Here is a 115,343-nt window from a genome sequence, read left to right on the forward strand (position 1 = left end):
GCCATCTTCAGATGGCCGGCGCTCGTTCGCGCGCGGGTCGATGCTCCGCGGCGTATGCTCTTGTTCATGGCCGGTGCGCTTGCCCAGCACAGAATAGAGCCGCAGGCCAAGAAAAGCCGCCACAACTGCCAAAAGTACAATTTCGAAGGTCACTGCAATATCCAATCTTTCCAATTGCCCTATATATAGGCAGAAAAAGGGCCGGTTTCAAATGCATTAGTAGAAAAGCCACCTTGCTGCAATCGGCCAACCTCTTCTAACAAGCAAATTGTGAACCCGCGCTTACAAATATTGTAAAATGCGGTCCTCAATAAGCCCCGTTTACTCTTTCATTGCCCTCGGTTCCGTCCCCTGCTAGGCGCGCTGCGACCGGCGCTGCAATATGCGCATAAGGACATGTTTGACTGATTTTCCAAAAGGACGCGCCCGATGGCTGATGAGAATGAAAAAGACGAAACCGGTAATGTGACCACTCCGGATCCGCTAGCAAATGGCGCAGACACCGCGCCCCAAATTGGCGTGATTTCACAATATGTGAAGGATCTGTCGGTCGAAAATCCAAATGCACCCGATGTGTATCAATGGAATGCACAGCCGCAGATTGACGTGCAGTTCAACATCGGATCGTCCAATGTCTCGGATGAAGTTCATGAAGTTGAACTGAAGATTGATGTCACCGCCAAGGCGGATGAAGGCGTCGCCTTTGCTATTGAACTTCTCTATTGCGGTCTCTTCGGACTGCGCAACGTTACCGACGAGCAAGCCCATCCGTTCCTGTTCGCTGAAGCGCCGCGGCTCCTCTTCCCCTTTGCCCGTGCCATTATCTCCGACGCTGTGCGCGATGCGGGATTCCAGGCCTTGCTGCTTGAACCCATTGATTTCACAACGCTCTACATGCAGCAGCGCGAACAGATGGCGGCAGAGCAGACAGGCGAGCAGCCGGTTGGCAACGCTTAACCGACACTGCTAGGACAGCAGGCATGAACCTGCTGAAATCCACCGGTACGATTGCCGGGTTGACTTTGGTCAGCCGCGTTTTCGGATTCATGCGTGACATCATGCTGGCGCGGATACTCGGTGCCGGGGCAGCCGCTGATGCATGGCAGCTGGCGTTTCAACTGCCCAATATCTTCCGCCGACTATTTGCCGAAGGCGCATTTTCGGCCGCCTTCGTGCCTTTGTTCAACCGCAAGATGGAGGTTGATCAAGATCGCACGGCGGCACAGAAATTTGTCGTCGATGTCTTGTCTGTTTTCGTGCCTTTGCTGCTGGCCTTTTCCGCAGTCATGATGCTGGCGATGCCTGGCCTGCTCTGGCTGATCGACGATTTCGGGCAAGGCGGGCGATCGGATAGCTTCTCTCTTACACTGGCCCGCATAACCTTTCCCTATCTCGGCCTGATCAGCGTCACGACATTATTCGCAGCGATATTGAATTCGCTCAGCCGCTTCGCGGCAGCCGCTGCCGCGCCGATCATGCTCAATATCTGCATGATTACCGCCTTGCTGGCCTCCTACCTATTGAACGACGGCAGCGATCCGCGCCAGACCGCCTATTTTCTGGCGATTGCCGTCGCATCTGCTGGACTGATCCAGATGCTGTGGCTCTATTACTGGGCGCGCAAAACCGGATTTCGTTTCCCCCTTAAAATGCCACGCCTGACTGCCGACGTGAAGGAATTGGGCATCCTCATCCTGCCAGCGGTATTCGGAGCGGGGATCTATCAGATCAGTCGCTTCATTGACCTGTTCTTTCTCGGACGTTTGCCGGAAGGCTCTTTCGTCTATCTGGCCATGGCTGATCGCCTGAACCAACTTCCGCTGGGCATTATCGGTATTGCTCTCGGGACCGCCATTCTGCCTGCCCTTTCTCGATTCATAGCCAAGGATGATCAAGGCGGAGCCCAGCGATTGCAAAGCAATGCAGTCGAACTGGCTATGTTGCTCACCATACCTGCGGCCATCGCCTTGTTCTTTGCGGCTGGCCCTTTGGTTACATCCTTCTACGTCGGCGGCAATTTTACCGCCAGCGACGGCGAGACCACCTCCGCTGTCGTTGCCGCGCTGGTCGTCGGCTTGCCTGCCTATGTTCTGGTAAAAGTCCTGATCCCAGGATTTTTTGCACGGAAAGATACCAAGACGCCGGTCTACACAGCAGGCCTATCTTTGCTCATCAACATTGCGCTCAACCTTCTTTTGATCCCACTATACGGCATCAAAGGCCTCGCCTTTGCCGGTGCGGTCGCGGCCTGGTGCAATTGCGCTATGCTTTACACCATGCTTCACCGGCGCGGACATTATCATCTGGAATGGTCATTGTTGCTGCGGATTGGCCGGATCACGCTCTCTGCGCTAGGCATGGCCGCTGTCCTCATTTACGCTGCTCCGATCGGAGAAGGCATGTATGACGGCACCATCTGGCAGAGAGTGGGTTCGATCACGGCTCTGGTCAGCGTCGGCGGACTGGTTTATGCGGCGCTCGCATGGCTGACCGGCGCGATCGATCGCGACAAGATCAGCATGCTGACCAAGAAGAAAGCGGCGGAAGAGGCCGCAAACGAAGGAAGTTAAAGCAATGCGTACGGTATCGGGCATCCAGCCTACGGGCAATCTCCATCTCGGCAACTATCTGGGCGCGATCAAAAATTGGGTGAAGATGCAGGACGAAGGAGAATGTCTATTCTTTCTAGCCGATCTGCATGCCATCACGGTTCACAACGACCCCGAAGAGCTTTCCAATAATTGCCGTGAAATGGTTGCCGCGCTGGTCGCGGCGGGCGTTGATCCGGACAAATCGATCCTGTTCAACCAGGCCCGCGTGCCGGCCCATGCTGAGCTGGCCTGGATGCTGATCTGCAATACGCCGATGGGCTGGTTGGACCGGATGACCCAGTTCAAGGAAAAGTCAGGCAAGCACAAACAAAGGTCTTCGCTTGGTCTTTATGGCTATCCGGTTCTGCAGGCAGCTGACGTTCTGGCCTATCAAGCCACCCATGTTCCCGTCGGCGAAGACCAGAAGCAACATCTTGAATTGGCTCGCGACATTGCCTCAAAGTTCAATAACGACACCGGCACCGAGACCTTTGTCCTGCCAGAACCATTTATCGGAAAAACAGCGGCCCGGATCATGAGCCTCCGCGATGGCAATGCAAAAATGAGCAAATCCGATCCGTCTGATCTGAGCCGCATCAACATGAGTGATGATGACGACACAATCGCGCGGAAATTGAAAAAAGCCAAGACCGACCCCGAAGCTTTGCCGGACAATATGGCCGGTCTAGAGGGGCGCCCGGAAGCAAAAAATCTGATCGGCATATATGCTGCGCTCGCCGATCAATCGCCAGAAGACGTGCTCACCCAATTTGCAGGCAAAGGTTTTGGTGACTTTAAACCCGCGCTTGTTGATCTGGCGGTTAGCAGATTGTCGCCGATCCGCGACCGGTTTGAAGAGCTGCGCAAAGACACGACTGCGATTGACGCGATTTTACGCAGCGGTTCGGAGAAAGCTTCGGCCATGGCGCGCCCGACGGTAGAAGCCACCTACGCGGCGCTAGGACTCTTGCGGAACTGATCCCCAGACCAGAGTCGCGTTGGCATCTGCGCAATAGACTTGCCTGCATCACCATTTTCGGTAAATGCTAGACCATGGATATTATCTCGATACGTGGCGGCAATCGGCTGTCTGGCACCATCCCGATTTCGGGCGCTAAAAATAGCGCCCTGACCTTGCTACCGTGCGCGCTTTTGACCGAAGAACCGGTCACTCTGCGCAACTTGCCCCGGTTGGCCGATGTCGACAGTTTTGGGCATCTGCTCAACCAACTGGGTGTCTCTACAACCATTGAAGGGGCGAGGCCGGAAGACTTCGGTCGGGTCATGACGCTCAAAGCGGGCAAGATCACTTCGACCGAAGCGCCTTATGACATCGTCCGGAAAATGCGGGCATCGATTTTGGTGTTGGGCCCCTTATTGGCCCGCGCCGGCGAATGCCGGGTATCCCTGCCCGGCGGTTGCGCAATCGGCAACCGGCCGATTGATTTGCATCTCAAGGCTATCGAAGCGCTTGGGGCGACCATAGAAACCACCAGCGGCTATGTCATTGCCCGACAACCCGATGGCGGATTGCCAGGCGGAGAATTCTCCTTTCCCGTCGTATCCGTCGGAGCAACAGAAAATGCCTTGATGGCAGCGGTTTTGGCGAACGGAACAAGCATTCTCAAAAACGCCGCACGGGAGCCGGAGATAGTCGACTTGTGCAATATGCTGGTCGCCATGGGTTCCGAAATTGAAGGCATTGGCTCTTCCACATTGACCATCCATGGCGTCGATCGACTGCACGGCTGCACCTATCGCGTGATGTCAGACCGGATCGAAGCCGGCAGCTATGCTTGTGCCGTCGGTATTGCGGGGGGTGAAGTCGATCTGTTGGCTGCCAAAGCAGATGAAATGGAAGCAACGCTAGACGCACTGCGGCTTGCTGGCCTCGACATCGAAATCCATGCCAAAGGAATCAAGGTTGCTTCCGATGGCAAGCTCAAGCCTCTCACGCTCTCAACGGCTCCTTATCCCGGCCTGGCCACCGATATGCAGGCACAATTGATGGCAATGCTGTGCATGGCGGATGGCGCGAGCGTGCTCACCGAAACTATTTTTGAAAATCGCTATATGCATGTGCCCGAACTCAACCGCATGGGCGCAGATATCGAGACCAAGGGTCGCACGGCGGTGGTGCGGGGCGTCACGAAACTGACCGGCGCGCCAGTCATGGCAACCGATTTGCGCGCTTCGATGAGTCTGGCCATTGCCGGACTGGCCGCCGAAGGCGAAACCAAGCTGCAGCGCATCTACCATCTGGATCGCGGCTATGAACGGCTGGAAGAGAAACTGGCTGCTGTGGGCGCTGATATCGAACGGATCAGCGGCGATTGATCAACCCTCGCTAGCACTTATGGCAGCTTGTCATGGCAGCGGTTTTGCCGTGTAGTCTCTCCCAAAATTAGGAGAGGATGAGTCCATGTTTTCAGGACCAATAGAAGACCGGTTAGCGATCCGGGAATTACACGATTCTTATTGCGATGCGGTGCTACGGACCGACCCCGATGATTGGGGTGCGCTATGGACTGAAGATGCTGTCTGGTCGCTCATGGGCACCGAAGTGGTTGGCCGCGAAAACATCGTCAACCTCTGGAATGGCGCAATGAGTCAGTTTGACGCTGTCAGCTTTCTTGGCATTCCCGGCAGCCTGCAAGTGACAGGCGATACAGCCTCCGGACGCTATCAAACCCACGAAGTTTTGGTCGAGAATGGCGAGCCCCGCATTGCTGGCGGCCGCTATGATGACGAATTTGTCAAAATTGATGGTCAGTGGTTTTATAGCAAGCGTATATTCAACGTCGTGGCACAGCTCGGCGGAAACAAGCTCTAGGAGATTATGAAAAATGGCTAAAATTTTGATCGCCGCCCATATCGACGTGGATCCGGCAACACGCGAAGAATGCTTGAAGAAAGCGCAGCCCTTTATTGACGGCGCTCTTAGTCAGGCCGGATGCTTATGCTATAGTTGGGCCGCGGACATGCATAATCCGGAGCGTATCGAAGTCTTTGAAGAATGGACCGATGAAGCAGCCCTTGCCCAGCATTTTGACGATGTCCACTATGCCAACATGCTCGCCCATATTGGCAGCTTCGGTCTAATCAATGCCGTCAGCGCCAAATACCGGGTCGATGCCGAGGGGCCCGTTTACAATGCAGAAGGCAAACCCACACCTTCTTTTGACTAATTTGAACAGGAACTTGCCATGAACGAAGCAGTATCCAAATCCCTTTTCCAGCCCGACATTCTGGTCGATCCGTTTGAATTCTATGAAGAGAAACGCGCCAAAAGTCCGGTCTTTTTCGATGAAGCCAGCGGCACCTATGTGGTTTTGGACTATGACCTGATCTCGGAAGCTGTCGGTCGACTGGATGATTTCTCAAACAATTTCAATGCTCTGCTTTCCGGCGGAAAAACCGATGAAGAGCTGAACAGCGATGAAGAATTGCAAGCCATTCAAGCGAAGGGCTGGCCGCAGGTAAACACTTTGCTGACCGCAGACCAACCGGTGCACACACGGTTCCGCAAACTGGTCAATCTCGCTTTCTCCATGCCCAAGGTGAACAAGCTGGAAGACAGTATGCGGGAAATGTCGAACGAACTGATCGACAATTTTATCGACAAGGGTGAATGCGACTTTGTCGATGAATATGCGATTCCAATGCCGGTTAGAACCATTGCCGTGCAACTGGGCCTCGACGTAGCCGATGCCAGCACCATCAAGCGTTGGACCAATGCTTTTGTCGATCGCCTCTCGGGTATGATGACGCGCGAGCGCCAGTTGGAAACCGAGCGCGAAGTGGTGGAATATCAGCACGCGCTAAAAGCCAATATGGACGAGCGCCGCAAGGAAGCGAAAGACGATATCCTCTCCGACCTGGTCAATGCGCAGGTCGACGGTGAACGCCCGCTGGATGATGCAGAATCTCTGTCCATCGTGCAGCAGCTGATGGTTGCCGGCAATGAAACGACAACCGCAGCGCTCGCTGAAGGCATGCGGCTGTTCGCAACCAATCCAGAGCAATATAAGAAGATCCAGGACGATCCTTCCTTGATCCCTAACGCGGTTGAAGAAGTTTTGCGGATGTCCAGTGGTTCGTCAGGCATCTGGCGGGTGATGCATCGCGATGCCGAATTGGGCGGTGTGATGCTGCCCAAAGGCGCGATGGTGATGATGCGCTATCATGCTGCCAATCGCGATCCCAAGCAGTTCGAAAATCCGAATGAATTTCAGGTCGACCGCAAAAATGCGCGTACCCACCTGGCTTTCGGTAAAGGCATCCATATGTGCGTCGGAAATATGCTGTCGCGCAAAGAGATGACTGTCTCGTTCCAGCAATTCGCCAAGCGGATCGACAATCTCCGGATTCCCGAAGGCGCAGAACTGAACTATCCACCCAACATGATGCTGCGCGGGCTTAGCAACCTGCCGATCTTGTTTGACAAGAAATAGACCAATAGACGGGAAAATATCATGGGTTTGATGGACGGAAAAGTCGCGCTAATCTCGGGCGGCGCAGAAGGTATTGGCGGCACAGCAGCACAGCGCGTGATCGAGGAAGGCGGCTCGATCATGCTGGGTGATGTCCAATATGACAAGGCCAAGGCACATGCTGCCTCGCTTGGCGAACGTGCGGATGCCGTTGAACTGGATGTCCGCGATCTCGACCAGTGGCAGGAAGCCGTCAACGCGACGAAGAAGCGTTTTGGCAAAATGACGACCTTGTTCAACGTCGCGGGCATCTCGGAACCGGGATCCGTGGATGAGGTAGAATTGGAGAGTTGGAACCGGACGATTGATATCAATCTGCAAGGCACTTTTTACGGCTGCCGTGTTGGCCTTCCCGCGATCATCGAAAGCGGCGAGGACGGAGCGATCGTCAATATCGGTTCTATGCTGGCGATGCGTCCCGGCGCCCAATTTGCTGCCTATTGCGCCAGCAAAGCCGCGGTCACGTCGATGAGCAAATCCCTTGCGCTGCACTGTGCAGCCGAGAAATATCCCGTCCGGGTCAACACTGTGCACCCCGGCGCGATCGACACGCCGATGTACCAGCGTTATCTTGCCGCCTATCCGGGACCACATGACGAAGCGGTGGAAGTCTTCAATCGCAACCATCCGATTAACCGGGTCGGTTTGGCCGTCGAAGTCGCCAATGCCATGCTATGGCTGGCCAGCGACATGAGCAGCTTCACCACAGCCAATGACATCACTGTGGATGGCGGCGGCAGTTACCGCGAATGATGAAACAAAAAAGGTGGCCACAAAGGGCCACCTTTAAAATACCGAAACAATCTCAAATGCGATGCCCGGCGGTGTCTGTTTGAATCAGCGACCGTTGCTGGCGACAATATCAACCGCCGTGCCGCCGCCCGAACGCTTGTTCAGCGTGATTACATAGGCACCGTCATCGCTGCCTCTGGTTCCGCCCAGAACATGTTCGCTGCCACGCAGCAGATATTCCGCATCATAGCCGCCGCGTTTGGCTTGCGTGTAATAATAATCCACAACATTCTTCATAGGAGAAGATGTCGTAAAGCTGACGACGCGTATGTCGCACAGGCCGCCTTCAACGCCGGCAGCTTCTTGCACATTGGCTTTCGGATATACCGGAAATTCCGGCGGCATCCGGTTGGCCCAACCCATGTCATAGCTTAGCTTCTGGTCGCAGGTGCCCTTGCCCCGCCGTGCCGATTGCTGTTCCGCCTTCGCACCCAAAGTCATCCCTTCGCTTCCAGCACAGCTGGTGCATTCATCATCGGAATTCATCTGGCGTGGCTTCGGCGCGCTCATCATCTTGCCACTCGATGCACCATCGGCAGCGGCGTTGCCGCCTGCAGTCGATCCGGCATAGGTCGCTCCTGGCGGTACGGAACCGTCGGCAGCGCCATTGGCACCCCGGATGGCATTCCCGTTCGCCTGATCGGTGAGATTAGGGTCGACCAAGATCGCATCTTCCAGCGCATCATTCATAGCTGGGTCAGAGGTTAGATTGTCATCCAATTGCGCCAACGCTTCATCGCTGGCTTCATTGCTGCCGCAAGCTGCAAGCGTGAGAGGCAGCGCAAAGGCTGCGGCGGATAACCAAAGAGAACGGGATAGATGGGACATGCGATTTGCTCCTGAATTTAGGGAAGCTCATGCATCAAAAAGCGTTAACATTCCGTTAGGGAAACTGGTTAATCGGGTGACTATTCGTTAACCTATTGTCCCATTCCGGGATTCATCCGAACGTGTCCGGGCCTTCCATTTCGCCAAACCGTATGAGGCGCGAAGTGAGCACAGCTGCCTGCCGATTCACCACCGCTTTCTTATATTCGGGATCCGTGATCATCTCCAAGAATGCGCCGCTATTCGGATAGCGGGCGATGAAGGATGAATCCCACTGCTTGTCATCAGGTCCAATCACCATGCACTCCATCTGTCCGCGCCAAAGAATGGTGCCGCCTACGCGCGCAAATATCGGCCCACTTGTCTTGCCATATTCGGCATAGGCGCGCTCGCCGGTCCAGCCTTTGGCAGCGTTGGGGTGATCGGCCGGATATTGGGCGTCACCATGAAATTGCAGCAGATTGAGCATATTGATCGGCACATCGCGTGGGAGCGCCTTGAATGCGTCAAAATGCTCGCGCGTGGGATCAAGATAGCGATCTTCGGCCATGTTATACTCTCCTATTGGAACTGTTTTCTATTCTCTTGCCATTGTTCGCGCGATTGCCCCCAGTCGTCAACCCGCACAACCTGATAGGGCTCGGAGAGCTTTGTCAGCTCCCCGTTGGCTGCACCCTTGCAAGTAGATTCGGGTGCAACGGCCCAACCCTTCCCACAATTTCGCAATTTCGGCACCAGTAGCACAATCCCTTGAAACTCAAGTGATCTATGCCTATAATACAGCTATGGCTAATATTATCTCCATCATCATCGGCACAATTGCCCTGCTCCTTTCCTTCATCGGCTTGGTCCCCCTGCTTGGCTGGACCAACTGGTTGATCCTGCCGATCGCCGGTATCGGCGCCCTTTTCGGCCTGATCTCTTCGCGTACGAGCGGCATGTATTTCTGCTTGATTGTGATGTGCATCTGCGGCTTCCGGCTCTGGATCGGCGGCGGCATCATCTAACCCTGCACTCCGGTTTCCGGAGCAATAGGATTTCTTGATTGCCCAGCGTCAGCGGGCAGCTTAAGCGCTGCACAATGTCCTTCGCGCAATCCACCAGCAGAATCGGCTTCATGCAAGCGCTTTTGGCGTGCCTGTTCTGGGGTCTGATGCCGGTCTATTTCAAACAACTGCAAAGCGTGGATGCACTAGAAGTTGTCGCACATCGCATCGTCTGGTCTGTACCGGTGTTGCTGCTGATCCTCTATTTTCGGAAAAATCTCGCTAGCCTGGGGACGGCTCTGGCAGACCGCAAGCTAAGATGGTCGATGTTGGCCAGCGCCTGCCTCATTGCCGGCAACTGGCTGATCTATGTCTGGGCCATCCATGAAAGCCATATTCTCGCTGCCAGTCTGGGCTACTATATAAGCCCGCTGCTCAGCGTCTTCATGGGAAAAATCTTTCTCGGCGAAAAACTGTCCCGCAACAAGTGGATTGCTATAGCGATAGCCGCGGCAGGCGTATCGGTGCTGGCGGTGCAAGCGCTGGATACACTTTGGATCAGTCTCGCTCTCGCGGCATCCTGGAGCAGCTATGGGCTGGTTCGCAAGATCGCCGACATCGGACCAATCACCGGACTGACCGCAGAAACCGGCATCTTGTTCCTTCCCTTCATCCTGTTCCTGGTCTGGCTGTCGTTCGGCGGAACACCGAATCCGGATAACCAGCGTCTGGGCGATGACTGGATGATTGACCTGTTGCTAATCTGCGGCGCACTCGTGACTGCAATACCGCTTTTGCTGTTCGCTTCAGCAGTCAAGAAAATGGCCTTCAGCACGATAGGCCTGCTGAACTATCTGGCGCCAACGATCCAGTTTCTGGTGGGTGTGTTTCTCTACAAGGAACCACTAAGCCCCTCGCATATCATCTGCTTCCTGCTCATCTGGACCAGCCTTGCGATCTATTCGACCGATTCCTTTTTGACGGGTAAGGCAACACGGAAAGCCCCCTCCGCTTAAAGATTCAAGACTTGAACACTGGCCAGTCTTCGGCTTGCTCTTCATTCTCCTTTCTCTTGATTTTCAACGCCGTCGCCAACGGTTTAAAACGCCGCACTTCATCAATCATCTGTTCGGCCAGGAAAAAGCCGAGGATTCGATAGGCTTCAAATTGTTGCTCGCTAAAAAATTGATCGCTGGTGGGTTCATCCGGGAATTGTTCGTTTTCCGACTTGTAGGAATATAGACGCGCCGGAAGCCCTTTGATCATCGATGTTTTTATATAGAATAGGAAACAGCGATCATCGCCCTTCTTGCGAACCCGTCGGCCCTGTGCATTCGGATAGAAAATTTCTCCAACGGCAAAACCAAATTTGCTGAAGTTCAATATTCCGGACACGGGATCATCCTTATCTTTGCCTGATCCCTGCACCATATTCTGGAAACTGAAGCTGTTCGTCTGATCATGCTCATCTTTGTCAAAAAATTCTACCGTAACCCCGAAGTCGATAAAGGCTTTTTCCAGTGCGTTGGAAAAACTGGAAAAGCGCGATTGGGGATCAGCCGATCCGTCCAGAAAAACGATGGTTTTCTGGCGTCGACGAAACAATTCGTAGAGGCCAGTATTGTCGAAATGACCGCCGTCGCTCAATTCTATCCAGCCGGATTCGGACTCGCTGCGCAAACCGATGAGCGATTGCAGAAAGCCCGGATATAGGAAATTGGGCGGAAAAATGCGGCTGCGAAAAAGCTTCACTCTGGGCCGGCCATCTTTCCGTTTCCAGGGTGGAATGGGTAGCCGCCGTTGCTGGCCTTTCGGATTGGGGTTGGGGATCCAGTAACCAAGCCGCAGGTTCAGCAGGTTCAGCATCAACGACAAAGAAAATTTCTTGGTTGGGCCGCGTCCGTCAGCGCCAGTCCGGGGGTTCAGCGCGGCACCGGAAATCGCGATAGCTGTCGGCAGCGTGACCGGCCAGACCGGCTTCAAAACGCTGCGGTTCAGAAATCCAAACTCCGGGCTCTTGTCATGGACAAGCCACTGATCCGTTCGAATCCACCCGGTGGCTTCCGAACCACTGAACAGCGGACTCAAGATGAAAGAGTCCCCGCGCCGACTGCGAAAGCGCGCATTCTCCCCTTTGGTCAAGACAACATTGGTATTGATGATATGATAGGGACCATCGGTTCGTGGCCCACACATCTCGTGGACTTTCGCAAGATCAGCGGGCGTTTGTCCGGCTACATCATCATCCCGAACAGCCTGCCGGCTGGGCATGAAGCTCGTCATCAATCGGTCACGATACATCCGGTGCAGACCAGAGAAATTGATATTGGCGTAAGACCAGAAGAGGAAAAACCCCGCCAAAAGACTGAAGAATGTCAGAAAGTCGTCATCCAAGAGAAGGCAATAGAGCTTATTCCCCAGAATGACCGAAATCATCGCAAAGCCCAGCATCAGCAAACTGATCGAACCATTGGTGACAATCCCGAAGGTGATCGGGCTTTTGAGCCCCCGATTGGCGCTAAGCAAATGCCGGCTGGCCAACCCGCCCACGGCACCGAGGCCCGTGATGACCGGCGCGACCATTTCACTCCAATCTGTCAGATTATATCCGAAAAGCTCCTTCTGCGAATATCCCTGATCCAACAGGCCCAAGATAAAGAATCCAACCGTGAATTTGGTCAAGACCCCGCCATATCGTTCGATAATGCTCCGGAAGAACACCGCTCGTCTCTTGCTCCACGGGAAAGCAGTGAACAGCGAATAAGAGACCCAGACCAGAACCAGCACCGCAGAAAGACACAAAGGTATCTTCAGAAATACAGATATCTTTCCATCGTTTATCCAAGCCCCCAGACGCGCATCAATCAGATTAGACACGCTGGCAACATTATTGGAAACCTGGGGTAGCAGACCATCAAGAAAGCCAAGGCTCCACAGGATACCGGCAAATAGAAAAGACAAGATTGATAGATAGGCCGTCAGCGAGGTCAGCATGGAACGGACAACCACGATGGTTGCCGAAAAAGCGTCCAGACCGGCACCCGGCTGCATATAGGCGCTGCGCTGACGGATATAATCGATAATATCCCGCTTGAAGGGCAGGCCCGTTGGCTCGGGATCATGTTTCGATTTCGAGCCCTCTTTTTCGCGAAACGGGAAGTTTGTGCCGATCATGTTGAAACGGCGGCCACCAAAGCCATCTCCGGGGAAATATTGCTCCTGTGATTCCGAGTTGGACAGAAACCAGGTCAGGGCGCCGCCTGCATAGCCGCCACCCGACACCGTGCTCATATAGTCAAACTGGGGCAAGATTTCGTCCCGATGCAGCTTTTGCATGGCACCTATCGCAAAGGCGGCAGATCTGATGCCGCCGCCGGATATCGCCAGGCCCAAATAGCGCGGCTCTTGCTCGTCCACTTCTGGACTCTCGTCAGTCTCCGCCTTGTCGCGATTATAAAATCGATGCCAAGGCTGCGATTTTCGGCGCTCTTCTATATATTCGCGTTCGGCTTTGATGACGCGGCGGATATCACGCGAATAGCCCTCCGGATAAGTTCCAGAAAGTGCATCTTCTTCATTCGGTTCGTTCGGATCGGATTCGGGCATTCAGGCTTCTCCTGAAGTGGCTTTCCAGAACCTTCCCCATTGGCTGCGCCCGATTTTTCTAGTCCAATGGGTTGGAAAATCCTGACAAGCCAGGAGTTGAAGAACGGGGTCTATCATCATCACCCATTACACGTCAATTTTCAATGATTTACGCTTGCTCGCGGACGACAGCGCCTAGCATCGGATCAAGATCCGACGATTTGCCAATTCAATGTCGCGCCCCCATGAAAAGGCACCAACGGGGATCCCGCAGCATCGATATTTTCGGGAATAATGGCAGGCCGTCGCTCCAAACTGACCCGGCCTTCATTGCAGGGCAAGCCATAGAATTTAGGGCCATGCTCAGAGGCAAATCCTTCCAGCCGGTCGAGCGCGCCTTCTTCGTCAAACACCGCAGCATAGCTTTCCAATGCATAAGGCGCATTGAAAATTCCGGCACAGCCGCAAGCCGATTCTTTGGCGTGAACTTCATGCGGCGCGCTGTCGGTGCCGAGGAAATATTTCGATGACCCAGATGTCGCCGCTTTGCGCAACGCCAACCGATGCAGCTCGCGTTTCGCCACGGGCAGGCAATAAGCATGCGGGCGGATGCCACCTGCGAACATGGCATTGCGGTTGATATGCAGATGATGCGGCGTGATCGTGGCCGCAATATTGGGCCCGGTGCTATCCACAAACTGCACGGCTTGCGCGGTCGTAATATGCTCGAAAACAACTTTCAGCTCTGGCAGGGACCGGATCAGCTTCGTCATCACCCGATCAATAAACACCGCTTCGCGATCAAAAATGTCAATGTCGCCGTCGGTCACTTCCCCATGTACCAGAAGCGGCATGCCGATTTCCTGCATCCGCTCCAGCACCGGCATGATGTGCGCCACATCCGTCACACCGTGAGCGCTATTGGTCGTGGCATTGGCGGGGTAGAGTTTCGCGGCGGTAAAAATGCCCTCCGCGTGGCCGCGGGCCATATCATCAGCGTCTGCATCATCGGTAAGATAGCAGGTCATCAAGGGGGTAAAACCTGAACCGGCTGGCAATGCTGCCATGATTCGGTCGCGATAGGCTGCGGCGCTGGCAGCGCTGGTCACCGGTGGTGAAAGATTGGGCATCACAATGGCGCGGGCAAATTGCCGCGCGGTAAATAGTGCAACGGCTTCCAACATCGCGCCATCGCGAAGATGTACATGCCAGTCATCCGGGCGGCGAATAGTGATAGTGTCGGTCATATAGCTCCGCGTAAGGCTTGGTTTTTCCCTCCGCACCCCCTACCTAAATGCCATGACCGAAACCAGACTTAATGACCGCGCAATCCTTCGTCTGTCCAAAACGGAAGATTCCGAAGACATCAGGGAGTTTCTGCAAGGACTGGTGACCCAGAATATGGCGACTGTCGTAAAGGATGCGCCGCAATGGTCCGCGCTACTTACCGCCCAGGGCAAAGTGCTTTTCGATTTCTTTTTGTGGGCCGATGGCGACGATATCCTGATCGACTGCGAGACAGAGCAGGCCGATGGACTCGTCCGGCGTCTAAAGCTTTATCGCTTGCGCCGTAAGATCGAGATCGCCCGGGATGATTCGATTGGCGTGCACTGGGCCTTGGCTGCAGATGACCAGCCGGTTGATCCGCGGTTGGCATCATTGGGCCACCGCTGGCTGGCAGATGCTGGCGAAGGCGAAGGCGTGCAGGAAGATTATCGGAAGCATCGCCTGTCGCTCAGCGTCACCGAGGGCGCTGCCGAACTGGGCAGCGACAAGACTTTGTGGCTCGAATGCAATGCAACCGAACTCAATGGCGTCAGCTTTACCAAGGGCTGCTATGTCGGGCAGGAAAATACGGCACGCATGAATTACCGACAGAAAGTAAACAGGCGGATGGTCGTGGCGCCTATCGGGCAAGCCGATGAAAAGCGGCAGCGGATCGCTTATCCGGAATATGGACTGTCGGTTGAGCATCGACGGGTCGACGATCTGAAGACGCTCGACCTTCCCGACTGGCTAGCCAAAGCAATCTAAGCGAGAAACGGCCCAGCCTTTTCTGCCAAGCCCTGTAAATCCGCAACTACGCTCGGCTCAGTCTAAACAGCATCACTTTCTTCGGTCGCGCGCGGTTTGACCACCCGCTTTTTGCGAGCCGGTTTTTTTTCAACCTCGACCTCCGAGGATTTTGAAATCGCTGGCGGTAGCGCGCTGGCGTCCAGACCGTTCGTCTCGCCACTTTTCTCCGGAGCTTGGTCGCGGGCTGAGTCACTTACGACTTTGCGCGGCCGACGGCTGCGAACCGGTTTTTTCTCTTCAGGCGCATCATTCGATTCCGCCTGTTCGTGATCGTTTCCGTCGTTACGGTCATCGCGCTGCTGGCGATTTTGCTGAGGACGGCCACGATTGTTGTCGCCATCATTATCACTGGAATCATTCTGGCTGGGAGCGTTTTTTCGATTGTCACGATTGTCGCCGCGCGCTTCCCCACGCGTCTCTTCCCGGGCAATCCGCTGTTCTTCCCGACGCGCGATCGTATCGGCGTTGACTCGGAAATAATGATCAGCAAACTGATGATAATATTCGGCTTGGACGCGATCACCATTGACCTGCGCATCCTGCGCCATTTTCTTAAACTTATCGAGCATTTGCGCAGCATTGCCGCGCGCGCGGTTGTCAATCCGGTTGTCCCGGTCTGCTCCGCCACCGCGATTGCCTTGAGGACGATTATTTGTGTTCCGGCCACGCCCGCGGCGGCCAGGTTGACGATTGTTCATCAAATTTCAGGTATCCTTATACCGTTTATAAACTTGGTCTTTCTCAAGTCTTAGCCACCAATCAGGCAGCGATTGCGCTACAGACAACCTGTCCACAACGGCCCATACAAGACAAATAAACGCCGAAAATCAGCTTCTTTATCAAGTTGGGGGCAGGCCAGCGATTTAGGGAAAAAGCCAGAAATCATCTGGGCCTAGGCAAGTCTTAGCGACTCGCTTGATCAAAACCAAGCCCTTTTTACCGCCGCAAGATTAACAAACGGTCATTACCACCTAAATCTTGTTTTAATTCAACACGATAACCGTATTTCGTGACCATTTTTGAAACCGGATCTGCTTGATCAAAGCCGATTTCCAGCAAAGCAATGCCGCTTACCGATAGCAGTGAATCCAGCGCCGGAATGATGATCCGATAATCATCTAGCCCAGCCTCTCCGGCGAACAGGGCGGCATGGGGTTCAAAGCCTGCCACATCCCTAGACAATTGGACCTTGGTAGAAACATAGGGCGGGTTCGCCAGAATCAGGTCGAAACCGGAACCGAGAGACGTCATCCAATCGGCGAGGGTCCAATCCTGGAGCAAGAAACGGACCCGGTCGACCAATCCCAGCGCGTCGGCATTGTTATGGGCAATCTGCAAAGCAGCGGCGCTGGCATCAATCCCCAGACCCTTTGCTTGCGGAAATTCATGCAAAGCCGCCAGCACGAGCGCGCCACTGCCGGTGCCAAGATCCAAGATACTGCCGGGATGCTCAGATGCAAAAGCTCCAACCGCCGCTTCGATCAACAATTCGCTATCGGGGCGGGGGATCAGCACATCGGAGGTTACCTGAAAATCGAGACCCCAAAATTCCTTCTTGCCTATGATATGGGCAATGGGTTCGGACTGCCGTCGCCGTTCGATCAAAGCCGAAAATTCTTTTGGAACAGCCAGTTCCGGCAGCTTCAACAACAGCTCGGGCCGCTCGATCTGCAATGCATGGGCCATCAGCAATTCCGCATCGAGACGGGGACTATCGGATATTTCACTCAGGCTCTGCGCTGCATCGCGCAGGGCACCGGCGGCATCATCCATCTAAATTGGCGAGCCGGCTGGCTTCATCCTCTGCGATCAGCGCATCGATCATTTCACCCAGCGCGCCGCCTTCGATAATTTCCGGAAGCTTGTGCAGCGTCACATTGATCCGGTGATCGGTGACCCGGCCTTGCGGATAATTATAGGTGCGGATGCGCTCGGACCGGTCGCCCGAACCAACCATCGATTTACGCGCTTCGGCTTCCTCGCTTTGCACCGCATCCCGTTCTTGCTCATACATGCGCGCCGCCAGCACCTTCATCGCCTGAGCCTTGTTCTTGTGCTGCGACTTGCCGTCCTGACATTGCACCACAATACCCGTGGGCAGGTGGGTGATCCGGATCGCGCTGTCGGTCTTGTTGACATGCTGGCCGCCAGCACCGCTAGCCCGATAGGTATCAATGCGCAGGTCTTCAGTGCGGATCTTGATATCGACTTCTTCGGGTTCCGGCAAAATAGCTACGGTTGCAGCAGAGGTATGGATACGACCACCGCTTTCCGTTTCCGGCACACGCTGGACCCGGTGCACACCCGATTCGAACTTCAGCTTGGCAAACACGCCCTTTCCCTGAATATTGGCGACGACTTCCTTGAACCCACCGACTTCCGAAGCATTGGCGGAAATCATCTCCACCTTCCAGCCCTGATCCTCGGCATAGCGGCTATACATGCGGTACAGATCACCAGCGAACAGCGCAGCTTCGTCGCCGCCGGTGCCGGCGCGAATTTCGATCATCGCCGGGCGGTCATCGGCGCTGTCTTTCGGTAGCAGTTGCAAGGCAAGAGCAAGTTCGGCTTTTTCCAATGCCTTCTTCACGCCATCCACTTCATCAGCGGCCATCGCCTTCATCTCGGCATCGTCACCGGCCAGCATTTCGGCCAGGCCTTCTTGCTCATCGCGCAGATTTTTGACCAGAGCGGCAGCCTCGGCAACCGGTTCAATTTCGGCATATTCTTTGGAGACTTCGACAAATTTGTCGCCGTCGAGATTCCCGGAGGCCATCATCGCCTGCAACTCGGCAAAACGCGCCTCGATTTGCGCAATCCGTTGGGGAGTGATGGTGGTCATTTTATTTCAACCACCTCATTCCCTTCAAATCCTCCTGCAGAAGAAATGCTTATAGCAAGCTCATGATCTTCTTCCATCTGTGACATCAGGATCACATCAGGTATCAACGTATCAAAGGAAATGGTTTTTTGATCTCCAGACCGCAATATTTTTACGCTGGCTTCTCGTTTATCAAGCTCTTCTTCACCAAGGATGAGTGCCAATCTTGCACCGGAAGCATTCGCTTTCTGCATCCTTTTTTTCATATTGCCTTTATAGGCCATTTCACATTTGCCACCGGCTCGCCGAAGCAAAGCTACAATTTCAGTTGCTTTCGCTTGAGCGCGATCACCGATCGGTATTATTGCAATATCAGGACCAACGGCGCTCGGCTCTCCCAACAACATCCCCAACCGCTCAATCCCGGCAGCCCAGCCAACGGCAGGCGTATGCGGTCCGCCAAGCGCTTCCATCAGGCCGTCAAACCGGCCGCCTCCAAGTATGGTGCTTTGACTGCCCATTTTCTCTGCCGCCGCACTGCCGACCTCAGGAATGAATTCAAACGCGGTATGCCGATAATAGTCAAAGCCACGCACCAGATTGGCGTCGCGCTTCCACACCACATTGCAACTGTCCAATCCTTCCGTAACCTGCGCGAAAAACTCAGATGCCTCGGCGGTCAGATAGGGGTCAATCGGCGGGGCCGTGGCCACAATCGCGCGGTCATTCGGCGCCTTGCTATCCAATATCCGCAGCGGATTTTTTTCCAGCCGCGTTTTGCTGTCGTCGGACAGGTCGGCTTGATGATCGGAGAAATGCTCGACCAGCGCCGCACGCCACGCATCCCGGCTTTCCGCATCACCCAATGTGTTAAGCTGCAAAGTCACGCCCTCATCAATGCCCAGCTCCTTCAAAAGCTGATCAGCAAAGCATAGCAATTCGACATCCGCCGCCGGTTCGCTTGCGCCGATAATTTCGGCATCCAGCTGGTGGAACTGCCGGTAGCGCCCCTTCTGCGGACGCTCATAGCGGAACAATGGTCCATGCGCAGACAGTTTGAGTGGCATATGTTGCTGCCAGCCATTGGTCAGAAAGGCCCGACAAATCCCGGCGGTAAATTCAGGACGCAGGGTCAGGCTGTCGCCGCCACGATCCTCGAAACTATACATTTCCTTCGATACAACATCGGTGGTCTCACCCAGCGAGCGGGCAAAGACCGCGGTCGGTTCAAAGACTGGCATTTGGACACCTTTGAAACCATAGAGCCGCCGCACGCGTTCGAAGGTCTCCACGACATGCTGGAACCGCTCTTGATCTTCGCCAAATATATCCTGTGTGCCGCGCACCGGCTTGGGTGTTTCTATCTTTGCCATAGGGAGGGCTTTAGCCAGAGAAAAGGCAAAGCGGAAGTGGCTTATTTCCAGCAAGCCTCTGGACGAATGTTAGAAAAACCTTCATTCAGAGGCGCTGTTCACTAAAGGGGTTTTCTGCGCATGCGTCTGGTTGGCTTTCTGGGTCTGGTCTTGGCCCTCACCACATCCGCGGTTGCTATGCCGAACAACCTGAGCAAGCCCACTTATACGGCACCTGAGGACACGATTCCGGCCCCAAGAGACAAGCCCTATCCCGGCACAATGCGATTGCTTGTCGATGCGCGGGACAATCGACAGGGCGTGTTCCAAGTCACCCAGACCATTCCGGTAGATCCTGCCATATATCCTGTCGTCCCAGCTAATCCGGCAAAGCCCGCCAAATTCACATTGCTCTATCCCGAGTGGTTACCCGGCAATCACGCCCCGCGCGGAGAGATTGAGAAGCTGGCAGATCTTGAATTTTATGCCGGCGACCAGAAACTCGATTGGGTTCGCGACAATGTTGACGTCTATGCCCTGCACATTGCCGTTCCCGAAGGCACCAGCCAGATAACCGCGCAATTCCAGTTTGTATCAGCCACCACCAGCAGCCAGGGCCGTATTGTCATGGCCCCCTCGATGCTCAACTTACGTTGGCATCAGGTTTCTCTCTACCCGGCGGGCTATTACGTCCGCCAGATTCCGGTCGAGGCAACGGCCATTTATCCCGAGGACTGGCAAGCAGCGACTTCTCTCCGGCCGAAATCAAAGGAAGGCAATACAACGGTCTATAAGACAACCGATTATGACACATTGGTCGATAGTCCGGTTTTCGCCGGTCAGCATTTTCAAACCCACAAGCTGACCAGCCGCGCTCACCTCAATATTGTCGCCGATGATGCGAAATTTTTAAAACCCAAAAAAGCGCATCTCGCGGCGCACAGAAAATTGGTCAAAGAGGCAGAGGCGCTGTTCGGCAGTCATCCCTACGACCGCTATGATTTCCTACTCGCGCTGACCGAAGAAATGGGCGGCATCGGTCTGGAGCATCATCGGTCCTCCGAAAACGGTGTGAACCGGGAATATTTCACCGATTGGAAGGCTGGGCCAGGGCGCCGCAACCTGCTTCCTCATGAAATCACCCACGCCTGGAATGGCAAATATCGCCGCCCGAAAGGCATGTGGACGCCCGATTTCCGGCAACCGATGCGCGACAATCTGCTCTGGGTCTACGAAGGGCAAACCCAATTCTGGGGCTATGTGCTGGGGGCCAGGTCCGGGCTCTATTCGAAACAGGACACGCTCGACGCCATCGCCGCTATTGCTGCGGGCATGGATCAGCGGGTTGGCAGAACCTGGCGCCCGTTGGTCGACACGACTCATGATCCAATCCTCTCGGCGCGGCGACCCAAGCCCTGGTCCAGTTGGCAAAGATCCGAGGATTATTACAATGAAGGCCTGCTGATCTGGCTGGAAGCGGACCAGATCATTCGCCGCGAATCAAACGGCAAGAATTCCCTCGAAGATTTCGCGCAGAGCTTCTTTGGCGGCAAAAATGGTGATTGGGGCGTGGCCACTTATGAACGCAAAGATGTTATCGAGGCGCTCAACAATATCCAGCCTTATGATTGGGACAGGTTCATCGAAGAGCGGGTCTATCGCACAAGCGCGGAAGCCCCGAAAAATGGCCTCACATTTGGTGGCTATAAGCTGGTCTATGTCGATAAGCCCAGCGCCTATATTCTAGCCAATGACAAGCGCCGCAAGCAGTTGAACCTCAGTTATAGCATAGGCGTTGTGATGGGCGGAAAGGGCCGAATCAAATCGGTTGTCTGGGACAGTCCGGCATTTAAAGCCGGACTGAAATCCGGCCTCACAATCTCGGCGGTGAATGGCAAGGCCTATAGCGATGAAGCGTTAAAGCTGGCGATCGAAGAAAATCGGAGCGGAGAAGGCAAGATCGAGATTTTTGCGAAAAACGGAGAGGCCTATCATAATTTTATGGTCGACCATTCCGGCGGCCTGCGCTATCCGGCGCTGGAGAAAATCACCGGAGAGGGTGTTGATCAAGAAGGCGGCATAGATCGCCTATTGCGACCAAAAACCAAATAAGGACCACCTTTCCATGGATATTACGAAAATTGCAATCGGCGATAACCCGCCGGAAAGCTTAAACGTCATCATCGAAGTCCCGGTCGGTGGCGAGCCGGTGAAATATGAATTTGATAAAGAATCCGGGGCATTATTTGTCGACCGGATCCTGCATACACCGATGCGCTATCCGGCCAATTATGGCTTCATCCCGCATACATTGTCACCCGATGGCGATCCGCTGGATGCTCTGGTCGTCGCTCGCTCACCGTTCATGCCGGGTTGCGTCGTCCGTTGCCGTCCGATTGCGGTTCTCAACCTCGAAGACGAACATGGCGGAGACGAGAAGTTGCTCTGCGTGCCGATTGACGCAACCTTTCCCTATTATCGCAAGATTGGCGAAGGCAATGACTTGCCGGAAATCGTCATGCAGCAGATCGAGCATTTCTTCACCCATTACAAAGATCTGGAGCCTGAGAAATGGGTCCGGGTCGGCAAATGGGGCGACGCCGAAGACGCTAAACGCGTTGTGCTGGAAGCCATTGAACTGGCCAAACAACAATGATCCGGGGGACGGCGGTTTTGGGCCTAGCTCTGACGGTCGTCCTTACCGCTTGCGCAACTCCGGAAAGCAAAGTCCGGAACGGACTGATGAGCATCGGCCTGTCCAAGCCTATATCACAGTGCATGGCGGGGCGGATGGTCGATCGCTTGTCACTGATCCAGCTCGACAAGCTCAACGGTCTCGGAAAGCTGCGCAAACGCGATCCCGGCGACATCAGCTTCAACGAATTTGTGAAACGTACCAAATCCCTGCGGGATCCGGAAATCGTCGGCGTTGTCACGTCGTCCGGATTGATCTGCGCCGTTAACTAGATACGTGACTGATATGCCCGACATCTCCATAAGATTGGCGACGTCCCAGGATGCTGCATTACTGCCGGATATCGAACGGTCGGCTGGCAAAGCCTTTTTATCTGTGCCTGGCCTGGAATGGATAGCCAGCGACGCCGTGATGTCCGCCAGAGCGCATCAGATTTTCATTGATGAAGACACGGTCTGGGTCGCGACTTTGGATGGGGGCTGCATCGGCTTTGTCACGACAGCCATATATGATGATGCTCTCCACATTCTTGAATTGGCGGTGGCCGATGGATATCAGGGCCAGGGTATCGGGCGTCGGTTGATGGATCGCGCGCATCAACATGCCGCAGAATTTGGCTTTCAGGCGGTGACCTTGACCACGTTCCGCGACCTGGCCTTCAATGAAGGCTTTTATCTCAAGCTGGGCTATCAAACGCTGGAGGAGACCGAGATACCCGAACGACTCGCGATGATCCTCCAATCAGAAATCGAAAAAGGCCTGCCCGGAGACCGGCGCTGCGCCATGCTATTGACGGTTTGAAATCACAACCCCGAACGCCTGATCGGGGGCCTGGCTAAGACAAGTAATAATTATCACGAAACAGGGTGGAAATAGGGGCCTGACTGTGCTTTAGCCGTGTCAATTGGTCGCTTAACTTCAGATTCCAGACCTCCATTTTGAAAGGTGTTCACCCTTCCTATGAATATCCACGAATATCAGGGCAAGGAACTGCTTGCCAAACACGGCATCGCCGTTCCCGCCGGCCACGCCGCGCTCACCGTTGAAGAAGCGGTCGCCGCAGCCGAAAAGCTCCCCGGACCACTTTATGTGGTCAAAGCGCAGATCCACGCAGGTGGACGCGGCAAGGGCAAATATAAAGAACTCGGCCCGGATGCCAAAGGCGGCGTACGGCTGGCCAAATCGATCGACGAAGTCCGTGCCAATGCAGAAGAAATGCTGGGCAATACTTTGGTCACGATCCAGACCGGTGATGCTGGCAAACAGGTCAACCGGCTCTATGTCACCGACGGCGTTGATATCGAGAAAGAATTCTACCTCTCTATGCTGGTCGACCGGGCCAGTGGCCGTGTCGCGATGGTCGTGTCCACCGAAGGCGGCATGGACATCGAGGAAGTCGCGCACAGCACACCGGAAAAAATCCAGACGATCACCATTGATCCGGCCCAAGGCTTCATGCCCCACCACGGCCGGACCATTGCTTTCGCATTGGGCCTTTCGGGCGACCTCAACAAGCAGGCGCAGAAACTCGGCAAACAGCTCTATAACGCGTTCATGGCGATGGATTGCGAGATGGTTGAAATCAACCCGCTCGTCGTCACCGAAGACCAGCAACTGATCGTTCTCGACACCAAGATGAGCTTTGACGGCAATGCCTTGATGCGTCACCCGGATCTCGCTGCGCTGCGCGACGAAACCGAGGAAGACCCTGCTGAAGTCGAAGCCAGCAAATCCGATCTCGCCTATATCAAGCTCGACGGCAATATCGGCTGCATGGTCAATGGCGCCGGTCTGGCGATGGCGACGATGGATATCATCAAGCTCAACGGCGCCTTCCCGGCCAACTTCCTCGATGTAGGCGGCGGTGCGACCACGGAAAAAGTGACCGCAGCGTTCAAGATCATCCTCGCCGATCCGGCGGTGGAAGGCATTCTCGTCAACATCTTCGGCGGCATCATGAAATGCGACATCATTGCCGAAGGCATTGTCGTGGCGGCCAAGGAAGTCGAACTGGACGTGCCATTGGTAGTCCGTCTCGAAGGCACGAACGTCGCCAAGGGCAAGGACATTCTAGCGGGTAGCGGCTTGCCGATCGTATCGGCCGATGATCTTGGTGACGCGGCTCGGAAGATTGTTGCCCAGGTTAAAGAGGCGGCATGAACGGACGGGACTAGCCCTCCTGACAAAATCGATAATGCTGCACCGCAGCACGAAAGCTTGACGTTTACGTGAACGTAAGCTATAGAGTTTGAGACTTTAGAAGAAGGAAACAGCAATGAAAATCCTGGTGCCCGTCAAACGGGTCATAGATTATAACGTAAAACCGCGGGTCAAATCCGACGGCAGCGGCGTCGATCTCGCCAATGTCAAAATGTCGATGAATCCGTTCGATGAAATCTCCGTTGAAGAAGCCATCCGCCTGAAAGAGGCTGGCAAAGCTGAAGAAATCATCGCCGTTTCGGTTGGCCCGCAAAAAGCACAGGAAACATTGCGTACCGCCCTCGCCATGGGTGCAGACCGCGCGATCCTGGTCATGACCGACGACGAAGTCGAGCCATTGGGCGTCGCCAAAATCCTCGCGAAAATCGTTGAAGAAGAGGCACCGCAGCTGGTCATCACCGGCAAGCAGGCGATTGACGACGATTCGAACCAGACCGGCCAGATGCTCGCTGCACTGCTCGGCTGGGGCCAAGGCACATTCGCCAATGAAGTCGATCTGGATGGCGACAGCATCACCGTCAAACGCGAAATCGACGGCGGCCTGCAGACCGTGAAGCTTGCGCTTCCTGCTGTGGTCACCACCGACCTGCGCCTCAACGAACCGCGCTATGCATCGCTGCCGAACATCATGAAGGCGAAGAAAAAGCCGATGGATGAGAAAACGCCAGCCGATTATGGCGTCGACATCAGCCCCCGTCTCACCACCATCACCGTCGCTGAGCCTCCGGTTCGCCAGGCTGGTGAAAAGGTTGAAGATGTGGATGCGCTGGTCGCGAAACTTAAAGCTGTGGGAGCGATCTGATGAAAACTCTTGTACTCGTAGAACATGACAACAGTAACATGAAAGACGCGACGCTGGCCGTTGTCACCGCCGCGTCGCAATTGGGCGAAGTCCACGCTCTGGTCATCGGCTCCGGCTGTGCCAGTGTCGGTGAACAAGCGGCCAAGGTCGCTGGTGTCGCCACCGTTCATGTCGCCGATGATGCAACGCTGGCCAACCAGTTGGCGGAAAATGCAGCGCCATTGATCGCTGGCCTGATGGACACGCATGACGCGTTCCTCGCGCCCGCCACCACCACCGGCAAGAATATCGCCCCGCGCGTCGCAGCCCTGCTCGACGTCATGCAGATCAGCGACATTCTCTCGGTCGAAAGCGAAGACACGTTCACCCGGCCCATCTACGCCGGCAACGCGATTGCCACGGTCAAATCTTCGGATGCCAAGAAGGTCATCACCGTGCGCGGTACGGCCTTTGACAAAGCGGCAAACGAAGGCGGCTCCGGCTCCATCGAAGCCGTTGGCGGCGCCAGCGACGCTGGCCTGTCGAGCTTCGTCAGCGAAGAAATCGCCAAGTCCGAACGGCCCGAACTTACATCTGCAAAAATCATCGTCTCCGGTGGTCGCGCTCTGGGCTCGTCCGAGAAGTTCGAAGAAGTCATCACCCCGCTCGCCGACAAGCTCGGCGCGGGCATCGGTGCTTCACGCGCAGCGGTCGACGCAGGCTATGTCCCGAACGACTATCAGGTCGGCCAGACCGGCAAGATCGTCGCTCCGGAAGTCTATATCGCCATCGGCATCTCCGGCGCGATCCAGCATCTCGCGGGCATGAAAGATTCAAAAACGATCGTCGCGATCAACAAGGACGAAGACGCCCCGATTTTCCAGGTTGCGGATATCGGACTGGTCGCGGATCTGTTTGATGCGGTTCCGGAGTTGACCGGGAAAGTATAAGCATTTCGATCAAAGTGTTACTTTGATCGCGTTTGACAATTTAGAACCCCGGCGGGAAACCGCTGGGGTTTTTTGTTAATCTAAGTCCGGCATTAAGTCTCGGATACGCTTTGCGGCTTTTGGACTAGTTTTGATGTGAGTCATATCTTGAGCTTCAACAACCCGGCTTTTATGCAACCCCATCACAATTTTTTTCAAATACGTTCTATTTGAGGTTTCTGTCCATTCTACTAGGTCTTCGAAAGACACTTTGGCGGACGAAGATGCCAGAAGCAAAAGCACCTGATCTTCCACTTTCAAATCGGTATTAAGTACTCGTCGAATTTCACCGTTAATCCAAACAATCGGTGTTCTTATTTCTGTCAATTTCTGAACCATTCTTGAGGCTTCTTCCGCCGAGATATTATGAAAGATTCGAACTAATTCGGCCAATATCCATCCCGATGCGCTGACCGCAAAACTTGCATCCATTGAGTTAGAGTTCACTTCCCCACCGACATGTCCAACATCTCGATTGTTTCGGACTTCATAAAGAGCGGGAAGTATTTTGAGTGCCAACATTCTCAGTCCCCTCTCAAGCTGTGTTTGATTCTCAAGTGCTCTACACGCACTATCAAATTGATTGGGTTTCGCTGCCTTGTCAGGATATGATCCTTTTGCGCGGCCATGAATAATTGAATAGGCGATCTCACAGAAACGACCAGCACTGAGCTCTGATGGCTTCCATCGTCCTTCATAGAAGTTTGAAACAATCTCCAAATATTCGGAGATCAATTCATTGCGAAGCCCCACCGGAATACCATGGAGAAGTCTGGAGAAGTCCAACGTTAACCGTCCTTTTGAAGGTCAGATGCTAGTTGCTCCGCAGCTTTTTTGCCCGGCACCGTCAATTTCATATTAAAATTCGGGCTTCCTTTCGAACCCAAAACTGTGACTAATTTCTTTTGCCCCTTCATGTGCGCAGCATAGTTTGTACTGTCGTATATTGCATGAGCCTTGCATTGTTCACGAATATCATCATTCGCCACTATCTCCTGCCCCAACTTCAACTTTGCAAACAAATAAAGCAACGCCATATTCTTGGCTTGTGCAGATTGGGTCTTCCCAGGGATAGTTGCCAAAATTGAAATTGTGTCATCAGCGATGTCAAATACGTTCGAGAAATCATCCAATCCTCCACCGCCAGATGGACCTTCTTTCGCCGGTGTGAGTGGATCCGGCAGAGGCGTACTAACGCCTCCTTCACTTATATTCACGCCCTCTTCTACTATTTTCCGATATTTATCAATGGCTTCCAAGACAAACTCTCTGTCCCCTATAGCCTTTATGTATCCTTTTGAAGCATCTAGAGTGATTTCGAATTGCATATTATCTATCCTTTTCAATGCTTTAATGGTCTTATTAGTCTATTCAATATTTAGACGTCTACTAGAAAGTCACGCCTACTAGCGTGATTCGCCCTACATTGCAAGAACAAAACAAGACCAGGTGCGTAGCGAGATATCGACAATAGCTTTCGAATATGCTGCTAAGAGAAGCTTGAGTTCCGAAATAATCTCAACCCCAATCAACCAAAATAGTATCATCCGTAACCACTCACCTCTCCCACACCTCGACTCACCGCTAAAACCACCCTCTCCCCTTGCGCACTCCAAAACCGCCCCCTAACGGCCCGCCTCCCGATCGATGGATGGGGCGGACGTCAACGGTTGGGTTTCATATGGCCCGCCCGCATGCAGTATCTCTGATACGCCGCATGTACGGATGCTGCTTTGTCTTGGTTGGTTGCATGAGTAGCTCATTGGGAGAGCTCTGACGTTACAAGTCAGGTGAGCGAGTTCGATTCTCGTCTCAACGCACCACGGATAGCTCAGTTGGATAGAGCACATAGATGATAACTATGATGTCGCAGGTTCGATTCCTGCTCCAAACTTGGTCTTTGTAAAAGACTCCAGCACTTCGAATGCTGTCTAAAAATACCGGGTTCGGGGACCGGCATGTGAACGGCGCGGCGTCTGCGGCGGGCGGATATCTTCGGATGTCCAACCGCCAAGGGCAATGCACCTGCCACCATGGCAATCGGTTCGGTCTGTCAAAATGGCTGCGCTGGCCCAACGTCGAGCGGTCTGGTTTTCGAACCGGTCCGATCCGCGCTGATGCCCGCAACGCCCGCTCTGGCTGACCCTCTGTGCGCCATGCCACCGGTCCCTGAATCTTTTTGATCGGGAGAACAAGTCCTGCACCAATTCCGGTGCTGGCAATAAGAAGGAGATTGGCGTGAGCTGATATTTGAGTGAGTTTTATGTTGTATTTGATTGATAGCCTGATGGGGCGGACACGCGTCACCATCAACGAAAACGAACGGGCGGTCTGGCTCTACAAGGGCGAGCTACGCGGTATATTGGGTGCGGGCGAGCATGTCCTGCCAAACTGGCGCAAGCAATTGCGGGTCGAGCGCATGGCGCTGACCAATGGCGCATTTGTTTCGGCCTATGAGAAGGTGCTTTTCGACAAGCTGCCGGATCAAGCGAGCGCTCATCTGACCCAGTACCGGACCGGAACCAACGAGATTGCTGTCATTGAATGCGACGGACAGATTCATTCTGTCCTCTCTCCGGATAGCAAGCTCACCGTATGGACCGATGCCGGTCCTTGGAAGGCAGAAGTCGTGCAGCTGGATACGAACCCAGTGATCGCGCCAGCCTTGCTGCAGCGGCTGATGAAAGCCGGAGTAGCAAGCTTGCTTTCCAATGTCCGGATTGTCGAGGTGGACAAGGGCCAAGTTGGCCTGCTCACCGTTGATGGTCAGATGGCCGGCGAATTGACGCCGGGTGTCACCGGCTACTGGATGGTTGGTCAGAAAGTTGTCGTGAAGATCGTTGATCTGACGCGGCAGCCTCTGGACGTTACCGGTCAGGAGCTTTTGACCAAAGACCGCGTGACTTTGCGGATCAACGTCTCTGCCGAATATCGGGTCATTGATCCGGTCAAGGCGGTGACCGAGGTCAAGGACTTTGCCGATGCGCTGTACCGGGCGCTGCAATATGCGTTCCGGAAAACATTGGGCGCGATGACGCTCGACCAGATCCTCGAAAAGCAGGTGATGGTTGATGCCGACGCGGCGACCAAAGTGCGGTCCGACATGGCGGCCATTGGTCTGGAGGTCACCGATATCACCCTCAAGGACGTGATCCTGCCGGGTGATATGCGGGAGCTTCTGAACCAGGTGGTTTCTGCGCAAAAAGCGGCAGAGGCCAACGTCATCAAGCGGCGGGAAGAAACGAACGCTACGCGGTCGCTTCTGAACACCGCAAAGGTGATGGCCGACAACCCGGTCATGCTGCGGCTGAAAGAGCTCGAGGCGCTGGAAAGCATCGCGACCAAGGTCGATAAGCTGACCGTGACCAACGGCACCACAGGCTTGCTAAACGATCTCGTCAGCCTGTCTGGCGATTAGCAGCCGGTCTGGATGGTCGCTTAAAAAAGGAGGGCGCGGGGAGAAATTCTCGCGCCCTTTCTTTTTGCCCTATTCCATCCGCACCAGAACCAGTTCGGATGGCTCTTCGCCTGCGCTGCTTAGATAGATCTCTGCTCGTTTGACGCGGTCGGGCTGGGAAAGATCAAAGGATAGGCTGTGCTGATGATTGTCAGTCGGCTTGGCAAGGTTGGTCGCATCCCAAAAATCGAATGTGATTTTGGTCGCTCCGTCGGGGGTGCTCATCTTCATTCGGGGCTGGTTGCCTTGCGGGCAATAATGGGTTGCGACCACATCCGCCTGATCGCGATGATAGAGCGTGAGCGAATGGGTTTTACCGCGACTGACCCAGCGTTCGACCAGCACGCTATTGTTAGCGGTTAGTTCAAACTCGATATGGAATTTTGAACCGTCCCTGCCCTCCCGCTTCCAGTCTCCGACCAGTTTTGACATCTGTTCAAAGGAGGAAGGCATCGGCTCCAGGTCCTCCGCCAGCGCCGGACCGCCGAAACTCAACGCCATGATCAGAATAGGGATCAGGGTAGATGTTGAAGCCTTTTGGGACATGATTGCTTCCTAAACCGTAAAGCTTTCCCCGCAGCCGCAATCGCCTTTGGAATTGGGATTGTTGAACACAAAGCCGGCGGTGAAGTCATCTTCCTGCCAGTCCATCGTGCTGCCGACCAGATAGAGCACGCTGGGGCCATCGACATAGAAAACGCCGCCAGGGGTGACGATCTTTTCGTCAAAGGGCGTTTCCTCGGTCACATAGTCGACCGAATAAGCGAGGCCCGAACAGCCACGGCGCGGGGTCGACAGTTTTACGCCTATGACATCATCCGGTGCCTTGGCCATCAGGTCGGCAATCCGTTGCTCGGCGTCCGGCGTCAAGATGATCGCCGCCGGTATTTCGCGTGTCTTGGTGGTTGTCTCGGTCATATCTAAAGCCTTTTCTGCCAAAACATTGCCTTGCCCATTTCGGGGTCCAGCACATAATCTCCATAGCCCAGCGACGCATAAAGCGCCCGCGCCGGCGCATTGCCTTCGAGCACTTCCAGCGTCACTTTGCATGCGCCGATCTCTTGGGCAATGCCATGAATTTCGTCGAACAACTGCCGCCCGATACCGGTGCCGCGATGGGCTTTGGATACCGCAATATCGTGAATATTGATCAGCGGCTTGCCGCCAAAGGAGGAAAATGTCGTCATCAGATTCGCAAGGCCCACGGCTTCCTCACCGATATAAGCCAGCAACGAGGATGCCGCCGGGGTCGCCCGCAATCCGGGAACCAAAGCAGCTTGCGTCTCTGCGGACAAATCTTCGCCGCCGCCCATCGGATCCATCGCATAGCTGCGCAAGACCGTCACGATATCCGCGGCATGTTTCGGATCGTCATAATCCGCGCGAATGATATTCGCGGAAAGGGTAGCGGCTTCGCTCACAACATCCCCAGTTCGAGCTTCGCTTCGTCGCTCATCTTTTGCGGATCCCATGGCGGATCCCAGACGAGATTGACCTCGGCATGACCGACGCCGGGCACGCTGCCGACCTGCAGTTCGATTTCTCCGGGCATGGATTCGGCAACCGGGCAATGCGGCGTCGTCAGGGTCATGGTCACGATTGCGTGATTGTCGGGGGTGATCTCGACGCCATAGATCAGGCCCAGATCATAGATATTCACCGGAATTTCCGGGTCGTAAATGGATTTCAGCGTGTCGACGACCGCTTCATAAAGATCGCCGCCGGCTTCTCCGGCCGGAGTCTCGGTGGGCGCTTGCGCCAGAAAGCCTTCGAGATAATCCTTCTTGCGGTTCAGCTTTGCCGCATCGCTCTCCGCTTCATAGGGCGATGGCGCGACAACCGGTGCAGGCTTGGCTTCCACCGCATCCTCGACTTTCGCCAAAGGCGGTTTTTCCACCGAATCCACTTCTTCGACCAATATTTTGCGTTCTTCGTTCATATCGTCACCTTACCCGAAAATCTTTCTAACCCGATTGATGCCGTCCACCAGAGCGGCGACATCCGCATCATCACTGTAAATCCCGAAACTCGCGCGCGCCGTCGCGGCTACGCCAAAATAGTCCATCAAAGGTTGCGCGCAATGGTGGCCAGCGCGGATCGCCACGCCGCCTTCATCCAATATAGTGGCAACATCGTGCGGATGCACGTCACCGACCGCGAAACTCAAAATGCCCATGCTCTTGTCAGGACCAAAGACCCGCACCGAGTTGATACCGGACAACGCTTCGCGCGCCATAGCCAGTGTTGCATTTTCATGGTCCGAAATCACATCCAGCCCGATACCCTCGACATATTGGATCGCAACATCCAGTCCGACAACACCGGCAATATGCGGAGTTCCCGCTTCAAAACGACCCGGCGGCGGCGCGTAGGTGGTACCATCAAAAGACACGCGGTCGATCATCGACCCGCCACCCTTCCAAGGGGGCATGGATTCTAGCACGGCATAAGGCGCCCAAAGCGCCCCAATGCCGGTCGGACCGTAAATCTTGTGGCCGGAAAACACGTAGAAATCGCAACCGAGATCCTGCACATCAACGGGCAGGCGTGGCGCGGCCTGGCAGCCATCGAGCAACAGCTTCGCGCCAACTTTATGCGCAATCGCGGCGGCCCGTTTTGCGTCCAGCAAAGACCCGAGCACATTGGACACATGAGCCAGCGCGACCAGCTTATGCTGTTCCGTCAGATTGGCCTCGATCCAGTCGAGATCGATCTGGCCATCGTTGGTGAGCGGCGCCACATCAATATGCGCGCCGACCCGCTCGGCCAGCATTTGCCACGGCACGATGTTCGAATGATGCTCCAGCTGCGACAGAATGATGCGGTCGCCCTTGGTGACAAATTTGTTGCCCCAGCTTTCGGCGACCAGATTAATACTGTCGGTCGCGCCGCTGGTGAAGACGATTTCATTCTCGGATGCGGCGTTCAGAAACCCTGCGACGCGTTTGCGCGCGGCTTCATAAGCCAAAGTCATATTGGCCGACCGGGCATAGACGCCGCGATGCACCGTGGCATAATCCGGTCCATAAGCACGGGCGATAGCCTCGAGCACAGCTTTTGGTTTCTGCGCGGTGGCGGCACTATCAAGATAGTGCCAGTCATCCGCTACGCCGGGGAAATCGGCACGGTGGCTGGCGCGTATGTTGGCAGGGGCGTTCAAGACATAGCCCCCAATACCGCAAGCGCCCTGCCTTCAATCACTTCGCGCGCCGCATCATCATCCAGCGACACAAAGGCATCGGCGATAAACGCCTGCAACATCAACTTCTTCGCCTCCACCGGCGGCAGGCCGCGCGAGGCGAGGTAGAAGAGCGCCTGCTTGTCGAGTTCACCGACGGTCGCGCCATGAGCGCATTTCACATCATCGGCGAAAATTTCCAGCTCCGGCTTTGCGTTCGCGGTTGCGCCACGATCGAGCAGCATCGATTTGACCGACTGGGCCGCATCGGTTTTCTGCGCGTGGCGGGCCACATTGATGCTGCCAAGGAAACTGCCCGTGGCCGTGTCTGCCAGCACCGAGCGCACCACCTGATTGGAGGTCGCATTGGGTTCCGCGTGGATGGTCTCGGTGACGATCTCCAGTGTCTGTTTGCCCGATCCCAATATTGCGCCACCCAGCTCGAAATGGGAGCCATTGCCCAAAGTCGCCTTGACCTGAATCCGGCCATAGTCGGCATTGTGCGCGAGCACGTGCAATATGAAGGTCGCCTTGTCGCCAATGGTCACATCCAGATTGATCATGCCGACGCCGTCAATGATCGGCAATTCGGCAATCTGGCGCGAGACGGTTTCACCGGCGGCCACGTTAATATGCTCTGGACCGCCCAGTTTCGACCAGACAGGTTCCAGCGCTTTGACATCGGCATAGCGCCACGCCTCGTCGCGCTTGGATGGAAGAGGAAGAGTCATGTTCATTTGCGTGCCGCCATCATTTCTTTGCGTAATTTACTTAGCAGCTTTGGTTTTCTGGCATCGACGCAGGCCTTCACCGCTTCGCCCTGCGCGCCGTCACGAATGCACCGCACCGTTGTTTTACACAGCCGCTTGTCGAGATTGAGATTGCCACTCGACCGATCCGTCGAGCAGACATATTTGCCTTTCTCGTTGCGACCTACCGAGACAGAAATGCCTTCGAGCCGTTTGCCGATCACAATGATTTCCTCGTCAACCGTCGGCAAAACGGCAGGCGTTGCCATGATCAAAAGGGATGCAATCGTGATCATGCCGCCTCCGCAATCGCTTCATAGCCTTCATTTTCAAGCTGCAGCGCCAGTTCCGGTCCGCCGGTTTTGACAATCCGGCCATCCGCGAGAACATGGACAAAATCAGGCTTCACTTCGTCGAGCAGCCGTTGATAGTGAGTGATCAGCAAGACCGCTTTATCGGGCTTGCGCATGATCGCGTTGATGCCTGAACCCACGATGCGCAGCGCATCGATGTCGAGGCCGCTGTCAGTCTCGTCGAGGATCGCTAGCTTCGGATTGAGTATCCCCATCTGAACCATCTCGTTGCGCTTCTTCTCGCCGCCGGAAAAGCCGACATTGACCGCCCGTTTGAGCATATCCATGTCCATCTTCAGCAGCGCCGCTTTCTCCTTGGCGAGCTTGATGAATTCCGCGCCGGTCAGCGCCTCTTCCCCGCGCACAGCACGCTGGGCATTCAGGCTTTCGCGCAGAAATTGCAGGTTGGACACGCCGGGAATTTCGACCGGATATTGGAAGCCGAGGAAGATACCCGCCGCAGCCCGCTCATGCGGATCCATATCGAGCAGATCCTGCCCGTTGAAATGCACAGAACCCGCAGTGACTTCATAGCCGGGCCGTCCGCCGAGCGCATAGGCCAGCGTAGACTTGCCCGCACCATTGGGCCCCATGATCGCATGAATTTCGCCCGCGTTCAGTTCGAGCGAAAGCCCCTTGAGGATTTCTGTATCGCCGACGGTGGCGTGGAGGTTTTCAATTTTTAGCATTATTTACTGACTCTCAAAAAAAAGAAATTTGGTAAGAAGAAATAAGTTTGTAGCGAAAGGGATCAAACCACCAAAAAGCAAAAGTAACCAGAGCGACCAAAATTCCTTGGGTTTCTGCCCCTTGTTGACATCCATCAGCCCTGCGAAAGGGCCCGCGCCTGTTATCCTTCCCGAAAAAAGACTTTTGATACATAGAAATGCAAACGGAAATACGACTAGCGCACCGAAGAAAAGAAAAAGAAGCGCCGCGCTCACCCCACGCTCCCCTCAAGACTGATCGCCAGCAATTTCTGCGCTTCGACCGCAAATTCCATCGGCAGTTCCTTGAGGACTTCCTTGGCAAAGCCATTGACGATCAGGCTTACCGCCGCTTCCTCGTCGAGGCCGCGTTGCTGGGCATAGAACATCTGGTCGTCGGAAATTTTGCTGGTCGTCGCCTCATGCTCGATCGTCGCGGTTGGATTCTTCACCTCGATATAGGGCACGGTATGCGCGCCGCTCTGGTCGCCGAGCAACAAGCTATCACATTGGGTGAAGTTACGGACATTTTCCGCATTCGGACCCACCCGCACCAGACCGCGATAGGTATTGTCGCTGTTCCCGGCGCTAATCCCTTTGGAGATGATCGTCGAACGGGTGTTCTTGCCGTTGTGGATCATCTTGGTGCCGGTATCGGCCTGCTGATAATTGTTGGTCAGCGCGACCGAGTAAAATTCACCAACGCTATTTTCGCCATTCAAAACACAGCTTGGGTATTTCCACGTCACCGCGCTGCCGGTCTCGACCTGGGTCCAGCTGATCTTGCTATTCTTGCCCTGGCACAGGCCGCGCTTGGTCACGAAATTATAGATGCCGCCCTTGCCATTCTCGTCACCGGGATACCAGTTCTGGACGGTGCTATATTTAATCTCGGCATCATCCATCGCGACCAGTTCGACCACGGCGGCGTGCAGTTGGTTCTCGTCGCGCATCGGTGCGGTGCAGCCTTCGAGATAGGAGACGTAAGAACCTTCTTCGGCGACAATCAATGTCCGCTCAAACTGACCGGTATTTTCCGCATTGATCCGGAAATAGGTGCTGAGCTCCATCGGGCAGCGGACGCCTTTGGGAATATAGACAAAGGTGCCATCGCTAAACACAGCGCAATTGAGCGTCGCGAAATAATTGTCGTGCATCGGCACGACTTTGCCCAGATATTTCCGAATAAGGTCAGGATATTCCTTGATCGCTTCAGAAATGGAACGGAAAATCACGCCCGCTTCTTCTAGCTCCTGCCGGAAGGTGGTTGCCACCGATACGCTGTCGAACACGGCATCTACAGCAACCTTGCGCGCACCTTCGACACCCGCGAGCACCTTCTGCTCTTCGATCGGAATGCCGAGCTTTTCATAGATGCGCAGGATTTCCGGATCGACCTCGTCCAGCGACCCCAGCTTTTCCTTCGCCTTGGGCTCGGCGTAATAATAAGCGTCCTGATAGTCGATCATCGGGATCTCGAGCTTTGCCCAATCCGGCGATTCCATCTTTTCCCACTGGCGGAAAGCCTTGAGCCGCCAGTCGAGCATCCATTGCGGCTCGCCCTTCTTGTCGGAGATGAAACGCACGGTGTCCTCGTTCAGGCCTTTGGGTGCAAAATCCTGTTCGATGTCCGACGACCAGCCGAACTCATAGGTACTGGCCTTATCGACCGCTTCCTGCGCCTCGGCGTTCATTTCCGCGCGTTCCGCGTCATGTTCCGCAGTTTTAACGTCTTCGCTCATTATGCTTTTTCCATTATTCGAATTTTTGGGGTCACCGGGAGATCCGACAGGCTTGCGAGACTGACATCGGCCAGCGCCTTACGGATTGTGCGGTTTACAACGCCCCAATGGGGTTTCACCGTGCAGCCGTCCTCCAGCACACAATCATGATTGCCATCAATGGTGCAGCTGGTGATCGCCAGCGGGCCTTCGACGGCTTCGACAATTTCGGCAAGACTGATCGAGGACGGCGGGCGCGACAGACGAATGCCGCCGCCTATGCCGCGCGTCGATTCAAACAAGCCGGCTGCTGTCAATTTGCTCACCAGCTTTTTCGCGGTGGGCAGCGGGACTCCGGTTTCCTCGGCGAGTTTTGTTGCGTTCAGCTTCCCCTCCGCAAGCAGTGCAGCACCACAATGGCGCGCCGCAGCGGACATCAGGACAACAGCATAGTCTGCGAGGTTGGAAAGACGCATTTTTCTCGAATCGCTCGGGGTGAATGTTTAAACAAGACTAATTTAGTCTCATTTATCCAACATTGCAAGAACCCGCGAGGGTGATGGATGCAATTCGGCATCCGTCAGCATCTGGCCGACCAGCAAACATGCCTCCAATCCTTCCAGTCAGGTGTCGGATGTGAGCGATGTAATCTTGCCCTTCAAATTGCTGCGCTGGTCGATCAGGCTTGCAATCTCGCTCTCACCCACCCGAAGCTTCGTCGGCGTTACGCCGGCAAAGAATTTCACTTCGCGGATCATATGCGATTGATCGTAAAAAGCATCGACCAATTCGAGCAATTCTTCTTCATTCTGCTCTGCATAAGCCCGCGCCGCCCGCAGCGCGCGATATTTGCGCGCGAGATATTTGGGTGGCATGCCATATAGTTTGTTCACCGTGCGCAGCACTTGTCGCGAGCTTTGCGAGGACCGCTCCATCAGCCCGCTGACCGGCGGTGAAGGCTCAGAAGACAGCCATTCATCGACCATCTTGGTAAAAACTGTCGTTTCCGGTTTGAGTCGCGGTTTCAGGGCCCGATAGATCTTGTCCGCCCAGGCCACCATCTCCTCCGGAGACTCGCAACCGCGCAAATACTCCATGTGCTTTTCAATCTCTGGGCCAAAAACCTCGTCGGCATTGACTGCCCGATCTGCATAATCTGCTGCCGATTTCCGCGTTGAAATGGCCCAGCCGGCCGGAAGAATCCCGACGCCAAACATCCGGAACGGTCCGGTCACATCAACATGCATAGCCCCGGTGGATGGGCCCTGCAGCACCGAACCTTCATGGGAAAAGCTGCTACCGTCGGCAAAACTTATAACCGCGCTGCCCTCCAGTAAAAACCGCAATTGGGCGATAGCGGCTCTCTCATTGTCCGCAAATCGCGGCTGGTCATCTTCAAAAAGATAATAGACCGAGACCAAGTCCCGGACATCTTCAGCTGGCGCATAATATCTCAAACTAACCAATTGGGACCCCTCGATCTGCCACTTCCCCAAGTCCAGATGCGTTATGGATGCTCTTTTATCGTTTGAAAATATAGTTAAAAAAAAAGGCCTAACCAATTTAATGGTCAGGCCTGAAAGGAAAAGAGCTCAAAAACCTTCGCAATGCGATGGCATGAGTTCCTCGGGTCGCAGCTCTGCTATGCGCAGGAAAAGCTTCGTCCCTATTGTACAAAAACGACAGATTTTTCTCAAACTCTTGACATTTAAGGACATAGTTGCGGAATTACTTGTTATTCAAAGGGTCGAAGCAATCCAAGCATCGACCCGCTCTTCCATGATGTTAAGCGGCACGGGGCCACTTTTCAAAATCACGTCATGAAATCCGCCCATGTTGAATTTATCACCAAGAGCTTTTTGCGCCTTCGACCGAAGCTCCAATATTTTGAGTTTGCCGATCATATAAGCAGTGGCCTGCCCGGGATAGACAATATACCGCTCAATCGCTTTGCGGATATCGCCTTCCGGATTGGGCGTATTGTCAGTCAGATATTGAATAGACTCTTCGCGGCTCCAGCGCTTGTGATGGATGCCCGTATCGACAACCAGCCGACACGCCCGCCACAATTCCATGCCAAGCCGGCCAAAGTCGCTATAGGGGTCTTCGTAAAATCCCATATCCTTGCCCAGTTCTTCCGAATAGAGTCCCCAACCTTCGGTATAAGCAGTCCAGCCACCAAATCTCCGGAAAGGCGGCAAATCGCCGAGCTCGGTCTGAATCGATCGTTGCAAATGGTGCCCCGGCAAACCTTCATGATAAGCCAATGCCTCTAGCTCCGTCTTCGACATGCTACGCAAATTATAGAGATTCACGTAATAAGTGCCAGGCCGCGATCCATCAGGAGCAGGGCTGTTATAAAACGCCTTGCCAGCCGATTTTTCGCGAAACGCCTCTACCGGTTTGATGACCAGGGGTGCCTTCGGCAACGTGTTGAAAAATTCCGGCAGCTTCGCCTCCATCGCGGCCAATTTGATATCGACATCCGCCAAATAGGCTTCCCGCGTTTTATAGAAAAACTCGTCTCCAGCGCGCAGATGCTGGAAAAAGTCCTGCAAACTGCCAGTAAACCCAACGTCTGCCATGATCTTGCGCATCAAGCCATGAATGCGCGCTACATTCTCGAGGCCGATTTGATGCACTTCGTCTGCCGTCAAATTGGTCGTCGTATAATTGTTCAACCGCTCGGTATAATAAGCCGCACCATCTTTGAACCGCCAGATGCCATCACCATCGACAGCCATGGATTGTTGGCGCTCCATCTCCGCAATTAATTTTTGATAGGACGGCTTCAATCGGCCGGTCAGCGCCGCTCCACCTCGGGCGATCAGATCAGCTTTCTCTGCTTCGGAAATGTCCAGAGCGCCGACCTTCTTTTTGAGATCCGCATAAATAGGTGAATCCTTACCCTTCTCGAACGGGGCACCGCTGATCACATTTTTTGCGTCATTGATCACATAAGGAAATACCCAATCCGGGACGATGATTCCATCATCCGCGCGCTCCGCCGACTGCACAACAAGAGTCTCGATCAAATCCCCGGCAGCGCCAAGGCGGCTCACATAGGCTTCGGCATCCGCCTTATTCGCCACCCGATGGATGTTGATCATGAACGCCGGGATTTGACTCTGCGCCCCATTCATCTGATCAAAAATATAAGAATTGCGGCGGAACGGGAAAGATTTGCTCGATCGTTCGGCCCGCGCCTGAAACAGTCGGTAGCTCAGCTGACTGGATTCGCTTAACTGGCTCTCGTCAAAATCCGCTTCCATTTTAGCGACCGCGGCCTGACCGCGTTCATATTGCTTTACCTCTGCAGCTTCGCTTGCATCATTCCATTTTCCATAGTCCGCATCCCGAATGCCGCGATAGGCTTTGGACAGCGGGGATTCTGCAATTTCCTGATCGTCATAATCTTTGAAAAAAGCAGACAATTGCGTGTTGATGTCCTCTGTTGCCGGCGCGACCGCTTGGTTCGTTGGCATCTCGGTAGCGGATCCGGCGGCACAGCCGGTCAATGCCAATGCAGAGGCGGCGGTCAGCAACATATTTTTCATCAAAATCTTCCTTCTTTGCCTTAAATTTCCTCGGCCCTATCATTCCCTTTTGAATTGCACAAATCTGCTGGACCGCCGGTGCGCTCCGGACTCAGGGGAAGCACAGTTACCAATTGGTGGTTGCTGGCGCGATTGTCCGCCATTAGGCTCTGGCACCATGCAGGCACTTTCTCCGGACGCTCTAATTATCGGCGGCGGCCACAACGGCCTTGTTTGCGCCTATTATCTCGCTCGCGCCGGAATGAAGGTCCGGATATTAGAAGCCCGCAATGTGATCGGCGGCGCAGCGGTGACAGAGGAGTTTCATCCCGGTTTCCGCAATAGCACCGCGAGCTACACCGTCTCGCTCCTCCAACCCAAAATCATCGCCGACATGGGACTGGTGCAACGCGGCTATCGCGTGATCGAGCGGCCCAAAAACAACTTCCTTCCGCTTGGGCAAGGCCAACATCTGCTCCTCGGCGGGTCTTTGGAAGCGACGCAACGAGAGATTGCACGTTTTTCCCAAACCGATGCAGCGCGATTACCAGCCTATTACGCCATGCTGGATTCGGCAGCAGATTTGTTGCGCGATATGGCCTTGGAGATTCCGCCAAATATCGGCGATGGAGCTGCAGCCATGCTGACGGCGATCAAGACGGCTAGGCGATTTAATCGCCTAGCGCCGCTGGAACAGCATAATATCTTAAAGCTGTTCACGCTGAGCGCGCGCGAATTGCTTGACCATTGGTTTGAAAGCGCCCCCCTCAAAGCGGCGTTCGGATTTGATGCCATTGTCGGCAATTACGCAAGCCCCGACACACCCGGCAGCGCCTATGTTTTGCTCCACCACGTCTTTGGTGAGGTCAATGGACAGTCAGGACAATGGGGCCATGTGATCGGCGGCATGGGGAAGATCACAGAACTCATGGCCGAAGCCTGTAAAGAGGCCGGAGTGGAGATCAGCCTCGAAACGCCCGTCGCGAAATTGCTCGTTGAGAAGGGCCACGCCGTTGGCGTGCGCACAACCGAGGGAGAGAATATTCACGCACCTAAGATTGTCGCCAACGTTGGACCGAAGCTGCTATATGATCGACTCATCCGCCCCGCCGACCTGCCCACTGACTTTCGCGACATGATGGCTGGCTACCACTGTGGCTCCGGCAGCTTCCGGATGAATCTCGCTTTGGATGGCCTGCCCGAATTCACTGATCTTCCCGGGATCGGCGATCATCTGAAATCCGGAATCATCATGGCACCTTCTCTGGATTATATGGACCAGGCCTATCAGGATGCCCGCCGGTTTGGGTGGTCGCGCAAGCCAGTTGTAGAAATGCTCATTCCCAGTCTTGTTGACGATAGCCTGGCACCGGCGGGCCAACATGTAGCCAGTCTCTTCTGCCAACAGTTTGCCCCCGCTTTGCCGACAGGTCGCAATTGGGACGATGAACGCGATGCTGCCGTGGCGGCCATTCTGAACGTGATAGAAGATCATGCACCGGGGTTCCGGAACAAGATACTGGGACAAACAGCACTGTCTCCTCTCGATCTGGAACGCAAATTCGGGTTGATCGGTGGTGACATATTTCATGGCCGTATGTCGCTAGACCAGCTCTGGTCAGCCCGTCCGGTGGTCGGCGCGGCAAGCTACAAAGGCCCGCTTGCCGACCTCTATATGTGTGGCTCGGGCACCCATCCCGGAGGCGGCGTCACCGGCGCACCGGGTCATAATGCTGCCAATGTCATACTGAAGGAACGTAGCTTTCTGAGTCGCTGGTTCCGCTGACGCTACGACAGGCTGGTCTTATCAGCTGGCTCTTGCGCCTAAGACATGGGGAGGATAGCTTCACCAAAAAATGGGTGAGGAAATCGATATGCGCAATCCACTGATGTTGGCCGTCTGCACGGCTGCTCTGGCTGTTTCTGGCTGTACCAAAATAGAAGATGATGGCAGCAATAGCGGGGATGTTGAGAACACCGCTTACCCCGAACAAGTGTTTTGGGGCGACACCCATCTCCACACCGACAATAGCATCGACGCTTTCGGTTTTGGCAATCGACTGGACGCTGAAGCTGCGTTGAGATTTGCGCGGGGCGAGGAAGTCACGGCGACAAAAGGCGATAAAGCAACATTGTCACGCCCTCTCGATTTTCTAGTGATTGCCGACCACAGCGATGCAATGGGTGCGACCAAAGCCATTATGGAAGCACCGCGCATCGCGCTCCTCACCAATGACTTTCTCCTGCGTTGGCACGATATGATGAACGAGAGTGACGAAGGCGCATTACAGGTAACATCAGAACTGATCGATCGCGCGGCCAAGGGCACATTGCCTGACTCGTTAACCGATCCCGAACAGACACGGGAACGGACGGCGGACCTCTGGAAAAAGCATGGCGAAACAATCGATCGATATAATGAACCGGGCAAATTTACAGCGTTCATGGGTTTCGAGTATACACCGATGCCGGATGGCGACAATCTTCACCGGGTTGTGATGTTCCGCGACGGTCCAAAAGATATGGGCGACACCGTTCCTTTTCCCGCACTGGTTTCACAGGATCCGGAAAAGCTTTGGGGCTATATGGCCGCCTATGAAGAAAAAACCGGTGGCAAAGTGTTAGCCATTCCGCACAACAGCAATGTCTCGAACGGCAGAATGTTTGCGATGCAAAAGTTTGACGGCAGCCCCATTGATGCCGCCTATGCAAAAATTCGAGCGCTGCGTGAGCCAATTGTCGAGGTTACCCAGATCAAGGGCGACAGCGAAAGCCATCCTTTCCTCTCGCCCAACGATGAGTTTGCCGACTATGGTGTCGCCGGTTGGGACAAATGCAACCTGAGTTGCACCAAAGACATGGCGCCCGAAAGCTATGCCGGAAGCTACACCCGCGAAGCCTTGAAGCGCGGGCTGGAACTGACCCTCGCATTGGGCGCCAATCCCTTCAAATTTGGCGTGATCGGCTCCACCGACAGCCATACGTCGCTTGCCACGGCGGACGAGAATAATTTTTACGGCAAGCATAGTGGCAACGAGGCAAACAACAAAAACCGTGCTCTGGACCCACAGAATCTGGGAACCCGCAAAGGCCGGTTCGGTTGGCATTACCTATCCAGCGGCTATGCGGCGGTTTGGGCGACCAGCAACACACGGGAAGCCATTTTCGACGCGATGATGCGCCGCGAGGTCTATGCGACCACCGGTCCGCGGATGCAGGTCCGTTTCTTTGGCGGCTTTGATTTTACCGCTGAAGATACCGCGGATATCGTCAAAACGGGCTATGCCAAGGGCGTCCCAATGGGCGGAGATCTGAACGGTGGGGACGGTGCAGCACCGAAATTCCTGATCAGCGCGATGATGGACCCCGAAAGCGCCAGTCTGGATCGGATCCAGGTGGTCAAGGGATGGGTCAATGCAAACGGCCAAAGCCAGGAAACAATCTATAATGTCAGCTGGAGTGATGCTGATACCCGCAAGTTGGGAACAGATGGCAAGCTCGCCCCGGTTCCCAATAGCGTCGATCTGACCAAAGGCACTTGGGACAATGCCACCGGCGCTTCGGAGCTGATGACATTCTGGCAAGATCCAGATTTCGATGCCGCGCAAAACGCGTTCTACTATGTTCGTGTGCTCGAAATTCCGACCCCGACCTGGCCGGTTTATGATGCGTTAAAATTCAACCTGACTCTGCCTGATGAAGTGATCAAGATTCAGCAGGAACGCGCTTATAGTTCGCCTATCTGGTATACGCCCGCGGCATAAACGAACGCGGCCGTTCAGGCGGTGATTGAACAATACAGGTTGTACGGAATATGTTTCGCAAGTTAACTCGAGAACCTTTGATCCATTTTCTTGGAGGCGCGCTGCTGGTTTTTGGATTTTTCTGGGCGACCGGCACCAACCGAGACCCGGCGGATTATGCTATCAACGTCGGTGATTCCGATATTGCGCGCCTCAAGGCAACCTGGGTTCAAAATTTCCGTCGGGCGCCAACACAGGATGAACTGGACAGCCTGATTGACCAGGAAATTGCCGAAGAAATCTATTATCGTGAAGCTTTGCGATTGGGGCTCGACAAAAATGATCCGGTCATTCGGCGCAGGCTCTATACAAAGATGCGGTTTATCGATGGCGAAGAAACGGCCAATGCCGATCCATCGGATGCCGTTCTGCAAGAATGGATGGATAAATATCCCAACAAATATGCTCTGAAACCACTCTATGATTTTACACAAATCTATTTGGGCCAAATCGACTCAGCCGATGCAAAAAAACGGATTGATCAAATGAATGCCGGCATAGATCCTGCCAAATTTGCGCAATCCATATCGCTGCCCGCTACACTCACACAAGCCAGCAGCTCAGAGATATCCCGGCCGTTTGGTGATCGTTTTGCCGGACAGATTGAAGCATTGAAGCCCGGTGCGTGGCGCGGCCCGATCACATCCGGCTTTGGCGTTCACGCGGTCAAACTTACCGGCATAACCCCCGGCAAAAAGGCCGCACTCAATGATGTCCGGCAACAGGTGGTCAACGACTGGCGCGCCGATGGTCAAGCCGCGCAAAAGGAAAAGGCGCTATCTGACTATCGCGCACAATATGAAATCACGGTCGCTGGCCGACCATGAACCGCTGGTTCGCTGTAATATTGCTGTGCCTCGGCCTTTCCCTGTGGTCGACAAGCGCGCGCGCCGATGAATTGCGGCCTGCCTATATCGAAATGACCGAGCAATCTCCGGGCCAATGGACGCTCCTCTGGAAGGCATCGGCAAATTCGCGCCTTGGTAGGAACGGCGAAATCATATTGCCCGAGAATTGCAAAGCCACAGATGAACGCAAACGCGAATTTGCGGCCAGCAATATCCTCACCCGACTCACATTGAAATGCAAAGGGTCCATTCAGGGACAAGCCATCGGCCTAAAGGGCCTTGAGCTGTCATCCACCGATGCGCTCGCGCGCATTGCTCCGATTGACAGCGCCATGCAAACCGTCCGTCTGACGCCTGCCCAACATGTCGCAACATTGGAGAAACCGTCCGTCATCTCCAATGTCGCAGCAACTTATACGATCATCGGATTCGAACATATATTGCTCGGATTCGATCATCTGTTTTTCGTGCTCGCACTGGTCTTGCTGCTGAAGGGCGGCTGGCTCATAGCCAAGACCGTCACCGCCTTCACCATTGCCCATAGCCTTACCTTGGTCGGAACGACGCTTGGTTTCTTATCGCTCCCTTCCCGACCGGTTGAAGCGATCATCGCGCTCTCTATTGTCTTTCTGGCTGTCGAGGTTGTCAAAGCCAAACCGGATGATCTGCGCCTATCGGAACGCTTCCCATGGATCGTCGCCTTTCTGTTCGGGTTGCTCCACGGATTCGGCTTTGCCGGGGCGCTAGCGGAAATCGGTTTGCCCGAGGGCGACGTCCCACTGGCGTTGCTAACCTTCAATCTGGGAGTCGAAATAGGACAGCTGGCGATCGTCGCTTTGGCGTTGGCCGTGCTTCACGGGCTACGAAAGTTTCAGCCGAGCTGGTTGCACCCCGCGAAAACGGCCACCGCCTATGGAATCGGAATCATTGCCACCTACTGGTTCGTTGAACGCATGATAGCCTGAACCCGTTCAGCGCTTGCTGCTACCAAGCTGCGCCACTCTAAGCTCAATCTTCTTCATTTCCGCCAGCAGTGACAATAGATTCATCCGGTCGAACAACCACATTTTGAGCAAGCCTACAGATTGGAACAACATCAGAAATCCGGCCGACCACAGGATTGTTTCACGGATCTGCTCGGCCTGAAAAGCCTGCCAGCCGCAATAGAGCGCCAGCAGGAAAAAGGCGAAAGTGGAGATTCCGACGATATAGGACCAGAACCGCATGGGACCATGTAATGTTGCGCCCAGCTGATCAAACAGCCCCCGCCCATTCTCCAGATCGTCCAGAAAGGCTTTGTCGTCCGCTGCAATATCGGCCGCGAGTTCCTCATCAAATTGTGTCATGTCATTCTCCTTCTTTTACATCGTCTGTTAGCAGCTTCTTGAGCTGGCGCCGGGCATGAAACACCCGGCTTTTGGCTGTGCCGAGGGGACAGCCGGTAACTTGAGAAATCTCCTGTACCGTCAGTCCCGAGCCGAAATAGAATGTTGCCGCGATGCGGTGTTCTTCGCTCAACGCGGAAAAAGCCTGATCCAGCGTCACTTTGTTTTCGGCTGATGCGGCTATGGTCTGATCCTCCGCAAAATTGCCCTGCTGTGTCCGTTCGCGCTGATTGCGCCGGATCCGGTCGGAACATTTATGATGCAAGATGCGATAAGCCCATGGAGCGAAGCGGGAAGGATCGCGCAAGTTTTGCCAGCCTTTGCAAATGCCGGCCCATGTCTCTTGCACTGCGGTCCTTGCTTGTTCCTCATCCCGCAACAGCCGAAAAGCGGTGCTCATCAATCGGGGGTACCAACGCGCTGCAAGCCGCTCCCCGGCCCGTCGATCGCCCGCCTGCATGCGCGTGAGCAGCAGCTCATCGAATATCCTGTCGGTTTCATTATATCGCGCGCTCATGCCTCTAACCTTTACCCCTATAGTCGGAGCAAAGCGCAAAAAGGTTCAATCATGCAAAATTATTGAGCGGTATAGCCGCCATCGACAATAAATTCAGCGCCAGTCACATAGGTCGATTCATCCGAAGCAAGGAACAGCACGCAATTGGCAATATCCTCTGGTTCGCCCAGTCGTCCGACAGGAATGGCAGCCTCGATGGCGTCATAATTGTCTGAGTTGGTTTCGGCACCCTGGTCCTGCATATTCGTCCTGATAATGCCGGGATGCACCGTGTTGACGCGAATATTCTCGGCAGCAACTTCCAGAGCTACGGATTTGCTGAACATCTTCACGGCACCTTTGGATGCCGCATAGCTCGCGCTTCCGCGGAAACCGACAAGCCCTGCAACCGATGACATATTGACGATTGAACCGCCGCCGGATTTCCGCATCGCCCTTACCGCAACTTGTGTGCCGATAAAGCTGCCAGCAACATTGACTTCAAATTGGCTGCGCAGCGCACCGACGGCGCGATCGCTGCCCATGCCAGCGACATCCAATATACCGGCATTGTTGACCAGCACGTCTAATCGACCATGGTCTGCGAGCAGCGCTGTGACTACTGAGTCCCAATCTTCCTGCAATGCTACGTCATGCTTTGCGGCAGACGCATTGCCGCCCTTGGCTCTGATCAATGCAGCGGTTTCTTCCACACCCGGCAGATCAATATCGGTGAGAACAACAATGGCGCCTTCCGCCGCCAGCCGTTCGCCAATCGCTGCGCCGAGACCGGGGCGCGAAGCACCGCCGGTCACCAGCACAACTTTGTCATCCATGCGTTTTGTCATGGGTTCTATCCTGCTGGCGGTCTATGCGCCTCGTCAGACCAATCTTGCCGCGCAGCCCATTGTTCCAGCGTTTCGAACTCAACTTCTGGCAGGCGCTGCTGCATGAAGTCTGTGTCCACCTCGAACGGCCTCGTAACGTTGTTGTTGTTATATTCGTAGAATGCGGTGATGCCGGCAGCCATGGTTTCACGGTTTTCCGGTGGCACATCATCGCCGAAAGCTTCAACCAGATAGTCCCCAAATTCCTTTGGTGTACATGGATCATATTTAATTTCATGCCCAAATACCCGAGACAGAATTTCTGCCACTTCTGGGGGTTTGACACGCTGAGGTCCGCCGATGTTAAGCCATGAACCTTCAAAGTCAGGACGGTCCATAGCCGCGACCATACATTTGCCAACATCGTCAAGACTGATCCAGTTCGCTTCCAGAGTCGCATTATGTGGATAGACATAGCGCTTCTCGTCGACGATGAACGGCCGCGCCCAGTTGGTCAGCAGATTGTCCATGAACAAGACCGAACCGAATACCGTTGCCGGCATGCCGGAACGCATGATTTCGTTCACCGCAATGGTATTGTTGCCATATGTGTGAGGATCACCGGGACGTTCCGGAATCCAGCTGGAAGTGTTCCAGACAAAGCGTTCAGTGCCCGCTTCCTTGGCCGCAGCCGCTACCCGGCCGACCATAGTTGCGCGATCTTCCCGCGCTTGTAGTGGATGGGTATAGAAAACAGCGTCGGAACCTTCAAAGGCCGGAACCCAGGTCGAATCATCATAGAGATCGATCGTACGGCATTCATCAGCAGCATTGGTGCCGCCCAGATCGGGGTTTTCGCTGCGTGACAATGCACGAACCTTGTGCCCCGCTGCAGCCAATTGCCGTATTTGTGCCAGACCTTGTCGCCCTGTCGCACCCACAACTGAAACCAATGCCATATTATCTCTCCTTTTGATTATGGAGAGACGCTAGAGCCGAACCTGCCCAGCCCCAATGCTCCATTTTGTCAGGACATTATTGTTAGGGCCGGTTTACCGAGAGCCAACTCAGCCCGCCTCTTCGTTCAACATCGCCTGCCAGCGCTGCATGCCGGAAATCCAGCGCTCCGGATCGGCGCCCTTTTGTTTGATATAGTCACCCACTTTGGGGTGAGGGAGAATCAGGAAGCGCTCGTCCCCAATTGCTTCAACGCAAATATCGGCCACACCTTCGGCACTGATGATGCCATCCTTAGCCACGGTGGATGTATCAACGCCGGCAATCATCGGTGTGTCGACGCCTTGCGGACAGAGCACAGAAACTTTCAGCCCTTCTGCTCCATGGGTGATGGCCAGCCATTCGGCGAAGCTGACCGCGGCATGCTTCGTCACCGAATAGGGCGCGGACCCAATCTGTGCCAGCAGCCCGGCAGCCGAAGCGGTATTCAGCAAATAGCCGCCCCCGCGACCGACCATTTTGGGCACCAAAATCCGCGCGGCCCGGATATGAGCTAGCACATTGATGTCCCAAATATTCTGCCAAATTTCATCATCCACTTCCGCGCCACCAATGGTAATGATGCCGGCATTGGAGACGAACAGATCAATCGGGCCGATATCGTTTTCGACAGTTTCGATGAGATCGCTTATGTCTGTCGCCGAAGAAACATCCGTCTTGATCGCAACGCCGCCCACTTCATCGGCAACGGCTTGCGCCCCCGCAAGATCGCGGTCCGCACAGATGATCTTCTTCGCGCCTTCCGCCCCGAACCGGCGAGCCATAGCTGCACCGATGCCGCTGGCACCGCCGGTTATGACGATAATCTTGTCTTGCAATTGCATTTTGATCTTGTCCTGCTTGAATAAATTAATCACTCGCTTAAAGATGCGAAGCGGGTAGAACAAGCGCAAGATTGCACGCGCAGGAAAACGGGTGCCTATGTTCCAGGCGCGCGGGATTTTGCAGTTCATCGAAAATGCAACGAAGGAGAAAATAATGTTCAGTCATCTCATGGTCGGAACAAACGACATCGAACGGTCCCAAACATTCTACACCGCCCTTCTGGGAACACTCGGCGCTGGCGAACCTATGGTTGATGTTAAGGACGGCACGACCCGGCTCTTCTACATGCATGGTGGCGGAATATTCTCCGTGTCCCAACCGATTGACGGACAAGAAGCCTGCCCGGCCAATGGCGGAACCGTAGGCTTTGCATGCGATTCTCCTGAACAGGCCGATGCTTGGCATCAGGCCGGCCTCGACAATGGCGGAACGTCTATCGAGGATGCTCCAGGCGTTCGCGAAGGCAGCATGGGCAAGCTCTATCTCGCCTATCTGCGTGACCCGGACGGCAACAAGCTCTGCGCCCTGCACCGCATGGGTTAAGGCACATGCCGGACAAGATCATCCGCATCGGCGGCGCTAGCGGCTATTGGGGCGAAAGCGCCATGGCGACGCCGCAACTGCTCGATGCGGGTGTCGACTATCTAGTCTATGATTATCTCGCCGAGATCACCATGTCGATCATGGCCCGCGCGCATGCCAAAGATCCAGCAGCGGGCTTTGCGGGCGATTTCATCAGCGCTGTATTGAAACCTCATGCCAGGACCATTGCCGCGCAAGGGGTCAAGGTCATTGCCAATGCGGGCGGCGTCAATCCCGCTTCCTGCGGAGAGGCGGCAAGGGCTCTGATCAAGGAGCAAGGTCTCGATCTAAAAGTGGCGGTGATCACTGGCGATAATCTGCTTGCCAAGCGGGATGCGATCGCAACTGCCGCGCCTACCGAAATGTTCACCGGTGCGGCTTTCCCTGACAAAGACAAAATCGCCAGCATCAACGCCTATCTCGGAGCCTTCCCGATAGCCCGTGCACTGGCGGAAGGCGCGGATATCGTGATCACCGGCCGCTGCGTCGACAGCGCAGTGACCCTTGGCGCCTGCATCCACGAATTTGGTTGGTCGGCGAGTGACTATGATCTGCTAGCCAGCGGAAGCCTCGCGGGCCATTTGCTGGAATGCGGGCCACAAGCCACCGGCGGCAATTATACCGACTGGGAAGACGCTGGCGACATATCCAATATCGGCTATCCGATTGGCACGGTTTCCGCCGACGGGTCTTTCACAGTCAGTAAACCCGAAGGCACCGGAGGCTGTGTAACCGTCGGCACGGTGTCGGAGCAGATGCTATACGAGATCGGCGATCCGCAGGCCTATATGCTGCCCGACGTCATCTGCGATTTTTCCGACGTCACAATAGCCCAGACGGGAGAGGATCTGGTGCAGGTTTCTCCGGCCAAAGGCTATGCCGCGCCGGATCATTATAAAACCTGCCTGACCTATGGCGAAGGCTTTCGCGGCGGCACTTATGTCAGTTTTTACGGATTTGATGCGGCCCGCAAAGCTCAGAAATTCTGCGACAATGTCTTTGTCCGGGCCAACCGAATTTTGCGTGGCCACAATCTAGGCGATTATAGCGAGACCAGCGTCGAGCTCATCGGTGCCGAAAGCCAGTTTGGCGACTTTTCAGCAAACAGCGCGCCGCGTGAAGTGGTTGCAAAAATCGCTGCCAAACATAGTGAAGCGACGGCCATCGGAATCTTGCTGCGCGAACTGTCTGGATTGGGTCTGGCCACGCCAGCAGGCCTGAGCGGCTTTTCCGGCGCCCGCGCCAAGCCTTCGCCCGTGGTGCGCCTGTTTTCCTATCTCACGCCGAAAAACGCACTGAGCATAGAGATTGATATCGATGGCGGAATAATCGCGTTTCAAGATGCCGACGGCCTGGCTTTCGATCCGGCCGTCATCGAACGCCCGCGGCTTCCATCGGCGCCCGGCGGAACGGATGCCGATCTCATGGTGCCGCTAATCCAGTTGGCTTGGGCACGATCCGGCGACAAAGGCAATAAGGCCAATGTCGGCGTAATCGCCCGCGATCCAGCCTATCTTCCTTATATCTGGGCGGCTCTAACCCGAAATTCCGTGGCCGAACGCTTTGGCCATTTTATCGACGGTGGTGCTGATCCCGCGAAAGTAGAGAAATATTCACTGCCCGGCTCCCATGCGATCAATTTTCTGATCGATGCCGTGCTGGGCGGCGGCGGCGTGGCAAGCATCAGAAATGATGCCCAGGGCAAAGGCTATGGCCAGATATTGCTCGCCCATCCGGTTATGATCCCGACGGCGCTCGCTGAACAGCTAAACAATGACAAAGGACAAATGCAATGATGCAGGAAGCACAGGATTTCAGAGACGAGAGCGACACGCTCGCCGCCGTCCTCGCCAATGCCGATGACAGCCTGCTTGCTACGATCACCCAATTCAAAGGCTGGACGATAGAAGATGTCATTGGCCATCTGCATATCTGGAACGCCGCCGCGTTAATGACGTTGCAGGACCCGGACGCTTTCAAGCAATTCATCAAAGAGATGATGACAGCGCTTCAGGCCGGCAAGAGCCACATCGACATGCAATATGCATGGCTGGACGAACATGCCGGCGGGATCCGCGGCAGGGCTCTGCTGGATGCCTATAGCGACTATTATCCGAAACTTGCCGCCGCCTATGGCGAAGCCGATCCCGAACATCGCGTTGCCTGGGCCGGTCCCGACATGACCACCCGTTCAAAGATCATCGCGCGCCAAATGGAAAGCTGGTCGCACGGGCAAGAGATATTCGATATCCTGGGCCAGGAACGTGCAGATGGAGACCGTGTCCGCAACATCGCGCATCTCGGCGTCACCACCTATGGCTGGACCTATCGCAATCGCCGTCAGGAACCGCCGGCTCCCAAGCCCTTTGTCCAGCTAACGGCGCCATCGGGCGCCATCTGGGAATGGAATGATCCACAAGAAGACAATGTGGTGCGCGGCAGCGCTGTCGAATTTTCGCAGGTCGTCACCCAGACGCGCAATGTCGATGACACCAATCTCGAGACAGTCGGCGCGACCGCCCGCCAATGGATGGAAATCGCTCAATGCTTTGCGGGTGGCCCGGAAACACCGCCGGCGAAGGGGGTAAGGGCTTTGGTGGTTGGTTGAACAGGATTGGATTACATCAATCCACCTTATGGCCGCTCCGGTCTCTTTTTCCGTTCGTCAGCAGCCACCATTTCATGGCGCGGCGCGCGATGAAATGGTGGGGAATTTAGGGCCGATTGCCACTAGCTAGCAGAAGCGCGTCTCTTTTGGGCAGTGGCTTCAAAGATTGTGCAGATTTTCCTTCACTTATCCATTCCCGCTGTTTAGCAGGCAGATATTCGTACGGTGTCGCCAGACTGAGGAATATATGAAGCTAAATTCGGTTCTGATCACCGGCGGTACCGGTTCTTTTGGCAAAACGATGCTCGGCCAGTTGCTTGATTCCGGAGTACCGGAAGTTCGCATACTGAGCCGCGATGAAGAGAAGCAAGATGCCCTGCGGAACCAACTCAACGATAGCAGGATCAACTTTTACATTGGCGATGTGCGCGACCGAGACAGCGTCGACAGAGCGATGGCTGGAGCGGACGCCGTATTTCATGCCGCCGCGCTAAAACAGGTGCCGTCCTGCGAATTTTTCCCGATGGAGGCCGTTAAGACGAATGTTCTGGGGTCGGAAAACGTAATCCGCTCAGCCATCCGGCACAAAGTTAGAAGCTTGGTTTGCCTCTCCACAGACAAGGCCGTTATGCCGATCAATGCCATGGGAATATCCAAGGCCATGATGGAAAAGCTGGTGCAATCAGCAGCGCGGGAAATTGGCCCCGATGCCGACACCATCATTTCTTCCGTCCGCTATGGTAATGTGATGTATTCTCGTGGATCGGTCATTCCGCTGTTTATCAAGCAGATAAAATCTGGCAAACCGATTACCGTAACCGAACCCAAAATGACCCGCTTTCTAATGCCCCTCCGGGACAGCGTTGCGTTGGTACGGTTTGCGTTTGACAAAGCACGACAAGGCGATCTTTTTGTAAAAAAAGCACCGGCGGCAACCATTTCGGATTTGGTCACCGCGCTGATCGAGCTTTTTGGAGTTCCGGAACACGAAGTAAAACATATAGGCTGGCGCCATGCGGAGAAGCTATATGAAACTCTAGCCAGCGCCCAGGAATTGGCGGGAGCTGAGGACTTAGGGGACTATTATCGCCTGCAACTCGATGAGCGTGACCTTAATTACAACGCTTATTTCATCGAAGGTGAGAACAAAACGCAGAAGCTGGACGACTTCCATTCGCACAATACCGAACAGTTGGACGTTGCTGGAGTGAAAGAACTTTTGCTTTCGCTGCCAGAGGTTCAGGCCGAACTAGCTAGCTGGAAACTAGAAAAATCATGAAAATTGCGGTCACGGGTGCGAAGGGTTTGCTGGGTTGGCACGCTTCAGCGCGCATACACGCTGAAATTTGTGGCGACCAGTTTCACGGCAGAACACCAAAGTTTGAGTTGGTGCAGATTGATCGTGAAGCTTTTAGAGATACCGATACGCTTGCCGAAATGCTGCAAGGTTCTGATGCGATCTTGCACTTTGCTGGCGTCAACCGCGGAGAGGAAGAGTTCGTCGAGCGGGCCAATCCGAAAATTGCCGAACAATTGGTTCAAGGATGTCAGCAAGCCAAAATCAATCCGCATATTGTTTACGCAAATTCGACGCACAGCCGGAATGACAGCTTTTATGGTCGCTCCAAACGAATAGCAAAAGAAACCCTCTCAGATTTTGCCAGTCGTTTTACCGACATAGTCTATCCCCATATTTTCGGTGAATGTGCCATTCCTTATTACAATAACGTCACAGCGACGCTGATTGACAAAATATGGAAAAATGAGGAAGCAGAACTGAACCCGGACGGCCGGGTTCAACTGTTGCACGCCGGGAAAGCGGCGCAATTAGCAATTGATTCAATAGTTGATATCAAAACCGGAACCATCGAACCGGAAGGTCGCGACATTTCCGTAATCGACCTATATGATAGGCTAAAATCATTCCATCGAGACTATAGCACAAATATCTTTCCCGATGTCAGCGACCCTTTCGATCTCGCGCTTTTTAACAGCTACCGAACAGCGAGTTTCCCGCATCATTACCCGAATATGCTGAAGGTGAACGAAGATCATCGAGGCATGCTTTTCGAAGCTGCCAAAGGTGGTAATCAACCACAGAGTTTTCTATCGACCACCAAGCCCGGCAAAAGACGTGGCGATCATTTTCACCTCGATCTCGTTGAACGTTTTCTTGTGGTAAAAGGTGATGCCATAATCCGCATCAGGCGGGTTCTTTGCGATGAAGTGCATGAATTTCGCGTATCGGGTAACGAACCCGCTGCCATCGATATGCCGCCACTGCATACACATGCTATTGAAAATCAGACAGACGAGGATGTGACTACTTTTTTCTGGTCTCATCATCTGTTCGATCCAGTCAACCCAGACACTTTTGCTGATCCGGTTTGAGGAGTTCACCCATGAAGTCAAAATTGAAAGTCATGACTGTCCTTGGCACGCGGCCGGAAATTATCAGGCTTTCTCGCGTCATGACTTTACTCGACCAACATGTGGATCACCGGATCACACATACAGGACAAAACTGGGACTATGAACTGAACGAAGTTTTCTTTTCTGATCTAGAAGTGCGAAAACCCGACAATTTTCTCGGGGTCGACACTTCCAGTCTCGGGACGGTGCTTGGCGGCATATTAATCGAGACAGAAAAGCTATTAAAAGCAGACCGACCTGATGCAATGCTTGTTTTGGGTGACACCAACAGTGCCATCGCGGCCATAATAGCCCGCAGGATGAAAATTCCTGTCTATCACATGGAAGCCGGAAACCGGAGCTTTGATCGCAATGTTCCTGAAGAGACCAATCGACGATTGGTAGATCATATCAGCGATTTCAATCTCGTTTATACAGAACATGCCCGCCGCCATTTGCTTAGCGAGGGACTGGAACATCAGCGGATATATCTAACCGGCTCGCCGATGTACGAAGTACTTGAACATTATCGAACCAAAATCGAAGCATCCGATATCCTGAACGAACTGGAACTCGAAGCCGGAAAATATTTTATCGTATCTATTCACCGGGAAGAGAATGTCGACAACAGGGACCGGCTCACATCGTTGGTAAACACGCTAAACGCTTTAGCCGAGAAATATGGGTTTCCGGTCATTGTGTCCACTCACCCCCGCACACGCAACCGACTTGAAAGCCTAGACGGCATGGCGCTGGATGATCGCGTTCGCTACTTGAAGCCTTTTGGCTTTCACGATTACAATCATCTGCAAATGAAGTCCTTTTGCGCGATATCCGACAGCGGAACGATTGCAGAAGAAAGCAGTATCTTGGGATTCCCCGCGATCACGCCCCGCGATGCGATCGAGCGACCGGAAGCCTTGGATACCGGGAATATCATTGTCACCGGACTCAATGAAGAAAATATCCTTGAATCTGTTGCCGCTGTAACTGCCATATTTCAAGCGAACCTTGAAAATGAAAAGCAATATGCAATTCCCACTGATTACCTAATCGAAAATACTGCGGAACGTGTTGCTAAATTGATTATCGGCACGGCAAGACTGTCCAATGACTGGGATGGCATCCGATTAAACGATTTCTGATTGTAAACAGCCATGACTTCTTCGGATAGGTTTCTCAAAAGACTTTTTGACCTAATAATCTCATTGGCAGGATTGCTGGTCTTGTGGCCAATAATATTGGTGGCGATCATTGTAGCAACCTTCAGTACCAAGGCGTTCGGTCTCTTTTCCCAAAAGCGAATGGGACGGTTCGGCAAGCCCTTTACCATTTACAAAATCCGCACCATGCGTATCGTTCACAATAATAAAACGCATATTACTGCGGCAAATGATGCCAGAATCACTCCGATTGGCGGGTTTCTTCGCAAAACCAAAATCGATGAATTGCCCCAACTGTGGAATGTGTTGGCGGGCACAATGTCCTTTGTTGGCCCTCGCCCAGACATGCCGGAATATGCGGAAAAACTAAAAGAACAGGACAAGGTGATACTGAATTTACGGCCTGGAATCACTGGGCCTGCGACTCTTGAATATCGAGATGAAGAGATCATTCTTGCCAAGCAACAGGATCCCATCGCCTACAATGATAACGTGATTTGGCCCCATAAAGTGGCAATCAACCGAGACTATTTTGAAAATTACAGCTTCAAAAAGGATATCGTTTATATTTTTAGAACGATCACATCCACATGAAGATTCTGATCATTTATCGCCATTTTTGGCCGGATAGCCCTCCTTACGCCTCCATGTTGCGCACTATATCTACGCATTTAGCAACGCAAGGCCATGACATCACAATCTGGTGCGAGCAGCCCTGCTATAAATCATCAGACATGAGTCGAGACTGCCCGTCCCATCAAGATCTCGAAGGTGTGGCCGTACATCGGATTAGCCGCTTCCCCTTGGCTAGCAAAATCAAACTGATAGCGATGCTTGGGAAAATATTGTTTCCGCTCCGCATTTTGATCAAAGCCATGTTTGCCAAGCTATCCGGCCAAAAATATGACTTGGTCTGGACAGCAACGATACCACCTGTGGTACAGGGGTTTGTAGGTAGAAAGACCAGCAAGCTGTTCAACGCAAAATTTCTCTACCACTGTCAGGACTTATACCCCGAGATTGCCAATCAAATGGGGCTTTTGAAGGAGACAGGGCTGTTTTACAGGCTGATAAAAGCAGTCGAAAAACGGAACCGGCGGGAAGCCGACTGTTTGGTCACACTTTCAGAAGATATGGCTCAAACAGTTTTGGAATTGCAAAAACCTTCTGGTTCACTCGAGATAGTGAACAATTTCAATTTGGATGACTTCGATACCGCAACGGAGAATACGGCTGAACATACAGCAGCAGATGACCATAACGAGCAGCCCATAAGAATAATTTTCGCCGGTAATTTGGGGTTGTTCCAGGGCCTGGACAAAATTGTCGATGCTGCGAGGATCATTGAATCACAATGCCCAACCATCCAAATATTGTTTCTTGGGGAAGGTAAGGCCCTAAACCAACTAAAACGGTCTGCGAATGGCTTGACCAATATCAAGTTCCAACCGCATCTGCCCTTTGCAGAAGCGAAACATATCATCGCGAAATCTGATTATGGTATTGTCTCCATTGAACCCGACATTTATCGCTTTGCCTATCCATCAAAGCTGCTGACTTATTTCGGTTTGGGCTTACCGGTTCTCGCCATTGTTGAGCAGGAAAGCGAATTGGCCCAAATGATTATGGCCAGATCTTTGGGTTATGTTTCCAAAGGCCGGACGGCTGCTGAAATTTCCGATATGCTGCTTCTGGTGGCGAAAGATCGAAACAAAATCAACATTATGAAATCCAGTGTAGCCAATACGCATCAAATGATGCTGAAACCGGATCGGCGGCTTCAACAATGGGCAAAGATCATTGATGGCCTGGAAAATATGCAATGATATTGCCATTGGGAAATTTTATGCCAGATACTCTAACAAAATCTATTGGCGTGTTCAAATGACCAAGCGAAAGGTGCTAATATTTAACCGATATTTCTTGCCAGGCTATAAAGCCGGCGGGCCCCCAAGAACGCTTGCAAACATGATATCTCTGCTGAGCAATGAGTTTGATTTTTACCTCGTAACCTTGGACCGTGATCTAGGTGATGAAAACAGCTATCCTGATATCGAAATCGGAAGTTGGATTCAAAGGGATAAATACCGAGTAATTTATCTCCCAAGGAAGGAAATTACCTATTCCAAATTGAAAAATTTGATCCGGGGAATTTCCCCGGATGTCGTTTACCTGAACAGTCTATGGGATATGCTATTCACTATACGAATACTGTTCCTTCGACGCTTGGGGATACTCCCCCGGGCGAAATTTGTTCTGGCGATTAGGGGTCAACTCTCGGATGGAGCAATGTCCATCAGGGCGAGACAGAAGCAACTGCTGTTGAAGTTATTCAAAATTTTTGCTGTGCTTCGCGGCCTGGTTATTCAAATCTCCAGCGAAAAAGAGAGAGTTGATTTTGAAAAGCAGCTGGGCGCCGACTTTATCAAAAGAACGAATATCAATATCATGGTTGCCGAGAATATTTCCATGTCCTCCGGAACGCTGATCGAAGGACAACCATTCCCATCCGAAACCACTGGACGTCTCAATTTATCCCTCTTGGGCAGAGTGGCCCCGATAAAAAACATCGATTTTGCAATCGAAACGCTCAAATATGTAAGGACACCTGTCGATCTGGAAATCACGGGACTATGTGAAGATCAAAATTATTGGCAGATTTGCCAGGATTTGGTTCAGACGCTACCCGATCACGTAACGGTTAACTTTTCTGGCCCCGTATCACCTGCGATGATTCCCGATATGCTAAACCAAAAAGATCTGTTTTTCTCACCAACCAAGGGTGAAAATTATGGCCATGCTATCGCCGAAGCGCTTGGCGTTGGATTGCCCGTGTTGATAAGCGACCAAACGCCTTGGATTGAGTTGGATAAAATCGGTGTCGGTTGGGACTTACCCATCGACGACCCGAAAATTTTTGCCGAAAAAATCGACGCTTTTTCAAAAATTGAACCGGCAGAACGGCGCCAAATCAAGCTGAGGTGTTTGGAATATGCGACTGAGAAATTAAATAACAAAAAGATAGTCGACAATAATCGACGCCTCTTCTAAAAACCCCAAGATTGCGCTGGTTTTACAGCAATCACTCCTCCTCTCTCTAATAATCGGACAAACATAAATGTCAGAATTGTCTGAAACTTGCGAAACGCTAGTTGAAAAAATTGACGCACGTCGAGCCGTCGTTGGCATAATTGGACTTGGCTATGTAGGATTACCTTTATCGGTGGCAACTGCTGCCAAAGGATATGATGTTCTAGGCTTTGACGTCGATCCGACCAAGATTGTGTCGTTAAACGCAGGCAATTCTTACATTGATGCCGTTCCATCGGCAAAATTGTCTAAACTGGTTGATCAGAATAAATTTTTCGCGACCAGCGATTTCGACAAGTTGGCCGAATGTGACATCATAATTATATGCGTCCCGACACCATTGTCGCAACAAAGAGAGCCCGATCTGGGGTTTGTCATCACAACCGCGAACGATATTTTGCAACGTTTGCGACCCGGACAGGCCATTGTTCTGGAATCGACAACCTTCCCCGGAACTACAGAAGAAGTTTTAAAAACCATCTTGGAACAAGGCGGGCTAAAGTCCGGTGTCGATTTCTTCCTCGGTTTCTCGCCAGAACGGGAAGACCCTGGCAACGCTACTTATCATACAGAAACCATTCCAAAGGTTGTCGCCGGAGATGGTGAACAAGCTTTGCTGGTTCTGACAAAATTCTATGACTCGGTCGTCGATCAAGTGGTTCCTGTATCAACGCCAGCGACCGCAGAAGCGGTAAAAATAACCGAGAATGTATTCCGGGCGGTTAATATTGCACTGGTCAACGAGTTGAAATTGATCTTCGAGAAAATGGATGTCGATGTTTGGGAGGTGATTGATGCCGCGGCCACCAAACCCTTTGGTTTCATGCGCTTCACACCTGGCCCTGGATTGGGCGGACATTGCATTCCGATTGATCCGTTTTATCTCTCGTGGAAAGCCCGTGAATATGGGATGACAACGCGATTTATCGAGTTGGCCGGTGAAATAAACGTGGCCATGCCTCAATATGTAGTCAGTCGCATGGTAGACGCATTGAGCGAGAAACTGGGGTTGGCCGCTAGCAAAGCACGTGTTTTGATTGTCGGGATAGCGTATAAAAAGAATGTCAACGACATGCGGGAAAGCCCCGCCCTCGCCTTGATCGATTTGCTGGAAGCAAAAGGCACCACAACAGACTATTTTGATCCCCATGTGCCAGAAATTCCGCCAACGAGAGAGCATCAACAACTGGCTGGCCGCAAGTCGATTAACTTAAGCTCCGACACTATCAAAAACTATGACGCAGTTCTTATTGCGACAGACCACGATGCGGTGGACTATGCTATGGTTGTCCAGAACTCCAATCTCATTGTAGACACCCGCAATATCATTGCCAAGCATGCGCTTTCTATGACAAATGTTGTGAAGGCTTGATAGTGATTTTCACGCCTGCATCATCAGACCGATTGGCTGGCTAACGATATGGAACGGGCGAACGACATAAAGGCTATATATGGCGGCACAGCCCTTATGTTGCTTTTATTGACCGTTACCTGCCTTTCCGTTTCGCAGTTTTTTACCAGTGATGGTGTTTTTGAAACAATGACATTCATTGTTCCCATCACATTGATTGCAATTCTGGGAATAGCGAGCATTAAATTGGTAAGTATCGAGCCGGCACTGACATGGTCACCGGCATTGCTTTTCCTCATCTCAACCGCGGCATTTCATGGCTTTGGACCTTTGGTGAACGTATTGGGCAACCCGATAACTCTGGAATATCTTGCCAGACGCCCAATCTACGCATCGCCTCCCGAAGTTTTTGATGCAATAACGTTGAGTCTGATAGGCATATGCTGTGTTGTGTTTGGACTGTTCCTGTCGCTCGGGAAAAATCCAAAAATTGGGGCATTTGTGGATTCTACCCAAGGCTTTTTCATTAGACCTGAGTCGGCAACCATTGCTATATTGGGATCAGGCTTGTTCTTGCGCTATATCCTGATGTTCCCTTCGGACTGGGGTATTGTATCGATAACCATTCCAGGATTTATTCGAACGCTCAGCACGCTGTCAGATGTTGGCTTTGGTCTTTTACTATTTGTCGCACTAAGGCGCGGTCAATGGTGGATGCTATTGTTTGCCGTGGCATGGCCAATCCATTTTGGCTTGACCATTCTCGCATTGTCCAAAAATCTAATGGTCACAGCAATGATCTTTCCCATAATGGGTTACTACATTGCACAGCGGAAGAGTGGTCCTGTCGCTTTGATGACGCTAGCTGTAGTCTCGATCTATGTCTTTAGCCAACCGATCGTAGCCAATGCTAGACTTGAATTACGCGTTGACGGAATGGGCGGCGAGATCGTTGCTGGACCGATAGCGCGCGCTCAAGCAGTTGCCAGCTACTTCGATGAGAACAACCAATCCGTGGCGAAGATAAAGAGGTTCGACGCTCAACTTTGGTGGACACGACTGAATTATACAGCGCAACAGGCCACAGCCATGCGGTTTAAAGCAGATGGTGTCGAATCAAAATCCCTCAATCAGATCGGCATTATCTTTATCCCGCGTATAATCTGGCCGGACAAACCGGTATTGAGGGGGCCAGGACAAGATTTCTATTTTTTGGTGACTGGCCGGGACAATAACCGGATGAGTATCACGCTTTACGCTGACCTATTATGGCAGTTCGGTTGGATTGGGTTGATCCTAATCTGTATCCCTCTGGGCCTAGTGTTTGGTGTAATGAGCAGAATCATCGTACCCGAGCTAAAGGTTTTAAACTTCATTTATATTCCTGCGGCCTTAATCGGAATGAACATTGCGCTGATCGACCTGAATAAGTTCTTCATCAATGGCGTATTAACGAGCATTCCTATGTTTTTTATCTATCTGTATACCATCCAATTTTTTACGCAGCGCACTGAACACGAAGAACTAGCGGTAAGGTAAATGTTGCATCGCCGCCTTATCGAAGCCTGGCATGGTTCATCAGCTGGAAAAACCACAGTTTTTCTGCTGCTTATCAGCTTCACGAGCATTGCGCTTGGCGCTGTTTTAACAATCCTTCTTTCCCGCACTTTGGGTATAGAGCAATATGGTATATATATCTTTGTGTTCGGGATTGTGAATCTGCTGTTGATCCCGGCCGATGCTGGGCTGCCGACTTTGATGACCCGAGAGATCGTGAAGGGCCGCACAGATCAGAAAACCTCGAGCGTCACCGCCGTGATCCTATGGTCTCTATTGCTCATTCTGATTTTGGGCACGGTCACCGCAACAGCTTGGTTCGCATCGGGCATGTTTTTCCCAGATAGCCGAATTTCTTGGAATCTCAGACTTTGGTCAATCGGGCTGCTGTTTGGGTTCGCCCTATTATATTGGGTTACGGGGATTATTCAGGGTTTCGAGAAGCCGATACATTATGCGTTACCCAACGGGATTATTCGGCAAGTACTTTTCTTGACAATATTGCTTGTCAGTCTGACTTATGTGCCACTTACCGCCGAAATGGTCATGGCCATTCATTTTTTTGCGATCTGTATCGCGGTGTTGTGGGCCGCTTCGATTGCAATGCGAAGCATCCGGACCGGATTACCGGACTTTGGAAACGAAAAACCAAATTACCAGTCGAAAGACTGGTTTAGGAGCTTGCTTCCGCTTTCACTCGTTAAAGGCGTTGGGTTTCTCAACCATCGCGTCGATATTGTTATGATCGGCATGCTCAGTACCGTAGTAGCAGTGGGCGGGTATGGCGTTGCTCTTCAATTTTCAGCACTCTTGCTTATCGCACAAACATCAATCAACGCTCTTATTGGGCCCAAGATTGTCCGTGCATATCGAACGGAAAATTATACCTATCTTCAGAAACTGGTTAGCTACAGTGTCACCATATCTTCGGTATTTGCTCTCTTTTTTGCCTTGATACTGGTTTTTCTGGGGCAATATTTTCTCGAGTTTGTTATCGGTCGAGAGTTCCTGATTGCCTATCCTATTATTGTTATTCTGGTTGTAGGTCAGATTTTTAGCGCATGCTCGGGCCCAACGGCTTTGCTTCTAAACATGACCGACCATGAGAAAAAATCACTCATCACGGGGATAAACGCTGCAGTTCTCAACATCATTCTCAACTTGGCTTTGATCCCTTTTTACGGGGCAATTGGCGCGGCCATTGCTACCAGCCTTTCATTGGCGGCCATTCAGGTCCAACGCGGGTACATGGTCCGAAAATATATCAAAATCAAACCCGATATCATTTACGCTTTGACAACCGGTTTAGTCGGCCAAAGATAAAAAGAAATGGAAGTATAGGCCAGCACCATGATTGTCACCGACAGTTCAATATTTATACATTTGCAAAAGACCGGAGGCACCCATGTCGCGAAAGTTCTTTCCGAACTTTTGGATATTGACGCATCGGTCAGCCATGACCAATTGAGGAAACCAGACCCTACACGTGAAATCATCATGGGTATCCGCAACCCATGGGATTGGTACGTTTCACTTTGGGCATATGGCTGCCAATCCAAAGGTCGCCTTTTCGGTTATACCACATCTCCAAAACTTGCCGCGGCGCGACTGCCTCTAGGTGCTTCGCTCAAAAATCCATCCAGATGGAGAGATTTATCCATTCATTTGCGGAATCTGATCAACAAGGATGATGGTTTTTGGCGCGACTGCTATGCAAATAGTGAAGATCCTGAATGTTTCCGAGCCTGGATAAAAGCGATTATGACTGAGCACACTTCACGGCAAACCGGTGAGGAATATTCAGCCCTTGCCCTGAATGAAAGCTGCGGACTGATGACCTCGAGGTTTTTGAAACTTTCGTTGCCGCTTTCGAATTGGAACACCGTCAGAAATAGCATCAAAACACCCAGTGACGCCAAGCAAGTGATTGCTAAATACGGGTTGGTTTCGCGTTATATTCGAACGGAACATATGTCAGAAGATCTACACAAATGGATCCAAACGGTACGCCCGGAAACCTCATTCGACGATGTTGACAGTTTTGCGAGAACCAACACCTCTGATCGTCGTGACGCCAAGTTCTATTTCGATGATGCAACTATGGCAATGGTTGGAACTCGCGATGCGGTTATCACTCAAATGCACGGTTACAGTCTGTGATTTGGTTCAAAATTCTATTGAACACTAGAGCATGGCGCGTCTCGTGAAGCTTACTTATTATTTCAGAAAACCGAGGTATAGGGTGTTCAGTATCGAACGCGTCTACCAAACCGTTTCAGAACATTTGCCAAAAGATATCCAAACCCAGGACTTCATATGCGCACATACGTCTTCGGGCATCCTTAATCGCCTGCGAGATGCATGGGCTGCGCGAAAGTCGCAAGCCGATGTCAATCATGTCACTGGAGATATTCACTATCTCACTTACTTTCTCAGCAGAAAACGTACCATCTTAACGTTTCACGACTTTGGTTCGGTTACCCATGCTCATGGGCTTCGCAAATGGCTGCTTTGGCTTTTTTGGGTCTATTTGCCAGTGAAAAAAAGTGCGGAATTGATCACTATTTCGGAAGCGACGCGCAAAGAACTGCTCAAGCTGGTCAAAGTTGATCCAAACCATATTCATGTAATCCACAATCCATTGACACTAGCCGCTGTTGAAAAAAGGACACCCTTTAACGCCAAACGCCCTCAGATTTTGCAGATCGGAACAAAATCCAATAAAAACTTCTATCGACACGTAGAGGCCCTGCGGGAGATCCCTTGCGAAATGGTCATCGTCGGACAGTTGGATGATCAACAGAAGCAGACATTGAGTACAAAAAACATCCAGTTTACGCATCACGAGAATGTTTCGGATGCAAAAATCCAAGAAATATATGAGGATGCGGACATCCTCCTCTTCTCTTCCCTTGTTGAAGGCTTTGGATTGCCGATACTGGAAGCACAAGCTGCCGGCGTACCGGTCATAACCAGTAACTTGCTTTCCATGCCCGAAGTAGCCGGTGATGGTGCGTTACTCGTGAATCCAGAAAATGTGGATGAGATCCGGCGCTCCGTAGAAAAAATTATCAACGACGCAGACCTGCGTGCAAATCTAGTGGCCAAGGGCAAGAAAAATATTAGTCGCTTTGACCCACAAATAGTTGCCGAAAAATATGCAACTCTGTATCGAAAAGTGCTTCAATCAGCCATAGACTAGCTCAACTTCAATATCCGGCAGGGAAATAGTGTCTATTCTCAATTCCATTCAATATGCGATGTCCCATCCACTTGCGAGAAAAGCCCGCTTGCGGACAATTTCAAACATCGCGCGGTGGCAGATAAAGAGCCGTCTATATTCGGATGCCGTGGTGATACCATGGATAGATGGCGCTAACTTAACAGCTAAGTCGGGAATGGTAGGTGCAACGGGCAATCTATATTTTGGATTGCATGAGTTTGCAGATATGGCGTTCCTGTTGCATTTTTTGCGCAGCGATGATCTATTTGTCGATGTGGGCGCAAATGTAGGCACCTATACGGTTCTTGCCAGCGGTGCCCGTCAGGCAAATTCAATTTGTTTTGAACCAGACCCGGACACATTGCTCTGGTTGAAGAAAAATATTCAAAACAATAAAATGGGTGATCGCGTCGATGTCATCTCCAAAGCAGTCGGTTCGCAGCCCGGAACTGTGCAGTTTAGCGTTGGCCTTGATGCCATCAATCATGTGATAGACGAAAAGGCCCCGGAGGAAGGCTCTGGGCGCTCGATGACAGTTACAACGCTGGACACCGAACTGCGGAATGTGCATCCGAATATCATCAAGATTGATGTCGAAGGTTACGAATCAGAAGTAGTAAAAGGTGCTCAAGAGACATTTGCCAAACCTTCACTACGGGCCATCGAATTGGAAACTGTCGACAATGACCTGATTACAAATCTTCAAAATCACGGTTTCAAGGAATATTTCTACGATCCTTTTTCAAGAACGCTCCGCGACAGACCCGGTGAAATCATTAGCCATAATAGTCTATTTGTCAGAGATCTAGATTTTGTGATCGATCGATTGAAAAATGCACCGCTAATAAATGCGATGGGGCAATCATTTTAACGACCTCAAGGTTTAGACAGGATGACAATATGAATTATCACGACCGCAAACGCGTTCTTGTAACTGGCGGTGCCGGATTTTTGGGTTCGCATTTAATCGACCGGCTGCTTGCCGAAGGTGCTGAAGTGCTCTGTGTCGATAATCTTTTCACTGGCAATAAGCGCAATCTGGACCATCTCATAAACCATCCCAGATTTGAATTCATGCGCCACGATGTATGTCTGCCACTTTTCGTAGAAGTGGATCAGATTTTCAATCTGGCATGCCCAGCGTCACCCGTTCACTATCAATATGATCCAGTGCAAACGACCAAGACTAGCGTACACGGCGCTATTAATATGCTGGGCCTCGCCAAGCGCTTGAAATGTAAGATTCTGCAGGCTTCAACCAGTGAAGTATACGGTGATCCGGAAATCCACCCTCAGGTTGAATCCTATTGGGGCAACGTGAATCCAATTGGTATTAGATCCTGTTACGATGAAGGCAAACGTTGCGCAGAAACGCTGTTTTTTGACTATCACCGGCAGCACAAGATCGAAATAAAGGTTGCAAGAATTTTCAACACCTATGGCCCCCGCATGCACCCAGCGGATGGTCGAGTGGTCTCCAATTTCATTATGCAAGCATTGCGAAACGAAGATATCACAATCTTCGGCAATGGATCGCAAACACGCTCCTTCTGCTATTATGAAGATCTCATCGACGGGTTCTTACGATTAATGAACACTGGACCAGATTTTACCGGTCCGGTGAACCTTGGGAATCCTGGCGAGTTCACCATCAAGGAACTGGCAGAGTTGGTCATAGATATGACGGGATCAAGTTCCAAGCTGACCTTCAACGATCTCCCTTCGGATGACCCAACCCAGCGCAAGCCGGATATCTCGCTGGCCGAAAGTGAACTTGATTGGCAGCCAAAGGTCGCACTCAAAGCCGGCTTGCAGAAGACAATTGAATATTTTGAACAATTCGTACGTGAACAGGATGATACAGGCTCCTGATGTCCTCCCGATCTGATATCGCATTTCTCTGGTCAGGGCTTCCTGATTATGCCGCCCGTTGTATTGGCCATCTCATCGAGGACACGAACTGTGCAGTAGATGTCATTGCTACGCGGCCGCGCGTTCCGATCGAGGGAATGGAAGAGTCACTGGGACAAAAAATTCACTGGCTTGATGATAGACAGGAAAAAATATCTTGGGATAAGTTTGGTTTGGCGCCACCCAAGCTCTTGTTCGTGAGTGGATATGCAATCCCTGCATTTAACAGCCTGGCGGACCAAGCGCGTTCACTGGGTACATCTGTTGTTCTGCTGTCCGATCACAATTGGCAGCGAACACTGCGGCAACGCTTTCTGGATCCCATCCGGCACAGGCTTTTGATCAATCACAAGTTTGACGGCCTTTTCGTGCCTGGAGCTGCTGGCAGAGTCCTTGGCGAACATTGCGGGTTTAAGCCGAATGACATTTGCGAAGGTCTATATGGAGCAGATTCATCCTTGTTTGCACCAGAATTACCTCTGGAATCACGTGAAAAACGGATGTTGTTTGTTGGCCAGTTTATTGACCGTAAAAACATCTTGGGGCTCGTTTCGGCTTTCCGGCGGTTCTCCGACGAGCATCCAGAATGGACCCTCGATTTATGCGGCAGCGGGCCGCAACGAGACCAAATCGAAGCGCATCCGAAATTGATCATACACGACTTTGTTCAGCCACCAGAATTGGCAAAATTAATGGCATCATCGCGTGTACTTGTTTTGCCTTCGTTAGAGGAACATTGGGGTTTGGTTGTTCACGAAGCGGCTTCGTCTGGCTGCGCGCTGCTGACAACCGACAATGTTGGCGCCGGTCATGACTTAATCCGTCCGGAAAATGGTATCCAATTCCCTGCCGGTGATGAAGCTGCGATATATGGAGCATTGTTGGAATTGGCCGGATGGCAACATGAGCAATGGGTCGAAGCCGGGCAATATTCACTCTCGGTTGCGGCAAATTTCGGACCGAAGCGATTTACCGAATCCGTTAAGAAGTTTCAGCTCAAATTGAACGGGTGATTTCAATCGTATGAAGGTTCTTTTTCCAACACGATTGTTACCACAGGTTCCCAAACCATATCCATAGCATAGGCAAAATTGAGTAGCGCAGAGATCAGGTCGCGGACCAAATAGCGGATACGATATATGATCTTCTTCGCGATTCCCTGCCCCGCTATTCTAGCAGCACCGCCATATCGAACAATCTTGAGGTCGCGGCCAACCAGCTTAGCGTCGAATATTTTATCACTCAAAGCAACAAGATGAGTTGGATCGCCCTTCTGCGATGGCAATCCAAACGGACTGCGCCCGTTGGGAAAACGCAAAATGGCCCGTCCGCCCGGCTTCAGCAAAGCCTCAAATGCGTCTAGCGTTGAATCTATCTGAGACATGCTGAGGTGCTCCATCACGTCAAAAGCAAATATGGCGTCGAATTTTGCCTGGCATGTGGCAACAGAGCTGGCGAGGTCGAGCGGCAAAACGTCAACACCGTTCTCTTCTGCCTTTTTAGTCAGAACAGGATTCACCTCTGTTCCCGATAAACTTGCACCTTGTTGGCGAGCCCAGTTCAGAAAAGTACCCGACCCAAAGCCCATTTCCAGTATCTGCGCACCAGAGAGATCCAACTGGTCACATTCCCGGCGATAATAGGCCGCTTGCCCGGCGCTGGTTTGGAAAAATTTGTCCCAGCCTTTCCAGACTTCATAATCTTGATAATTTGCCGGCGCTTCTTGAGAATCACTGCCCATCAGGAAACAGCCTCAACCGCCACATTGTCTCGATCAAATACATAGGATTTTGTTGGAAGCTTAGGCACAATATCTTCATGGATCAGAACGAAATTACACTCGATAAACCGGTCCAGCTCCATCGCCCAATGACTATAGATTTCGATACCCTGAGGGGTCAGCTTGCCAAGCTTATAGGGCATTTGCTCAATTGCCTTAAATACATCACTCAGAAAATAGCCAAAGTCGATCCAGCGCCAGTTATACTCGAACTGCAATATTGATATATTGCCATTCGCCAGAAGGTTTTTGCAGCCCGCTATGACGTTAAAATCATTGCCTTCAGTATCGACCTTGATGATGTCGATCTGATCAATTCCGTGTCTAGAACAAAATGATTCCAATGTATCAAGATCAACTTCGATCAATTCTCCAATCGCACTTCTGCTTCCTGTCGCAATCGCGCTTGACCCGCTTTCCTCTCCCGTCAGGTTGAACTGCACTTTCCCTGTTTCCTGACCGATTGCCAGCTTGTGCAACTGGCCAATATCTTTTGCATATTTGTTGAGATTTTTTTCGGCAATTTCAAATTGGGTTGGCCCTGGTTCAAAAGCATGGACAGCAGTTCCCGCCGCTAGGTTCCGGGCGTTTAATTGCGTGACTAGTTCAACCGACCAATCGGCAAAATTGGCCCCTACATCCAAGAATATTTTGGACGATTTGCTACCGTCGGTCAGAATACCATCTAGATACCACGCAAACAGTTCGTATTCGCCATTGGTCAACGGATCATTCTGCAAATCCCGACGGGCACCCAAATATAAAAACCGACCCAGTTTCCATAACATTTTACGAGAAAACAGGACCTCTAAAATAGCATAAAGTTTCAATTTATTCATTAAAAGTTCCAGCACTGCAGAAAGGAGGTAGGTGCGCAAGTGGCTTATATTCCATAAAAAATCAACAATGGCATTATGTGAATGGTCAGACTATGGATGTCTTTCATAACTTCTGACCAGATGATTGTACTATGATGAACAACCCAATTGCCGTTTTTGCTGGTCATTTCTGGCAAGGCGCAAGCGCATCAGGAATTGCAGACGGCCTATTGAAACAGGGGTGGAAAGTACAACAAGTAAATATTGGCGACTATTGCCGTCAAAAAAATCCATCCATATTAAGTCGTATCAACCAGCGGCTGTTTAGCAAAAAAATGGTGGCGGCATATCATCGGCAAATATTGAATGAATGTGAAATCTTAAAGCCAGACATATTCATAACTGTAAAAGGCTCTGAAATAACCAAAGAATTACTAATAAAGATTAAAAAAATTGGCGTAAAAGCCGTTATGTACTATCCAGATTATCATTTTGAGCACAAAGACGTAAACACATCGTCATTTGAATTTTATGATTACTTTATCACTACTAAAACATTTCATAATGAATATTTAAGGAACTTTTTGGAAGAAAAGGATATTTATTATGCTCCGCATGGGTTTTCGGAATCAGTTCATAGTCTAGTTCATAATAATTCTCAGTCCTTTTATTTTGAACAAGATGTCGGGTATATTGGGAACCATTCCAAATACAAACAAGATTTTTTAATGCAGTTGGTTGAAAGAAATCAGGACATTAATTTGCGAATATGTGGTGCAAACTGGCATGCCAACATCGAAGGAACATTGTTGGAAGAAAAATATGATCCTACACCAAGATCGGGTCTTTCCTATTCCAGTTTCATCCAGAAATCGAAGATAAATATTGCCCTACATTTTGGTGAGGGGCCAAATGGTTGGGCCGATCAAGTTTCAACTCGAACTTTTGAGATTCCGGCTTGCGGTGGTTTCATGCTGCACGTTGATAATGATGAAGTACGCGATTTCTATAGTGTCGGTGATGAAATTGATGTCTTCACAAATCCTGAACAGCTTTGCGAGCGAATTGGGTTTTATCTCGAAAATGAAAAAACAAGGATCGAGATGTCAATGAGCGCCCACAGAAGGGCTAATGGAGCTTATTCTTACAGTGAAATCGCGGGTAGAATAAATGACTTCATATTTAAGAAGCCGGTCGAGCGCTAATTGATCAGAACTGCATCAAAAGGTCTAATTGATATCTTCATATATCCGTCAAATAACACCTTTACATCTGATTGGACCAAGGTTCCCATGGGCTAAACACCAACGGGGAGATCGACACAAGCTTGTCGCTGATCGCTTGTAATTGTCGAGATGTATCGAGGGATAGCTTTTGGCCTGGCGACTTTTGATCATAGCCGAATATTTCAAAATCGATGGCGAACGCCTTATAGATTAACTGTAACGCACGTTCGCTATGTTCAATATTTTTTGCATAGCGGCCTCGGTTAAGCTCACCTAACTCTATCTTAAACCCAAGTTTCTCTTCAACTTCACCCAATTCTTCATCGAGATTCTCCATCCGGATAATCTTGTCTGCTGCGATTTCTCCTTTTTCCCCAATCATCATCGCTACCTGAGGAGGGACAGGGTGCTCCTGGAGCCGCAATAAGAAATTTTCAAAACTGGGGTTTTCATAAAGGTCGCTATAAATCGCGACAAAATCCGAATTGTCAGTACTGCGCATAAGATGCTGGTAGTAAGAATAGCACCAGTCAACTGGATGACGCACCACAGCAAACTTGAAGGCTCCATCAAAAAACTCTTGTCCCATGATATGCTTTGCCGCCAACAACGGCCAGTGTGAATGCGCTCTGAAATCAACGACTTTCGGGTGCACGAGTTTGGGCGCGACAAAGCGGCCAAGTTTTCCGATCCAGTGCCGGTCTTCCACCCGCCGATGGGGCTCCAAAGCACTGGACAGACTGGTGCTCGCAGTCTTCGGTACGCGGGCATAAATGAAGTTTTTATCGGTTGATACAATCATTGCGTCACGGGTTGAGAATGTTCAGCAATAACGAAATCACCTCATCCTGTTCATCAATAGTCATGTCGCTGCCTGACGGAAGACATAATCCATTGTCAAATAGCTTCTCGTCAAAACCACTTCCCACGTAAGATTTTCCGTCGAAAAGCGGTTGTTTATGCATGGGTTTCCACATTGGTCTGGAATCAATTTCTTTCTTCAACAACGCCTGGCTGATCATTTCCCGATTCAGACCGCATAAATTTTCATCAAAGGTGGCGGTGGTTAGCCATCTTGAACTGGTTGACCATTCTGGTTCGGGCATGAAAGCAACGCCCGGAACATTGCCAAGGGCCTTGCTATAACGGTCAAAAATATTGCGCCTTTGTATCGCCCTTTGGTCCAAAACCTCTAACTGGCCCAATCCGATAGCCGCAGCCACATTGCTCATCCGATAATTATAGCCGTAGGTTGAATGCTGATAATGCTGCGCCACATCTTTGGCTTGGGTGGAAAGAAAACGGGCCATCTCTATGACCTTCTCATCCTTGGAAACCAGCATGCCGCCACCGCCGGTGGTAATGATCTTGTTGCCGTTAAAAGACAAAATCGCCATGTCTCCGCCACTGCCGCACTTACGATCACGGAAATTGGCGCCGGCAGATTCTGCGGAATCAACGATCAACGGCACCTCATATTCATTCGCTAGCCCCTCCAAACGGGCGAGATCACAGCTCTGCCCATAGAGATCGGTTGGAATAATGGCTTTTGGTAATTTTCCGCGCTTCCCGGCGGCCTTCAATGCCTCTTCGAGCAAATCTGGACATATGGTCCAGCTTTCTGGCGACAGATCAAAAAAAACCGGTGTCGCATTTTCGTATATGATAGGAAAGACGCCGCCAGCAAACGTCATTGACGACACCCATACTTCGTCGCCTTGATCCAAATTTTGCATACGAAGCGCCAGATGCAGGGCTGCTGTCCCGCTGCTAACGGCTAAGCAGTGAACATCCTGGCCAATATAATCGGCAAATCCTGCTTCAAATTGATCGAGCTGGGGGCCGGCTGGCGCAATGAAATTGGATTCAAACGCCTCTCCGACATAGTCCTGTTCCGTGCCTCCCATATGCGGCCGTGATAACCAAATACGCATTTCAATCGACTTCCATCTGAATGTCAAAACGACTCATTACTGATGCGACCATCTTGGCGATGCCCTGGTGTTCATCCGTCAGTGTTTTACGGCCCTTGCCGATTGATTTCGATGAAACGGATTTGACCGCGCGAGCGATATCTTCTGATGATCCATTAACTTCCAGAAAATCCAAGATTTTACCGAGCTGTTGCTCAGGCGATGATACAAAGTCTTCATATCGTAAAGTGAGATGCTTTTGACCATCCATCAATGCAAAGTCTCGTAGCGAATTTTCAATGCACGCCTGCCACTGCAGGGCACATAATTCCTCCAAAGGCATCGAAGGAGGCAATTTCGTTAACTCAGAAAACTTGGGCCCCCAAAAGGACATATGATCTTTAGTTCCCAGAACCATGGAAATTCGCGCCTGCAGAAATCTCAGGCCGTAGATCGGCAGGTCGAAAATCGGCGTGTTTCGAACTTTGGACCAGTAATAAGGCAAGGATTCCACTTCCATGTCACCTCTCCACCTTTTCTGCGCGGACGCGACCACATCTAGCCCATTGCGCACCAAGAATATGTATTTTGCTTCAGGAAGTACCTTGTCTACAAAACCAACCCGCAGGGAATTGGCACAGGTTTTCTCCAACAAAAACTGAGGCTGGCCACTGCGCTTCCATTCTTTGAGGAAACGGTTCCGAATGAAGTGATTAACCGGCCGAGTTGCCATTTCAGGAGAAAATTCATCATTCGGATAAGCGATATTGCCATGTCGCCAGATCGGATTAATCTCATCGCAATCCCATGTTTCGAAATATGGCAATCGACACATGGCATCGCGCAACATATTAGTGCCTGACCGTCCTGCCCCGACTATTATAACGGGTTGAAAAGGCAGCGTAGACACCATTTTCTAGGACACTTTTTCTAGGGCCAATTGATCAATAATGATTTCATTGGAATCTGAGCGATCAGCACCGCTTATATTAACGTTAAGCCAAACATAATTGCAATTTGACCGAGGTGGTACGCGATATATTTTGAGGCCTTCTGACAGTGTAATCCGTCCGATTGCTTCTGATTTTCTTATGTTTCCACCAGCATCTGCACACCGAAATTCCAGATCCATTCCTATAGAGTTGGATGTTAATCCTTTGGTTTCCACTGTTAGATCGTATGAATGACTGTCCAAATGTAAAAGTTGCCGCGCGACCGTCCCGCTTCCACCCGGCGATATAGAGACAACCAGCTGTTTACTGCCCGTATCAATATCAGCGAAAAATTTCCCGTCCGAAAGTAAGTCCCAATCAACAGGAGGAAGCATCGAAACTCGGTCAAAATCCTGGTTCACAATCTTAGACCCCGACTCCCGATTGGGAGCTAGGCTGCGATAGAGTTCTAACGCTTCTGCATATAACCCGTAGTTCACGAGCTGCGAAACCAACTGCCTATCAACCGATTGCGATGGTTTTTCATTGCCGTCTTGCAACCGTTTCCTCAACTTGACGGCATTGGGCAGCGATGGTTTTGCGGTCAGCATTTGAGACCAAAATTGCTCTGACCATGGTGGCCTTGTCAACAATAGGTCAGCCATTGGTTCTATAAACTCATCATTGGCCAATCCGTTCACCATGGCAGGCAATAATTGAAGAGCAGTTTCGCGACTGGTTCTTAGGCTATAGTCATAGTATTTCAGAAGATTTTGAGTATCCCGCAAGGCTCCGTAGTCTCTAATCAACCAATAGTTGGATACTTGATCTCTTTTCGTGAGGCCGGCAACAATTCTCATAAGTTTTCTGGCAGAATCGATATCACCATCACTTTCTTTACCCAAAGCTAAAAGTCGCAACCCAATGTGCGACAATGGCTCTTGGGCGACGGCATTTTGCGCGAGGTCCAAAATTTTTGCGTCGATCTTTTCCGGAATTTCGCCACCATTTTTGATCAGTGCCTGACGAAAATTATGTTCCGAAACCTCAGCCAGCTTTAGACCGTTGGCCGGCGGAATCGACGCCAAAGATTCATTTACCGCGATATTGCTGAGCACGTGGGCGCCACTCATTAACGCCAGAAACAGAGCGATAGCGATGATTGCCACTGAACGAACAGAAAATTTTAGCATCGGCAATAGCTTTGCTTAAAGATCATCTATTTCGTCAGATTTCTTCGATTGGTCATTTCCGTATCCATAGCCATATGCATAGCCATAACCATATTGCGAGTTCCGCCCATCTAGCTTCGTCAAAATGGCACCGAATACATGTGCATTTGACTTGCTGAGGCGCTCCAAAGCTGATCGGATTGCACGCATTTTTGCGCCATTGGCTTCGATTGAGAAGATTACCCCCTCAACAGATTTTGCAATCAACGGAGAATCCGCGATTCCCATGACCGGCGGCGCATCAATGAGCACATGATCATAATGCTGCAACATTGTTGTGACCAGCTGGCTGAGCCGGTCGCTGGAAAGAAGCTCGGCCGCATTCGGCGGCGTTGGGCCAGCAACCAAATAGTCCAGGTTTTGCTGATAATTGCGACGAGGCAATTCATCTTCGCTGAAATTGCCAGAAAGATAGTTGCTCAAACCTTCTTCGTTTGGCACGTCCATAATAGCGTCCACCGATGGGTTCCGCATATCCCCATCAATCAACAGCGTCTTTTTACCCATTCTCGCCAACATGACTCCGACGGCAAAGGCCGATGTACTTTTACCTTCATTCGGTCGAGTACTGGTAAACGCCATTGATCGCGGCACACCATGATCTGTCAAAAATGATAAACTGGTACAAATGGAGAAATAGGCTTCCGAACTTATCGACTTTCGGTCTTGCAAAAGTTCTGGAACATCACCTTTTTCAAATGTCGGAATAGCGCCTAAATCGGTGATCCCCAATATTCGTTTTATATCGGAAGGGTCGCGAAGACTTTGATCAATTTGCTCCCTAGCAAAGACATATGCACCTGACGCAAGAACACCCAAGAAGAAGGCCAAAGATAGGTTAACCTGCAAATTGGGGCTGGATGGACGATTTGGTCTAGTTGCCCGATCAACAGTCTGGATGTTATTGGAACCGACGCCAGCCACGCCAATTTCTTTATATCTTTGCAAAAGACCATCATAGAGTTGACGGTTTGTATCTACTTCACGTTGATAAATATTATATTGAATTGAGGCACGATTCTGAGAGGTCAAATCACTTTTAAGTTGCTGGACTTTTTGCCGCAAAGTTGTTTCCCTTTGCAAAGCCTCACGATATTGGGAATTAACGCTCTGCTTCACGCGCCGTTCCTCCGCCCGAATGCTGCTATCCAATTCTTCAACTTGCGACGTTAGTGCTTTTACTGAAGGATATTCCGGCTCAAACTGGCTTAACAGATTTGCACGTTCGGCGGCTATTATTGCGCGCTGTTGCCGAAGCCCGGCGATCGTAGCATTTGACATGCTTTGTTCGCTAGCAGAGCCGTTTTGTCCCGCACCGCTCTGTGCTGCGACCCGCGCAGAAATTGCGTCGGACAGCGCCTTATTCATCGCCTCAAGGTCTGACCCAACGAGTGTTTGCCCGCCAACAGTGCGACCATCTTCGGACCGTTTTGAATCGAGCTGCACGATTTCCTGCTGCGCAGCATAAGTCACAAGATTTCTTTCTGATTCCTCCAACCTTTGTCTTAGCTCTGACAGCCGGCTTTCCAAAAACTTTCTGGCATCTTCAGTCGATGCATAACGACGATCTAGATTGGACTCGATAAATTGCTCCACCCAACTATTGGCAACTTTTGCTGATAGTGTTGGATCAGGACTGGTAAAATTAACGTCGACCAAACTCGAGCCCCTGACGGGACTAATCGCAACGCTGGAACGCAGAATTCTAGTTGCCATTTTTTCCCGGCGGCCACGCCCCTCGGATACTTTTGCGCCATTGTCACCCGCGTCTCCTAGACCGATTTCAGACGGCTCAACTCCGTAAGCTTCGAAAAATGAATCATCAGAGGTCAGATTGAGAGCATTGGCAACGCGCTGGGCCATCGATTTGGCCTCCAATAAAGCGTATTGGGTTTGGAAGAACTCCATGCTCTTGCCTATATCGTTGGCCTGCACACCCTCCACATTGGTAATATTATCCTGGGCTCGGCTAATCTCGATCCGCGCGGTCGCCGTGTAAAGCGGAGTGGCCAAAAGTGTTAATACCAAACCGATCAGCAAGCTAGCTGCCAGAATTGTCAGAATGATCCACTTGTGGTTGAAAATCATGAACCAGAGCTGTTCGAGAATTGGCAAGGCCATTGCCGCCGGCCCTCGACGCTCTTGCTCTGAAGCGGGCATATTGTTGTTCACGTTGCTGTTCACGTGCGCGATATCGGGATCAGTCACTGGATCTACCGTGTCAAAATAATAAGAGGAGTTGTGATAAGTGACGATCCTTCAATAATATCTCGAAACAGGCGACGGGCCTGCGAATCTCCAACAACAATTACGTCATTGGCAAATACTTCCGGGTCCTCGTAATTGCCTCTTCTAATGCCCTTCAAGTTATAAAGTCCAGCAAGTTTATTCCCATCGACACTTCTGAATATAACAACGTCGCTCAATTTTGCGAACTCGCCCACGCCGCCCGCGGTAGCCACAGCACGCATCAAGGTCATACGACCCACAACTGGGTATAAGCCTGGACGAGACACTTGTCCGTCTACGGTCACCAGTTGACTAAAAGTTTCCTGCAAATTGACAGTCACCTGTGGGTCTCGGACAAACCGCCCCCTCAGTTTCATCTCAATTATTTCCGCCAATTCACCAGGTGTTGTACCGGACGCCTCCACAACACCGATCAATGGGAACGATAAGCGCCCACTGGCGTCAATCTGGACGTTTTTCTGGAGATCTTCGATACCGAAGACATCAATTTTTAGCTTATCGAAGGGGCCGATCAAATAAGGTCGGCTAGCAGACATTTGGTCGGCTCTGGTCGGAGCCGGCAACGCAGACGATTGCACTAGCGTTACCGCTGAACTTTCACCAAGAGTAGATGAACCAAAACAGGATGTTAGTACCAAGCACAAGGCAATGGATGACAATTTAATCAACTTCATTTCTTATCCTTGCCTATCATCCGGCCGCAATATCGAACATCGCTAAAAGCGTAAACCGATTTATCACCCTAGTAATCTTTTCTCGAAAGTCGATGATCTGAGCTGCGATTCATCGCTACCATACAACATAATATAGCAAAAAAGGCAGCTAAACTTGGTACTCGCATCGGATAGTCAAAAAGGCTAGCTATTCCCCATATCAGGATCAACAGCAGCGACATCAACTGCCTGCTTGGTCGTTTTGGAGTGCTTGACTTGGCAATGTCGATCGATTTTGTGATTAACCAGATTGCAAAAATGACGATCAACAATATGCCGGCCAGCCCGGCCTCAACAATCAATTGAACCAAATCATTGTGCGCCATATTTAGATATTTTGTCGACAAAAGGCTTTGTGGCTCGAACGACTTGTAGACCAGTTCAAAACTACCAAAACCCGCCCCTATAACCCAAAATTCATTCACCATTTCCAGAAGCGTCGGCAACAGCGATATTCTCAATTCATCAATGCTATTCTGACCAATCAGGCGGTCAAGAGCCGTGGCGTTATCCGTCATTTGGGTGGCTATAGCCATCAAGGAAAAACCCAAGAGGAGTGCAATAGGTATGGCAACACCAAACTTCGAATCGGGCATCCAGGATAAAAATCTAGATTTTCCAAACAATTCTGAGCGAAGAATAAAATAGAAGCCCAAGACTATGCAAACGAAGCCCAGCAGCAACCCGGCGCGGGAACCGATAACAAATATCATGGGCAAGAAAACCATCAGACTTACGGCGGCAAACACGCCCTTGATGGCCATATGCTTGTCTGCCTTATCCAGAGAAGCAGCGTACCAAAATGCCATCAGAATAGCGCAAGCCAAATACATGGCATGGTGGTTGCGGTTGGCAAATAAACCAACGGCAGCGCCGTCATTTGTAACTCTATACAGGTAGAATACACTACCTTCCGGGCTCGACAATTGCAGAATGGCCAATATCGAGCTGGCCAATGCAATTCCGATAAAAAATCCAATTAGTCTGCGTTGATGCAATCGGGACTGAATTGCGAAAAGAATCATAGCAGCAAGCGGGATGGCCAAAAAGAATAGACTGCTCCAAGTGCTCGCTGGAGAGAGCGAGATGGGCCGCCAAACGTTGTCGAGGCCCAAAAGCTCGCCCGATGCAATAATCGGCTCGCGTCCCGGCAGCATATGCCAAATTGTCGGTGGCAAGGGAATGAGCTGCAAGAGCACTATGGCGGCAAGCACTGCTAACAATGTTAAAGGAAGGCCAAGGCGCTTTAATTGTTGCTTGCCAGCGACAATTAGCCCCGCAGCGGCAAAGATAAATGCAAGGGGTTGCAATATTGCCAGAGACTGCACATCATTTCGCGACCCGCCCCCGGTTAGAAACACCAACACCAGAAAACTGATTAAAAGGGCAAACCTGCGGTCGTCGCTATTCGACCAGTCAAACAATGCGAATTTCATAGAGCCCGATTGAGCGAACGATAATAGTCAGTCAACTGAAATTTTTTGCAGGATAGGCTCAATGCAACATATGACGGCCTATTACATAGCCTCGCCCTGCTAGCTTATCCGAGAAGCAGAAACACTGCTCCGTAGAAAATTGATCTAACAGCAGGCGACCAACATCCCGCATCTGCGTCGGACCGGCCCAGATACGGGGCTGCAAAAGCACAGACCACAATCATCCGCCAGCTTTCACCTGTTTCTAGAATTATCAAAGCAAAACATAGCCACAATATCGGCATTAGCCGTTAAAAACGACTTTTCAGAAACTGCGGAACAAAGAAAATGGAGGACACGGAGGGATTCGAACCCTCGAAGGACCGTGAGGCCCTTGCCTCCTTAGCAGGGAGGTGGTTTCAGCCGCTCACCCACGTGTCCACGCAGTTGGCTAGATGTCGCGCTATAACCATGGATGGCGTTGGCTGCAACGGGTAAAGTGTAGTGCGCAAAAACCCTCCGACAATGGGAGAAACCCAGCGAATATGGCAATGGGACTCGCACTGCCGCAGAATCGACTCACCTCGTCGTCCGTTCATTGCGTGGTCATGTCCAACAGCCGAAGGCCTTTGGTGGCTGGTAATGGGAAGGAGTTAACCCATGTTACCGTTGTGCATGAAGAAATTTTTGGGTCTATTTGCTGTATTGGCCCTTGCCACTGCTCCAAATCTATCGCCCGCATTTGCGCAGGTTGAGACCATCGATCCGAATGACGTGATCGATGCCGATCTGGCAACGCCTGACTATGATGGAAATTTCGAAGCGGCCGCTTCCAATATTCCGGATAGCAATGTCGTGTCGGATGCGCCGATTGATAGCGATATCAATGCGGATATAATCGCCCCTGCCGATTCAGCCACCAGCGCCGCACAGGCAGGTGACCTCGCCAATGGCACCGCGTCCGATGCTACGGTCGATGACTCCACATTCCAAGACGACGATCTAATTGGCGCCGCAGAAGGCGTGTTCGGCAAGGGTGCCAAAGGCCTGGCCGCAACGATTGAAGACATATTGAAGAAACAAGGCCGCCCCAATGCCTATATCGCTGGCCGCGAAGCCAGCGGCGCGTTTGTTGTCGGGCTGCGCTATGGTTCGGGCAAGCTATATCACAAGATCGAAGGCGAGCGCCCGGTCTATTGGACAGGGCCATCGGTCGGTTTTGACTTTGGCGGAAATGCCGCGAACACATTCGTATTGGTCTATAATCTCTATGATACAGAAGACCTGTATAAACGCTTCCCTGCCGGCGAAGGCGCGGCCTATTTCATCGGCGGTTTCCACGTCAGCTATTTGCGGAGCGGCGACAAGGTCCTGATACCGGTTCGGTTGGGTGCGGGTCTGCGGCTTGGCGCCAATGTCGGCTATATGAAGTTCAGCAAGAAGCAGCGCTGGCTGCCATTCTAGCGGAAATGATTGTCAAGCGCAGGATGGCCTGACGGGGGTTCAGCCCAAAGACCGGACCTGTTCCATCCGCGCCAGATAGCGCGCCAAAATATCAATCTCCAGATTGACGGAACGCCCGGCTTCCAGTTCGCCCAAGGTCGTCACTTGCCCGGTATGGGGAATGATGTTGAGGGTGAACTGGGCGCCTGTCTCATCGTCGGAAACCGCATTCACGGTGAGCGATACGCCATCGACGGTGATCGATCCCTTCGCAGCAATATAAGGAGCCAGCTCTTTCGAAACGCGGATGACGACCGCCCGGGAATCACCCGTTTCGGTGCTGGACACCACTTCGCCAACGCCGTCGACATGGCCGGTCACAATATGACCGCCCAATTCCTCGCCAACCTTTAGAGCCCGCTCCAGGTTGAGACGGCGGCCAGCGGTAAACTGGCCGGATGCGGTGCAGGACAGGGTTTCACCGGACACGTCCACGGCAAACCAGTCTTGTCCTTTTTCCACCACGGTCAGGCAGACGCCCGAACAAGCAATGGACGCGCCCATATCAACGCCGTCCATGGCATAGCCACAGCTGATCCTGACGCGGAGATCGCCGCGCTGATCTAGCGAGTCGATGGTACCGATATCTGAAACAATGCCTGTGAACATGGATGATCCTATTTTTTGTGATTGGCGCGGAGCCTAAGCGGCGCGGTCGTATATCTCAAGCACATCCTGACCGAGGTCGCGCCGATCTGTCCGCCGCCAGTGGCCGTGAGCATCGCCCAGCCCCGCCAGACCTATGTCAGCAATGCCGGACAGGCCGCCGCCGATCACAATCGGAGCGCGATAGAGCAACAGCCGGTCAACCAGATCCGCTTGCAGAAAGGAGGCCGCCGTTTTTGCGCCGCCTTCGACCAGCAACCAATTGATATTGTCGAGGCCAGCGATGGCCGATGGCGCGTCAATCTGCAGCCAATGGTCCGGCTTGTCAGGATCATCGCCCAGCACAACCGGCTGCGGTGACCGGTCGGTCAGGCCGTCAAGCCGGACATCCAGACCCGGCCTGTCGGTGGTGGCCGTTCCCGCTCCGACCAGAATCGCATCGCTGCGCGCCCGTTCGAGATGGGCATGGGCCCGCGCCCGGTCGCCGGTGATCCATTGGCTCGTGCCGTCCGCCATGGCAATGCAGCCATCGAGCGACATGGCCAGTTTCAGCGTGACAAAGGGGCGCTGCTTTTCAACACGACAGAGAAAGCCCGCCATGGTGCGCCGCGCTTCGGGCTCGCGGATGCCGACCGATACCGGAATGCCGGCTTCGCCCAGCCGATCAATGCCTCTGCGCCGCGTGCGTTCATCGGCATCAAGCGTTGCGACAATCACTCTATTGGGTTTTGCGTCGATAATCGCATTGCTGCAGGTCGGGCCTCGGCTGCTTTCATGGGCGCAAGGCTCCATGGTTACGAAAATATCGGCGCCCTTGGCCGAGGGGCCTGCCGCGATCAATGCCATTTCTTCGGCATGCGGGCGGCCGCCTGGCTGGGTCCATCCCCGGCCTATGACGATGCCCTGTTTGACAATGACACAGCCCACATTGGGATTGGCGCTGGTCCGGCCCCGTCCCCGCTCGGACAGAGCCAAAGCGGCTGCCATGAAATGCGCGTCACTGGGAGGGGTCAGCATTGCAAGCCGGCCGGGCGTTCGACCTCTACCTCGCCGCGAGCGATGCGCTTCGCTTTCGCTTCCCGTTCGATTTCTTCGACATCCATGCCGGACATCCGCCCAAGGGCTTTCACCGACTCGCGCCGCTTTTCCTCATATTTGTCTTTCAGGCACTGGACCTCCCAACGGTCTTTCAATATTTCTTCATCCGTCCGTTCATTTGTCCAGTTTTCAACATAAATGACCTCTTGCGGTACATAAGTGTAAGTATTTACCTTCGGATCGAGCCAGAAAAGAAAGAGAATGAACGACGTGCAGCCAATGGCCATAACCGCCGGTAGCAAGCGTGTTCCCGGTTCACTCTGGCGAAAAACAGCGATCAAATCGCCAAAACCGCCGGTTACAGATGCATCTTTTATCAAGCCCATGGTTTTCCAAATAGTGTCAGTGCGCAGCTATGGCCAGCCTTTCCCGAAAAATTGCCCCGGGTGGAACAAGGCTGGCCATAGGGTCAAGCGGTTAGCTATTGATTTCGAAGCGAACTTTTAACGTCATCCAGCTTTCAATCGGCTTTCCGTCGCTGGTAGCCGGCGTGAATCGCCATTTGCTGAGCGCCTGTTTTCGCGTTGCGGTCCAGAAATCCGCATGAGGCGAATCAATCAGTTCGATATTCTTCACACGGCCATCGGTACCCACCAGCACCCGGACGCTGACTTCGCCTTCCCGTTCGAGGCGCAATTGTCCTGTCGGATAGGCCGGCTGAAAATGGCTTGCATAGCGCTGGTTCAGGGTCGCGGCGACGATTACCGGATCGGGCTCTACTTCGATCGCTTGAAACGGGATTTCGTCTCCGGTTCCGTCAGATCCTGTTGCAAGATCAATTCTGGCATAACCTTCGATCGGGACAATCGGTGGAGGAGTCAGTTCTATCCTCGGCTTGTCCGGCGGAGCCTGAACCGTTGGCCGTGCTGTTTTGACTTCAGGTGGCGTCTCTTCAACTATCGGTTCGGGTGGCTTATCGACAGGCACCGGAAACGCGAAGATTGGTCCTTCAAACCTCTCCGGAATCTCAATCCCCGGCATCGCAATCACACCGCCAATAATCACAGCATGAACAACAGCGGCCATTATCACGCCCTTGGAACGTGGAGTCTTATTCTCATATGCGGAAACATAGCTCATCATCACATCCTCTCAACCATCCTCAAAAGTGGCGAAGCGGCATTGTGCCTGTTTGACTATCTCGCCTCAGCGCCAATTGTTATGATATACTATTACACAAATTTGTGCAAATATGGCTGTGGCTAGCGAGAAGTATCGTTTATTTATAGATGGTTAACTGGAAGCCGTGGCCAGTCTTGCCAGTGCGATATCCCTGCCGATTAACAGCAACAAACTATTCATATCCGGACCATGATCCAACCCGGTCAAGGCTTGCCGCAAAGGCATGAACAAGGGCTTGCCTTTGCGCCCGGTCGCCTCTTTGAGCGCTCCGGTCAGCTGTTTCCAAAGATCGTCGGACGCTTCCAATCCTTCCAATGTGCCATGTGCGGCGGACAAAAATTCCTTATCTTCAGCCGATATTTCCGGCAGAATAATCGGCCCGGTGACCACCTTCCACCATTGGCCCACATCGCCCATATCGTGCAGGTTCGGCCGGATGACCGCCCAAGATTCTGCGTCCATTGCTTCGGGCAAGCGGCTTTTAACATCCTCATAATCAAGCAGGTGGACAATCTTCTGATTGAGTTGGGCCAGCTCTTCATCATCGAAGCGCGCTGGCGCCCGGCCAAAACGGGAAAAGTCGAAACTGGCGATCAATTGCTGGACATCGGCAATCGGTTCCACCGGATCGCTAGTTCCGATCCGCGCCAGCAAGGCCACGATCGCTTGCGGCTCGATATGCTTCTCGCGAAAGCTGCTAACGCCCAAAGAACCAAGCCGCTTGGACAGCTTTCCTTCGGTGCCAACCAACAGAGCCTCATGCGCAAATTCCGGTTCCTTTGCACCAAGGGCATGGAACATCTGAATTTGTACCGCGGTATTGGCGACATGGTCCTCACCCCGCACGACATGGGTGATCCCCATATCAATATCGTCAATCGCCGACGGCAACATATAAAGCCAGCTGCCATTTTCGCGTCGGATGACGGGATCGGAGAGCAAGGCTGGATCGAAATTCTGATCGCCCCGGATCCGGTCGGTCCATGTGATCGGCGTTCCATGGTCCAGCTTGAAACGCCAATGCGGTTTCCGGCCCTCCGCTTCAAAAGCAGCGATCTCATCCGAAGTTAGGGTCAAGGCGGCACGATCATAGATTGGCGGTTTACCGCGGCCCAATTGGATCTTGCGCTTCAGATCCAACTCTTGAGCGGTCTCATAAGCCGGATAGACACGCCCGTCGGCCTTCAGCTTCATCCTCTGCTCTTCATAACGATCAAAGCGATCCGACTGCCGCTGCTCCTCATCCGAGGCCAGTCCCAGCCATGCCAGATCCGCCCGGATCGCATTGACATATTCTTCCTTGGATCGCTCTGCATCAGTATCATCGAGCCGCAGCAAGAATGTGCCACCTTCTTTTTGCGCGAACATCCAATTGTGGAGTGCGGTCCGGATATTGCCGACATGAAGGTGGCCCGTCGGGGACGGAGCAAAGCGGGTTTTTATGGTCATACGGTCCTGAATGCGTTGGTGATAGGGTAGCGCCGATCGCGGCCAAAATTTCTCGTGCCGAGTTTGACGCCCGGCGGGGCCTGACGGCGTTTATATTCAGCGATATAGAGCAGCCGCTCGATCCGCACCACCGTTTCCCTGTCAAAGCCCTTCGCAACCAAATCATTGACCGATAATTCTTCTTCGATCAGGCCGTGCAGGAGCGGGTCCAGAATTTCATAATCGGGCAGACTGTCGCTGTCCTTTTGATCTTCCCGTAGCTCCGCACTCGGCGGTTTGGTTATCACTTGCTCAGGCATGACCGGTCCATCGGGACCAAGGCCAAGGCTGGGTTTGTTTCGGTTGCGCCAGGCCGACAGTTTGAAAACAGTCAGCTTATACGCGTCTTTCAGCACCGAATAGCCGCCCGCCATGTCGCCATAGATAGTGGCATAGCCAACGCTCATCTCGCTCTTGTTGCCGGTGGTCAACAGCATATGGCCGAACTTGTTCGAGAGCGCCATCAGGGTAACGCCACGAATACGCGACTGGATATTCTCTTCCGTAATATCAACATTGCTATCGGAAAAACTATCCTCGAGCATCGCATCAAAACCTTCGATCGCTGGGCTGATCGCGATCGTATCCAGCCGGGTGCCGAGCATTTTTGCACAGCCTTCGGCATCATCCAGGCTTTCTTGCGAGGTGAACCGCGACGGCATCATCACGTTCCACACGCGATCTGCGCCGAGAGCATCGACCGCAACCGCAGCCGAAAGAGCGCTATCGATTCCGCCGGAAAGACCAAGCAAAACGCCCGGAAAGCGATTGCGATTCACATAGTCGCGCAGTCCGACAATCATCGCATTGTAGATGTCGGCCGGATGGTCATCCAGCTTGTGAATTTCGCCAGGCGCACAAGTCCATTTGCCGCTCTCGCAAGACCAATATGTATCGACAATCGATTCATCCCAGTCCGGCAACTGATGCATCACACCAGCGTCACCATTGAGCACGAAACTGGCGCCATCAAAGACAATTTCATCCTGCCCGCCGACCCGGTTTAGGAACAGAAGCGGAATGCCGGTCTCGCGAACCCGCTTCGTCGCGACCTGGCCGAGACGGAGATCGTCTTTCTCGATCTCATAGGGGCTACCGTGCACGGATATAAACAGCTCCGCGCCCTGCGATTTGAGATGTTCACAGACCGTCGGAAACCAAACATCTTCGCAGATCGGTAGACCTATTTTGCAGCCTTTGAAGACAATAGGCTCTGGCAGTGGACCTGAGGTAAAGAGGCGTTTTTCGTCAAACGTACCGTAATTGGGAAGTTCGTATTTGTAGCGAATATCCTGGACATGTCCGTCCGCCAGCAATGCAATGCCATTGTAGAGATTGCCGTCTTCCCGAAACACTGACCCGACCAACATCGCTGGCCCCGGACCTGCAGTGGCTGCTGCCAGTCGGTTGAGTTCCGCTTCTGCCCGTTCCCAAAGCGCGGGCTTCAGCACCAGGTCTTCCGGAGGATATCCGATCAACTGCAACTCCGGGAACACGATAAGGTCGCTGTCCGGCCGGCCGCTATGCGCAGCAATCATGGCATCGGCATTGCCGCGCAAATCGCCAACACTCTGGTTGAGTTGCGCCATGGCTATCGTGAGCTTTTTGGTCATCGCGCTCTGATAGAAAGGGCAGACGATCTCGGCAATGAAATTATCCGAAAACCAGGCTTCCCATGATCCGGCCCGGGATGAACGAAAACAATCCGGCTATTAACAATCCGATATATAATCCCTGCATTGCGCGGAGATGGGCTTCGATGTTACCCTTGCGGACCTTGTAAACAGCATAGGGTACAGAGAGCAGGGTCCAAACCGCAAATCCATGAATGAAGCTAAAGCCGCTGCCTGCAATACCCGTTCCAGGGCGCCCAATCCAAAAACTGGAAATAGCGGTAACCAGCATCAGGACCGCCCAAATTCGACCAAGCCTTCTATGCATATTGTCGCCCTTTTTCCGCCAAAGAACAAACGCGCCCAACGGAATCGCCGGAATGACTGTCGAAAGATGAATCATGATCGGCAGACTGATCCGTGGACGGGCACCAGGCGTCTCGGCGCCAGATACAAAGCCGCCCGACAAAGACACCAATGCCATAAGCACCAAGGTGATCAATATCGTTGCGCCCGCGGCCAAAATAGCGCTGCGGATGCTAAGCCCGGCGGAGTTCATATTGATAGGCTGTTCAATCATGCTTTCGTTCCTTCATGCGGTTATGGAAGCATCTTGACTGGCCTGCAGAACAATCACAGCTTGCCTGCGTGAATGCGGATGGCTTATTCGCGAAAGACGCCTATTCTGTACCGTCCACCCATTCACGAAGCGCGAATTGGCATGCTGAAAGACAAAATGGAGACCATATTGCCCACCGATAAGACGAATCTGACCGGACGCTTGATTGCGGTCGAGGTTTTTATCATGGCGGCCATCGGCTTGGTGATGGGCTTCTTGGGACCATTTGGCACTTATGTGATGCCACTCGGCTGGCGGCTTGCTTACTGGGTTCTATTCATCATCATCGGCTATGCCATTTTTCGTCCGATTTCGATCTGTGCCGTCTGGCTGCAGGATGCCATCGCCATTCCCAAATGGGTCGCTGTGCTGATCGGCACCGCGATCGCGGCGCTCCCCATGACGTTTCTGGTCGGCTTTGCAATGGCTGGAATGCGGTTCGACCCGGCCTTCATGGGTAGTCGGTTTCTGCCGCTATATTTGCAATGCGCTGCACTCGGCTTTGGCATTTATATGATGATGGAACTGCTATTCCGGACCAATAGGGGAACCGGCACACCGATAGACAGCCATTCAGAGGCACAAGAGGCGGAACGCCCTCAACCCGTCATTCGCACCGTTTTGCACAAACGGCTGCCTATAGGATTTCCAGACTCCATTCTCGCCCTTAGCGTGGAAGACCATTATGTCCGCGTCCATGCTAGTGACCAAAATGAAATGCTGTTGATGCGCATGCGCGACGCCATCCCGGAAACCCAGCCCATAGAGGGCATGCAAGTGCATCGCGGCTGGTGGGTTGCAAAACATGCGATCACAGAATCCCGGCGAGAAGGCCGCAACCTAAAAATCATACTGGCCAATGGCCTCGAAATCCCGGTTTCACGCTCTTATGCGGGCACGCTAAAACAAATGGGTTGGATTGATTGAAAAGCCTCTTTTGATTTCATCGCCTTCTGTCTAACAGGGTCACACAATTGTCATGGGGCTGCGCGGGCGATTCTGGCGGGCCACAAATCGGGGAACGCACATATGAAACTCATGTCCGGCAACAGCAATCTGCCGCTTGCTACAGATATTGCACAATATCTAAATATTCCGCTCACCGACGCGAGCGTCAAGCGTTTTGCCGATGACGAGATTTTCATAGAGATTCACGAAAATGTCCGCGGCGAAGATGTCTTTGTCGTGCAGTCGACCAGCCACCCCGCCAACGACAATTTGATGGAATTGCTGATCAGCATCGACGCTTTGCGACGGGCGTCTGCCAAGCGCATCACCGCCGTCATTCCCTATTTCGGCTATGCCCGCCAAGACAGGAAGCCGGGACCGCGGACACCAATTTCGGCCAAGCTGGTCGCCAATCTGATCACCGAAGCGGGCGCTGACCGGGTGCTGACGGTTGATCTTCATGCTGGCCAAATCCAAGGCTTCTTCGATATCCCGACAGACAATCTCTATGGCGCACCGGTGATCAGCCAGGACATTAAATCACGCCATGCCGATAAGGATATCATGGTCGTCTCTCCCGACGTCGGCGGCGTGGTTCGCGCGCGGGCGCTAGCCAAACGGCTTGATAACGCTCCTTTGGCGATCGTCGACAAACGCCGCGAACGGGCCGGCGTATCCGAGGTAATGAATATTATCGGCGATGTAAAAGGGCGCTTCTGTGTCATGATCGACGATATTGCAGACAGCGCAGGCACGCTCTGCAATGCAGCAGATGCTTTAATCGCAGCAGGCGCAACCGATGTGGCAGCCTATATCACCCATGGCGTTCTCTCGGGCAAGGCCGTCGAGCGGGTCAACGCCTCTTCGCTGCGCAAGCTGATCATCACAGACACTATCCGCGCACCACAATCCGCGCTTGATTCCGACAAGATCCGGATATTGCCGATCGCGCCCCTGCTCGGCGAAGCGATCAAGCGGATCGCAGATGAAAGTTCAGTCAGCAGTCTGTGGGACTAATCGCAGCCACAATTTCTAACATCGGGAGATGGACATGCCCAGTTTCGACACGCTGCTGAAATACCGCATTCATATCGCGATATTGGCTATTGCGATCTCAGCCATTGCATGGATCACGGAATTGGCCGACCTGGTATATGTCTGTCCATATTGCCGGGCCCAAAGAACAGTCATTGGATTGCTCGGTTTGCTTCTGCTCGCCAATCCTCAGCATTGGTTAAACCGCTGGATCGCGTCGACTCTTGCTGTCCTGGGCTTGGTGGTCGCCGGGATGCAGCATTTCAACGGCTGGAAGAAAATCATGGCCGGTGAATTTTCATGGGGTGAATATTGGTACGCAAATGCCTGGATGCTCTCGGGCTGCGCGCTTTTCATCATCACGGGATTGACGCTGTACCTTTGGGCTTGGCGGCCTGCTCAGCCGGAGACTGACGACCAATGACACCCAAAGACATTGATCTCGCGCAAAAACTCGCCGAAGCGGCGGGCGACGCGATCCGGCCATTTTTCCGCGCCAAATTCGATCAGGAAACCAAGGAAGACTCCTCTCCGGTCACCGAAGCGGATCGAGCGGCGGAAGCGGCGATGCGAGCAATCATCGAGGCCGAACGTCCCGACGACGGAATCATCGGCGAAGAATATGGCACGCGCAATGAAGGCGCATCGCGCCAATGGGTATTGGACCCGATTGATGGCACCACGAGCTTCATTGCAGGCCGCCCGATATTCGGCACTTTGATTGCGCTGATGCAGGAAGGTTTTCCGCTGATCGGTGTCATTGACCAGCCGATTGCCAGAGAACGCTGGGTTGGCGTGGTCGGGCGCGAAACCCTGTTCAACGGCCAGCCGGCAAAATCCGCGCGCTGTCGTGCGCTAGAGGATGCCGTCCTCGCTACCACCTCGCCGCATTGCTTCAACGAACATGAAGCCGATCACTTCATGGGTCTGGCGGGCAAGGTTGCGCAGCGCAAGATCATCTATGGCGGGGATTGCTATAATTACGGTCTGGTCGCCAGCGGTCATGTCGATGTCGTCTGCGAAGCCGGGCTGAAACTCCACGATTTTGCCGCCCTCGCCCCGATTGTCGATGGCGCGGGCGGGATGATGTGCGACTGGAACGGCGAGCCACTCCACGCAGAATCCGAAGGCCATGTGCTGGCGATCGGGGACCATGCTAGGATCGACGACGTGCTTGCTGCGGTGGCTTGTCATCACTAATATTGGCAGATGGTTCTTCTGGTAGGTCTGCTTTTGATTTCCTGACGAGTAGAAATAGAAGCAAACCCAAGCTGCCTATATAGAGCAGATTGTTGAAGAACATCAGAAAGAACTTGCCCATGTCGGGTTCATCGGTTGACCCAAAGTCTTCAAATACATCTGGCATAAGGCCGAATCCAAGAATCAAAAAAGGGACGGGAATCAGCCCCCAGAAACCACTTAAACCTGTGTCATGTAATCTCCGAGACACAGCTGCAGCTAGCAATATTGCCGTTGCTCCCGAAACCATAGCTGAGAATTCTATGAATCCGCTCATATCCGGAAAAAGTCCGGGATGATTGCCGTCAACAGAGATGGAATAGCTATTCGGCCCCTGCCGGATGGTCACTTGATCGGGATTTTGTGTCGCAAACTCCTGCATCTTGGCCATTGATTCCGCCATCACAGGGATCATTCCGGCCATCATTGTAAACACAGCCAAAAAAAGGATTGTCGCTGCATATGACCAGAATAAAACGGAGCCATCTCTACCCGAAAATCGAAAGAGGCCTGTAAACCCGTGCTTTAGTGCCAATAAATAGTCTCGCATCGCTGATCCCCTATCCTGAAACGGATATAAGACAATTGGCGATAATTCCATCCAATTTGCTTGCAATTCCAGCGAATCTAGCTATTGCCGCCCTTCCTATGTGACGCTCTGGCCAGTGTGGGCTGCCATAAGTGTCCGTAACGGTACCATCTAGAGGAGACCAAAATGCCCAAGTTGAAGACCAAAAGTGGTGTGAAGAAACGCTTCAAAATCACCGCAACCGGTAAGGTTAAGCACGGCGTAGCCGGCAAACGCCACCGTTTGATGAGCCATAACAGCAAATATATCCGCCAGAACCGCGGCACCAAGAAATTGTGTGATGCGGATGCTCGGACAGTCAAAAAATGGGCGCCATACGGTCTGGGTTAATCCCGCCGCAGCGACATTCAAACTTACAGGATATAGAAAATGGCACGTGTAAAACGGGGTACGACCACTCGTACAAAACATAAAAGATTATTGGTACAGGCGAAGGGCTATTATGGCCGTCGCAAAAATACCATCCGCATCGCGCGGCAGGCTGTCGAAAAAGCCGGTCAATATGCATATCGCGATCGTAAAGTTAAAAAGCGGGCTTTCCGCGCTATCTGGATCCAGCGTATCAACGCTGCGGTTCGCGCAGAAGGCATGACCTACGGCACATTCATCCACGGCACCAAGCTCGCCGGGATTGAACTGGATCGTAAAGTAATGGCGGACCTGGCGATGAATGAACCCGCAGTGTTTAGCGGCATCATCAAACAGGCGCAGGATGCTATCGCGAAAGCGTAAGTGTTTTCATAAATTCAAAGAAGCGCCGGAGAGCAATCTCGCGGCGCTTTTTTATTGGGTTTTTCGCAAGGGTTGCTAGACGGGCAACGAGAGAAAACGGGACAATATGATGAGCGACATCGAAGCGATCAGGGAAAAATATCTGGAGCAGATTGGCGCAGCAGCCGATGGCGACGCACTGGAGGCTATTCGCGTGGCTGCGCTTGGCAAGAAGGGCGAGATTTCCCTGCTGCTGAAAACCTTGGGAAAAATGACACCGGAAGAGCGTCAGGAACAAGGCCCGAAGATCAATGGCACGCGGCAAGCCGTCGCTGATGCGATCGCTACCCGCAAAGAGCTGATGGAGACCGAAGCGCTCAACGCGAAGCTTGCGATCGAAAAGCTCGACCTTACCTTGCCCCCGCCCATGGCGCCGAAAGGCAGCATTCATCCCGTCAGCCAGGTGATGGACGAACTGGCGGAAATATTCGCAGACCTCGGCTTCTCCGTCGCCACCGGTCCGGAGATTGAGGACGACTGGCATAATTTCACCGCGCTCAACATTCCGGACACGCACCCCGCGCGGGCAATGCATGACACATTCTATTTCCCACAGACCGATGAAGACGGGATGCCAAAGCTGCTGCGCACCCACACGTCGCCGGTGCAGATCCGCACGATGATGGATGTTGCCAAGCGAACCGACGGGGCCGGCGAGCCCATCCATATCATCGCGCCGGGCCGCACCTATCGTAGCGACAGCGACGCGACCCACACACCGATGTTCCATCAGGTTGAAGGCCTGGTGATCGATAAGGGCATCCAAATGGGTCATCTCAAATGGACACTGGAAACCTTTGTCCGCGCCTTTTTCGAGCGCGACGATATCGAGTTGCGCCTGCGCCCGAGCTATTTCCCGTTCACCGAACCAAGCGCCGAAATCGATCTCGGTTTCTCGGTCGAAAAGGGCCGCCGGATCATCGGTGGTGATCCGCGCGGTGAAAATGGCGGCTGGATGGAGATTCTGGGTTCCGGCATGGTGCATCCCAATGTCATCCGTAATTGCGGCCTAGATCCCGATGTCTGGCAGGGCTTTGCCTTTGGCTGCGGCATCGACCGGCTGGCGATGCTGAAATATGGTATGAACGACTTGCGCGCCTTCTTCGACGGCGACCTGCGCTGGGCCGACCATTATGGCTTTGATGCACTGGACGTTCCGACATTGAGCGGAGGAGTGGGCGCATGAAATTTTCCCTAAGCTGGCTCAAAGCCCATCTCGACACCGATGCAAGCCTGACCGAGATTACCGACAAGCTGACCGATATCGGTCTGGAGCTGGAAGGGCTGGAAAACCCTGCCGATTCTTTACGCCCATTCCGCGTCGCCAAGGTTATCGAAGCCGGGCCGCATCCCAATGCCGACAAGCTGCAATTGCTGAAGGTCGATGATGGCTCGGATGAACCGTGGCAAGTCGTCTGTGGCGCGCCCAATGCCCGCAAGGATATGGTCGGCGTATTCGGCCCTCCCGGCACCTATATTCCCGGCAGTGATTTTACCTTGAAGCCTGCCAAAATTCGCGATGTCGAAAGCTTTGGCATGATGTGCAGTGCGCGCGAACTTGAGCTTGGCGAAGACCATGACGGTATCATCGAATTGCCGTCGGATGCTCCTGTTGGCAGCAGCTATGCGGACTATGCGCAACTGGACGATCCCGTCATCGACGTCGCCATCACCCCCAATCGTCAGGATTGCATGGGCGTGCGCGGCATTGCCCGCGATCTGGTGGCCGCAGGCATGGGTACGCTCACGCCGCTGGATATTGAGGCCATTGCCCGCAAAGGCGCCGGTCCCGATATCGCGATTGAGGATCCGGAAGGCTGCCCTGCCTTTTACGGCTGCACCGTCAGCGGCGTGGCCAATGACGCCTCGCCCGACTGGATGCAGGCACGCCTGAAATCGGCTGGACAGAAGCCAATTTCCGCGCTGGTCGATATTACCAACTATGTCACGCTCGATCAGGGCCGGCCGCTGCACGTCTACGACGTCGCCAAGCTCAACGGCGGCCTGGTTGCGCGCAAGGCGCAGGCCGGTGAAAAGCTGGTCGCGCTCAACGACAAGGAATATATGCTCGACGAGACCATGACCGTGATCGCCGATCAGGCGGGCGCACATGGTATCGGTGGCATCATGGGTGGTGCGGCCAATGGCACCGACGAAAACACCAAAGATGTGCTGATCGAATGTGCCTATTTTGACCCGGCCCATATTGCCCGCACAGGACAGAAGCTGATGCTGACCAGCGATGCGCGGCAACGGTTCGAGCGCGGTGTTGACCCTGCCTTTCTTGATGACGGGGTCGAAATTGCGACGGCGCTGGTGCAGGCCCTTTGCGGCGGCCAAGCCAGCGAGATCACCCGTGTCGGCAAAGCGCCGACGGATCAGCGCACAATCGCATATGATCCAAGCCAGTGCAGTTCACTGGGTGGACTGGATGTTACCCCGGACAAGCAGAAGAGCATTTTGGAAGCTCTGGGCTTTGTTGTTGGCGATGATTGGCAAGTCACAATTCCAACCTGGCGCCGGGATATTGCCGGTTGGCAAGATCTGGTCGAGGAAGTCATCCGGATGGAAGGGCTCGATAAGGTTCCATCAACGCCGCTCCCTCGCAAACCGGGCGTAGCGAAACCCACTGCCTCGCCGGAACAGATGTCCGAACGCAAGGCGCGACGAGCGGCGGCTGCTCGCGGCTTGAACGAAGTCGTCAACTGGAGCTTCATCTCCGAGAAAGAAGCCGCGCCCTTCGGCGGCGGCACATGGTCGCTCGCCAATCCGATCAGCGAAGACCTCAAGGTCATGCGGCCATCGCTGCTGCCCGGCCTGATCTCTGCTGCCCAGCGGAATGTTGCGCGCGGAGCGTCATCAATCCGCTTGTTTGAAGTCGGACGGCGCTATCTGGAAAGCACAGAGCATCCGACCATTGGCTTGGTGCTCGCCGGTGAAAATCGCGCCCGCAGCTGGCAGGCTGGCGCGGCCAGTAAATTTGATGCCTATGACGCAAAAGCCGAAGTGCTTGCGATATTGGACGCCGCAGGCGCACCGACCGAAAAGCTGATGGATTTCGCCGAGGCTGGTGATCACTATCATCCCGGCCAGTCCGGCACGTTACGACTGGGCCCCAAGAAGATTCTCGCATCTTATGGCGTGCTCCATCCATCGGCAGCCAAGGCCATGGGCCTAAAAGGCTCCGCTGTAGCCGCCGAGATATTCCTCGATGCGATCCCGTTGAAGAAAAAATCGGGCCATATGCGCGATGCCTTTGCGCCGCCTGCGCTGCAGGGGGTGACTCGCGATTTCGCCTTCATCGTCGATGCGGCGCTGCCAGCGGGCGATCTGGTGCGCGCGGTCAAGGGCGCTGACAAGAAGCTAATCACCGACGCGCGGATTTTCGATTTGTTCGAAGGGCCGAGCGTAGGCGAAGGCAAGAAGTCGCTGGCGATCGAGGTGACGTTGCAACCGACGGACGCGACACTGACCGAAGAGGATTTGAAAGCGCTGTCTGACAAGGTCGTGGCGAACGCTGCCAAGTTGGGGGCGGGGTTGCGTGGATAATCGCCAACGCGTGATAATAGCTGTTACATTTGCCTCACTTGCAGGCTGTGCTGAACATTTGACAAGCACAAATCTCGATTTTTGTGAGATGGCAAAGGGAGAAACAGGGAACATTGGTGATGCCGTAGTCGTCAGAGCCGCAGCATTGGGTGAGCCTCATCATGGTTATTCTCTGTTCCAAGCAGATTGCGATAGCCAATTGGATGTGATTTTTGATGATTGGGATGATCTTCCGGTACATTGGGGCAACGCAATGGAGTTAGCTCCCGCCGGTAAAGCCGCAGTGTTCACTGTCAAAGGCAGATTGGATGCGTACAAGCCAATGGACGATAATCCATCACACAGAATTATTCGTGTGGGCAACATCAGCGACATCTCATCAATCGAATACTTGCCGGAAAGAACAGAGGTGCCGGCACGAGCATTCGCGTATCCTGAAAAGAAGAACAAATGACCAAACCACGCCGGACATTCGCGATCATCTCTCACCCCGATGCGGGTAAGACCACGCTGACCGAGAAGCTGCTCTTAAAAGGCGGCGCTATTCACCTGGCCGGAGAAGTTAAGGCGCGCGGTGACAACCGGCGGGCGCGGTCCGACTGGATGAAGATCGAGCAGCAGCGCGGGATTTCCGTGACGAGTTCCGTCATGACCTTTGAACGCAACGGCATTGTCTTCAACCTGCTCGACACACCGGGCCATGAAGATTTCTCCGAGGACACTTATCGCACACTGACCGCCGTCGATAGCGCAATCATGGTGATCGATGCGGCTAGCGGTATCGAGGCGCAGACACTAAAGCTTTTCGAAGTCTGCCGGTTGCGCAGCGTACCAATCATCACCTTCGTCAATAAGGTCGACCGCGAAGGGCGCGATCCGTTTGAACTGCTCGACGAAGTTGCCGACAAATTGGCTTTGGATGTTTGCCCGATGAGCTGGCCGGCCGGCATGGGCGGACAGTTTGAAGGCGTCTATGATCTTGCCAACAACCAACTGCACCAACCGACCGGTGACAGCAAAATATATGATGGCGTGACCCAGCAATATACAGGTCTGGATGATCCGAACTTGGCCGAAGTGCTGAGCGGAAGCGCGCTTGAGCGCCTGACCAGCGAAGGTGAATTGGCCCAAGGCGGCTATAACAGCTTTGATCTGGAAGCTTATCAGAACGGAGACCTGACACCGGTCTATTTTGGTTCGGCGCTTAAACAATTTGGTGTCGAAGAACTGATTGAGGCCATTGCCGACTATGCACCATCGCCCCGGCCGCAGCCTGCAGAACCGGAACCGATTGATCCGGCCAGCGACGATATCACCGGCTTTATTTTCAAGGTTCAGGCCAATATGGACCCGCAGCATCGTGACCGGATTGCCTTCATGCGCCTCTGTTCCGGCGAGTTTAAGCGTGGCATGAAACTGACGCCCTCGGGGCTCGGCAAACCGATTGCAATCCACTCGCCCATCCTGTTCTTCGCGCAAGACCGCGAGATCGCCAATACGGCGGAACCGGGCGACATCATCGGCATCCCCAATCATGGCACATTGCGGGTCGGCGATACATTGTCGGAAAAAAACCAGGTGCGGATCACCGGCCTGCCCAATTTCGCGCCCGAAATTCTCCGCCGCGTGATCCTGCGCGATCCGACCAAGACCAAGCAGCTGCGCAAGGCACTGGACGACCTGTCCGAAGAGGGCGTCGTGCAGGTTTTCTACCCCGAGCTCGGCGCCAACTGGATCATCGGCGTGGTCGGACAGTTGCAGCTGGAGGTGCTGGTTTCCCGGCTAGAGGTGGAATATAAGGTCGATGCCTATCTAGAAATCGCCCCGTTCGAGACCGCCCGCTGGATCAGCGGCGATGATGCGACCTTGCAGACCTTTGCCAACATCAACCAGAGCGCCCTCGCCAAAGACCGCGATGACAATCTCGTATTTTTGGCAAAGTCGGCATGGGATGTCGGCTATCAGGAAGAGCGCAATCCGGAGATCAAGTTTAGTGCTACGCGGGAGCGGTAAAATTCCTAGCTTAGTTCAAAATAGACGCCATCGAAGCGAACGAGCTTCTTACTGCTTCCCTTAGCCCCGCAACAAGAACACCGCATGTTCCGCCAACAAGTTGGCTGCCGCTTTGCTCGTTTGCGCATCACCGCTCAGGAACCACTGCCCTTCCTGCGCATATTTGCCGTCCTGCACCAGCGCGCGGAAATCGTCGATCGTGACATGGTGGATATTGGGCGTGTCATACCAGCGCTGCGGGAGCAACCGGGTGACCGGCATCCGACCGCCGAAGAATAAGGCCATGCGCACCCGCCAATGGGCAAAATTGGGGAAGCTGACAAAGGCCTGCTGGCCGATCCGCAGCAGCTGGTCGAGCATGATATCGGGCCGATGGGTGGTCTGCAGCGTCTGGCTGAGGATCGCATAGTCGAAACTGCCGTCGGGATAGGTGGCCAGATCGGAGCCGGCATCGCCCTGCACCACCGAAAGCCCCTTGGCGACCGCACTGGCGACATTGGCAGGATCAATCTCCAGCCCGCGCGCATCGCAACCTTTTTCATCGCGCAAGGCGGCCATTAAGGCACCATCGCCGCAGCCGATATCAAGCACCCGGCTGCCCGGAGCGATGTTATCAGCGATAATCTGAAGGTCGGGGCGGAGTTTGATCATGCGGCGCACTCTGCGAAGCGGGAGACAGAAGATTTTTGCGCACAAAGACACGAAGGCATGAAGAGAAGGACAGGCGATCTCTTCTTGGTGCCTTTGTGGCTTAGTGCGAATCCAAAACGGCGCGAAAGACAGGATAAAATCGGATCTGCGGTCATTTCTCCTCCCCCGCCTTCAGAAAGCCGTCGACAATCCGATTCATCTCCGGGTTCTCCAGCAGGAAGCTGTCATGGCCGAACGGGCTTGAGAGCTCCATGAAGCTCACCTCGGCACCCGCGGCGTTCAGTGCGTGGACCATCGTCCGGCTTTCGCTGGTTGGATAGAGCCAGTCGGTGTCAAAGCTGATCAAGCAAAAGCGGGTTTTGGAGCCTGCAAAGGCATTGGCCAACACACCGCCATGTGCTTCGGCCAGATCAAAATAGTCCATCGCCCGGGTGATATAGAGATAGCTGTTGGCATCAAAGCGGTCGACAAAGCTGATCCCCTGATGCCGAAGATAGCTTTCAACCTGGAAATCGGCATCAAAGCCGAAGGTCTTGGCATCTCGGTCCTGCAACCGCCGGCCGAATTTTTCAGTCAGGCCTTCTTCCGACAAATAGGTGATGTGCGCCGCCATCCGCGCCACAGCCAGACCACTGCTGGGCGGGTCATCGTCGGCATAATAAGCGCCACCACGCCAGCGCGGATCGGCCATGATCGCCTGTCGCCCCACTTCGTGGAAAGCGATATTCTGGGCGCTATGCCGCGCGGCCGATGCAATGATCACCGCCGATTTGACCCGATCCGGATAAAGCGCCGCCCAGCTTACTGCCTGCATGCCCCCCATCGAACCACCGACAACCGCATGGAGCCGCTCGACTCCGAGATGGTCAAGCAGCAAGGCCTGCGCGCGCACCATGTCAGCGATGGTCAACACTGGAAAATCCATACCCCAAGGAGTCTCGGTCGCGGGATTGATCGTCGCGGGACCAGAACTGCCGAGGCAGCTGCCAATGACATTGGCGCAGATGATGAAATGACGTTCGGTATCAATCGGTTTGCCCGGACCCACCATCCGCATCCACCAGCCATCCTTGCCGGTGATCGGATGGGTCGAGGCAACATATTGGTCCCCGGTCAGCGCATGGCAGATCAATATCGCGTTGCTGGCATCCGCGTTGAGCTTACCATAGGTTTCATAGGCGAGATCGACCGGCGCAAGCTTTGCCCCGCTGTCCAGCGGCAACGGCCCGAGCAAGCGGACCTTTTTGTCCAATCCAAAACGCACATCTTCATTCATGATTAGAGGGAGCTAAGCGGCGAAATCCCGACCGTCAAATGATAATGCTGTTGACTGACAGGACGCAAAGGTTAGTCCGGCCACACAGATTATCTCTAGACAAGCGGACCAAGGCAATGAGCGCACCAAAACCAAAAGACTGGATCATGGGAATTGCACCCTATGTACCGGGTAAATCCAGCGGTGATGACGGCAAAAAACTGGTCAAACTGTCGGCCAATGAAAATCCCTTGGGATGCAGCCCCGACGCCACCGCAGCATTGAACGCTGCTTCCGCTTCTGTGGACCGCTATCCCGACCCCGGCTCGACCAAATTGCGCGAGGCCATTGCTGCGAAATTTAATCTCGACCCAGCGCGGATCATTTGCGGAACAGGTTCGGATGACGTGCTCCACCTGGCCGCCAATGCCTTCAGTGGCCCGGGCGACGAGATCATCTACGTCAGATATGGCTTTGCGGTCTATGATATTGCGGCACGGCGCTATGGCGGCACACCGGTGATCGCCGATGACCTTGATCATGGTACAGATGTCGATGCGATATTGGCGAAGGTCAATGACAACACACGGGTTGTTTTTGTCGCCAATCCCAACAATCCAACCGGCACATTCTCAAGCCGCGAAGAAATCGCGCGACTGCAAGCAGAGCTTCCTGGCCACGTCTTGCTAGTACTCGACGGCGCTTATGCCGAATATCTAGAAACCGACGAAGATGACGGAGCCCTGTCGCTCGCCGAGAGCAAGTCCAACGTGCTGGTCACCCGAACCTTTTCGAAGATTCACGGCCTCGCTGCCGAACGTATCGGCTGGGGCTATGCTTCGGCAGAGATTATCGATGCGATGAACCGGATCAGATTGCCCTTCAACGTGACCACAGCCGGCCAGGAAGCGGCTCTTGCTGCTTTGGCTGCAGATGCTTTTGTTACCTCCAGTCGCGACCACAACCGGCGATGGCGACAATGGCTGAGCGACGAGATGGGCGCACTCGGCAATCACGGCCTCCGGGTCGTCCCGAGTCACACCAACTTCCTGCTGGTCCTGTTCGAGGGCAAGGTCACCGCAGAGCAGGCCAATAGCGCTTTGCTGGACAAGGGCTATGCCGTACGCTGGCTTCCCGGTCAGGGGTTGGTCAACGGCCTGCGGATGACCATCGGCACAGAAGCGGAAACGCGTGGCTTGGCGCAAGCCTTGCGCGAAATATTGGCAGCAGCCGACTGATGCTGCCTTTTACCAATATCGCGATCATCGGTCTCGGACTGATCGGCTCCTCCATCGCTCACGCGGTACGAGAAACCATGCCATCTGCCCGCCTCACCGGTTTCGACAGCGACCCCGCTACCCGGGCGCGCGTCATCAAACTGGGTTTTTGCGATGATATCAGCGACAGTGCCGGAGCAGCGGTGACCGATGCAGACCTGGTCATGCTGTGCGTGCCTGTCGGCGTGATCGGAGAGGTTGCTGCCGAAATCGCCGCCGACCTGCCAGATGATGCTATTGTCAGCGATGTGGGATCGTCGAAAGAAAGCGTACTTACCGCCTTAACCAAAGCGCTGCCCAATGCCCGCATCATTCCGGCCCATCCCGTCGCCGGCACCGAAGACAGCGGTCCGGATGCTGGATTTGCAACGCTGTTCCAGGAACGCTGGTGTATCCTCACACCGCCGGAGGATGCAGCCGAAGGCGATATCGAACGCGTGAAAGCCTTCTGGGAAAAACTCGGTGCCAATATCGAGATCATGGATGCCAAACATCATGATCTTGTCCTCGCTGTCACCAGCCACCTGCCCCACCTCATTGCCTATACGATCGTCGGCACTGCATCCGACCTCGAAGACGTAACCCGCGGTGAGGTAATCAAATATTCTGCTGGTGGTTTTCGCGACTTCACGCGGATTGCAGCTTCCGATCCAACGATGTGGCGCGACGTATTCCTGTCCAACAAGGAAGCCGTTCTTGAAATGCTTCAGCGCTTCTCCGAAGACCTTACGGCACTGCAAAGAGCAATCCGGTGGGACAAGGGAGACGAATTGTTCGACCTGTTCACCAAGACACGGGCCGTCCGCCGGCGGATTATTGAAGAAGGCCAGGATGATGCCGCTCCCGATTTTGGTCGGACGCATGATTGAACCTGTTTGAGTTGCCCTTGCGCACATTGCGGCGGAGTGGTCAGAAACCCAACATGGACTAATGTCATCGACTAGCCTATTCAAGTCTCTGAAATTATACTGATTTCGGATTGAAGGAGAGCAGAGCCTTTGCGGTACCCATCATATATCAACTGTTTGGCGCTGGCCCTTTGCACTATCGCGCTGCCCGTTTCAGCTGTCTCCGCCGAGACTATCCCTGAACTGGATATCATGGCTGAGGCGGCGGTCGACGAACAGACAGGGATTAAATTCGCGCAAGATCAATCTGCCCGCGGAGAATTTCTTGAAGCCCTTGCAACACTTGAGCGGGTTTTGGCACTCCATCCCAAATCGAATACCGCACGTTTGCTGCATGCAGTAAACCTATGCCGGATCGATGATCAAATGGGTGGCGCCGTTGAATTGGGAAAACTTAAGGCGCAGGATTTCCCTCAAGAACTCTGGACAGAGGTCATGAAAATCTGTCCTCTGGCGGGTAAGGAATAGACCATGATATCGCTTCAGTCCTGTGCCTTCAAAGCGGCCCTCCTCGGTTTAATATTCTCCGGTTTTGCGCCAGCCGTGGCAGATGCAGCGCCTGTACAAGTGGGCATCGCGGCAACCGTTGTCGGTGACGTCCGTCGCAGCAATGCGACCATCAAGAAACCCATCAAAATACCACGTCGTCAGCGGCTGGCCTGGGGTGACATGTTGACCACCAAGAGCAAGAGCAAGCTACAGATTCTTTTGCTCGACAGATCCAGCCTGACCATCGGATCCAATGCCCGCTTGGCAATCAATCGCTTTGTTTATGATCCAGGTAAGAAACGATCATTGGGCGCAACGGTGAGCAAAGGCGCATTTCGTTTCATGTCCGGCCGCAAGACCAAAAATTCTTCCGCTACATTGAATACATCGGTCGGTACGATCGGTATCCGGGGCACGGCGCTGGACGGTGTGATCGGAAAAGATGCCGTGAAAATTGCCAAGAAGGAACCGTTTTTGAATGGCGTCCAAAGCGACAAAGATACGGCAATGCTAGTGGTTTTGCGCGGACCCGGTGCAAATCAAAGCGGTACTTTGGACATCGGCCTTGCTGATGTCAGCGCAGCGGGCAAAACGGTGACTCTGGATAAGCCTATTTTGGCGGCCTATATCCCCAAATTGGGAGCCGAGCCTATTGGCCCTTTCACTCTATCGGCCAGCGGCCTGTCGCAATTGCAGGATATGCTTGCACCCAGTGTGACCAATGCGAACAAGAAAAGCGGCTTGCTAGGGAAATTGCTTCCGGCGGCGGTCATTGGTATCGGTGTCGGCCTGCTTTTGCCGGGCAGCGGTCCAAGTGAATGCACAAATCCTGATGCAGCGGGTATTTGCTAAGAGCACTAACCAACCGCAGAAAAGCGCTATTTTTGGGTCGCCTCAAAGACGCCGTCCCAATCTTTCGTAACAGGGCCAGCCGACAGCTCATCGATCCGCTCACGGTACACTTCAACCAGTACGGACAGGCCCGCATCTCCATAGACCGAGGCTTGTTGATTCAACAGATCACCCGCAGCGGTCCATTGCTGTTCACGATATAGCGCCAGAAATTTGTCATGCTGGCTCTGCAACATCGCAAAATCGGTCCCCTCATTCATTGACTCGTCTCCAAGCAAAGCAAAAACCGTGTCCGATGCATCACGCCCGACCACCTTGACCCGATCCAGTTCCAGCAGGGCAAAACCCTGCAAATGAGCGGCCAGTGCGCTCCCGATCAAAATTTGCACGCCATATTGCTTTGTCAGCCCCTCAAATCGGGACGCGATGTTCACCGTGTCGCCGATCAACGTATAGGATAGCCGCTGTTGTGATCCCATATTGCCCACACAGCACAGGCCTGCATTCATTCCGATACCAATTTGCACATTAGGCGGCCAAACCTGTCCCGCCTTTTGCGGCTGCTCTTGGTTCAGCCGTTCCAGACTGTTTACCATCTGCAGCGCCGCCCTTGCTCCGTTGCGAAATTGATCAGGATCATCCAGCGGTGCATTCCAGAATGCCAATATTGCATCGCCAATAAACTTATCAACGGTGGCCTTGCGATCTAGCAATATATTGCACATCGGGGTCAGGAACCCGGTGAGGAAATTAATCACTTCCTTCGGACCATATTGCTCTGAAATTCTTGAAAATCCACGTATATCGCAGAATAACACCGTCATCTCGCGCTCTTCTCCACCAAGCTGTAACCGTTCTGGATTGGCAGCAATTTGCCGGACCATTTCAGGAGAAAGATAGCGATCAAACGCAGTATGGATATAAGCCCTCTGCTGCTCTTCCTGCCGAAAACTCAAGAGTGTTTGCAAGGCATAGACGAGTATGAGCGTCATGATCGGCCACGTCGGGTCCAACAGATATTGCATCTGATCAAAGGCCACCCAGCTGCCAGCTGCGACCGCAACCGTTGCGATCGCTCCTATGGCCGCGCCGATGATGGCGCGGGCTTTTGGCAACAATATCGCCAGCAGACCGCCAAGCAGGATGATCAAAAGAAACTCCAGACCTGGAGCCCAGTCCGGGCGCGTCAGAAAATGCCCCAGGATAATTTGTTCTGCCGCCTGCGCATGGACTGTGACTCCCGGCTCATTGTCGCTTTGTGGGGTTGAGACCAAGTCACGCAATCCGGTGGCACTGGCGCCGACAAACATGATCTGCCCTTCTACCGCAGCGCGCAATTCCTCTGGTAGAACATCGTCAGAAAGAATCTGCCATGCCGGAATCGTGCGTTCTGGTGCCGGTTCGCTAAAATGCATCCACAGCTCGCCAGCGGCTGTGGTTGGGACATCGAAATCTCCAACCCGAAGGCTGACAACTGCGCCAGATGCGCCAGACGTTTCACCGCTACCATCGCTGGTTTTCACCAATATCGAATCTGCCTGTTGCGCGACCCGCAGGGCTTCCAAAGAAAGCGACGGCACCAGCTGCCCGTTGTAGAAAAAAACCATCGGTGCTCGGCGCAATATTCCATCCGTATCGCCGACAATGCTTAGCGATCCAAGTCCGGCCGAAGCCTCTCTCAATTGCGGCAACGATTGAACCGTACCTCGATATTTTTCTACCGATTCAATGGGTGGGGATCCGAGCACCGCCATACCCGATGGCAGTTCGATCGACTCGCCACGCTCTTCTTGTAACAGGAAAAACCCGCTCACAACGGGGGCCAAAGCAAAGCTATCCGCTAGCACAGCATCGCTGTTGGGAAGGTTCAACAACGAACGAACAAGGGCTGCATTGCCTGCCTGATCTTCTAATTGCCCTGCAATCTGATCGGGTGATGTCCGGTCCGGTTCAGAGAAAACAACGTCAAACGCGATCGCAGCAGCACCGGCGTCAGAGAGCCTTTGCGTTAATCGGGCAATTTCCGTCCGCGACCACGGCCATTGTCCCAACCGTTCGACCGATTCCTCGTCAATGTCGATGATACGGACGCCCGCATCTTCATAGGCTCGCGGCGCGGCATTCTGATAGCTATCGAACACCATCAATCCCAAGCGCTCGAAACCAGGAATGGCGGAAAATTGAAGCGCTGCAATGCCAAAAACAACTAGCAAACCGGCAACTGTAGGTCCGGTTCTAAATTGCTCTGGCCACCATCCGGTCAATCCACTCCAAATCCTGCTCATTGTCCCCATGTCGCTTGGATTGCCTTAGTCACGACCGAACTGCAAGCCACCATAAGAAATAAGGAATGCGGCACGGCCTAGTCGTTCAGCATATTGATGGCCGCATGAACCCGGTCGCGAATATCGTCTCGATCAAGACCCGGCTCGATTTCTGGTTGCACCTCATAGGTGATAACGCCGCTTTTCTGTACAAATGTATCCCTGGGAGAGACAATGCCGCTGTTCAGGGCAACCGGCACCAACGGGATACCCATGAGCTTGTATATTCCCGCAAATCCGGTTTGCAGCTCCGGACGCTCACCGTGCCGGGCTCGACTTCCTTCGGCAAAAATAACAATGGGTCGGCCTTCTTTGACAGCCTTTTTGGCTTGCTTGATAATTTGCCGCATCGCTGCACCACCACCATCTCGGTCTATACCAAGAAGGCCATGCCGCGTCGCGACCCATCCCCATAAAGGGATCACCAGCAATTCTTTTTTGGCAATGACCACAGGCTTGTCGAAATGCCGCAGCAAATCGATCGTTTCGAACATGCTTTCGTGCTTAAACACATAAAGCAATGGTTCATTGCGTATCTCGCCTTTCACCTCGACCCGGATCCCCAGAACCGAGCGGGCGCACAGATAATGGTATCGACTCCAATATTGCGCCATATAGTAGATAGTCGTGGGCCAGAAAAACGCACCGATGAAGGTGGCCATTATGATCGGTACCGAACCGACGTAGAAGACGGCCATAAAAATCAAAGATCGAATGAGTGCCAGCATTCTCAGACACCCGCCAAAGCAGCCAGCCGGCGCATCAGATATTTATTATACTCCGTGAACAGGGTCCCCAGCGACGGTTCGGTATGCACAGCGTCCGACAATATCAGGACCTCTGGAGGCATCGCTCTTTCCAGTTCCAGCCGCGCACGCCGCATATGCCAGTCGGACGTCACCAGCCGGACGGACTTGTCTCCCCTTCTGGCTGCCCAACGCGCAGTCTCCAAGGCGTTCGATCGCGTATCAACCGCCTGAAACCCTAGATCAATGCAACAGTCGAACAAGGCGACAGGCCGGTCATATTCGGCTGCAAGCTCAGCTGGCTTCACATCCCGATCGACACCAGAGATTAGTAACCTGCCTGCGGTTTTGGCCGTAACAATATCCAATGCGCGATCAATCCGGCCCGCACCGCCGGTCAGAACAACCACAGACCCTGTGTGGGAATCATCATCCGCCGGGCGCGGCAAATCGATGGCGAACCAGGCGAAGCCTATGATCCATAGCAACAGCAGAAAAGAGAACAGGCGCAAAATCATGCAACTAAGCTACAATATCTTCTTCAGGGCGCCAATAACCGTCAACTTGGCGGTCACCATAGCAAGGAACATTCCCAATATCGGAATGGCGGCAATTATCAACCAGCTCCACCAATTGAGGCCAACCGATTGCACCAGACCAGAGTCAAGGGCCGTCAATTGCGTGCTGATCAGCCAGATAATCCCTGAGCCGCCTGCCAATCCAAGCAATCCACCTAGCAGCGCGTCCAAAGCGATACGCCGTTGGAACAATCGACTGATCTGCGCATCCGTGCCCCCCAGTAGATGAACCACAGCGATGGTTTCGGTGTGGGTGTTGAGCGCTGATCGCGCCGAAATGATAACGGCCGCACCGGTTGCAAGAGCGAGCAGCCCAACCAAACCGAAGGCAATCCACTGAAAGGATCGCACCAGAGAGATTACCGGGGCAATATAACCGCTGCTTGGCTCTACACGAGCGCTCGGCGCAATCGATCGAAGCGCGCTGCGAAGCGATTGATATTCCGCTTCGGTGGCGACACGGACCAATTTCAGATCGATCAATGCGGGTAGCGGAATATCATCGGCGAGATCCTGCCCACCGAGCCAAGGCTCAATAAGAGCCTCTATCTCGTCAGATGGCAGCAGGCGCACCTCTTCGATGATCGGCAATGTGCGCAATTGCTTCGCCGCAGCGGCGGCCTGCCGGCCGCGAATTCCGGGATTGGCTTCCACGATTTGTACAGTCGCGCGACTGGAGAGTTCGTCGGACACATCCCCCATGGCATGGGTCATGGCGAGCCCGGCCGCAGTCGCCAGAACCGTCAGAAAAATCATAATCGCGATAACCCATGGCATGGGGCCGGACAAGCGGCCCTCTGGTATCAATCGCCGATCATGACCCGGAATGACAAAGAACTTAAGCATGTTTCCCAGACCCTATTGCTGCTGGTCTTTGGGAAGCGGGGGATGGCGCAACGATCCGGTGGGGTCCGCAAGCATCCCTTTTTCCAGCCGCATCATCTGCGCACCGGGTATCTTGCTCAGCAAATGGATATCATGAGTGGCGACAACGATTGTGGTGCCAAGCGTATTGAGAGCCTCGAACAATTGCAGCAACCGAATGGCCATATCGGGATCGACATTGCCGGTGGGTTCGTCCGCCACCAATATTTCGGGCCTGCCAATCACCGCGCGGGCAATCGCCACACGCTGTTGTTCACCGCCGGAAAGCGTCGCCGGCCGTGCCGACGCCCTATCTCCCAGACCGACCCAATCGAGCATCTCCGCCACCGGTGTTTCGAGATCTTTCTCACGGACCCCGGCAACCCGCAGCGGAAGCGCAATATTATCGAAAGCCGAAAGATGTGGCACGAGACGAAAGTCCTGAAACACCACCCCAATCCGTCGCCGAAAGCCCGGCAACCGTTCCCGTGGCATGGTAACCGCATCTTCGCCAAACAACCGAATAACCCCGCGGCTCGGTCGCTGTGATAAATAAAGCAACTTCAACAGGGATGTTTTTCCCGCTCCGGATGCGCCGGTAAGAAAATAAAAGCTACCAGGATAAAGTGTGAAATTCAGATCGGCCAAGGTCTCAGTGCCCGCGCCGTAGCGCAGACCGACATTTTCAAATCGAACAATTTCGTCCATTTGTGCTCTACATTCCAATAACGTGGCGAAATATTGCCCGGTCACGGGACCAATAGGCCGGGAAGACCATCCAAATCAACTGCGCGATCCACCATTGTGATTCCTATGCGCGAGAAAACGCGAAAATATAGGCTTCGGTCTCAAATCGCCCAAGCAGCCACTTGCAGTTTGCCGTCATGGCGTGTTTAGAGGGGGTGTCATGATTTTGAATTGCCCGGCTTGCACAACCCGCTATCTCGTACCCGACAGCGCCATTGGGCTCAATGGCCGTTCGGTGCGTTGTGCATCCTGTCGCCATAGCTGGTTTCAGGAAGCCATCCTGCCGGAAAAAGAATTGGTTGAAGCGCCGGCTACCGGGACAGTAGCACCAGAAAAAAAAGCGGAAACCGTTGCAGCGGAAGATATAGCGCCGACACCGCCTTCCTCTCCTGCGCCGGCATCAACCCCGCCACCGCCAATATCCGTTTCACCCGGCTATGCCGCCGCTGAAAGCAGTTTTGCGCACGAGCCTCCATTCAAACCGCGCCGCAATCCAGCGAAACTATGGACAATGGCAGCCATTGCCTTCGCGGCGCTGGTGCTAGCTGCCGGGGCGGCTCTCTATATTTTCGGACCGCCGCAGTGGGTTTCGGACTATGAATTCGCCTCGGTTGACGAAACACCTTTGCTCATCGAGCTAAGCCAGAAACAAGACCGCCGTACGCTGCCGGACGGCACAGAATATTTTGCCGCTAGTGGAACGATCATCAACCCGACCACCGGCGATCAGGTTGTCCCCCCCATGCTGGTCATCTTGCGCGATGCCAGCGGTCGGGTTGTCTATAGCTGGAAAATGAAAGCGCCAGCGACCTCCCTGGCCCCGGGCGCAAAAATCAACTTCAACGAAGCAAAGCTCGACGTGCCGCGCGCGGCTAGCCAGCTTGAAGTCGGATGGGCTGACCAAGCTAGAGAATAAGCACGCGGCTCAATTTGGTCAGTGAAATTCTTGCAGTTGAATTTTCGAGTGATCAACACTTATCAACTCACCGGTCGAGCGAAGAGGTGCCAATTGAAATATAGCACCACTACCGATCCCTGCATTTGCGCCAAGACGGGTGATCGGTTTTTCAAAATCGATCGTTTCTCCCCGAAGGATTCGGGCGCTTGCCGTGACCTGTACGTGCGATGGTGCGTCAATTGAAGACCCCTCTGGTGCACCGCCGAGAAGAAGCATGAAGAGAAACAGACTGTCCATAAGGCAGGATAAAGCGGAACACAGGCCGGCTGAACAAGGTAAATAGAAGGTTAACGCCGCCATTTTCCAGCGCGTTCATGAGAAAAGTGGTCCGATGACGATGTTTGTGCGATTGCGGGACAAAAGTGTTGCGCCGGTTAACGCCAAAACCACCCGGCAACGAATATCTGTTGCGGCTAAGAAACCCCTTTGCTAAGGGCACGCGCCTACCCGGGACACTATAGTCCCAAGCTAGTGACAGTGCGGTCGTGGCGGAATTGGTAGACGCGCAGCGTTGAGGTCGCTGTGGGGTTAATACCCCGTGGAAGTTCGAGTCTTCTCGACCGCACCAGTCAAGCCTAGCCAATTGCATCAATATATAGAAAATGCGCACCGCCTGGAAAATTACCGGGCAGACGTTGCATCTGCTCAACCAGAGCGATTATCTGCAAAATCCAAAACAATTTTTTCTCGCCATTTCGGATAAGCAGAGCCATCGGCAAGTGCGGATGAAGGCAGTGAAAGCCGCATTGTTTCGACCTTTTCTGCCAGTGTCTCCGGCGTGACATTCCATAAGGCGGTTATCGCCTCTCGCGTTTCCGGCAACAGAGACTGGTCTTTCACTCTTGCGGTACACGCCATCGCCACACCCATTGCCATATCGGCAGCATTTGTCCCCGCCAAAGCTTCTGCTTCCAAAAATTCTGGTGCGCCAGACGGTCCAGCGTAACATAAAGCCAGTCCGACACCGGCCCAAAGGTCCGGATGTCGCTCGCTCGCCATGCCTCCAATCGTAGCTGCCGCTTTTTGGACATCCGCGCCACTGATAAACCAGATTCCGCGGCCAGCGCCCTGATCATATGCTTGCGATGCATAGCCTTCTAGGACCCGTTTCGGACCCGCGAGCGTTTTTTCCGGTTCAAAATACATGTTGTGATAGCCAAGACCGTCATAGGCCAACCATCGATAAAGCGGATCAAGTTCAGCCAAGATCCCTTTCTCACGCCACGCCAGCTTTGATATCGTCAATCCAACACCAGCATGAACCAGAATTGGATATTGCTCTGCGAACAGCGCAAGATAGCGCGGCAGCATGGCCTTACGGAACGGCAGGCTATCCACTAGAGCGCTGCCCATTGCAGCGCCTTCAACAAAAAACCCCCGCAACAACAAGCTTTCCTGTTCAAGTGCTTGGGTGATTTCTGTGAACGAACGAGCCGATAGTGTCAGATTATAGCCACGCAGAAACGCCTTGCCGATCGACTCCAGCCTTTCTTCATGGCTTTTTTCCGCGAGTTCAAATCCCCGCACGCGAAACTCGACACGCCGTGGATCCAGCGCCAGGAACTTTCGAATAAATGCGGGTGGCGGCTTGAGTTGATCGATCCCGGTCATTGCTTGCTATTCCACATAATTTCTACATTGGTCTGTTTCTCATAACCCAATCAGAGGCTTGCAGCAAAATATCTTGATAGCGCCGAGCCGGAAATCGGTGGCGATTGAAAAACTATTTATCTTAAGCGGCCAACCACAGGGATCACACTTGAATTTGTTAACCAGCTCGTAGCGATATGGCCTCAAATTTTGGCAGCTGTCCAAAGGAGAGGCAATGAAATCGATATTGGTCGTCGGCATTCGCGGCATTCCTGATGTCGAAGGTGGTGCAGAAAAATATGCTGAGCAAGTCTTCCCCCTCATCGCTAGTCGGGGCTGGAAGATATGCATCGCCGGAGTGAAGCCTTTTATGCGGGCCGGCCAATATCGTGGCGTCTCTCTCTGGATTGCGCCGTCTGTTGGACTCAAGATGGTCGACGCATGGCTCTATTCTGTTGCGACCCTAGTCAAAGCCATTCGAATGCGGCCCGACATTGTCCATTTTACCGAACTGCAATCCGCTCTTTTGCTTTGGGCCTACAAACTGATCGGTTGCCGGGTCGTCGTACGCTATAACACTGACTGTCACGCAGACCCAAAGACTGGACCAAGCAAATGGGTCATGTTCTGCGCCAAATATCAGTTGCGCTGGGCAGACAATATCATAGCCGTGACACCAGCCCTCGCGAAGAAACTGAGGTCTTCCGGCAAGGAACACGATATTCATATCATTGGCAACGGTCTCGACCAGCCAGAGGCCTTCCCGGAATATGTGCCAGCGCCGATCACGGGAAGCTATATTCTTTTCGTAGGCCAGATAAGTGAGAAGAAAAATATTCACAGCCTGATTGCCGCGTTTCGGGTCTTCGTCAAACGTCACCCGCAAATGCAATTGGTGATCGTTGGCGCCTGGCACAAAAATGCCGATCGCACACAGATAAAAGCATTGGGCGACGAGCGGATCGTGATGCTAGGAAGCCTGCCACGGACCGCGTTGGCCCCGCTGTATCGGGGCGCACGGTTTTTCGTGAACCCGTCTATCCGCGAAGGACATTCCAACACTTTACTTGAGGCCATAGGCTTGGGGTGCCCGGTTTTGCTTAGTGATCTGCCCGAAAACCGAGACCTTAGACTCAATGCCAAACACTATTTTAATCCCGGCAATATTCGGAGCATGATCAGTGCCCTTCATCGGGCCCATGCCAATCCAGCGGGGTTTCGCGTAAAGCCCGATCGCTTCCCGCAATGGCAAGATATCGCGGAACAAACCCATCAAGTCTACAAGACGCTAGTCACTGTTGATGCGGCCCATCCAGCTTCGCAAGGAAAACCCTTGCGAAGTTAGATGGATCGTTGCCACAAATCGACAGCGCGCAAAGACAGGGCTTCTAAAACTTATATCCGACTTCGACACCAAAGCGACGCAGGCCGCCAGGCGAGAGGAATGTACCACCAAATTCAACCGCCGGAATCACCTCATTCAGATAACGCTCGTCGAGCAGATTATCGGCAAAGGCGGTGATATTCCAATTCTCCCCTTCCAGGCCGACGCGCAGATCCAGAACGCCGAAAGCTTTGCGTTGGGTATTCGAATAATCCGCATCGCCAACAAATGCAGGAAGCGCCAACGCTGAACCAGGCAGCAAACCACTGAACAAAGTGGGATTGGTGTTGTTTTGCATGCTGTGGAACCAGGTTGGGCCGGTTAGGCGATAATCCGCCCGCATCACCAAATCAAAGCTTGTTGCGATTGGTGCGACAATCTGTGTTCCAACGTTGATCGTATAGTCGGCTGTATAAGGCGACTTGTTACCGACTGTATTCGGCCGAGACGCATTGGACTTGATCTCGCTATCGGTGACGTTGATCGAACCAAAAATATCCCAGCCTTCAACAATTTCGGCATTGGCATTAAATTCCAGACCATAGATATCGACCTTGTCGATGTTGGAAACGACCCGCAACAAACCAAAGGCGCCGACAAAGAATTCGAAGAACTGCATGTCATCGACTTTGGTATAATAGCCGGCAAGGTCGAAAGTGATCGCGCCATTAGCAGCGGACCCCTTAAAACCAACTTCAAACGCGCTGGATGTTTCTTTGCGGAAAATATCGTTGATCAACACGTTGGTACCGATAAACTGGTTGAAATTCTGGTTAACAATCGCGGCGGAGCCTTGATTGTTGAAACCACCAGATTTGAAACCGATACCCCAGTTGGCGTAAAAGTTCAGATTGTCTGTAAGACCATAGCGAAGAGACAATTTCGGTTGCAGTTCCTTGAACGTTTGCTGCTGGTCGGGAATCGCTCCAAAGGCTTGCCCCGGATTGATGGGCGCGCCAGTAATCGGATCGATAGCGATCGGCACCTGGTTGGAAACTTCCCGCTCTTCGATATCGTACCGCAGTGCCATACTGATATCCAGATTGTCGCTGACTTCATAGTCAAGCGAACCAAAAGCGGCATAGACATTGGTATTGAAATTATCGGAGAAGAGTTGCGAAGTCGGGTTGCTGCTGTTGGCATCGTTGAACAATTGCCGCGAGACACCCTGTCCGAGATCGGCGCCCAAGCTGATCCCGACATCGCGATCGATGTTCAGGAAATAAGCACCCACCTGCCAAGCCAAAGGTCCGTCTCCATTGGACGCCAGACGAATTTCTGCGCTGATATCGGTCTGATTGCGGACCTGATATTGCGTGCCATCACAGGTGGTTGGACTATAAGCCCCGAAGGTTGAACCATTGGCTGGATCAAAAATGAACGGGATGGGATTATTGCCGATGAAGGTTGGCTGATTCTGCGGAAAGCCCGTGAGTTGCGCGGTGGTACCGAAACAGCTGTTCGAGGCCGCCACAGAAGCCGGCGTCGCACCGGGGAAAGTATAGCGTGCGAAATCTGCTGATGTGCCATCGGCTGTTAGCGCTTGATCCACATCGCTGTACAGCGCCCAGGCGGTCAGCGTTGCCGATTCAAATTCATGTGTCACTTTGACCGAAGTCTCGAACGTTTGCTGTTCGTTTGTTGGTCGAATGTTCGAATAATAGCCAAAGGGGTGATCATTCACATCTTCAAAAAAGGCAGGATTAACGCCTGCAAAATTGGGCAGATGGAAAGCCGCGTTAAAGTTGATCGAAGCGCCGGACAGATCAGCGTAGCGCGCTTTCACATCGACTTCAGTGGCGTCACCCAATTCAGCCACGAAACGGCCATCAATCGACCAGGTTTCCTGATCGTCGACAACTTTGCGATTGCCGAGAAAACTGTTGCGGTAGAAGCCGTCCGAAGTGTTGAAAGAACCGGACAGCACCAGACCGGCGCTATCGCCAACCGGAAGTGAAACATAGCCGGAGGCCTTATATGTATTATCTTCTGCGGCGCTGACTTTGATACCGCCTTCCATGATGTCACTCGGCTTCAGTGTCTGGATAACAATGGCACCCGCGGCAGCGTTGCGTCCATAGAGCGCGCCTTGAGGTCCTTTCAGGATTTCAATCTGGCGAAGCGTGCCTTGATCCTGATTAAGCTGGGCGGTGTTGGTTTTAAGAATGCCATCCACTACGAGCGCAACCGAGCTTTCTGCATCGCGGGCGCCATTGATACCACGGATATTGATCTGGGTGTCGCCCGCTTCTGCGGTGCCACTGACAATCGTCACGCCAGCGGTTAGCTGAACAAATTCATCAGCCTGCTGGACGCCGGTCCGGTCCAACATTTGTTCGGTGAAAACAGTAACGGATGCCGGAACTTCCGCCAGCAATTCGTCTTGACGCCGAGCCGTCACGATAATGACATTACTGTCATCAGCTTCGTTAGCCTCTTGCTCACCGCCAACCTGCGCGAGCACTGGATTGAATCCTACCAGCGCGGCAAAGCCGACTGAAAGTGAAAGAGCTGTTTTCATACGACGCATTTTTCTTCCTTCCCTGAATGAAATGATTTGCAGGTCTTTCTGACCCGTCAAACATAATTAGATGAGCAAGTTGGCTCCGCTCGTGTAGACATAGGCTTCTTGAATTTTACCATCTCTGACTCGCCAGCAATTCTGTGGCACCGGGTCGAGTGCGAAGGCTACGCATCGATGAAACGCGGGTCCGTCAATGATGATCGGTGATCGCATTCTCATCGAGCGGGATCCATTCTGGTCACATGTTCGGCTCGGGCGGCGACGCCTGCCTCCTCCGTCGGAATGGGGACAATGGCTTTAATCCGCTTCATAATATTTTCGGTTCGGGCATAGCGATATAAAACTCCCTGCACAGGCTCTATTGTATACAATTGTTATCCGTCAAGCGGAAACTGCCTCATGTCATATGACTTGCCCTTAGCAACTTATTGCCCCAATAGCCGATCATGAGCCGCGCATCCGAAACCGCCTATGCAAAAATCCGTAGCTTCATTCTATCTGACGAGGCCCTTCCAGGCATGCAGTTGACCGAAGAGCGGCTGGCGGAAATTGCGGGCGTATCACGAACGCCGGTCCGCGATGCCGTCCGACGCCTGGAAAACGAAATGCTGCTAGTACGTAGCGCTTCCAAACGGCTATCGATCGCCAATTGGTCGGACAACGAAATCGACGAAATGTTCACATTGCGAGCGATGCTAGAGGCACATGCTGCGGAA

The 115,343-nt window shown here is 53.0% G+C and carries 115 protein-coding genes and 4 tRNA genes (2 of these 119 only partly in view); 63 read left to right on the top strand and 56 right to left on the bottom strand.

Annotated elements, in window-relative coordinates; genetic code table 11:
• Positions 1-153, bottom strand: the start of a protein-coding gene (locus ABJV08_RS01960; protein ID WP_348039055.1) for a Tim44/TimA family putative adaptor protein. It extends 519 nt beyond the left edge of the window; only the first 153 of its 672 coding nucleotides appear in the window; the start codon lies at positions 151-153; its stop codon lies off the left edge, out of view.
• Between the two features lie 276 nt (positions 154-429).
• Between ABJV08_RS01960 and secB the strand changes: the two genes are divergently transcribed.
• The 8 genes from secB (at position 430) to ABJV08_RS02000 (ending at position 7,837) form a co-directional block, all read left to right on the top strand.
• On the top strand, positions 430-957 hold the full coding sequence (gene secB, locus ABJV08_RS01965; protein WP_348039054.1) for a protein-export chaperone SecB: 528 nt from the start codon (positions 430-432) through the stop codon (positions 955-957).
• Positions 958-980: 23 nt separating this feature from the next.
• Positions 981-2,570 (top strand): murein biosynthesis integral membrane protein MurJ, encoded by a 1,590-nt coding sequence (gene murJ, locus ABJV08_RS01970; protein WP_348039052.1) that lies wholly within the window; start codon positions 981-983, stop codon positions 2,568-2,570.
• 4 nt (positions 2,571-2,574) lie between these two features.
• Positions 2,575-3,570, top strand: a complete 996-nt coding sequence (gene trpS, locus ABJV08_RS01975; protein WP_348039050.1) for a tryptophan--tRNA ligase — start codon at positions 2,575-2,577, stop codon at positions 3,568-3,570.
• Between the two features lie 74 nt (positions 3,571-3,644).
• Positions 3,645-4,928 (top strand): UDP-N-acetylglucosamine 1-carboxyvinyltransferase, encoded by a 1,284-nt coding sequence (murA, locus tag ABJV08_RS01980; RefSeq protein ID WP_348039048.1) that lies wholly within the window; start codon positions 3,645-3,647, stop codon positions 4,926-4,928.
• 85 nt (positions 4,929-5,013) lie between these two features.
• On the top strand, positions 5,014-5,424 hold the full coding sequence (locus tag ABJV08_RS01985) for a nuclear transport factor 2 family protein (RefSeq protein WP_348039046.1): 411 nt from the start codon (positions 5,014-5,016) through the stop codon (positions 5,422-5,424).
• 13 nt (positions 5,425-5,437) lie between these two features.
• Complete coding sequence (locus tag ABJV08_RS01990; protein ID WP_348039044.1) at positions 5,438-5,779, top strand: antibiotic biosynthesis monooxygenase; 342 nt, start codon at positions 5,438-5,440, stop codon at positions 5,777-5,779.
• 18 nt (positions 5,780-5,797) lie between these two features.
• Positions 5,798-7,045, top strand: a complete 1,248-nt coding sequence (locus ABJV08_RS01995; protein WP_348039042.1) for a cytochrome P450 — start codon at positions 5,798-5,800, stop codon at positions 7,043-7,045.
• Between the two features lie 21 nt (positions 7,046-7,066).
• Positions 7,067-7,837 (top strand): SDR family oxidoreductase, encoded by a 771-nt coding sequence (locus ABJV08_RS02000; protein ID WP_348039040.1) that lies wholly within the window; start codon positions 7,067-7,069, stop codon positions 7,835-7,837.
• Between the two features lie 84 nt (positions 7,838-7,921).
• On the opposite strand, the gene ABJV08_RS02005 is transcribed toward ABJV08_RS02000, so the two are convergent.
• Entirely contained in the window at positions 7,922-8,704 is a 783-nt protein-coding gene (locus ABJV08_RS02005) for a hypothetical protein (RefSeq protein ID WP_348039038.1), read from the bottom strand.
• Positions 8,705-8,816: 112 nt separating this feature from the next.
• Positions 8,817-9,254, bottom strand: coding sequence for a DUF1330 domain-containing protein (locus tag ABJV08_RS02010; RefSeq protein WP_348039036.1), 438 nt, complete (start codon positions 9,252-9,254; stop codon positions 8,817-8,819).
• 235 nt (positions 9,255-9,489) lie between these two features.
• Between ABJV08_RS02010 and ABJV08_RS02015 the strand changes: the two genes are divergently transcribed.
• Both ABJV08_RS02015 and rarD read left to right on the top strand, forming a co-directional pair.
• Entirely contained in the window at positions 9,490-9,711 is a 222-nt protein-coding gene (locus tag ABJV08_RS02015) for a hypothetical protein (RefSeq protein ID WP_348039034.1), read from the top strand.
• A gap of 74 nt (positions 9,712-9,785) precedes the next feature.
• The gene (gene rarD / locus ABJV08_RS02020; RefSeq protein WP_348039032.1) at positions 9,786-10,706 is read left to right on the top strand and encodes an EamA family transporter RarD; all 921 of its coding nucleotides are present in this window, start codon (positions 9,786-9,788) and stop codon (positions 10,704-10,706) included.
• A gap of 4 nt (positions 10,707-10,710) precedes the next feature.
• On the opposite strand, the gene ABJV08_RS02025 is transcribed toward rarD, so the two are convergent.
• Together ABJV08_RS02025 and pyrC are read right to left on the bottom strand one after the other, a co-directional pair.
• Positions 10,711-13,296, bottom strand: coding sequence for a patatin-like phospholipase family protein (locus tag ABJV08_RS02025; protein WP_348039030.1), 2,586 nt, complete (start codon positions 13,294-13,296; stop codon positions 10,711-10,713).
• Positions 13,297-13,481: 185 nt separating this feature from the next.
• Entirely contained in the window at positions 13,482-14,522 is a 1,041-nt protein-coding gene (gene pyrC, locus ABJV08_RS02030; RefSeq protein ID WP_348039028.1) for a dihydroorotase, read from the bottom strand.
• A gap of 52 nt (positions 14,523-14,574) precedes the next feature.
• On the opposite strand from pyrC, the gene ABJV08_RS02035 reads away from it, so the two are divergent.
• Complete coding sequence (locus ABJV08_RS02035) at positions 14,575-15,309, top strand: folate-binding protein (RefSeq protein WP_348039026.1); 735 nt, start codon at positions 14,575-14,577, stop codon at positions 15,307-15,309.
• Between the two features lie 62 nt (positions 15,310-15,371).
• Here ABJV08_RS02035 and ABJV08_RS02040 read toward each other — a convergent pair whose 3' ends face one another.
• The 4 genes from ABJV08_RS02040 to hisS all read right to left on the bottom strand — a co-directional run bounded on the left by ABJV08_RS02040 (position 15,372) and on the right by hisS (position 19,545).
• On the bottom strand, positions 15,372-16,049 hold the full coding sequence (locus ABJV08_RS02040) for a DUF4167 domain-containing protein (protein ID WP_348039024.1): 678 nt from the start codon (positions 16,047-16,049) through the stop codon (positions 15,372-15,374).
• Between the two features lie 238 nt (positions 16,050-16,287).
• Positions 16,288-17,124, bottom strand: coding sequence for a peptide chain release factor N(5)-glutamine methyltransferase (gene prmC, locus ABJV08_RS02045; RefSeq protein ID WP_348039022.1), 837 nt, complete (start codon positions 17,122-17,124; stop codon positions 16,288-16,290).
• A complete protein-coding gene (gene prfA / locus ABJV08_RS02050) occupies positions 17,117-18,193 on the bottom strand; it encodes a peptide chain release factor 1 (RefSeq protein WP_348039020.1) in 1,077 nt (358 codons plus the stop codon). Before prfA ends, prmC begins: the two co-directional genes overlap by 8 nt.
• Positions 18,190-19,545: a histidine--tRNA ligase gene (gene hisS, locus ABJV08_RS02055; RefSeq protein WP_348039018.1), complete on the bottom strand. Its 1,356-nt coding sequence runs from the start codon at positions 19,543-19,545 to the stop codon at positions 18,190-18,192. Before hisS ends, prfA begins: the two co-directional genes overlap by 4 nt.
• 120 nt (positions 19,546-19,665) lie before the next feature.
• Between hisS and ABJV08_RS02060 the strand changes: the two genes are divergently transcribed.
• From ABJV08_RS02060 to ABJV08_RS02090, 7 genes are all read left to right on the top strand, one after another.
• The gene (locus ABJV08_RS02060) at positions 19,666-21,636 is read left to right on the top strand and encodes a peptidase M61 (RefSeq protein ID WP_348039016.1); all 1,971 of its coding nucleotides are present in this window, start codon (positions 19,666-19,668) and stop codon (positions 21,634-21,636) included.
• Positions 21,637-21,649: 13 nt separating this feature from the next.
• Entirely contained in the window at positions 21,650-22,180 is a 531-nt protein-coding gene (ppa, locus tag ABJV08_RS02065; RefSeq protein WP_348039014.1) for an inorganic diphosphatase, read from the top strand.
• A complete protein-coding gene (locus ABJV08_RS02070; RefSeq protein ID WP_348039012.1) occupies positions 22,177-22,491 on the top strand; it encodes a hypothetical protein in 315 nt (104 codons plus the stop codon). The genes ppa and ABJV08_RS02070 overlap by 4 nt, the downstream gene beginning before the upstream one ends.
• A 13-nt stretch (positions 22,492-22,504) precedes the next feature.
• Complete coding sequence (locus tag ABJV08_RS02075; RefSeq protein WP_348039010.1) at positions 22,505-23,020, top strand: GNAT family N-acetyltransferase; 516 nt, start codon at positions 22,505-22,507, stop codon at positions 23,018-23,020.
• Positions 23,021-23,179: 159 nt separating this feature from the next.
• The gene (gene sucC / locus ABJV08_RS02080) at positions 23,180-24,379 is read left to right on the top strand and encodes an ADP-forming succinate--CoA ligase subunit beta (RefSeq protein WP_348039008.1); all 1,200 of its coding nucleotides are present in this window, start codon (positions 23,180-23,182) and stop codon (positions 24,377-24,379) included.
• Positions 24,380-24,494: 115 nt separating this feature from the next.
• Complete coding sequence (locus ABJV08_RS02085; protein WP_348039006.1) at positions 24,495-25,241, top strand: electron transfer flavoprotein subunit beta/FixA family protein; 747 nt, start codon at positions 24,495-24,497, stop codon at positions 25,239-25,241.
• A complete protein-coding gene (locus ABJV08_RS02090; protein ID WP_348039004.1) occupies positions 25,241-26,170 on the top strand; it encodes an electron transfer flavoprotein subunit alpha/FixB family protein in 930 nt (309 codons plus the stop codon). Before ABJV08_RS02085 ends, ABJV08_RS02090 begins: the two co-directional genes overlap by 1 nt.
• Before the next feature lie 75 nt (positions 26,171-26,245).
• Here the strand turns inward: ABJV08_RS02090 and ABJV08_RS02095 are convergent, their stop codons facing one another.
• A complete protein-coding gene (locus ABJV08_RS02095) occupies positions 26,246-26,995 on the bottom strand; it encodes a hypothetical protein (RefSeq protein WP_348039002.1) in 750 nt (249 codons plus the stop codon).
• A 2-nt stretch (positions 26,996-26,997) separates the two neighbouring features.
• Positions 26,998-27,537 (bottom strand): hypothetical protein, encoded by a 540-nt coding sequence (locus ABJV08_RS02100; RefSeq protein WP_348039000.1) that lies wholly within the window; start codon positions 27,535-27,537, stop codon positions 26,998-27,000.
• Positions 27,538-27,957: 420 nt separating this feature from the next.
• Here ABJV08_RS02100 and ABJV08_RS02105 point away from each other — a divergent pair.
• The 4 genes from ABJV08_RS02105 to ABJV08_RS02120 all read left to right on the top strand — a co-directional run bounded on the left by ABJV08_RS02105 (position 27,958) and on the right by ABJV08_RS02120 (position 29,627).
• Positions 27,958-28,032 (top strand) — tRNA-Val (locus ABJV08_RS02105).
• A gap of 1 nt (position 28,033) precedes the next feature.
• Positions 28,034-28,099, top strand: a tRNA-Ile gene (locus ABJV08_RS02110).
• A gap of 109 nt (positions 28,100-28,208) precedes the next feature.
• Complete coding sequence (locus tag ABJV08_RS02115; RefSeq protein ID WP_348038998.1) at positions 28,209-28,352, top strand: hypothetical protein; 144 nt, start codon at positions 28,209-28,211, stop codon at positions 28,350-28,352.
• Positions 28,353-28,472: 120 nt separating this feature from the next.
• Positions 28,473-29,627, top strand: a complete 1,155-nt coding sequence (locus tag ABJV08_RS02120) for a slipin family protein (protein ID WP_348039310.1) — start codon at positions 28,473-28,475, stop codon at positions 29,625-29,627.
• 69 nt (positions 29,628-29,696) lie between these two features.
• Here ABJV08_RS02120 and ABJV08_RS02125 read toward each other — a convergent pair whose 3' ends face one another.
• From ABJV08_RS02125 to ABJV08_RS02180, 12 genes are all read right to left on the bottom strand, one after another.
• Positions 29,697-30,212, bottom strand: a complete 516-nt coding sequence (locus ABJV08_RS02125) for a hypothetical protein (protein WP_348038996.1) — start codon at positions 30,210-30,212, stop codon at positions 29,697-29,699.
• 9 nt (positions 30,213-30,221) lie between these two features.
• The gene (locus ABJV08_RS02130) at positions 30,222-30,584 is read right to left on the bottom strand and encodes an iron-sulfur cluster assembly accessory protein (protein WP_348038994.1); all 363 of its coding nucleotides are present in this window, start codon (positions 30,582-30,584) and stop codon (positions 30,222-30,224) included.
• Between the two features lie 2 nt (positions 30,585-30,586).
• On the bottom strand, positions 30,587-31,087 hold the full coding sequence (locus ABJV08_RS02135) for a GNAT family N-acetyltransferase (protein ID WP_348038992.1): 501 nt from the start codon (positions 31,085-31,087) through the stop codon (positions 30,587-30,589).
• Complete coding sequence (locus tag ABJV08_RS02140; RefSeq protein WP_348038990.1) at positions 31,084-31,605, bottom strand: SUF system Fe-S cluster assembly protein; 522 nt, start codon at positions 31,603-31,605, stop codon at positions 31,084-31,086. The genes ABJV08_RS02135 and ABJV08_RS02140 overlap by 4 nt, the downstream gene beginning before the upstream one ends.
• A gap of 9 nt (positions 31,606-31,614) precedes the next feature.
• Positions 31,615-32,826 carry a SufS family cysteine desulfurase gene (locus tag ABJV08_RS02145; RefSeq protein ID WP_348038988.1) on the bottom strand — a complete coding sequence of 404 codons (1,212 nt, stop codon included), beginning with the start codon at positions 32,824-32,826 and terminating at the stop codon, positions 31,615-31,617.
• A complete protein-coding gene (locus tag ABJV08_RS02150) occupies positions 32,823-33,581 on the bottom strand; it encodes a SufD family Fe-S cluster assembly protein (protein WP_348038986.1) in 759 nt (252 codons plus the stop codon). The genes ABJV08_RS02145 and ABJV08_RS02150 overlap by 4 nt, the downstream gene beginning before the upstream one ends.
• Complete coding sequence (locus tag ABJV08_RS02155; protein WP_348038984.1) at positions 33,578-33,889, bottom strand: hypothetical protein; 312 nt, start codon at positions 33,887-33,889, stop codon at positions 33,578-33,580. The genes ABJV08_RS02150 and ABJV08_RS02155 overlap by 4 nt, the downstream gene beginning before the upstream one ends.
• A complete protein-coding gene (gene sufC / locus ABJV08_RS02160; protein ID WP_348038982.1) occupies positions 33,886-34,635 on the bottom strand; it encodes a Fe-S cluster assembly ATPase SufC in 750 nt (249 codons plus the stop codon). Before sufC ends, ABJV08_RS02155 begins: the two co-directional genes overlap by 4 nt.
• A gap of 251 nt (positions 34,636-34,886) precedes the next feature.
• A complete protein-coding gene (sufB, locus tag ABJV08_RS02165; RefSeq protein WP_348039309.1) occupies positions 34,887-36,347 on the bottom strand; it encodes a Fe-S cluster assembly protein SufB in 1,461 nt (486 codons plus the stop codon).
• Between the two features lie 47 nt (positions 36,348-36,394).
• Entirely contained in the window at positions 36,395-36,850 is a 456-nt protein-coding gene (locus ABJV08_RS02170; protein WP_348038980.1) for an SUF system Fe-S cluster assembly regulator, read from the bottom strand.
• Positions 36,851-36,997: 147 nt separating this feature from the next.
• Positions 36,998-37,840: a DUF6597 domain-containing transcriptional factor gene (locus tag ABJV08_RS02175; protein WP_348038978.1), complete on the bottom strand. Its 843-nt coding sequence runs from the start codon at positions 37,838-37,840 to the stop codon at positions 36,998-37,000.
• A gap of 273 nt (positions 37,841-38,113) precedes the next feature.
• Complete coding sequence (locus tag ABJV08_RS02180; protein ID WP_348038976.1) at positions 38,114-39,931, bottom strand: DUF885 domain-containing protein; 1,818 nt, start codon at positions 39,929-39,931, stop codon at positions 38,114-38,116.
• A 157-nt stretch (positions 39,932-40,088) separates the two neighbouring features.
• Between ABJV08_RS02180 and ABJV08_RS02185 the strand changes: the two genes are divergently transcribed.
• The 4 genes from ABJV08_RS02185 (at position 40,089) to ABJV08_RS02200 (ending at position 45,526) form a co-directional block, all read left to right on the top strand.
• Positions 40,089-41,696, top strand: a complete 1,608-nt coding sequence (locus ABJV08_RS02185) for an NAD(P)/FAD-dependent oxidoreductase (protein WP_348038974.1) — start codon at positions 40,089-40,091, stop codon at positions 41,694-41,696.
• Between the two features lie 88 nt (positions 41,697-41,784).
• On the top strand, positions 41,785-43,674 hold the full coding sequence (locus ABJV08_RS02190; protein ID WP_348038972.1) for a DUF3604 domain-containing protein: 1,890 nt from the start codon (positions 41,785-41,787) through the stop codon (positions 43,672-43,674).
• A 77-nt stretch (positions 43,675-43,751) separates the two neighbouring features.
• Positions 43,752-44,540 carry a peptidylprolyl isomerase gene (locus ABJV08_RS02195; protein WP_348038970.1) on the top strand — a complete coding sequence of 263 codons (789 nt, stop codon included), beginning with the start codon at positions 43,752-43,754 and terminating at the stop codon, positions 44,538-44,540.
• Entirely contained in the window at positions 44,537-45,526 is a 990-nt protein-coding gene (locus ABJV08_RS02200; RefSeq protein ID WP_348038968.1) for a HupE/UreJ family protein, read from the top strand. The genes ABJV08_RS02195 and ABJV08_RS02200 overlap by 4 nt, the downstream gene beginning before the upstream one ends.
• A gap of 6 nt (positions 45,527-45,532) precedes the next feature.
• On the opposite strand, the gene ABJV08_RS02205 is transcribed toward ABJV08_RS02200, so the two are convergent.
• The 5 genes from ABJV08_RS02205 to ABJV08_RS02225 form a co-directional block, all read right to left on the bottom strand.
• Complete coding sequence (locus tag ABJV08_RS02205; protein ID WP_348038966.1) at positions 45,533-45,907, bottom strand: DUF6768 family protein; 375 nt, start codon at positions 45,905-45,907, stop codon at positions 45,533-45,535.
• A 1-nt stretch (position 45,908) separates the two neighbouring features.
• Positions 45,909-46,463, bottom strand: coding sequence for an RNA polymerase sigma factor (locus ABJV08_RS02210; RefSeq protein WP_348038964.1), 555 nt, complete (start codon positions 46,461-46,463; stop codon positions 45,909-45,911).
• Positions 46,464-46,522: 59 nt separating this feature from the next.
• A complete protein-coding gene (locus ABJV08_RS02215; RefSeq protein WP_348038962.1) occupies positions 46,523-47,290 on the bottom strand; it encodes an SDR family NAD(P)-dependent oxidoreductase in 768 nt (255 codons plus the stop codon).
• A gap of 5 nt (positions 47,291-47,295) precedes the next feature.
• Positions 47,296-48,228 (bottom strand): NmrA family NAD(P)-binding protein, encoded by a 933-nt coding sequence (locus ABJV08_RS02220; RefSeq protein WP_348038960.1) that lies wholly within the window; start codon positions 48,226-48,228, stop codon positions 47,296-47,298.
• A 108-nt stretch (positions 48,229-48,336) separates the two neighbouring features.
• Positions 48,337-49,110: an SDR family oxidoreductase gene (locus ABJV08_RS02225; protein ID WP_348052701.1), complete on the bottom strand. Its 774-nt coding sequence runs from the start codon at positions 49,108-49,110 to the stop codon at positions 48,337-48,339.
• A gap of 154 nt (positions 49,111-49,264) precedes the next feature.
• Between ABJV08_RS02225 and ABJV08_RS02230 the strand changes: the two genes are divergently transcribed.
• The 17 genes from ABJV08_RS02230 to ABJV08_RS02310 all read left to right on the top strand — a co-directional run bounded on the left by ABJV08_RS02230 (position 49,265) and on the right by ABJV08_RS02310 (position 68,021).
• Positions 49,265-49,654: a VOC family protein gene (locus ABJV08_RS02230; RefSeq protein WP_348038956.1), complete on the top strand. Its 390-nt coding sequence runs from the start codon at positions 49,265-49,267 to the stop codon at positions 49,652-49,654.
• Between the two features lie 5 nt (positions 49,655-49,659).
• Complete coding sequence (locus tag ABJV08_RS02235; RefSeq protein WP_348038954.1) at positions 49,660-51,489, top strand: acyclic terpene utilization AtuA family protein; 1,830 nt, start codon at positions 49,660-49,662, stop codon at positions 51,487-51,489.
• Positions 51,486-52,301 (top strand): TIGR03084 family metal-binding protein, encoded by an 816-nt coding sequence (locus ABJV08_RS02240; protein WP_348038952.1) that lies wholly within the window; start codon positions 51,486-51,488, stop codon positions 52,299-52,301. Before ABJV08_RS02235 ends, ABJV08_RS02240 begins: the two co-directional genes overlap by 4 nt.
• Positions 52,302-52,548: 247 nt before the next feature.
• Positions 52,549-53,580 carry an SDR family NAD(P)-dependent oxidoreductase gene (locus tag ABJV08_RS02245; protein ID WP_348038950.1) on the top strand — a complete coding sequence of 344 codons (1,032 nt, stop codon included), beginning with the start codon at positions 52,549-52,551 and terminating at the stop codon, positions 53,578-53,580.
• Positions 53,577-54,692 (top strand): hypothetical protein, encoded by a 1,116-nt coding sequence (locus tag ABJV08_RS02250; protein ID WP_348038948.1) that lies wholly within the window; start codon positions 53,577-53,579, stop codon positions 54,690-54,692. The genes ABJV08_RS02245 and ABJV08_RS02250 overlap by 4 nt, the downstream gene beginning before the upstream one ends.
• Positions 54,693-54,703: 11 nt before the next feature.
• Positions 54,704-55,858 (top strand): UDP-N-acetylglucosamine 2-epimerase (non-hydrolyzing), encoded by a 1,155-nt coding sequence (gene wecB / locus ABJV08_RS02255; protein WP_348038946.1) that lies wholly within the window; start codon positions 54,704-54,706, stop codon positions 55,856-55,858.
• Positions 55,859-55,870: 12 nt separating this feature from the next.
• Positions 55,871-56,470 carry a sugar transferase gene (locus ABJV08_RS02260; protein WP_348038944.1) on the top strand — a complete coding sequence of 200 codons (600 nt, stop codon included), beginning with the start codon at positions 55,871-55,873 and terminating at the stop codon, positions 56,468-56,470.
• A 53-nt stretch (positions 56,471-56,523) separates the two neighbouring features.
• Positions 56,524-57,702 (top strand): glycosyltransferase family 4 protein, encoded by a 1,179-nt coding sequence (locus ABJV08_RS02265; RefSeq protein WP_348114586.1) that lies wholly within the window; start codon positions 56,524-56,526, stop codon positions 57,700-57,702.
• A gap of 58 nt (positions 57,703-57,760) precedes the next feature.
• Positions 57,761-58,927, top strand: a complete 1,167-nt coding sequence (locus tag ABJV08_RS02270) for a glycosyltransferase family 4 protein (protein ID WP_348114588.1) — start codon at positions 57,761-57,763, stop codon at positions 58,925-58,927.
• 67 nt (positions 58,928-58,994) lie between these two features.
• The gene (locus tag ABJV08_RS02275; RefSeq protein WP_348038939.1) at positions 58,995-60,338 is read left to right on the top strand and encodes a nucleotide sugar dehydrogenase; all 1,344 of its coding nucleotides are present in this window, start codon (positions 58,995-58,997) and stop codon (positions 60,336-60,338) included.
• A 48-nt stretch (positions 60,339-60,386) separates the two neighbouring features.
• Positions 60,387-61,856 carry a hypothetical protein gene (locus ABJV08_RS02280; RefSeq protein ID WP_348038937.1) on the top strand — a complete coding sequence of 490 codons (1,470 nt, stop codon included), beginning with the start codon at positions 60,387-60,389 and terminating at the stop codon, positions 61,854-61,856.
• On the top strand, positions 61,857-63,197 hold the full coding sequence (locus tag ABJV08_RS02285; protein WP_348038936.1) for a flippase: 1,341 nt from the start codon (positions 61,857-61,859) through the stop codon (positions 63,195-63,197).
• A gap of 27 nt (positions 63,198-63,224) precedes the next feature.
• Positions 63,225-64,034 carry a hypothetical protein gene (locus ABJV08_RS02290; protein WP_348038935.1) on the top strand — a complete coding sequence of 270 codons (810 nt, stop codon included), beginning with the start codon at positions 63,225-63,227 and terminating at the stop codon, positions 64,032-64,034.
• Positions 64,035-64,065: 31 nt separating this feature from the next.
• Complete coding sequence (locus ABJV08_RS02295; RefSeq protein WP_348038933.1) at positions 64,066-65,076, top strand: glycosyltransferase family 1 protein; 1,011 nt, start codon at positions 64,066-64,068, stop codon at positions 65,074-65,076.
• A gap of 28 nt (positions 65,077-65,104) precedes the next feature.
• Positions 65,105-65,968, top strand: coding sequence for an FkbM family methyltransferase (locus ABJV08_RS02300; protein WP_348038931.1), 864 nt, complete (start codon positions 65,105-65,107; stop codon positions 65,966-65,968).
• Between the two features lie 29 nt (positions 65,969-65,997).
• The gene (locus ABJV08_RS02305; RefSeq protein WP_348038930.1) at positions 65,998-66,969 is read left to right on the top strand and encodes a UDP-glucuronic acid decarboxylase family protein; all 972 of its coding nucleotides are present in this window, start codon (positions 65,998-66,000) and stop codon (positions 66,967-66,969) included.
• The gene (locus tag ABJV08_RS02310; RefSeq protein WP_348038929.1) at positions 66,969-68,021 is read left to right on the top strand and encodes a glycosyltransferase family 4 protein; all 1,053 of its coding nucleotides are present in this window, start codon (positions 66,969-66,971) and stop codon (positions 68,019-68,021) included. Before ABJV08_RS02305 ends, ABJV08_RS02310 begins: the two co-directional genes overlap by 1 nt.
• 2 nt (positions 68,022-68,023) lie before the next feature.
• Here ABJV08_RS02310 and ABJV08_RS02315 read toward each other — a convergent pair whose 3' ends face one another.
• Together ABJV08_RS02315 and ABJV08_RS02320 are read right to left on the bottom strand one after the other, a co-directional pair.
• On the bottom strand, positions 68,024-68,749 hold the full coding sequence (locus tag ABJV08_RS02315; protein ID WP_348038928.1) for a methyltransferase domain-containing protein: 726 nt from the start codon (positions 68,747-68,749) through the stop codon (positions 68,024-68,026).
• Positions 68,749-69,513 (bottom strand): FkbM family methyltransferase, encoded by a 765-nt coding sequence (locus tag ABJV08_RS02320; protein ID WP_348038926.1) that lies wholly within the window; start codon positions 69,511-69,513, stop codon positions 68,749-68,751. The genes ABJV08_RS02315 and ABJV08_RS02320 overlap by 1 nt, the downstream gene beginning before the upstream one ends.
• A 245-nt stretch (positions 69,514-69,758) precedes the next feature.
• On the opposite strand from ABJV08_RS02320, the gene ABJV08_RS02325 reads away from it, so the two are divergent.
• Positions 69,759-70,811 (top strand): glycosyltransferase, encoded by a 1,053-nt coding sequence (locus ABJV08_RS02325; RefSeq protein WP_348038924.1) that lies wholly within the window; start codon positions 69,759-69,761, stop codon positions 70,809-70,811.
• Positions 70,812-70,872: 61 nt separating this feature from the next.
• On the opposite strand, the gene ABJV08_RS02330 is transcribed toward ABJV08_RS02325, so the two are convergent.
• The 8 genes from ABJV08_RS02330 to ABJV08_RS02365 form a co-directional block, all read right to left on the bottom strand.
• Positions 70,873-71,634: a sulfotransferase family 2 domain-containing protein gene (locus ABJV08_RS02330; protein WP_348038922.1), complete on the bottom strand. Its 762-nt coding sequence runs from the start codon at positions 71,632-71,634 to the stop codon at positions 70,873-70,875.
• Between the two features lie 4 nt (positions 71,635-71,638).
• On the bottom strand, positions 71,639-72,766 hold the full coding sequence (locus ABJV08_RS02335) for an aminotransferase class I/II-fold pyridoxal phosphate-dependent enzyme (protein ID WP_348038920.1): 1,128 nt from the start codon (positions 72,764-72,766) through the stop codon (positions 71,639-71,641).
• A gap of 1 nt (position 72,767) precedes the next feature.
• Complete coding sequence (locus ABJV08_RS02340; protein WP_348038918.1) at positions 72,768-73,658, bottom strand: sulfotransferase; 891 nt, start codon at positions 73,656-73,658, stop codon at positions 72,768-72,770.
• Positions 73,659-73,661: 3 nt separating this feature from the next.
• On the bottom strand, positions 73,662-74,870 hold the full coding sequence (locus ABJV08_RS02345) for a hypothetical protein (protein ID WP_348038916.1): 1,209 nt from the start codon (positions 74,868-74,870) through the stop codon (positions 73,662-73,664).
• A gap of 15 nt (positions 74,871-74,885) precedes the next feature.
• Positions 74,886-77,081 (bottom strand): polysaccharide biosynthesis tyrosine autokinase, encoded by a 2,196-nt coding sequence (locus ABJV08_RS02350; RefSeq protein WP_348038914.1) that lies wholly within the window; start codon positions 77,079-77,081, stop codon positions 74,886-74,888.
• A gap of 41 nt (positions 77,082-77,122) precedes the next feature.
• The gene (locus ABJV08_RS02355; protein ID WP_348052698.1) at positions 77,123-77,833 is read right to left on the bottom strand and encodes a polysaccharide biosynthesis/export family protein; all 711 of its coding nucleotides are present in this window, start codon (positions 77,831-77,833) and stop codon (positions 77,123-77,125) included.
• 68 nt (positions 77,834-77,901) lie between these two features.
• A complete protein-coding gene (locus tag ABJV08_RS02360; RefSeq protein ID WP_348038910.1) occupies positions 77,902-79,308 on the bottom strand; it encodes an O-antigen ligase family protein in 1,407 nt (468 codons plus the stop codon).
• 328 nt (positions 79,309-79,636) lie between these two features.
• Positions 79,637-79,728, bottom strand: a tRNA-Ser gene (locus ABJV08_RS02365).
• Between the two features lie 234 nt (positions 79,729-79,962).
• Here ABJV08_RS02365 and ABJV08_RS02370 point away from each other — a divergent pair.
• On the top strand, positions 79,963-80,751 hold the full coding sequence (locus ABJV08_RS02370; protein ID WP_348039308.1) for a DUF1134 domain-containing protein: 789 nt from the start codon (positions 79,963-79,965) through the stop codon (positions 80,749-80,751).
• Between the two features lie 39 nt (positions 80,752-80,790).
• Here ABJV08_RS02370 and ABJV08_RS02375 read toward each other — a convergent pair whose 3' ends face one another.
• From ABJV08_RS02375 to ABJV08_RS02405, 7 genes are all read right to left on the bottom strand, one after another.
• A complete protein-coding gene (locus ABJV08_RS02375) occupies positions 80,791-81,399 on the bottom strand; it encodes a riboflavin synthase (protein ID WP_348038908.1) in 609 nt (202 codons plus the stop codon).
• A 33-nt stretch (positions 81,400-81,432) separates the two neighbouring features.
• Complete coding sequence (ribD, locus tag ABJV08_RS02380; RefSeq protein WP_348038906.1) at positions 81,433-82,383, bottom strand: bifunctional diaminohydroxyphosphoribosylaminopyrimidine deaminase/5-amino-6-(5-phosphoribosylamino)uracil reductase RibD; 951 nt, start codon at positions 82,381-82,383, stop codon at positions 81,433-81,435.
• A gap of 23 nt (positions 82,384-82,406) precedes the next feature.
• Positions 82,407-82,820, bottom strand: coding sequence for a hypothetical protein (locus ABJV08_RS02385; protein ID WP_348038904.1), 414 nt, complete (start codon positions 82,818-82,820; stop codon positions 82,407-82,409).
• A gap of 91 nt (positions 82,821-82,911) precedes the next feature.
• The gene (locus ABJV08_RS02390; protein WP_348038902.1) at positions 82,912-83,574 is read right to left on the bottom strand and encodes a TonB family protein; all 663 of its coding nucleotides are present in this window, start codon (positions 83,572-83,574) and stop codon (positions 82,912-82,914) included.
• 153 nt (positions 83,575-83,727) lie between these two features.
• Complete coding sequence (gltX, locus tag ABJV08_RS02395) at positions 83,728-85,065, bottom strand: glutamate--tRNA ligase (RefSeq protein ID WP_348038900.1); 1,338 nt, start codon at positions 85,063-85,065, stop codon at positions 83,728-83,730.
• Positions 85,062-86,717: an NAD+ synthase gene (locus tag ABJV08_RS02400; protein ID WP_348038898.1), complete on the bottom strand. Its 1,656-nt coding sequence runs from the start codon at positions 86,715-86,717 to the stop codon at positions 85,062-85,064. The genes gltX and ABJV08_RS02400 overlap by 4 nt, the downstream gene beginning before the upstream one ends.
• 40 nt (positions 86,718-86,757) lie before the next feature.
• A complete protein-coding gene (locus tag ABJV08_RS02405) occupies positions 86,758-87,297 on the bottom strand; it encodes a DUF2306 domain-containing protein (protein ID WP_348038896.1) in 540 nt (179 codons plus the stop codon).
• A gap of 78 nt (positions 87,298-87,375) precedes the next feature.
• On the opposite strand from ABJV08_RS02405, the gene ABJV08_RS02410 reads away from it, so the two are divergent.
• The 4 genes from ABJV08_RS02410 to hisN all read left to right on the top strand — a co-directional run bounded on the left by ABJV08_RS02410 (position 87,376) and on the right by hisN (position 90,519).
• Positions 87,376-88,263: a LytTR family DNA-binding domain-containing protein gene (locus ABJV08_RS02410; RefSeq protein WP_348038894.1), complete on the top strand. Its 888-nt coding sequence runs from the start codon at positions 87,376-87,378 to the stop codon at positions 88,261-88,263.
• Positions 88,264-88,365: 102 nt separating this feature from the next.
• Positions 88,366-89,301, top strand: coding sequence for a ribose-phosphate pyrophosphokinase (locus ABJV08_RS02415; protein WP_348038892.1), 936 nt, complete (start codon positions 88,366-88,368; stop codon positions 89,299-89,301).
• 34 nt (positions 89,302-89,335) lie between these two features.
• Entirely contained in the window at positions 89,336-89,743 is a 408-nt protein-coding gene (locus ABJV08_RS02420; RefSeq protein ID WP_348038890.1) for a hypothetical protein, read from the top strand.
• Complete coding sequence (gene hisN / locus ABJV08_RS02425) at positions 89,740-90,519, top strand: histidinol-phosphatase (RefSeq protein ID WP_348038888.1); 780 nt, start codon at positions 89,740-89,742, stop codon at positions 90,517-90,519. Before ABJV08_RS02420 ends, hisN begins: the two co-directional genes overlap by 4 nt.
• Here hisN and ABJV08_RS02430 read toward each other — a convergent pair.
• Positions 90,476-91,159, bottom strand: a complete 684-nt coding sequence (locus ABJV08_RS02430; RefSeq protein WP_348038887.1) for a DUF805 domain-containing protein — start codon at positions 91,157-91,159, stop codon at positions 90,476-90,478. The two genes, hisN and ABJV08_RS02430, sit on opposite strands and share 44 nt — an antisense overlap.
• Before the next feature lie 114 nt (positions 91,160-91,273).
• On the opposite strand from ABJV08_RS02430, the gene rpmI reads away from it, so the two are divergent.
• The 6 genes from rpmI to ABJV08_RS02460 all read left to right on the top strand — a co-directional run bounded on the left by rpmI (position 91,274) and on the right by ABJV08_RS02460 (position 97,480).
• Positions 91,274-91,477 (top strand): 50S ribosomal protein L35, encoded by a 204-nt coding sequence (gene rpmI / locus ABJV08_RS02435; RefSeq protein ID WP_066741203.1) that lies wholly within the window; start codon positions 91,274-91,276, stop codon positions 91,475-91,477.
• Positions 91,478-91,516: 39 nt separating this feature from the next.
• Entirely contained in the window at positions 91,517-91,879 is a 363-nt protein-coding gene (gene rplT, locus ABJV08_RS02440; protein WP_348038886.1) for a 50S ribosomal protein L20, read from the top strand.
• 109 nt (positions 91,880-91,988) lie between these two features.
• Complete coding sequence (gene pheS / locus ABJV08_RS02445; protein ID WP_348038885.1) at positions 91,989-93,104, top strand: phenylalanine--tRNA ligase subunit alpha; 1,116 nt, start codon at positions 91,989-91,991, stop codon at positions 93,102-93,104.
• Positions 93,101-95,467, top strand: a complete 2,367-nt coding sequence (pheT, locus tag ABJV08_RS02450; protein WP_348038883.1) for a phenylalanine--tRNA ligase subunit beta — start codon at positions 93,101-93,103, stop codon at positions 95,465-95,467. Before pheS ends, pheT begins: the two co-directional genes overlap by 4 nt.
• On the top strand, positions 95,460-95,921 hold the full coding sequence (locus tag ABJV08_RS02455) for a hypothetical protein (protein WP_348038881.1): 462 nt from the start codon (positions 95,460-95,462) through the stop codon (positions 95,919-95,921). Before pheT ends, ABJV08_RS02455 begins: the two co-directional genes overlap by 8 nt.
• Positions 95,918-97,480 (top strand): peptide chain release factor 3, encoded by a 1,563-nt coding sequence (locus ABJV08_RS02460; protein ID WP_348038879.1) that lies wholly within the window; start codon positions 95,918-95,920, stop codon positions 97,478-97,480. Before ABJV08_RS02455 ends, ABJV08_RS02460 begins: the two co-directional genes overlap by 4 nt.
• A gap of 60 nt (positions 97,481-97,540) precedes the next feature.
• Here the strand turns inward: ABJV08_RS02460 and metW are convergent, their stop codons facing one another.
• The gene (gene metW, locus ABJV08_RS02465; protein WP_348039307.1) at positions 97,541-98,128 is read right to left on the bottom strand and encodes a methionine biosynthesis protein MetW; all 588 of its coding nucleotides are present in this window, start codon (positions 98,126-98,128) and stop codon (positions 97,541-97,543) included.
• 154 nt (positions 98,129-98,282) lie between these two features.
• Positions 98,283-99,407 (bottom strand): homoserine O-acetyltransferase, encoded by a 1,125-nt coding sequence (locus ABJV08_RS02470; RefSeq protein WP_348052687.1) that lies wholly within the window; start codon positions 99,405-99,407, stop codon positions 98,283-98,285.
• Between the two features lie 116 nt (positions 99,408-99,523).
• On the opposite strand from ABJV08_RS02470, the gene hisC reads away from it, so the two are divergent.
• The 4 genes from hisC to ABJV08_RS02490 all read left to right on the top strand — a co-directional run bounded on the left by hisC (position 99,524) and on the right by ABJV08_RS02490 (position 102,912).
• Positions 99,524-100,624 carry a histidinol-phosphate transaminase gene (gene hisC, locus ABJV08_RS02475; RefSeq protein ID WP_348038875.1) on the top strand — a complete coding sequence of 367 codons (1,101 nt, stop codon included), beginning with the start codon at positions 99,524-99,526 and terminating at the stop codon, positions 100,622-100,624.
• A complete protein-coding gene (locus ABJV08_RS02480) occupies positions 100,624-101,532 on the top strand; it encodes a prephenate/arogenate dehydrogenase family protein (RefSeq protein WP_348038873.1) in 909 nt (302 codons plus the stop codon). The genes hisC and ABJV08_RS02480 overlap by 1 nt, the downstream gene beginning before the upstream one ends.
• 129 nt (positions 101,533-101,661) lie before the next feature.
• The gene (locus tag ABJV08_RS02485) at positions 101,662-102,039 is read left to right on the top strand and encodes a hypothetical protein (RefSeq protein WP_348038871.1); all 378 of its coding nucleotides are present in this window, start codon (positions 101,662-101,664) and stop codon (positions 102,037-102,039) included.
• Between the two features lie 3 nt (positions 102,040-102,042).
• Positions 102,043-102,912, top strand: coding sequence for a FecR domain-containing protein (locus tag ABJV08_RS02490; RefSeq protein WP_348038869.1), 870 nt, complete (start codon positions 102,043-102,045; stop codon positions 102,910-102,912).
• Positions 102,913-102,938: 26 nt separating this feature from the next.
• On the opposite strand, the gene ABJV08_RS02495 is transcribed toward ABJV08_RS02490, so the two are convergent.
• The 5 genes from ABJV08_RS02495 to ftsE all read right to left on the bottom strand — a co-directional run bounded on the left by ABJV08_RS02495 (position 102,939) and on the right by ftsE (position 108,132).
• Positions 102,939-105,197 carry an adenylate/guanylate cyclase domain-containing protein gene (locus ABJV08_RS02495; protein WP_348052685.1) on the bottom strand — a complete coding sequence of 753 codons (2,259 nt, stop codon included), beginning with the start codon at positions 105,195-105,197 and terminating at the stop codon, positions 102,939-102,941.
• Between the two features lie 77 nt (positions 105,198-105,274).
• Positions 105,275-105,934 (bottom strand): lysophospholipid acyltransferase family protein, encoded by a 660-nt coding sequence (locus tag ABJV08_RS02500; protein WP_348038865.1) that lies wholly within the window; start codon positions 105,932-105,934, stop codon positions 105,275-105,277.
• 32 nt (positions 105,935-105,966) lie between these two features.
• On the bottom strand, positions 105,967-106,500 hold the full coding sequence (locus ABJV08_RS02505) for a YdcF family protein (protein ID WP_348038863.1): 534 nt from the start codon (positions 106,498-106,500) through the stop codon (positions 105,967-105,969).
• Positions 106,501-106,509: 9 nt separating this feature from the next.
• Complete coding sequence (locus tag ABJV08_RS02510; RefSeq protein ID WP_348038861.1) at positions 106,510-107,406, bottom strand: FtsX-like permease family protein; 897 nt, start codon at positions 107,404-107,406, stop codon at positions 106,510-106,512.
• A gap of 12 nt (positions 107,407-107,418) precedes the next feature.
• Positions 107,419-108,132 carry a cell division ATP-binding protein FtsE gene (gene ftsE / locus ABJV08_RS02515; protein ID WP_348038859.1) on the bottom strand — a complete coding sequence of 238 codons (714 nt, stop codon included), beginning with the start codon at positions 108,130-108,132 and terminating at the stop codon, positions 107,419-107,421.
• 199 nt (positions 108,133-108,331) lie between these two features.
• Between ftsE and ABJV08_RS02520 the strand changes: the two genes are divergently transcribed.
• The gene (locus ABJV08_RS02520; protein ID WP_348038857.1) at positions 108,332-109,087 is read left to right on the top strand and encodes an MJ0042-type zinc finger domain-containing protein; all 756 of its coding nucleotides are present in this window, start codon (positions 108,332-108,334) and stop codon (positions 109,085-109,087) included.
• An 18-nt stretch (positions 109,088-109,105) separates the two neighbouring features.
• Here the strand turns inward: ABJV08_RS02520 and ABJV08_RS02525 are convergent, their stop codons facing one another.
• Positions 109,106-109,429 carry a hypothetical protein gene (locus ABJV08_RS02525; protein ID WP_348052683.1) on the bottom strand — a complete coding sequence of 108 codons (324 nt, stop codon included), beginning with the start codon at positions 109,427-109,429 and terminating at the stop codon, positions 109,106-109,108.
• A 179-nt stretch (positions 109,430-109,608) separates the two neighbouring features.
• Here ABJV08_RS02525 and ABJV08_RS02530 point away from each other — a divergent pair.
• Positions 109,609-109,697: transfer RNA gene (locus tag ABJV08_RS02530), tRNA-Leu, on the top strand.
• A gap of 77 nt (positions 109,698-109,774) precedes the next feature.
• Here ABJV08_RS02530 and ABJV08_RS02535 read toward each other — a convergent pair.
• Positions 109,775-110,740, bottom strand: a complete 966-nt coding sequence (locus ABJV08_RS02535; RefSeq protein ID WP_348038853.1) for a DUF1702 family protein — start codon at positions 110,738-110,740, stop codon at positions 109,775-109,777.
• Between the two features lie 214 nt (positions 110,741-110,954).
• On the opposite strand from ABJV08_RS02535, the gene ABJV08_RS02540 reads away from it, so the two are divergent.
• Positions 110,955-112,064, top strand: coding sequence for a glycosyltransferase family 4 protein (locus ABJV08_RS02540; protein WP_348038851.1), 1,110 nt, complete (start codon positions 110,955-110,957; stop codon positions 112,062-112,064).
• 43 nt (positions 112,065-112,107) lie between these two features.
• Here ABJV08_RS02540 and ABJV08_RS02545 read toward each other — a convergent pair whose 3' ends face one another.
• Complete coding sequence (locus tag ABJV08_RS02545; protein ID WP_348038849.1) at positions 112,108-114,633, bottom strand: TonB-dependent receptor; 2,526 nt, start codon at positions 114,631-114,633, stop codon at positions 112,108-112,110.
• A 440-nt stretch (positions 114,634-115,073) separates the two neighbouring features.
• On the opposite strand from ABJV08_RS02545, the gene ABJV08_RS02550 reads away from it, so the two are divergent.
• A protein-coding gene (locus tag ABJV08_RS02550) for a GntR family transcriptional regulator (RefSeq protein WP_348038847.1) crosses the window boundary here: on the top strand, positions 115,074-115,343 show its start. 384 nt of this gene lie beyond the right edge of the window; 270 of the gene's 654 nt are visible here — the first part of the coding sequence; it begins with the start codon at positions 115,074-115,076; its stop codon lies beyond the right edge, outside the window.

The sequence above is a fragment of the Parasphingorhabdus sp. genome (assembly GCF_039982395.1).
Classification (GTDB): Bacteria; Pseudomonadota; Alphaproteobacteria; order Sphingomonadales; family Sphingomonadaceae; genus Parasphingorhabdus.

Bases quoted from the DNA above. Each gene is read 5' to 3' on its own strand.
- ABJV08_RS02390 (WP_348038902.1), bottom strand. From the start codon at position 83,574: ATGAGCTATGTTTCCGCATATGAGAATAAGACTCCACGTTCCAAGGGC.
- ABJV08_RS02545 (WP_348038849.1), bottom strand. From the start codon at position 114,633: ATGCGTCGTATGAAAACAGCTCTTTCACTTTCAGTCGGCTTTGCCGCG.
- pyrC (WP_348039028.1), bottom strand. From the start codon at position 14,522: ATGACCGACACTATCACTATTCGCCGCCCGGATGACTGGCATGTACAT.
- prfA (WP_348039020.1), bottom strand. From the start codon at position 18,193: ATGACCACCATCACTCCCCAACGGATTGCGCAAATCGAGGCGCGTTTT.
- ABJV08_RS02295 (WP_348038933.1), top strand. From the start codon at position 64,066: ATGGCGCGTCTCGTGAAGCTTACTTATTATTTCAGAAAACCGAGGTAT.
- ABJV08_RS02360 (WP_348038910.1), bottom strand. From the start codon at position 79,308: ATGAAATTCGCATTGTTTGACTGGTCGAATAGCGACGACCGCAGGTTT.
- ABJV08_RS02460 (WP_348038879.1), top strand. From the start codon at position 95,918: ATGACCAAACCACGCCGGACATTCGCGATCATCTCTCACCCCGATGCG.
- ABJV08_RS02220 (WP_348038960.1), bottom strand. From the start codon at position 48,228: ATGGCATTGGTTTCAGTTGTGGGTGCGACAGGGCGACAAGGTCTGGCA.
- ABJV08_RS02410 (WP_348038894.1), top strand. From the start codon at position 87,376: ATGGCTTATTCGCGAAAGACGCCTATTCTGTACCGTCCACCCATTCAC.
- ABJV08_RS02520 (WP_348038857.1), top strand. From the start codon at position 108,332: ATGATTTTGAATTGCCCGGCTTGCACAACCCGCTATCTCGTACCCGAC.
- ppa (WP_348039014.1), top strand. From the start codon at position 21,650: ATGGATATTACGAAAATTGCAATCGGCGATAACCCGCCGGAAAGCTTA.
- ABJV08_RS02250 (WP_348038948.1), top strand. From the start codon at position 53,577: ATGAAAATTGCGGTCACGGGTGCGAAGGGTTTGCTGGGTTGGCACGCT.
- ABJV08_RS02405 (WP_348038896.1), bottom strand. From the start codon at position 87,297: ATGATTGAACAGCCTATCAATATGAACTCCGCCGGGCTTAGCATCCGC.
- hisC (WP_348038875.1), top strand. From the start codon at position 99,524: ATGAGCGCACCAAAACCAAAAGACTGGATCATGGGAATTGCACCCTAT.
- ABJV08_RS02315 (WP_348038928.1), bottom strand. From the start codon at position 68,749: ATGGGCAGTGATTCTCAAGAAGCGCCGGCAAATTATCAAGATTATGAA.
- ABJV08_RS02285 (WP_348038936.1), top strand. From the start codon at position 61,857: ATGTTGCATCGCCGCCTTATCGAAGCCTGGCATGGTTCATCAGCTGGA.
- ABJV08_RS02420 (WP_348038890.1), top strand. From the start codon at position 89,336: ATGCCCAGTTTCGACACGCTGCTGAAATACCGCATTCATATCGCGATA.
- rarD (WP_348039032.1), top strand. From the start codon at position 9,786: ATGTCCTTCGCGCAATCCACCAGCAGAATCGGCTTCATGCAAGCGCTT.
- sufB (WP_348039309.1), bottom strand. From the start codon at position 36,347: ATGAACGCCGAGGCGCAGGAAGCGGTCGATAAGGCCAGTACCTATGAG.
- ABJV08_RS02275 (WP_348038939.1), top strand. From the start codon at position 58,995: ATGTCAGAATTGTCTGAAACTTGCGAAACGCTAGTTGAAAAAATTGAC.
- ABJV08_RS02265 (WP_348114586.1), top strand. From the start codon at position 56,524: ATGTTGCGCACTATATCTACGCATTTAGCAACGCAAGGCCATGACATC.
- ABJV08_RS02375 (WP_348038908.1), bottom strand. From the start codon at position 81,399: ATGTTCACAGGCATTGTTTCAGATATCGGTACCATCGACTCGCTAGAT.
- ABJV08_RS02180 (WP_348038976.1), bottom strand. From the start codon at position 39,931: ATGAAAAATATGTTGCTGACCGCCGCCTCTGCATTGGCATTGACCGGC.
- ABJV08_RS02205 (WP_348038966.1), bottom strand. From the start codon at position 45,907: ATGACACAATTTGATGAGGAACTCGCGGCCGATATTGCAGCGGACGAC.
- ABJV08_RS02015 (WP_348039034.1), top strand. From the start codon at position 9,490: ATGGCTAATATTATCTCCATCATCATCGGCACAATTGCCCTGCTCCTT.
- prmC (WP_348039022.1), bottom strand. From the start codon at position 17,124: ATGGATGATGCCGCCGGTGCCCTGCGCGATGCAGCGCAGAGCCTGAGT.
- ABJV08_RS02090 (WP_348039004.1), top strand. From the start codon at position 25,241: ATGAAAACTCTTGTACTCGTAGAACATGACAACAGTAACATGAAAGAC.
- hisN (WP_348038888.1), top strand. From the start codon at position 89,740: ATGACACCCAAAGACATTGATCTCGCGCAAAAACTCGCCGAAGCGGCG.
- ABJV08_RS02280 (WP_348038937.1), top strand. From the start codon at position 60,387: ATGGAACGGGCGAACGACATAAAGGCTATATATGGCGGCACAGCCCTT.
- ABJV08_RS02185 (WP_348038974.1), top strand. From the start codon at position 40,089: ATGCAGGCACTTTCTCCGGACGCTCTAATTATCGGCGGCGGCCACAAC.
- ABJV08_RS02345 (WP_348038916.1), bottom strand. From the start codon at position 74,870: ATGCTAAAATTTTCTGTTCGTTCAGTGGCAATCATCGCTATCGCTCTG.
- ABJV08_RS02140 (WP_348038990.1), bottom strand. From the start codon at position 31,605: ATGAACGAAGAACGCAAAATATTGGTCGAAGAAGTGGATTCGGTGGAA.
- ABJV08_RS02155 (WP_348038984.1), bottom strand. From the start codon at position 33,889: ATGATCACGATTGCATCCCTTTTGATCATGGCAACGCCTGCCGTTTTG.
- ABJV08_RS02260 (WP_348038944.1), top strand. From the start codon at position 55,871: ATGACTTCTTCGGATAGGTTTCTCAAAAGACTTTTTGACCTAATAATC.
- ABJV08_RS02120 (WP_348039310.1), top strand. From the start codon at position 28,473: ATGTTGTATTTGATTGATAGCCTGATGGGGCGGACACGCGTCACCATC.
- wecB (WP_348038946.1), top strand. From the start codon at position 54,704: ATGAAGTCAAAATTGAAAGTCATGACTGTCCTTGGCACGCGGCCGGAA.
- ABJV08_RS02040 (WP_348039024.1), bottom strand. From the start codon at position 16,049: ATGAACAATCGTCAACCTGGCCGCCGCGGGCGTGGCCGGAACACAAAT.
- ABJV08_RS02085 (WP_348039006.1), top strand. From the start codon at position 24,495: ATGAAAATCCTGGTGCCCGTCAAACGGGTCATAGATTATAACGTAAAA.
- ABJV08_RS02495 (WP_348052685.1), bottom strand. From the start codon at position 105,197: ATGAGCAGGATTTGGAGTGGATTGACCGGATGGTGGCCAGAGCAATTT.
- ABJV08_RS02025 (WP_348039030.1), bottom strand. From the start codon at position 13,296: ATGCCCGAATCCGATCCGAACGAACCGAATGAAGAAGATGCACTTTCT.
- ABJV08_RS02480 (WP_348038873.1), top strand. From the start codon at position 100,624: ATGCTGCCTTTTACCAATATCGCGATCATCGGTCTCGGACTGATCGGC.
- ABJV08_RS02270 (WP_348114588.1), top strand. From the start codon at position 57,761: ATGACCAAGCGAAAGGTGCTAATATTTAACCGATATTTCTTGCCAGGC.
- ABJV08_RS02125 (WP_348038996.1), bottom strand. From the start codon at position 30,212: ATGTCCCAAAAGGCTTCAACATCTACCCTGATCCCTATTCTGATCATG.
- ABJV08_RS02245 (WP_348038950.1), top strand. From the start codon at position 52,549: ATGAAGCTAAATTCGGTTCTGATCACCGGCGGTACCGGTTCTTTTGGC.
- ABJV08_RS02115 (WP_348038998.1), top strand. From the start codon at position 28,209: ATGTCCAACCGCCAAGGGCAATGCACCTGCCACCATGGCAATCGGTTC.
- ABJV08_RS02150 (WP_348038986.1), bottom strand. From the start codon at position 33,581: ATGAACATGACTCTTCCTCTTCCATCCAAGCGCGACGAGGCGTGGCGC.
- ABJV08_RS02230 (WP_348038956.1), top strand. From the start codon at position 49,265: ATGTTCAGTCATCTCATGGTCGGAACAAACGACATCGAACGGTCCCAA.
- ABJV08_RS01990 (WP_348039044.1), top strand. From the start codon at position 5,438: ATGGCTAAAATTTTGATCGCCGCCCATATCGACGTGGATCCGGCAACA.
- ABJV08_RS02010 (WP_348039036.1), bottom strand. From the start codon at position 9,254: ATGGCCGAAGATCGCTATCTTGATCCCACGCGCGAGCATTTTGACGCA.
- ABJV08_RS02400 (WP_348038898.1), bottom strand. From the start codon at position 86,717: ATGACCAAAAAGCTCACGATAGCCATGGCGCAACTCAACCAGAGTGTT.
- ABJV08_RS02355 (WP_348052698.1), bottom strand. From the start codon at position 77,833: ATGAAGTTGATTAAATTGTCATCCATTGCCTTGTGCTTGGTACTAACA.
- ABJV08_RS02325 (WP_348038924.1), top strand. From the start codon at position 69,759: ATGATGAACAACCCAATTGCCGTTTTTGCTGGTCATTTCTGGCAAGGC.
- hisS (WP_348039018.1), bottom strand. From the start codon at position 19,545: ATGGCAAAGATAGAAACACCCAAGCCGGTGCGCGGCACACAGGATATA.
- ABJV08_RS02340 (WP_348038918.1), bottom strand. From the start codon at position 73,658: ATGGTGTCTACGCTGCCTTTTCAACCCGTTATAATAGTCGGGGCAGGA.
- ABJV08_RS02430 (WP_348038887.1), bottom strand. From the start codon at position 91,159: ATGGAATTATCGCCAATTGTCTTATATCCGTTTCAGGATAGGGGATCA.
- sufC (WP_348038982.1), bottom strand. From the start codon at position 34,635: ATGCTAAAAATTGAAAACCTCCACGCCACCGTCGGCGATACAGAAATC.
- ABJV08_RS02415 (WP_348038892.1), top strand. From the start codon at position 88,366: ATGAAACTCATGTCCGGCAACAGCAATCTGCCGCTTGCTACAGATATT.
- sucC (WP_348039008.1), top strand. From the start codon at position 23,180: ATGAATATCCACGAATATCAGGGCAAGGAACTGCTTGCCAAACACGGC.
- ABJV08_RS02060 (WP_348039016.1), top strand. From the start codon at position 19,666: ATGCGTCTGGTTGGCTTTCTGGGTCTGGTCTTGGCCCTCACCACATCC.
- ABJV08_RS02505 (WP_348038863.1), bottom strand. From the start codon at position 106,500: ATGATTTTGCGCCTGTTCTCTTTTCTGCTGTTGCTATGGATCATAGGC.
- ABJV08_RS02210 (WP_348038964.1), bottom strand. From the start codon at position 46,463: ATGAGCGCGCGATATAATGAAACCGACAGGATATTCGATGAGCTGCTG.
- ftsE (WP_348038859.1), bottom strand. From the start codon at position 108,132: ATGGACGAAATTGTTCGATTTGAAAATGTCGGTCTGCGCTACGGCGCG.
- ABJV08_RS02310 (WP_348038929.1), top strand. From the start codon at position 66,969: ATGTCCTCCCGATCTGATATCGCATTTCTCTGGTCAGGGCTTCCTGAT.
- ABJV08_RS02385 (WP_348038904.1), bottom strand. From the start codon at position 82,820: ATGGGCTTGATAAAAGATGCATCTGTAACCGGCGGTTTTGGCGATTTG.
- ABJV08_RS02235 (WP_348038954.1), top strand. From the start codon at position 49,660: ATGCCGGACAAGATCATCCGCATCGGCGGCGCTAGCGGCTATTGGGGC.
- ABJV08_RS02290 (WP_348038935.1), top strand. From the start codon at position 63,225: ATGATTGTCACCGACAGTTCAATATTTATACATTTGCAAAAGACCGGA.
- ABJV08_RS02490 (WP_348038869.1), top strand. From the start codon at position 102,043: ATGATATCGCTTCAGTCCTGTGCCTTCAAAGCGGCCCTCCTCGGTTTA.
- ABJV08_RS02000 (WP_348039040.1), top strand. From the start codon at position 7,067: ATGGGTTTGATGGACGGAAAAGTCGCGCTAATCTCGGGCGGCGCAGAA.
- ABJV08_RS02225 (WP_348052701.1), bottom strand. From the start codon at position 49,110: ATGCAATTGCAAGACAAGATTATCGTCATAACCGGCGGTGCCAGCGGC.
- ABJV08_RS02070 (WP_348039012.1), top strand. From the start codon at position 22,177: ATGATCCGGGGGACGGCGGTTTTGGGCCTAGCTCTGACGGTCGTCCTT.
- ABJV08_RS01995 (WP_348039042.1), top strand. From the start codon at position 5,798: ATGAACGAAGCAGTATCCAAATCCCTTTTCCAGCCCGACATTCTGGTC.
- rpmI (WP_066741203.1), top strand. From the start codon at position 91,274: ATGCCCAAGTTGAAGACCAAAAGTGGTGTGAAGAAACGCTTCAAAATC.
- ribD (WP_348038906.1), bottom strand. From the start codon at position 82,383: ATGGCAGCCGCTTTGGCTCTGTCCGAGCGGGGACGGGGCCGGACCAGC.
- pheS (WP_348038885.1), top strand. From the start codon at position 91,989: ATGAGCGACATCGAAGCGATCAGGGAAAAATATCTGGAGCAGATTGGC.
- murA (WP_348039048.1), top strand. From the start codon at position 3,645: ATGGATATTATCTCGATACGTGGCGGCAATCGGCTGTCTGGCACCATC.
- ABJV08_RS02470 (WP_348052687.1), bottom strand. From the start codon at position 99,407: ATGAATGAAGATGTGCGTTTTGGATTGGACAAAAAGGTCCGCTTGCTC.
- ABJV08_RS02035 (WP_348039026.1), top strand. From the start codon at position 14,575: ATGACCGAAACCAGACTTAATGACCGCGCAATCCTTCGTCTGTCCAAA.
- ABJV08_RS02335 (WP_348038920.1), bottom strand. From the start codon at position 72,766: ATGCGTATTTGGTTATCACGGCCGCATATGGGAGGCACGGAACAGGAC.
- trpS (WP_348039050.1), top strand. From the start codon at position 2,575: ATGCGTACGGTATCGGGCATCCAGCCTACGGGCAATCTCCATCTCGGC.
- ABJV08_RS02005 (WP_348039038.1), bottom strand. From the start codon at position 8,704: ATGTCCCATCTATCCCGTTCTCTTTGGTTATCCGCCGCAGCCTTTGCG.
- ABJV08_RS02535 (WP_348038853.1), bottom strand. From the start codon at position 110,740: ATGACCGGGATCGATCAACTCAAGCCGCCACCCGCATTTATTCGAAAG.
- ABJV08_RS02330 (WP_348038922.1), bottom strand. From the start codon at position 71,634: ATGATTGTATCAACCGATAAAAACTTCATTTATGCCCGCGTACCGAAG.
- ABJV08_RS02170 (WP_348038980.1), bottom strand. From the start codon at position 36,850: ATGCGTCTTTCCAACCTCGCAGACTATGCTGTTGTCCTGATGTCCGCT.
- secB (WP_348039054.1), top strand. From the start codon at position 430: ATGGCTGATGAGAATGAAAAAGACGAAACCGGTAATGTGACCACTCCG.
- ABJV08_RS02525 (WP_348052683.1), bottom strand. From the start codon at position 109,429: ATGGCGGCGTTAACCTTCTATTTACCTTGTTCAGCCGGCCTGTGTTCC.
- ABJV08_RS02305 (WP_348038930.1), top strand. From the start codon at position 65,998: ATGAATTATCACGACCGCAAACGCGTTCTTGTAACTGGCGGTGCCGGA.
- ABJV08_RS02200 (WP_348038968.1), top strand. From the start codon at position 44,537: ATGAACCGCTGGTTCGCTGTAATATTGCTGTGCCTCGGCCTTTCCCTG.
- ABJV08_RS01985 (WP_348039046.1), top strand. From the start codon at position 5,014: ATGTTTTCAGGACCAATAGAAGACCGGTTAGCGATCCGGGAATTACAC.
- pheT (WP_348038883.1), top strand. From the start codon at position 93,101: ATGAAATTTTCCCTAAGCTGGCTCAAAGCCCATCTCGACACCGATGCA.
- ABJV08_RS02370 (WP_348039308.1), top strand. From the start codon at position 79,963: ATGAAGAAATTTTTGGGTCTATTTGCTGTATTGGCCCTTGCCACTGCT.
- ABJV08_RS02500 (WP_348038865.1), bottom strand. From the start codon at position 105,934: ATGGCCGTCTTCTACGTCGGTTCGGTACCGATCATAATGGCCACCTTC.
- ABJV08_RS02215 (WP_348038962.1), bottom strand. From the start codon at position 47,290: ATGACAAAACGCATGGATGACAAAGTTGTGCTGGTGACCGGCGGTGCT.
- ABJV08_RS02100 (WP_348039000.1), bottom strand. From the start codon at position 27,537: ATGCAATTCGAAATCACTCTAGATGCTTCAAAAGGATACATAAAGGCT.
- ABJV08_RS02540 (WP_348038851.1), top strand. From the start codon at position 110,955: ATGAAATCGATATTGGTCGTCGGCATTCGCGGCATTCCTGATGTCGAA.
- rplT (WP_348038886.1), top strand. From the start codon at position 91,517: ATGGCACGTGTAAAACGGGGTACGACCACTCGTACAAAACATAAAAGA.
- murJ (WP_348039052.1), top strand. From the start codon at position 981: ATGAACCTGCTGAAATCCACCGGTACGATTGCCGGGTTGACTTTGGTC.
- ABJV08_RS02510 (WP_348038861.1), bottom strand. From the start codon at position 107,406: ATGCTTAAGTTCTTTGTCATTCCGGGTCATGATCGGCGATTGATACCA.
- ABJV08_RS02075 (WP_348039010.1), top strand. From the start codon at position 22,505: ATGCCCGACATCTCCATAAGATTGGCGACGTCCCAGGATGCTGCATTA.
- ABJV08_RS02240 (WP_348038952.1), top strand. From the start codon at position 51,486: ATGATGCAGGAAGCACAGGATTTCAGAGACGAGAGCGACACGCTCGCC.
- ABJV08_RS02130 (WP_348038994.1), bottom strand. From the start codon at position 30,584: ATGACCGAGACAACCACCAAGACACGCGAAATACCGGCGGCGATCATC.
- ABJV08_RS02190 (WP_348038972.1), top strand. From the start codon at position 41,785: ATGCGCAATCCACTGATGTTGGCCGTCTGCACGGCTGCTCTGGCTGTT.
- gltX (WP_348038900.1), bottom strand. From the start codon at position 85,065: ATGACCATAAAAACCCGCTTTGCTCCGTCCCCGACGGGCCACCTTCAT.